Genomic DNA, 111,793 nt, shown 5'->3' with positions numbered 1-111,793 from the left:
AGATGACCTCGGCGATCGAGGTGCGTTCCCGGACCAGCGCGATGTCCTCGTCCCGGATCCGCCCAGCCATCTGCCACCCCCTCGGCGTACATCCTGCCCTGCCGGACCGACGATCCGCCGCCGGGGGCACGGGCGTGTGGCGAACGCCGCCGGCGCCCGGACCCCGACCCGGGAGCCCGGGCGGCGGGTCAGCCGACCGGGGCGACCTCTTCGGCCTCGACCTGGCGGTTCCAGTCCGCCTTGGTGGACCGCCAGCCCTCGTCGTCCATGCCCCGACGCCAGTAGCCGGAGATGGAGAGCGCCTCGCGGGGCACCCCGCGCTCGACGCGCAGCAGGCGGCGCAGCTCCTTGACGAAGGTCGCCTCGCCGTGGACGAAGGCGTGCACCCGGCCGGGCGGGAACTCCAGCGCCCGGACCGCCTCGACCAGCGCCTCGCCGACCGGCCGGGTGCCCCGGTGCAACCAGGTCAGCGCCACCGCGCCGGGGCTGAGCAGCCGCTGCTCGTCGGCCGGCCCGTCGACCTCGACGAAGACGGCGGCCGGGGCGCCGAGCGGCAGCCGCTCCAGCGCCGCGCCGATCGCCGGCAGGGCGCTCTCGTCGCCGACCAGCAGGTGCCAGTCCGCCGTCGGGTCCGGCGCGTACGCCCCACCGGGGCCGACGAAGAGCACCTCGTCGCCGGGGCGCAGCCGGGCCGCCCAGGGCCCGGCCAGCCCCTCGTCGCCGTGGTGCACCACGTCCACGGTGAGTTCGCCGGCCAGCGGGTCCCAGGCACGCACGGTGTACGCGCGCAGCCGGGGCCACTGGTGGCGGGGCAGGTCACGACGGATCGCGGCCAGGTCCAGCGGCCTGGGGTGGTCGACCCCCGGCGCCGGGAAGACGATCTTGATGTAGTGGTCGGTGTACTCCCCGACCGGCAGCCCGGCCAGCTCCTCCCCGCCCAGGACCAGGCGGATCAGGTGCGGGGTGGGCCGCTCGGTCCGCAGGACCCGGGCGGACGTGACCTTCTTGGGGCGCTCCGTCATGACACTTAGGCTAACCTAAGTCGCCGCGGGCCCCCGGGTCGGGATCGCGACCCGTACGCCGGACGAGCCGGTCGTGCCAGGCCACCGCCGCCGGGTCGGTGAGCGACGCCACCTGGTCGACCACCACCCGCAGCCGGGCGGCGTCGTCCGGGGCGGCCCGCCACAGCGGCGCGAAGACCGGGTCGAGCGCGTCCGGCGCCCGCTCGCCCAGCACGCCGACCAGCTCGGCCAGGATCTCCCGCTGGCGGTCGTACCGGGTGCCGGCGCCCGGGCGGTTCATCACGTAGCGCCAGGCGATCCCCTTCAGCAGCGCGCACTGGGCCCGGACCCGACGCGGCACCACCAGGTCGGCGGCGTACCGGCGGTGCGGGCCCGGGCCGAACCGCTCCCGGGTGGCGGTCACCACGGCGGAGACGAACCGGCCGGTCAGCACGCTGGCGGTGGCCTTCAGCGCGACCTGCGCGCGGTGGCTGCCGTCGTACCCGGCGAGCGCGGCGAGCTCCGGCTCGGCGAGCAGGTCGACCAGCACCTCGCCGAGGTCGGCCGGGGACTCGCCGGAGTAGACGTCGGCCACGTCCACACAGAGGGCGGCGCGCTCGTCCGGGTCGTCGAGCAGGGGCCGCAGCGAGAGGTACCCGCCGTGGATGCCGTCCTCGACGTCGTGCACCGAGTAGGCGACGTCATCGGCCCAGTCCATCACCTGGGCCTCCAGGCAGCGCCGCGCGCCGCCGGGCGGGCCGCCGCCGTCCCCCGCGGGTACGCCCTCGCGCAGCCAGTCGAAGACCGGCCGGTCGTCGTCGTACACCCCGAACTTGCGCAGCCCCGGCTGCCGGGGCCACGGGTACTTGCCGACCGCGTCGAGCGAGGCCCGGGTGAGGTTGAGCCCGGCCGGTACGCCGTCCGGGCCGACCACCTTGGCCTCCAGCCGGGTCAGCACCCGCAGCGTCTGGGCGTTGCCCTCGAACCCGCCGCAGGGCGCGGCGAGCCGGTCGAGGGCGTCCTCGCCGTTGTGCCCGAAGGGCGGGTGGCCGAGGTCGTGCGCCAGCCCGGCGGTGTCCACCACGTCCGGGTCGCAGCCCAGCCGGGCGCCCATCTCCCGGGCGATCTGGGCCACCTCCAGCGAGTGCGTCAGCCGGGTCCGCAGGAAGTCGTCGGTGCCGGCGACGTGCACCTGGGTCTTGGCGGCCAGCCGCCGGAAGGCCGCCGAGTGCAGCACCCGGGCCCGGTCCCGCTCGTACGGCGACCGGCCGTAGCCGGTGTCCTTGGGCGCCTCGTCGACCCGACGCCGCGCGTCGGCCGCGTCCCACGGCCCAGCCGGGTCGGCGTCACGCACCCGTCAGCCCTGCTGTCGCAGCACGCAGAACTCGTTGCCCTCCGGGTCGGCGAGCACCGTCCAGGAGGCGTCGCCCTGGCCGACGTCGACGTGCCGGGCCCCCATGTCGACCAGCCGCTCGACCTCGGCCTCCTGGTCGGCCGGGCGCAGGTCGAGGTGGAGCCGGTTCTTGGTCTCCTTGCCGTCGGCGACCGGGACGAAGACGATGCCGGGCAGCCGGTCACGCGACTGGCGGATCTCCACCTCGTCCGGCTTCTCCGCGACCACCTGGTAGCCCAACGCCTCGGCCCACCAGTGGGCCAGCCGGGACGGGTCCCGGGCGTCGACGGTCAAGCTCTCCCAGACGCTGGTCATGCGGCCACCCTTCGCCGGTCGTACGCAACTGCTCGCGGGAGCTCAGGTTACGCCCGGGTGGCCCGCAGGGCGCGCCGGCGAACGTCGCCTGGCGGGTCCGCAACCGCCGATCAGACGACAGTTGTCGACCGATTGCCGACCGTAACGGGATCGCGGGCACGGCGTGGCCTTCGGTAACGTGCCGGGAGCGGTACGTGACGCCGACGACCGGAACGCGAGGAACGGGGGACGCTCGTGCACGTTGACACGGTGATGGACACGGAGCTGCGGAGGCTGCGCCGACGCCGCCCCGAGGTGGCCGGCACGGTGCTGGGCGGGCGCGACGGGATGCTCATCTCCAGCGACCTGCCGACCACCGACGCGACCCACCTGGCCGCCCTCGCCGCGGTGAGTTTCGGGGTGGGGCACCAGGTCGCCCACACCGTGCGCGGCGGCGGCTTCCGGGAGTCGGTGGTGCACACGGCCACCGGCTCCGTGGTCACCTATCCGGCCGGGCGGCACGCGCTGCTCACCCTGGTCACCGACGCGGGTGCCGACCTGGAGGCGCTGCACACCGAGGCGCGGGCGGTGGCCGAGCGGGCCGGCTCGGCGTTCGACTCGCAGCGGGTGGCGGTGGGCGCGACCCCCGTGCCGCAGGTGCACAGCGCGCTCGCCGTGCGTACCCCGCTGCCGGCGCTGGCGCGGCGGCGGCCCGGATCGACCTGGCGGCGCCCGCCGCTGTAGGGCCCGGCCCTCCGCGACACAGCACACTGACCGACGACGACGGCGGCTCCGGGGACACCCCCGGAGCCGCCGTCGGTCGTGCGGTCAGCGGCTGTCGGAACCGTCGGTCTCCACGGCCGCGCGGCCGGCCTCCAGGCGGGCCACCGGCACCCGGAACGGGGAGCAGGAGACGTAGTCCAGGCCCACCTCGTGGAAGAAGTGCACCGAGTCGGGGTCGCCGCCGTGCTCGCCACAGACGCCGAGCTTCAGCTCCGGCCGGGCCGCCCGGCCCTCCTCCGCGGCGATCCGGACCAGCCGGCCCACCCCGTCCCGGTCGATGGACTCAAACGGCGAGATGCCGAAGATGCCCAGCTCCAGGTAGCGCCAGAAGAACGCGCCCTCGACGTCGTCCCGGGAGAAGCCCCAGGCCATCTGGGTCAGGTCGTTGGTGCCGAAGGAGAAGAACTGCGCCGCCTCGGCGATCTGCCCGGCGGTCAGCGCCGCCCGGGGCACCTCGATCATGGTGCCGATCAGCACCTCGACGCCGCTGTCCCCGACCACCTCGGCGATGATCTTCTCGGCCTCGGCCCGTACCGTCTCCAGCTCCTGCACCGCGCCGACCAGCGGCACCATGATCTCCGGCTTCGCGACCGCTCCGGCGCGGGTGACCGCGACGGCGGCCTCCGCGATGGCCCGGACCTGCATCGCGAACAGGCCGGGGATGACCAGGCCGAGGCGCACGCCGCGCAGGCCCAGCATCGGGTTCTCCTCGTGCATCCGCCGGACGGCGGCGAGCAGCGCCTCCTCCTTGGCGACGTCCTCGCCGCGCTCCTGGGCGACGGCGACGTTGACCGCGAGCTGCTCCAGCGGGGGCAGGAACTCGTGCAGCGGCGGGTCGATCAGCCGCACGGTGACCGGCAGGCCGTCCATCTCGCGGAAGATCTCCTTGAAGTCGTCGCGCTGCAAGGGCAGCAGCGCGGCGAGCGCCGACTCCCGCTCGTCGTCGGTGCGGGCCAGGATCAGCCGCTCGACCAGCTCCCGCCGGTCGCCGAGGAACATGTGCTCGGTGCGGCACAGGCCGATGCCCTGGGCGCCGAAACGCCGGGCCCGGGCCGCGTCCGCCCCGGTGTCGGCGTTCGTCCGGACCGCCAGCCGCCGCTTGGCGTCGGCGTGGCTCATGATCCGGTGTACGGCCCGGACCAGCGGGTTGTCGACGTGCTCCGGGTCGAGGCTGCCCTCGAAGTACTGCACCACCTCGGACGGCATGACCGGGACCTCGCCGAGGTAGACCTTGCCGGTGGTGCCGTCGATGGAGACGATGTCGCCCTCGTTGACGGTCTGCCCGGCCACGGTGAACCGCTTGGCCGGCACGTTCACGTCGATCTCGTCGGCGCCGGAGACGCAGGTCTTGCCCATGCCCCGGGCCACCACGGCGGCGTGGCTGGTCTTGCCGCCCCGCGAGGTGAGGATGCCCTGGGCGGCGATCATGCCGTTCAGGTCGTCCGGGTTGGTCTCCCGGCGGACCAGGATCACCGCCTCCCCCTCGGCGGCCAGCTCGACCGCCCGGGCGGAGGTGAAGACCACCTTGCCGGAGGCGGCGCCCGGTGAGGCGCCGATGCCCTTGGCGACCGGCTGGAACTCGTGGTCGAGCCGGAACCGGGGGAACATCAGCTGCGCCAGCTGCGCGCCGTTGACCCGGTGCAGCGCCTCGTCGAGGTCGATCACGCCCTCGTCGACGAGCTGCCCGGCGATGACGAACGCGGCGGCGGCGGTGCGCTTGCCGACCCGGGTCTGCAGCATCCAGAGCTTGCCGCGCTCGATGGTGAACTCGATGTCGCAGAGGTCCTTGTAGTGCCCCTCCAGCCGGGCCATGAACGCGAGCAGCTCGTCGTAGGACTTCTTGTCGAGCTGCTCCAGCTCCTGCAGCGGCACGGTGTTGCGGATGCCGGCGACGACGTCCTCGCCCTGGGCGTTGGTCAGGTAGTCGCCGTAGATGCCCTGGGCGCCGCTGCCCGGGTCGCGGGTGAAGGCGACGCCGGTGCCGGAGTCGGGGCCGAGGTTGCCGAAGACCATGGAGACCACGTTGACCGCGGTGCCGAGGTCGGCCGGGATGCGCTCCTGGCGGCGGTAGACCACGGCCCGCTCGGCGTTCCACGACTCGAAGACCGCACGGATGGCCAGGTCGAGCTGCTCGCGCGGCTCCTGCGGGAACTCCCGGCCGGTGTGCTTGACGAAGATCTTCTTGTACGCGTCGACCAGCCCGCGCAGGTCGTCGGCGTCGAGGTCGAGGTCGTTGGTGGTGCCCTTGGCGCGCTTGGCCTCGTCCAGGGCGTGCTCGAACTCCTCGCCCGGCACCTCACAGACCGTCTTGCCGAACATCTGGATCAGCCGGCGGTACGAGTCCCAGGCGAACCGGTCGTTGCCGCCGGCCTGGGCGGAGAGCCCGACGACGCTGCGGTCGTTGAGGCCGACGTTGAGGACGGTCTCCATCATGCCGGGCATGGAGAACTTCGCGCCGGAGCGTACGGACACCAGCAACGGGTCGTCCGGATCGCCGAGGCGGCGGCCCATCTCGCGTTCCAGGGCCTCCAGGTGGGTGGCGATCTGACCGGCCAGCCCGGCGGGTTCCTCGCCGGTGGCCAGGTACGCCTTGCACGCCTCGGTGGTGATGATGAACCCGGGCGGGACCGGCAGCCCGAGATTGGTCATCTCGGCGAGGTTGGCCCCCTTGCCACCGAGCAGGTCCTTGAGGTCCTTGTTGCCCTCGGCGAAGTCGTAGACGTACTTGTGCTCGACCGTCTCTTGCGCTGCCACCAGAGCCTCCCACGCGCGCCGGAATTGACACTTAACGAAGGTTCAGCTGCCTCATACCCCGGGGCGAGCCACCGGTAATCCCGGTGCCAGCACCGTTCGGTGGGCGAAGGTTAAGCGAACATCGGGTGGGCTGGGACCGTTCGGTGACAATAGGCACAGCCATCACGACTATCCGCGTTCGTGGGGGTTTCTGGGAACGCTTCCACGCGCAGGATCACGCAATTCGCGGGTCTCCTCGTATTCTTGACGGCACCGGTTCTGCTGAACCTGACCTTTGCCATATCCGCCGCAAATACACCCCGGAGCCGCTGCCGTGCCGCCCATCTCCTCGACCAGCCCGGAGCACGGCTCCACCGCCGGGGCCGACCGGGAACCGCTGGGTCAGGTCGACCTGTCCACCCACCGGCCGGCCGCGGCCGAACTGGCCCGGGCCGCCGAACTGACCGCCGGGGAGCTGCTGGCCCCGCCCGCACCGGCCCGACTGGGCGACGTGGTGCCGGCCCCGGAGCAGGTCCGGCCCGACCCGGCGGCCGACTTCACCCTCCCCGCCGACGCGGCCGTCCGGGTGGGCCCGGACCCGGACGCCCGGGATGTGGCCGAACAGCTCGCCGAGCTGCTGCGACCGGCCACCGGGTACCCGCTGCCGGTGGTGGTCGAGGCCACCGCGACCGGCGGCCCGCTGGTGCTCACCGTGGCCGCTGCGGCGCCGCCCGCCGGCGTACCCCGCCCCCGGACCGCGGCCGAGGACGCGGCGAGCGTGGGCGCGGATGAGCTGGGCGTCGAGGGCTACCGCCTGGAGGTCGCCCCCACCGGGGTGCGGATCAGCGCCGACACGGCAACCGGCCTGTTCCACGGGGTGCAGACGCTGCGGCAGCTCCTGCCGACGGCGGTCGAGAGCCCGTCCCCGGTGGCCGCCCGCTGGGTGGTGCCCGGCGGCGTGCTCGTCGACCGGCCGCGCTTTCCGTACCGGGGCGCGATGCTCGACGTCTCCCGGCACTTCTTCGGCGTCGCCGACGTGTTGCAGGTGATCGACCACCTGGCCCGGTACAAGCTCAACCACCTGCACCTGCACCTCACCGACGACCAGGGCTGGCGGATCGCCGTCGACTCGTGGCCCGCGCTGACCACGGTCGGCGGGGCCACCGAGGTCGGCGGCGGCCCGGGCGGTTTCTACACCGCCGCGGACTACCGGCGGATCGTCCGGTACGCCGCCCGCCGGCACGTCACCGTCGTCCCCGAGATCGACCTGCCCGGCCACACCAACGCGGCGCTGACCGCGTACCCGGAGCTGGCGCCGGACCGGGTCGCGCCGCCGCCGTACACCGGCGCCGAGGTCGGCTTCAGCTATGTCGACCCGGCCAGCGAGCGGACGTACGACTTCGTCGCCGACGTGCTCGGCGAGGTGGCCGCCGTCACCCCCGGCCCGTGGCTGCACATCGGCGGCGACGAGGCGTTCAAGGTCAAGGGTGCGGCGTACACCGGCTTCGTGGAGCGCACCCAGCGGATCGTCGCCGGCACCGGCAAGACGGTCATCGGGTGGCACCAGATCGCCCCGGCCGGGCACGCCGACGGGCGGGTGCTCCAGTGGTGGGGCACCGACGGCGCGGACCCGGTGACCGCCGAGGCGGTACGCCGGGGCGCCCGGCTGATCCTCTCCCCCGGCAACCACGCGTACCTGGACATGAAGTACGCCCCGGACACCCCGATCGGGCACGACTGGGCCGGGCTGATCGACGTGCGGCGCGCGTACGACTGGGATCCGGGCACCCACGTGGCCGGCGTACCGGCCGACGCGGTGCTCGGCGTGGAGGCGCCGCTCTGGACCGAGTCGGTGACCACGCTGGCGGAGATCGAGTTCATGTTCCTCCCCCGGCTGCCCGCCATCGCCGAGCTGGGCTGGTCGCCCCGCTCGGCGCACGACTGGGCGGCGTTCCGCGAGCGCCTCGCCGGCCACGGCCCGCGCTGGACCACCGCCGGCATCGCCTTCCACCGCGCCCCCGAGATCCCCTGGCCGGCCGAACGGGACGCGGCCGCCACCCCGACCACCACCCTCCCCACCCCACCCGCCACACCGACCCCCACGGGCTGAGCGCCCCCTCCCACCAAGGCCCGCACTCGGCCGGTTGATCAAGAAGTTTGCGTCCGTCGGACGGCGTGTCTCTGGCGCAAACTTCTTGATCAACGAGGCGGGGAGGGGCCGACGGCCGGTTCGGGGCTGGGTGTCCGGTTTCGGGTGGGCGGTGTCGCCGGGAGCCGCCCGTGTGGGCTGCGGTGTCGGGTGGGCGGGGCCGCGCCGGTGGCGGAATGGCGGATGGGGCGGGGTCGTTGCACATGGCGTATCTCCGCCGCTCCCCCGGGCCGGACGGATGCCGGGACCGGCCCGATGGAATGCGCGGCGGCCCGGGCCGGTTACATCCCCCGGACACCCGAGCAGGTCCCGCCGATCGCCGGGTCGATCCCCCTTCTGACTTGTCCCGCGGCACCGCGCCCCCTGTTGCGTGTGCCGCGCACCCCCGAACAGAGAGGCCGATCATGCGTACCGATCTGATCCGCAAGACCGCCCTGACCGCTGCCGGCCTCGCCTTCACCGGCGCCGTCGCCGGCCCGCTCGCCACCGTCAACACCGAGTCGGCCACCACCGACAAGGGCGCCGCGTCGGCGAAGAACGACCGCAAGTCGGCCGGCGAGCGTGAGCTGACCATGCGCTACGAGGCCCAGCCGAACTTCTACTACTGCGGCCCCGCGGCCACCCGCAACGCCCTGTCGGTGCAGGGCAAGAACATCGACGTCGACGCCATGGCCAAGGAGATGGGCACCACCGAGGCCGGCACCAACAGCATCAACGACATCACCCCGGTGCTGAACAAGGAGACCGGCAAGAAGGTCTACCGCAGCGTCGAGATCCGCGACAACAGTGCCGACCGCAAGCAGACCGAGAAGCTGCGCGCGGACGTGGTCCGCACCATCGACGACGGCCGGGCCGTGGTCGCCAACATCGCCGGCACCGCCACCGACACCGACGGCCTCACCCACTCCTTCGAGGGTGGCCACTACATCAGCGTCATCGGCTACCGCGACGGCGGGGACGTCGTCACGATCGCCGACTCGGCGAACGCCGACCAGATGTCCTACCGGATGAGCGTGGACAACCTGGCCGACTGGATCGCCACCCGCGGCTACGCCGCCACCGCCTGACCCACCAACGACAAGGGCCGGCCCCGGATGGGGCCGGCCCTTCGTCATGTCCGCGTCCGGGCGCCTCGCGGACCCGCGGCGGTCAGCCGCCGGAGTCGGCCAGCTCGGCGCCCTCGGGCACGGTGTCGTCGTCCCGGCTGGCCAGCCAGCCGTCGGGCAGGAAGACCTTGCCCGGGGAGTTGGTACGTCCGCGCGGCTGGCCGAGGGTGGCCACCGGGAAGGGCTCCGCCGGGTCCAGCTTGCCGAGCAGGTCGTCGAGCTGCGCCAGGCTCTCGATCATCGCCAGGTCGCGGCGCAGCTCGCTGCCGACCGGGAAGCCCTTGAGGTACCAGGCGACGTGCTTGCGGAAGTCGGTGCAGCCGTCCCGCTCGCCCCGGGCCGGGGTACGGCTGCCGGCGGTGAACTGGTCGACCAGCAGCTCGGCGTGCCGGCGCATGGTCTGCGCGACCTCGCCCAGGGTGGGCAGCCGCCGCTCGGGGCGGCCCTCGAACGCGGCCTCCAGGTCGGCGAAGAGCCACGGCCGGCCCAGGCAGCCTCGGCCGATCACCACCCCGTCCACGCCGGTGTGCGCCACCATCCGCAGCGCGTCGTCGGCCTCCCAGATGTCGCCGTTGCCGAGCACCGGCACGTCGAGGGCCTGCTTCAAGGTGGCGATGGCGTCCCAGTCGGCGGTGCCCGAGTAGCGCTGCGCGGCCGTCCTCCCGTGCAGGGCGACCGCGGCCACCCCGGCGTCCTGCGCGGCCAGCCCGGCCTCGACGTACGTCAGGTGGTCGTCGTCGATGCCCTTGCGCATCTTGACGGTGACCGGCACCCCGGCGGGTGACGCGGCGTCCACCGCGGCCCGGACCAGGCGGGCGAAGAGCCGCCGCCGCCAGGGCAGCGCGGAGCCGCCGCCCTTGCGGGTCACCTTGGGCACCGGGCAGCCGAAGTTCAGGTCGATGTGGTCGGCGAGGTTCTTCTCGACCACGATCCGCACCGCGGCGGCGGTGATCTCCGGATCGGTGCCGTAGAGCTGGAGGCTGCGCGGCCGCTCGTCGGCGCCGAAGGCGATCATGCGCAGCGTCTTCGGGTTCCGCTCGACCAGGGCGACAGTGGTGATCATCTCGCAGACGTAGATGCCGCCGCCCTGCTCCCGGCAGAGCTGCCGGAAGCCGACATTGGTGATGCCGGCCATCGGGGCGAGCACCACCGGCGGCCACACCTGGTGCGGCCCGAGGGTGAGCGGGCGGAGCGCGACGGACGGGGCGGGACTGGTCACGTACCCAAGAATCCCATGCCCGGCGCGGTGGCCCGGCCTCCGGTGGCCGGTCGCCGCCGCGATGGTGAGCGAACTCGCACCGCGACGGCGACCGGCGGACGGGTCAGTACGTGCCGGGGCTGGACAGGATCAGGCCCGAGACGTCCACGATGACGGACGTGGCCGCGTTGACGTGGATCGCGAACGACAGCGCGTTGCCGTTGTAGCTGCCGAGCTGCACCTCCACCAGGTTGGAGAGGATCTGGTTCGGCCCCCACCAGTTCAGCGACGAGGTCTGCGGCTTGGCGATCGACGAGCTGTAGGCGGTCAGCACCCCGGCGGAGACGGTGCCGGCCACGGTGATGTTGACGTACGCGGCGGTCGCCTTCTCCGCCACCGCCGGTGGAACGTTCTTCACCGTCAGATGGATGATCTTGCCGGCGTTGAGCTTGCCGGAGGTCACGCCGGCGCTTCCGGCCAGGATGTTCGCGCTGTAGTTGGCGATGGACCGGGTGTCCAGGATCCGCTGCGGCGCGACGGCCATCGTCCGGTTCGCCCACCGCGAGGTGTTGACGTACGCCTTCGCGCCACCCTTGCCACCGATGACCATGTCGTCCCGGGACGTCAGGGCCAACGAACCGGTGGCGATCTCCTGGGGCAGATTCTCGTCGGTCGCCTGGCTGAGCCATAGCGCCGCCGACCCCGGGGCGCCCCGAAGGGAGAGGGTCGGACCGCTCGCGGACCCGCCGATCAGCAGGGTCTCCGAGCCGGAGCCGTGGTTGACAGTGCCGAGGATCACCGGGTCACCGACGTCGGCGCTGGCCGGAGAGCCGACGACCGCGGCCGCCCCGACACCGGTCCCCACCGCGACGCCGGCCTTGATGACCCGACGGCGAGTGGGTGAGGAGGTCTCCTCGGTCATGCTGCTGGTCTCCTCGGTTCCGTGGTCACGCACCGGACCGCACCTCCCGGTCGCCGCGCTCCGCGTTGGTCTTGATCACGTCGGCGCGCACGCCGCTGGTCCCCGAGTCGGCCGCCAGGCCCTTCGGGTTGTTGACGACGGCCGACTCCGGGTGGAACACCAGCAGGCCGGTGACGTCGAGGATCACGGCGGTGGCGCTCTTCTGCACCCAGATCGCCACGGTGTCCGGGTAGTAGTCGCCGTTGGCGGTCGACCAGGCGCCGAGCTGGGTGATCACGCCGTTGGAGAGCAGCTGGCCGGCGCCCCACCAGTTGATGGTGGAGGCGCCCGGCGCGGCACCCCGGCCGTAGACCGTGGCGAAGCCGCCCTTCTCGGTCTTGGCCACGGTGACGTTGCCGATCAGGCCGTCGCCGTAGTTCACGATGCCGTCGAGGTGGACCAGCAGCCAGGCGCCCGCGACCGCACGGCCCTGCGAGTCGATCTGGTTGGCGCCCTCCAGCAGTCGGACCCGGCCGGCGGCGGAGCGGGTGTCCAGCACCCGGGTCGGCGGGATCGGCACCAGCATGGTCGCGTTCGCCGTGGTGAGGACCTCGTTGCGCACCGGCGCGCCGGTGGACGTCGTGGTGACGTGCGCCAGTCCCGCCGTGGTGGGATAGATGTCTCCCCACGTCGGGCTGGTGATGTCCTGTCGCTTGAGGTGCAGGGAAGCGCCGGTGTCGTTCTGCAGCACCAGCGTCGCGCCCGGCGCGTTGCTGTAGAGGACCGTTTCGTGGGAAGCCTGGTTCGCCACGCCGATGACGAGCGGATCACCGGTAGCGGCGGCCGCCGGGGTGGCGTTCGCCGCGGTGACGGCGGTGGCGGCGACCGCCGCGCCGCCGGTAACGGCGCCCCGCCGCAGCAGGGTACGCCGCGAGGCGGAGCGGTCGGGTTCGGACGAAGTCATCTCATTCCCCCGTGGGATGGGTTGGCGGTCTGCGACGGACGGCTGTCGAGGTGCGCCGGGAACGGCCGGGCCACCTACGCCCCACCGCCGAGCAGCACCTGGCTCGGGTGGCCGACCAGCAGGCTGGTCATGTCGACGATCGCGTGGGTTGGCGACGAGGTGGCCTGGAGGGTCAGCACGCTGCGGTACGCCCCGACGGCGCCCAGCTCGGTGAAGAGGAAGTTCGACAGGATGGTGCCGGCGGTCGCCCAGTTGACCGTGGACGCGGTGGGCTTGGTGCCGCTCCCCCACACGGTGAGCACGCCGGCGCCGGTCATCCCGACCACGGTGACGTTGCCCTTGATGGCGTAGCCGTCGCGGACGTACCGGTCGAGGGCGAGCACGATCGGCACGCCTGGCTGGAGCCGGCCCAGAGAGTCCAGCGACCCGGAGACGATGTTGCGCCGCAGGTTCGCGTCGCGGGTGTCGAGGATCCGGGTCGGCGGCACGGCGACCGAGGTGGTGGCCCACTCGCTGGTCCACGCCCAGCCGTTGGTGGGGTTGGCGTCGGTGCCCGCCCGGATGAAGAGGTCGCCCTGGTCGTCGACCGCCAAGGTGCCGGCCTCGGAGTCGAGCACGTTCGGGTAGAGGCCCGAGCTCGGCACCAGCCGCAGCGGCACGCCACCGGCCGCCTGCGCGCTGAGCGCCGAGCCGGCGGACGACGTCAAGGTCGTGGTCGCCACGCCGGCGTCGTTCGTCGTACCCATGATCAGGTTTTCCCCCGGGGCCGCCTGGGCCACGCCGGGCATGCCGACCGCGGCGGCGACACCGGCGCCGGCCGTGGTGGCGGCGGCCGTGGCGGCGCGGCGCAGCAGGCGCCGCCGCTTCGGGTCGTGGTCGTTGTCCTGTTGCGACGCGCGCGTCATGCACACACCCCCGTGATGAGATTCAACGCCGGGAATGCTCGCACGAGATCATGCCTGGCTCAACCACCCGGGTGGGCGCAACCGGCGGCCGACGGCCCACCGACGACGACGGCCCCGCCTCCCTGGCCGGGGGGCGGGGCCGTCGGGTGTCGGGTCAGCAGCCGGGCAGACGCTCGATCAGGTAGCGCTCGACCTGGTCCAGGGCGATCCGCTCCTGGGCCATGGTGTCCCGGTTCCGCACGGTCACCGCGTCGTCGTCGAGGGTGTCGAAGTCGACGGTCACGCAGAACGGGGTGCCGATCTCGTCCTGCCGGCGGTAGCGGCGGCCGATGGCCTGCGAGTCGTCGAACTCCACCACCCAGCGCTTACGCAGCTGCGCGGCGAGGCCCTTGGCCTTCGGGGAGAGCGCCTCGTTGCGGGACAGCGGCAGCACCGCCACCTTGACCGGCGCCAGCCGCGGGTCGAAGCGCATCACCGTGCGCTTGTCCACGCCGCCCTTGGTGTTCGGGGCCTCGTCCTCGTCGTACGCCTCCAGCAGGAACGCCAGCACCGCGCGGGTGAGGCCGGCGGCCGGCTCGATGACGTACGGCATCCACCGCTCCTGCTTCGTCTGGTCGAAGTAGGACAGGTCGACGCCGGAGTGCTTGCTGTGCGTGGAGAGGTCGAAGTCGGTCCGGTTGGCGATGCCCTCCAGCTCGGCGAACTCGCTGCCACCGAACTGGAACCGGTACTCGATGTCGACGGTGCGCTTCGAGTAGTGGGAGAGCTTCTCCTTGGGGTGCTCGTACAGGCGCAGGTTCTCCGCCGACAGACCCAGGTCGAGGTACCAGTTCCAGCGCTCCTGGAGCCAGTACTCGTGCCACTGCTCGTCGGTGCCCGGCTCGACGAAGAACTCCATCTCCATCTGCTCGAACTCCCGGGTACGGAAGATGAAGTTGCCCGGGGTGATCTCGTTGCGGAACGACTTGCCGGTCTGCGCGATGCCGAACGGCGGCTTCTTGCGGGCGACCGTCTCCACGTTCTTGTAGTTGACGAAGATGCCCTGGGCGGTCTCCGGGCGCAGGTAGTGCAGGCCCTCGTCGCTCTCCACCGGGCCGAGGTAGGTCTTCATCAGGCCGTTGAACATCTTCGGCTCGGTGAAGGTGCCCTTGTTGCCGCAGTTCGGGCAGTTCAGCTCGGACAGCGAGGTCAGCGGCTTGCCGTGCTTCTCGGCGTACGCCTCCTCCAGGTGGTCGGCGCGGAACCGCTTGTGGCAGTACTGGCACTCGGTGAGCGGGTCGACGAACTCGGCGATGTGGCCGGAGGCCTCCCACACCTTGCGGGCCAGGATGACCGCGGAGTCCAGGCCGACGACGTCGTCGCGCTGCTGGACCATGGTCTTCCACCACTGCCGGCGGACGTTCTCCTTGAGCTCCACGCCGAGCGGACCGTAGTCCCACGCCGACCGGGTGCCTCCGTAGATCTCGCTGGAGGGGAAGACGAAGCCTCGGCGCTTGGCGAGGCTGACGACGGCGTCGATACGGTCGGCTGGCATGTTTCCTCCTACGCCGGCTGGCGGTCGGCGGGGACGTGATGTGGACGGAACGAACAGTTCGGGACAACGGTACGACCAGCGGCGTCCCGAGCCCAGCAGAATACTCGCCGACGGCTCAGTTGACCCCGCAGACCTCCATGCCGCCGGTCTGCTGGTCCGGCGCGAGGGTGACCTGCTGGGTGTCCTGGAAGCCGCCGCTGTAGGTGACGTCCACCGGCACGGTGAGCGCGTTGGGGTCGACCTCGCCCACCCGGTAGGCGGCGACCGCCGGCTCGTCGGCCACCCGCTGGGTGAACTCCGCCCGGGACTCGCGCCGCTGCTCCTCCTCGCAGAGCTTGTCGTAGGCCGCGCCGTACTCCTTGCGCACCAGCGCGCGGTAGTAGGCGTCGGTGACCGCGTGCCCCTGCTCCTCGATCGCCTGGGCGTTGCTGATGGTCAGGCCGACCACGGCCGCCCCGCCCCCGCCGCAGCAGATCAGCAGGGCGAGCGCCCCGACGCCGAGACCCAGCCAGAGCCGCTTGCGGCCGCCCTCAGTGGGCGGCGCGGCGAACGGTGGGGCCACTCCCGGGCCGGGCGGCGGGGCCGGCACCCCCGGGTCGGCCGGCGGGTTGCCGTCCCCGGCGGGCGTCGCGGGGTACGGCGGTGGGGCTGCCGGGCCGGGTGCGGTCATGAGTGCAGGGTAGTGCCCAGTCTCTCAACGGTGCGGACTCGCGGCCCGATCACTGGTGGCCACCACGACCCCGCCGTCCGGGGCGGCGCTGGCCAGCGTCTCGTACGCGGACGGCTCGTCGAGCGACTCGGCGAGCAGCGGCACTGCGGCGATCTTGACGTCGAACCCGCCCAGCGCCCGCCGGTACGCCCCGACCGACTCCCACTCGGTGACCAGGCACCAGTGGGCCGGGTCGTCGAGCGCCCGCAGCAGTTCCCCGCGCAGGTAGCCGGGGCGGGCGGCGAGCGCGGCGAGGGCGGCGTGCGCCCGGGCGACGAAGTCGTCGGACTCGACCTCGACCACGAACCGGTTGGTGACCAGCACCGGCGTCCTCCTCGTAGAGTCTGTGGGATGCAGCGTACGCAGAGCCCCCTGCTGGTCCGGCTCGCCCGGGCCAACCCGACGTCGGTGTTCCTCGCCACCCTGGTGGTGGTGCTGGTGGCGTTCTTCGCACCCGGGCCGGTGGGCGGCGTGCTGCTGCTCGCGCTCGCCGCCGGGCTGAGCTGGCTGCTGGCGACCACCTGGCCGGTGCAGGCGCCGCAGACCCGGATGATCCGGCTGGTGATGCTGACCCTGCTGGTCGCGGTCGCGCTGGCCAAGCTGCTCTGACATGCACTCATGCGTTTTTGACAATCATTTCCGTTGTCACGGACAGTTCATGACATGAACATCCGCTCCGCTTCGCGCGCCCTGGCCGCCGCCACCGCCCTGCTCGCTCTCGGCGGGGTCGCCGCCTGCTCGCCCGGCGGGGCGGGCGCCGACCCGCAGCGGGTCGACGTGGTGGCCGCCTTCTACCCGTTGCAGTTCCTCGCTGAGCGGATCGGCGGCGACGCGGTCGCGGTCAGCAACCTGGCCAAGCCGGGCGCCGAACCGCACGACCTGGAGCTCAACCCGCGCCAGGTCGGGCAGGTCAGCGAGGCGGAGCTGGTCGTCTACCTCAAGGGCTTCCAGCCGAACGTGGACGAGGCGGTGGACCAGAACGCCGCCGACCGCGCCTTCGACGTGGCGACCGTGCAGCCGCTGCTGACCGCCGCGGCCGGCGGCCACCAGCACGAGGGTGAGGCCAGTCACGCCGAGGAGCCCGGCGGCGGCCTCGACCCGCACCTCTGGCTGGACCCGACCCGGCTGGCCACCGTCGGCGACCAGCTCGCCGAGCGACTCGGCCGGGCCGACCCGGAGCGGGCCGCCGACTACACCACCCGGGCCAGGGCGCTCCGCGGCGAGCTGGAGAAGCTCGACGCCGAGTTCGCCGCCGGGCTGAAGACCTGCCAGCGCCGGGAGATCGTGGTCAGCCACACCGCCTTCGGCTACCTGGCCGAGCGCTACCAGCTGGAACAGGTCGGCATCACCGGCCTCACCCCCGACACCGAGCCCTCCCCGCAGCGCCTCGCCGAGGTCGCCGCCGAGGCCCGCGAGCACCGGGCCACCACGATCTTCTTCGAGACCCTGGTCAGCCCGAAGGTCGCCGAGACCATCGCGGCGGAGGTCGGCGCGAAGACCGCCGTGCTGGACCCGATCGAAGGGCTGTCGACCGGCTCCGGCGGGGACTACCTTTCGGTGATGCGCACCAACCTGCAGACCCTGCGGACGGCGTTGAGCTGCTCGTGACCGCACCCGTCATCACCGTCACGCACGGGGCGGTCGGCTACGACGGCCGACCCGTGCTGCGCGACGTCTCGCTCACCGTCGCCGCCGGCGAGGTGGTCGCCGTCCTGGGTGCCAACGGCTCCGGCAAGTCCACCCTGATCCGCGCGGTACTCGGGCTGGTCCCCCTGGCCGCCGGCTCCGTCGAGCTCTTCGGCACCCCGCTGCGCCGGTTCCGGCAGTGGCGGCGCATCGGGTACGTCCCGCAGCGGCTCGGCGCCGGCGGCGGCGTACCGGCGACGGTGCGCGAGGTGGTCGCCTCCGGCCGGCTGGCCCGCCGGGGCGTGCTCCGCCCGCCGGGGCGGGCCGACCGGGAGGCGGTCGACGCGGCGCTGCGCGCCGTCGGGCTCGCCGACCGGGCCGCCGATCCGGTCGCCACCCTCTCCGGCGGCCAGCAGCAGCGCACCCTGATCGCCCGGGCCCTCGCCGGCCGGCCGGAACTGCTGGTGCTCGACGAGCCGACCGCCGGGGTCGACGCGGCCAGCCAGGAGGCGTTCGCCACCGCGCTGCGCGACTTCGTCGCCGACGGCGGCACCGTGCTGCTCGTCGCCCACGAGCTGGGGCCGCTGCGCCCGCTGATCAGCCGGGCGGTGGTGGTGCACGAGGGGGGGATCTGCCACGACGGCGCGGTGCCCGAGCCCGCCGGCCACCACGCGGAGCCCGACCACGACCACGTACACCCGCACGGTCCCGACGAGCCCGCCGGGCTGTGGAGCAGCTGACCATGGAACTCTTCCAGTACCCCTACATGCAGCGCGCGCTGATCGGCGCCCTGGTCATCGGCCTGGCCGCCCCGGCGCTCGGCATCTACCTGGTGCAGCGGCGGCTGACCCTGATCGGCGACGGCATCGGCCACGTGGCGCTGACCGGTGTCGGCGCCGGGCTGCTGCTCAACCGCTCCCCGGTGCTGGTGGCGGTGGTCGTGGCGACCCTCGGCGCGATCACCATCGAGCTGGTCCGGGCGCGCGGACGGACCTCCGGCGACCTGGCGCTGGCACTGCTCTTCTACGGCGGCATCGCCGGCGGGGTGATGCTCGTCGGGCTCTCCGACGCCACCAGCGCGAACCTCAACGCGTACCTGTTCGGCTCGCTGACCACCATCTCGCCGCAGGACCTGATCACCATCGCGGTGCTCGGCGCGGCCATCCTGGTCACCATGCTGGCGCTGCGCCCGGCGCTCTTCGCGGTCTGCCACGACGAGGAGTACGCCCGGGTGGCCGGGTTGCCGGTCCGGACGTTGAACCTGCTGCTGGCGGTGGCCACCGCGGTCACCGTCACCATCGCCATGCGGGCCGTCGGGGTGCTGCTGATCAGCGCCCTGATGGTGGTGCCGGTGGCGACCGCGCAGCAGGTCACCCGGGGCTTCCGCAGCACCATGACGGCGGCCATGGCACTCGGCCTCTTCGCGGCCGGGTCCGGGGTCTGGGTGGCGGCCACCGCCGACACCGCCCCGGGCGCCTCGGTGGTGCTGCTGGCGATCGCCTCGTTCCTGGTGGTCGCGCTCGCCGCCGCCGGCTGGCGGACGCTGCGCCGGCGGTCCACCCCGACCGGTACGCCGACCCCCGAGCCGCACGAGGTCGTACTCCGGTGACGCCGCCCCGGCACCTGTCGGTGGTATTGGTTACCGTTGCAGGGTGACCGGCACGAACGGATACGAGGCCTACGAGGGCGCGGGTGACCTGCTCCGCGCCCTGTCCGCCCCGATCCGGCTGGCGATCGTGAGCGAGCTGGCGCAGGGTGAACGGTGCGTGCACGAGCTGGTGGAGAAGCTCGGCGCCCCCCAGCCGCTGGTCTCCCAGCACCTGCGGGTGCTGCGCGGGGCGGGGGTGGTCCGCGGCTCGCGGCGCGGCCGCGAGATCGCGTACGCGCTGGTCGACGAGCACGTGGCGCACATCGTGGCGGACGCGGTGAGCCACGCCGGGGAGGGATCGTGAGCGAGCGGGTCGGCGGGCGCGGCGCGGTGGCGGCGTCATGAGCGAGGGGGCGCTGCGGAACACGCGGCAGCGCACGGCGGTGAGCTCACTGCTCGCCGAGGTGGAGGGCTTCCACAGCGCGCAGGAGCTGCACGCGATGCTCCGGGACCGGGGCGAGCGGGTCGGGCTGACCACCGTCTACCGCACCCTGCAGGGTCTCGCCGACGCCGGCGAGATCGACGTGATGCGCCCGCCCGGCGGGGAGCACCTCTACCGCCGGTGCAGCGAGGGGCACCACCACCACCTGGTCTGCCGGGCCTGCGGCCGCACCGTCGAGGTGGCCGGGCCGGCGGTGGAGACCTGGGCCGAGCGGGTCGCCGCCCAACACGGGTACGCCGACGTCAGCCACACCCTGGAGATCTTCGGCACCTGCCCGAAGTGCGCCGCCTGACGGCGATTCAGGGGGTGCCCGCCGCGCCGCGTCGTGGCACGCTGTCCGGCGTGAAGATCTACGCCGATCGCTTCCCCGTCGCCCTCCGTCAGCTCCTCACCGACCTGCTCGTCGTCGTCTGGGTGTACGCGGCGATCCGATTCGCCCTGTGGGTGTACGACCTGGTGCAGAAACTCGCCGTACCCGGACAGAAGCTGGAGGGGGCCGGCGGCGGCCTCGCCGACAACCTGGCCGAGGCCGGCGGCAAGGTCGGCCGGGTGCCGCTGGTCGGCGACGAGCTGACCGCGCCCTTCGAGCGGGCGGCCGAGGCGGCCCGCGCGGTCGCCGACGCCGGCCGGGACCAGCAGGAGCTGGTCGGCCAGCTCGCCCTGGCACTCGCCATCGCCGTGCTGGTCTTCCCGCTCGCCCTGGTCCTCTTCGGCTGGCTGCCGCTGCGGGTGCGCTGGATGCGCCGGGCCGCCTCGGCGAAGGCGCTCGCCACCGCCCCGGCCGGGCGGGACCTGCTGGCGCTGCGGGCCCTCGCCGGGCAGCCGCTGCGCAAGCTGACCAGGATCGATCCGGACGTGGCGGAGGCGTGGCGGCGGGGAGACGACGCCACCGTCGACGCGCTCGCCGCACTGGAGCTGCGCCGACTCGGCCTGCGAGGCGGCCGCTAGGGTGTGGCGGTGCTGTACTTCCTGATCGTCGTCGCCGTGCTGCTGCTCGGGTACGCCGCCGTCCTGGTGAGCTTCGTCCGCAAGGGTCGCAAGATCCCGCCGCAGGCGTACCTGGTGCTCGCTGTGCTCAACGGGCTGATCCTCGCGGCGGTGCTGGCCTGGGCCGTCGCCCGCTGACCGCAGCGACGGCCCAGCCCCTGCTCAGCCGCCCTGCCGGGGGATCCGGCGGCGGACGTCCGGCGTGGTCGACGGGCCGGGTGACCAGCGCGCCACCCACGGGGTGTCGGCCGGCGGAGTAAGCACGCCGGACTCCAGGGCGGCGTACCGGCCGGCGAGGATCCGCTTCGCCGCCGCCACGTCGACGGAGTCGGTGTTCTCCCACAGCGCGGTGAACAGCTGCTCCACCCGGACCCGGGCCTGCCGGCAGAACAGGTCGGCCAGCTCGACGTTCTCCGGGCGGGTGTCCCGCTCCGCGTACGCCCGCACGCAGACCGCGGACATCGCGAACAGCTCCGCGCCGATGTCCACCACCCGGCCGAGGAACGCCTGCTTGCGTTCCATCTTCCCCTGCCAGCGGGACATCGCGTAGAAGGTCGAGCGGGCCAGCTTGCGGGAGTGCCGCTCCACCTGCCGCAGGTGGCCGGCGAGCGGGCCGAACTCGCCGTACGCGTTGGGGGTCTGTCCCCTGCCGACGGCGAGGGTGGGCAGCCACCTGGCGTAGAAGGCCCCCGCCCGCGCCCCCGCCCTGGCCTTGCGGCCGAGGCCGGCGTCCGGGTCGATGATGTCGCCGGCGACCGAGAGGTGCGCGTCGACCGCCTCCCGGGCGATGAGCAGGTGCATGATCTCGGTGGAGCCCTCGAAGATCCGGTTGATCCGCAGGTCCCGCAGCATCTGCTCGACCGCGGCCGGCCGTTCGCCCCGGGCGGCGAGCGAGTCGGCCGTCTCGTAGCCGCGCCCGCCCCGGATCTGGATCAGCTCGTCGGCGATCTTCCAGGCCATCTCGCTGGCGTAGAGCTTGACCAGGGCCGCCTCGATCCGGATGTCGTTGCGGTCGTCGTCGGCGAGCAGGCAGCAGAGGTCGAGCATGGTCTCCATGCCGTACGTGGTGGCGGCGATGAAGGAGAGCTTCTGGGCGACCGCCTCGTGCTCACCGACCGGCCGGCCCCACTGCACCCGGTCGGCGGCCCACTCCCGGGCCACGTTCAGCGACCACTTGCCCGCGCCGACGCACATCGCCGGCAGCGACAGCCGACCGGTGTTCAGCGTGGTCAGGGCGATCTTCAGCCCCTTGCCCTCGCCACCGATGACGTTCTCCCGGGGCACGAAGACGTCGTGGAACCGGGTGAGGCTGTTCTCCAGGCCGCGCAGGCCGACGAAGGCGTTGCGCCGCTCGACGGTGATGCCCTCGCTGTCGCCGTCGACCACGAACGCGGTGATGCCGCCGCGCCGCCCCTCGCCGGCCGGCACCCGGGCCATCACCACCAGCAGGGTGGCCACCGTGCCGTTGGTGGCCCAGAGCTTCACCCCGTTGAGCCGGTAGCCGGTGCCGTCGGCGGTCGGCTCGGCGATGGTCGCCAGGCGGGCCGGGTCGGAGCCGACGTCCGGCTCGGTGAGCAGGAACGCGGAGACCTCCCCGGCGGCCAGCCGGGGCAGGAAGAGCTGCTTCTGCTCGTCGGTGCCGAACATCTTGAGCGGCTGCGGCACGCCGATCGACTGGTGGGCGGAGAGCAGAGCGCCGATCGCCGGGCTGACCGAGCCGGCCAGCATCAGCGCCCGGCAGTAGTGCAGGTTGCTCAGGCCGAGACCGCCGTACTTCCGGTCGATCTTCATGCCGAACGCGCCGAGCCGGGCCAGCCCCTGGAACACCTCGTCCGGGATGGACGCGTCGCGCTCGATGGCCGCGCCGTCCACCTCGGACCGCAGGTACGCCCCGAGCTCGGTGAGGAACCGCTCGGCCCGCGCGTCGTCGTCCGGGTCGGAGCGGGGCCAGGGGTGGATCAGGTCGAGCCGGAACCGGCCGAGGAAGAGCTCCTTGCCGAAGCTGGGCCGGTCCCAGGCGGTCTCCCGGGCCGCCTCGGCGACCTGTCGGGCCTCCTTCTCGGAGACCTGGCCCGCCTCGGCCGGCAGCGGCCCGGCGCCGTCCTCGGTGGGTCGGCTGTTGTGCGTCGTGGTCACGGCTGCCCCCTCGAACCTCGGTCCGGATGCGTCAACGTGCTCGACAAGAGCAACGCTACCCCCGGGTGTTACCCAGGGGTAGCGTCGCGCGCACGTCGAATTTTCCGGCCGATGACCGGGTCAGTCGCCGGTCAGCACCTGCGGCGCGTCATCGTCGTCGTCGACGACGTCCTCACCCCAGTTGCGCCGGGCCATCGGCAGGAAGACCCAGAAGGTCAGGAACCACAGCCCGGTGAGCGCGCTCAGCAGGAATGCGATCTCGCGCTGCAGCACGAAGTCGGTGATCAGCAGCACCGCGCTGACCATCGAGATCAGCATGAAGGCGAGGCCGCCGCTGGCCATCCGGTGCGCGAAGCGCACCAGCTCCGGCTTGCGCCCCTGGCGGAACAGGGCGCGGTGGAAGGCGACCGGCGAAATGATCATCGCGGTGGCGGCGGCGGCCGACAGCAGCGAGACGATGTAGACGTCCTTCTGGAAGCCGCTGGTCCGGGTGAAGCCGTTGCTGAAGGGCAGGGTCAGCAGGAAGGCGAAGAGGATCTGCACGCCGGTCTGCGCGACGCGCAACTCCTGGAGCAGATCGGCGAAGTTGCGCTGCCAGCGCTGCTTCTCGGATTCCTTCGACACGCGCTACCTCCGGAAGAGACGGTACTGCCGACGGGGTTCACCCCGCCGGCAGCAACGCCAATGCCCCACCCGGAGTGGCGCGAAACCGGCTCACGATGCCTCCCCTCGTTCGCGACTGCGGGGCTCGCAGACCCGGCTCACTCCTCGCGCTCACGCCCCTCGGCGGATGCGGCCGGCGTACCGGGCCTCCAGCGCGGCGTTGTGCTCGTCGCCACCGGTGATGTTCGCCGACAGGTAGACCGGGGGCCGCTCCCCCGCCGCGATCAGCCGGGTCACCGTCTCGGCCACGATCTGCTGGGCCAGCAGGGCCGCGGTGATCGAGGAGACCGCGCCGACCGCGCCGCCGTCGGGCAGCGGCAGGGTCGCGTCACCGTACGGGGCGCCGTTGTCCAGCACCACGTCGGCGAAGTCCGCGAGCTTGCGCCCGGACGGGTGGCGCGAGGCCATCCGGCCCGAGTGCTGCGCCGAGGTGATCGCCACCAGCCGGTGCCCGCGCTCGACGACCAGCGACGCGAACTCCACCATCGCGCCGTTGACGCCGGAGTTGGAGGCCAGCACGAAGATGTCCGACGGGCGGACCGGGGCCAGCTCGTAGAGCCGGTGCGCCACGGCCGGATCGCGCTCCAGGTGCGGTCCGAGGATGCTCGCCGGCTCGCCGCCCAGCAGCACCAGGTCGCGCAGCGCGATCCGGTTGGTCGGGACCAGCCCACCGGCCCGGCCGGCGATCTCCATCGCCAGTGCCTCGGAGTGGCCGGTGCCGAAGGCGTGCACCACCCCGTCGGCGCGCAGCGCCTCGGCGATCAGGTCGGCCGCCCGACCCACCGCCTCCCGCTGGCTCGCGGCCACCCGGCCGATCGTCTCGGTCACCACCGCCAGGTATGCCTCGGCGCTCACCGTCATGCGTTCCTCCGTCCGCTCGTCGTCCTGCTCGTCGGGTCGGCCCGCGGCGGGCTCAGCCCAGGCCGCGTACCCGGGCCAGGATCGCCTCGGCCAGCGGGGCCGGCGCCTCGTCGGGAATCCAGTGGGTGACGCCGGGGAGCGCGACGAACCGGTACGGCCCGGTCACCTGGGCGGCGCACGCCTCGGCGGCGGTCCGGCCGATCGCGACGTCCCTGTCGCTCCAGACGAAGGTGGTGGGCACCGCGATCGGCCCGGTCCGCGCCAGGTCGGCCCGGGACATCGCCCGGTACCAGTTCAGCGCCCCGGTGAGCGCGCCCGGCTCCCGCATCGGCTCGGCGTACCGGGCCACCCGCCCGGCGTCGCCCACCTCGGAGAGCAGCCGGCGCAGGGCGGTCGCCCGCACCGCCAGCAGCACCTTCTCGGCCTTGCCCGGCTGGCGGAACAGCAGCACGTACGACGAGCGCGCCTTCTGCCGCGGGTCGTGCGCCAGCGCGTGCGCCATCGCGGCGGGATGCGGCACGGAGACGGCGGTCAGGGTGCGGACCCGCTCGGGGTGCCCCGCGGCGAGGCCCCAGGCGACGACCGCGCCCCAGTCGTGCCCCACCACGTGGGCCGCCTCGACGCCCAGCGCGTCGAGCAGCGCCACCGCGTCCTCGACCAGCTCCGGCAGCCGGTAGGCGGCCACCTCGGTCGGGCGGGCGCCCGGCGAGTAGCCCCGCTGGTCCGGCGCGTACGTGTGCAGGCCGGCGGCGTGCAGCGCCGGCACCACCTCGTCCCACTCGCCGCCGTGCTGCGGGAAGCCGTGCAGCAGGAGGACGGGTTCGCCGCCCTCGGGGCCGCCGGTGCGTACCTCGAACGTCAGCCCTCGCGCCTCGACCCGCATGATCGGCAGCCTACCCAGCCCGGCGCTGGTCCACCCGGGCCGAGCGTGGCGGGGTCGGAGCTGTTAGCGTCGACGAGACAACTTCACATCCGACAGGGGAGCGCACAGCGCTGAGAGTGCGGGCACCGCCCGCAGACCCTCGAACCTGATCTGGGTAATGCCAGCGCAGGGAGTTCGGTCGACCTCCAGCCGCGCCGCCGTCCGGTTCCACACCGGGCGCGGCGTGCGTCTTCTCCTGGTTCGATCATTTGGACTGGGAGCACACATGACCAACACCGACAGCAACCGGTGGCGCACCATCGACATCGTCATCGCGGCGGTGCTCGGGGTGGCCTTCGGCATCATCTTCTGGGCCTGGGGCCTGCTCTGGAACGGCCCCGCCGACGCGATCCCGCTGCCCGGCCGGGCGGCCATCTACGGCGTCTGGCTGGTCCCCGCCGTCCTGGGCGGTCTGATCATCCGCAAGCCGGGCGCCGCCTTCTTCACGCTCACCGTCGCCGCGCTGGTCTCGGTGGCGCTGGGCAGCAGCTGGGGCTGGACGCTGGTCATCCAGGGTCCGCTGGAGGCCGCAGCGGCGGAACTCGCCTTCGCGGCCTTCGGGTACCGCCTGTTCCGGCTGCCCGTCGCCCTGCTGGCCGCCACGCTGGCCGGCCTGGCGGCGGCGCTCTACGACGTCTTCGTCTGGTACCCGGACACCGCCTGGGGCAGCTTCCGCCTCCCCTACATCCTGATCACCGCGGTCAGCTCCCTGGTGATCGCCGGCCTGGGCAGTGTCGCGCTCACCCGCGCCCTCGCCCGCACCGGCGTCCTCGACCGCTTCCCCGCCGGCCGCGAACGCGCCGCCATCTGACCGCCCCCGCTTCGTTGATCAAGAGGTTTGCGTCAACGGGAGCCACCGTCGTGACGCAAACCTCTTGATCACCGGCCGGGAGCCGGGTGGGCCTGGGTAGGGAGGGGGTGCGGGTGGGCGCGGTGGAGGTGCGCGGGTTCGGGTGGCGGCACGCCGGGCGGAAGGCGTGGGCCGTGCGCGGGGTGGACCTGCGGATCGAGGCCGGGGAACGGGTCCTGCTGCTCGGGCCGTCCGGGGCGGGCAAGAGCACCCTGCTGGCGGCGCTGGCCGGGCTGCTGCCCGAGGACTCCGGCGAGCAGGAGGGCACCGTCGAGATCGACGGGCTGGACCCGCGCAAGGACCGGGAGCGGGTCGGCATCGTCTTCCAGGACCCGGAGACCCAGCTGGTGATGGCCCGCAGCGGCGACGACGTCGCGTTCGGGCTGGAGAACCGGGGGGTGCCGGCCGAGGAGATCTGGCCGCGGGTGGACGAGGCGTTGCGCCGGGTCGGCTTCCCGTACCACCGGGACCGGCCCACCGCGGCACTCTCCGGCGGCGAGCAGCAGCGCCTGGCCCTGGCCGGCGCGCTCGCCCTGCGCCCCGGCCTGCTGCTGCTCGACGAGCCGACCGCCAACCTCGATCCGGCCGGCGCGGACCTGGTCCGCCGGGCGGTCGCCGGCGCGCTGTCCGCCGACACCACCCTGATCCTGGTCGAACACCGGGTCGCCGAGGCGCTGCGGCTGGTCGACCGGGTGGTGGTGCTGGAGCCGGGCGGCGGGGTCCGCGCGGACGGCCCGCCGGAGGCGGTCTTCGCCGCGCACGGCGAGGCACTGGCCGCCGAGGGCGTCTGGGTGCCGGGCCGGACCATCCCGCCCCGGCACGCCATTACGCCGCCCGGCGCGGAGTTGCTCACCGCCGACCGGCTCGGCCTGCCGCCCCGGCTGGCCCCCATCGACCTGCGGGTACGCGCCGGCGAGGCGCTCGCCGTGCTCGGGCCCAACGGCGTCGGCAAGTCCACCCTGGCCCTGCTCCTCGGCGGGCTGCTCCGCCCCGGCGTCGGCCGGGTCACCGCCACGGCCGCGCTGGCCGGAGCGGACGATCGCACTCCCCCGCACCGCTGGCGGGCGCCCGCGCTGGCCCGCCGGATCGGCTCGGTCTTCCAGGACCCGGAGCACCAGTTCGTCACCGCCACCGTCTTCGACGAGCTGGCGCTCGGCCCTCGCCGGACCGGCCAGCCCGAGCCGGCGGTACGCGCCACCGTGGACGCCCTGCTGGACCGGCTGCGGCTGACCCGGCTGGCCGGCGCGAACCCGTACACCCTCTCCGGCGGGGAGGCGCGGCGGCTGAGCGTGGCGACCGCGCTGGCCACCGCGCCCCGCCTGCTGATCTGCGACGAGCCGACCTTCGGCCAGGACCGGCGCACCTGGCGGGAGCTGGTCGACCTCTTCGCCGAGCTGCGCGACGCCGGGCACGGCGTCGTCACCGTCACCCACGACGCGGACTTCGTCGCCGCGCTCGCCGACCGCACCGTCACCCTGGGCCGGCGACCCGACCCGACCGGCGACGACTCCGGGCGGCGCCCGTGATCAGCCTGGAACCGGTCGCGGCGCCCGGCGCGCCGCTGGCCCGGCGCAACCCGGTGGCGAAGCTGGCCGCCGCGTTGGTCTTCTCGGCCGTCCTGGTGGCCACCCTGGACCCGGTCGCCCCGGCCATCGCGATCGCCGTGGAGCTGGCCGTGCTGCCGCTGTTCGGGATCCGGTACCGGGTGCTGGCCCGGCGGGCCCTGCCGCTGCTGGCCGGCGCGGCCGGCATCGTGGTCACGCTGGTGCTCTTCGCCGCCGACCGCTCCGGCCGGGTGCTGCTGGACGCCGGGCCGCTGCTGGTCACCTCGGGAGTGCTGCTGACGGCCCTCGGGCTGGTGCTGCGGATGGTCGCGGTGGCCCTGCCGGGCGTGATCGTCTTCGCCACCACCGATCCGACCGACCTGGCCGATGCGCTGGTACAGAACGCGAAGGCGCCGGCCCGCTTCGCCATCGGGACGCTGGCCGCGTTCCGGCTGGTCCCGCTGCTCGGCCAGGAGTGGCAGATGATCGAGATGGCCCGCCGGGCACGTGGCGTGGACGCCGGGCGCAACCCGGTGGCGAAGCTGCGGCTGTTCGTGTCGACCGCGTTCGCCCTGCTGGTCGGGGCGATCCGGCGGGGCACCCGGCTGGCGGTGGCGATGGACGCCCGGGGCTTCGACGCCGGCACCCCGCGCACCGTCGCCCGTCGGCAGCGGTTCGGCGTGGCCGACGGGCTGCTCGTCGCCGGGGCGGCCGTGCTGGGTGGTGCGGCGATCGCGGTCAGCGTCGCGCTCGGCACCTTCCGCCCGCTGATCGGCTGACCCGGCGCGACTCGGTCCCGACCGGCGGCCCGGTGGTCGGGTCCGGCCGTGGGGCGCTCGGTCGTCCATGCGCACCAGCACCACGTCCGGCGGCCCGGTGGTCGGGCCCGGCCGGACAGCCCAATGGTCGGGCCCGGCCGGGCAGCCCGGTGGTCGCGTCCGGCCGGGCGGCGCCGGCGGCCCCTCCGGCCGGCCATTTCGGAGAGAAGGTGTCCGGTGAGCGTGATACCTCAGAGGCATCTTGATACCTCAGAGGTATCACGCTCGTCGCGGTCATACGCCGGACAGGCTCACCGGGCCCCGCTGCCGTCGGCCGCCATGGCCAGCGGCGGCATGGCGATCGGCGCCGCAGGGCCACGCTGGACGCGGCACGCCGCGCCAGGAGGTCAGACCCGGCTGCGCCTGGCGCCGCCGGTGCGGCAGCCGACGGTTCGCCGCACCGGAGCGCCGGAACGGGTGCCGCCGGCAACCGCACCACCACTCCGTCGTGCGGGAAGTCGCGCGGCCCTGCCGGCCTCCGTACCAGCGGCGCCGGTCAGCTGCGGCGGAACGCGTACCGGCGGGTCTGGCCACGGGCGGCGGTGGAGCCGCCGCGCACCGACGGGCCGGTCCACGGCGGGGCCGCCGGGGCGGGCCGGGCGGCAGCGGGCGCGGAGCCCGTTTCGTCCGGCAGGGTGACCGGGGCGACGGGCGCCACGGTGAGCGCGTCGAGATCCGGCGGGCTCACCGCCACCTTGGCCCACGCCGACGGGCGGGACTTCTTCGGACTGCGCTTGGCGGGCATACGCTGCCTCCTTCGGATGCGGGGACCGCGCCGCGAGGCGGGCGGTCGGCGGGCAGGGAACGGCCCGGGCGACCCGACCACGGAGACACCACCCGTACGAGAAGGTGGGGAATGCGGACGCCCGGCGCGGCCGGACCCCCGACGACGGCGGCGGGCCCGACTGGCTGAAGGTGGGGCGTCAGTAACGCATGCCGACAGGCTAATCCACCGACGGCGGCGGCCCCAGCCGATTTACTGGCACCATCGGCGGCATGCTGATCGCGTTCTCGATTACCCCGCTCGGCGTCGGCGAGTCCGTCGGCGACCTGGTCGCCGAGGCGGTCCGGGTGGTCCGCGCCTCCGGCCTGCCCAACCGCACCGACGCCATGTTCACCACCGTCGAGGGTGAGTGGGACGAGGTGATGGCGGTGGTCAAGCGGGCGGTCGACGTGGTGGCCGAACGGGCGCCCCGGGTCAGCGTGGTGCTCAAGGCCGACGTGCGACCCGGGGTCACCGACGCGCTCACCGGCAAGGTGGCCCACGTCGAGGCCCGCCTGGCCGAGGGCTGACACCACCGGACGTGCCCGGCGCTACCGCCCGGCGGGCCCGGTGACACCGCCCGATGCCGCAGTGCCCGCCGGTGGCAGGCCCGGGTGAACACCTGATCGCCGCCCGGCCGCCGCCAGCCACCGCGGCTGGTCCCGCAGCCCGGCGCGCGACGGCCCGCACCCCGTCGCTCACCGAGCGTCGATGTCCGGACCCTGACGGCCGGTGGCCGCGATACGGTCGCAGGACGGCAGGCCGACGAGAGGTGGCGGACGGATGGCTCAGCAGGCGACGGCGCAGATCGGGGTCACGGGGCTGGCGGTGATGGGCCGCAACCTGGCCCGGAACCTGGCCCGCAACGGCTTCACGGTGGCCGTGCACAACCGCTCCCCCGAGCGCACCCGCAGCCTCGTCGCCGAGCACGGCGGCGAGGGCACCTTCGTCGCGTCCGAGTCCCTCGCGGACTTCGTCGCCACTCTGGAGCGACCCCGCGCCGTGATCGTCATGGTGAAGGCCGGCGGCCCCACCGACGCGGTGATCGACGAGCTGGTCCCGCTGCTGGAGGAGGGCGACATCGTCGTCGACTGCGGGAACGCGCACTTCGCCGACACCCGGCGCCGGGAGGAGGCGCTGCGCGGGCACGGGCTGCACTTCGTCGGCACCGGCGTCTCCGGCGGGGAGGAGGGCGCGCTGCGCGGGCCGAGCATCATGCCCGGCGGCTCCGCCGAGTCGTACGCGAAGCTCGGGCCGATCTTCGAGAAGATCGCCGCGCAGGTGGACGGCGTCCCGTGCTGCCGGCACATCGGCCCGGACGGCGCCGGCCACTTCGTCAAGATGGTGCACAACGGCATCGAGTACGCCGACATGCAGCTCATCGCCGAGGCGTACGACCTGCTGCGGGCGGGGCTGTCGGCGAGCCCGGCGGAGATCGCCGACATCTTCCGGGAGTGGAACACCGGCGAGCTGGAGTCCTTCCTGATCGAGATCACCGCCGACGTGCTGGCACACACCGACGCGGCGACCGGCCGGGCCTTCGTCGACGTGGTGCTCGACCAGGCCGAGCAGAAGGGCACCGGCCGGTGGACCGTGCAGAGCGCGCTCGACCTGGGCATCCCGATCACCGGCATCGCCGAGGCGACGTTCGCCCGGTCGCTGTCCGGCCACGCCGACCAGCGCGCCGCCGCCCGCCGGGCCTTTCCCGACGCCGGCGAGAAGTGGCAGGTCGAGGAGCGGGAGACCTTCGTCGAGGACGTCCGGCGCGCGCTGCTGGCCAGCAAGATCGTCGCGTACGCGCAGGGCTTCGACCACATCCGCGCCGGCAGCCGCGAGTACGACTGGGACATCGACCTCGGTGGCACCGCCACCATCTGGCGGGGCGGCTGCATCATCCGGGCCCGTTTCCTCGACCGCATCCGTGCGGCGTACGACGCCGAGCCGGACCTGTCGACGCTGCTGGTGGCGCCGTACTTCGCCGAGGCGGTCGGCGCCGGGGTGCCCAGCTGGCGGCGGGTGGTGGCCGACGCGGCCCGGGCCGGCGTTCCCACCCCGGCGTTCTCCTCGTCGCTGGCCTACTTCGACGCGCTACGCGCGGAGCGGCTGCCGGCGGCGCTGATCCAGGGGCTGCGGGACAACTTCGGCGCGCACACCTACCACCGGGTGGACCGGGAGGGCACGTTCCACACCGTCTGGGCCGGCGACCGCGCCGAGGTGGCGGGCTGAGGCGGGACTGATCGACCCGGCTCAGGCGAGGGTGGCGTGCATCTCCCAGACCAGGATCTCGGCGGGCTCGGTGGCGCTGACCCGGTGGCCACCGGTCATCGTGATCCGGGCGGCGTCACCCTCGCCGAGCCGGCCGGCGCCCTCCAGCGTCACCGCGCCGCTGGGCACGTAGAGGTGCAGGTAGGGCGCGTCGGGCAGGGTGACCTCGTCGCCGGCGGCGAGCCGGGCGGCGTGCAGGGTGGCGTACCGGTTGCGGATCCGGATGGCCGAGGCGCCGTCGTACCGGTCCATGCCGGAGGCGACCGGCACCAGGCCGCCGCGCAGCAGCTCGTCACCGATCTCCAGCTGCTCGTAGCCGGGGTCGACGCCGTCGGTGTCGGGCACCACCCACATCTGCACGAAGTGGACCGGGTCGCCGTGCGGCTCCCGGCCGTCCAGCCGCCAGGAGTCGTTCTTCTCCGAGTGCAGGATGCCGGTGCCGGCGCTCATCCGCTGGGCCAGCCCGGGATAGATGATCCCGCTGTGGCCGGTGGAGTCCTGATGCACCAGCGAGCCGCGCAGTACCCAGGTCACGATCTCCATGTCCTCGTGCGGGTGGGTCTCGAACCCGGTGCCCGGGTGGACGATGTCGTCGTTGTTGACCAGCAGCAGGCCGTGGTGGGTGTTGGCCGGGTCGTAGTGCCGGGAGAACGAGAAGGAGTGCTTCGAGTCGAGCCAGGACAGTCGGGTCTTGAACCGGTCCTCGGCCCGGCGGACGTCCACCGCCGGGCTCGGCGCCAGCGCGCTCACCAGGCCCGCTGCCCGGTCTCGTTCGGCGCCCAGGTCAGCGCCGGTTCACCGGTGGCCAGTTCGGCGATCTCGCCGGAGCGCACGCTCGGGGCGTGCCCCAGCTCGGCGCAGTGCTGCTCGGCGATCTCAGCGCAGATCCCGGCGACCTGTTCGCAGATCGGGCTGCCCAGGTCGGCGGCGTTCAGCGCCATGATCAGTTTGTACCGGAGATCCGACATCCCCACCCCCGTGGCGGACGTGCCCGGGCGGCGCGCCCTGCGCCGATCGTACGCGCGCGGGCCGCACCGACCGGCCGGAACGCGTCAGCGCCGCCCCCGAGGGAGCGGCGCCGACGGCGTACCGGACGTCGATGGTCACCAGAACCGGCGACGCTTGGCCTTCTGCGGACGCAGCATGTCCGCGCCCTTGCTGAGCAGTCGGCTCACGCCGGTCGGGCCCCGACGGGCCTCCAGCGTGTGGCTGAGCCGGCGGGCACCGGCCGCGGCCAGCGGCACGGCGACCGCCATGACCGCCCACTGGGCGATCCGCTTCTGAATCATGTGGGTTCACCTCCGCGTCTTGGCTGCTACCTCAAGAGGTACCCCACCGGACGCTCGGACAATCACGAGCCCGGCGAGGTCTACACCTGCGGGGCGACCGGGTTGGGCAGCGCGCCCCCGAACCGGCGGTCCCGCTGCGCGTACAGCTCGCAGGCGTACCAGAGGTGCCGGCGGTCGAAATCCGGCCAGAGGGTGTCGAGGAACACCAGCTCCGCGTACGCCGTCTGCCAGAGCAGGAAGTTGGAGATCCGCTCCTCACCGGAGGGACGCAGGAACAGGTCCACCTCCGGGATCTCCGGGTGGTAGAGGTACTTCGCCACGGTCTTCTCGTTGACCTTCGCCGGGTCGAGCCGACCGGCGGCCACGTCGCGGGCGATCGCGGCGGCGGCGTCGGCGATCTCCGCCTGGCCGCCGTAGTTCACGCAGAACTGCAGGGTCAGCGTCGAGTTGCCCCGGGACATCTCCTCGGCGGTCTGCAACTCGGAGATGACGCTCTTCCACAGCCGCCCCGCCCGGCCCGACCAGACCACCCGCACGCCGAGGTCGACGAGCTGGTCGCGGCGGCGGCGGATGACGTCCCGGTTGAAGCCCATCAGGAACCGGACCTCGTCCGGCGAGCGCCGCCAGTTCTCGGTGGAGAACGCGTACGCCGACAGGTAGGGGATGCCCAGCTCGATCGCGCCCTCGATGGTGTCGAAGAGGCTGAACTCGCCCGCCTCGTGACCCTTGGTGCGGGGCAGGCCACGCTCCTTGGCCCACCGGCCGTTGCCGTCCATCACCACCGCGACGTGCTTCGGCACCGCCTCGGCGGGCAACGCCGGCGGCCGGGCGCCCGACGGGTGCGGTGTCGGCGGCACCGGCGCGCGCCGGCCGGCCCTCAACGATCGGATCACTCGGTCATCTCCCTGTCCACGCCGTCCACGCCGGCCCCGACGCCGGGCGGCGGCGGAACCGGACCGGCCACGCCACCGCCGGGTGACGGGACCGCGCCGGCCGCGGGTGCACCCCGGTCGACCAGCGGCAGCGAGCGTAGCGCGCGCTCCAGGTGCCACTGCAGGTGCGCCGCGACCAGGCCGCTGCACTCCCGGCGTACGCCGGTCTCGGTGGCGTCGGCGACCCGCCAGTCGCCACTGGTCAGCGCGGACATCAGGTCGATGGTGGCCGGCGCGGGGTGGGCCGCGCCGGGCGGCCGGCAGTCCGGGCAGACCGCGCCGCCGGCCGGTACGGAGAAGGCCCGGTGCCGCCCCGGCGTGCCGCAGACCGCGCAGGCGATCAGCGCCGGCGCCCAGCCCGCCAGCGCCATCCCGCGCAGCAGGTACGCGTCGAGCACCAGCGTGGTGGCGTGGCTCCCGTCGGCCAGCGCCCGCAGCGCGCCGAGGGTGAGCTGGAACAGCCGGAGCGAGGGTTCCCGCTCGACCGGGGTGAGCCGCTCGGCGGTCTCGGCGATCGCGCTGGCCGCGGTGTAGCGGGGATAGTCGCCGAGGAACCGCTTGCCGTACAGGTCGATCCCCTCGACCTGGCTGACCGTGTGCAGGGAGCTGCCCTGGTTGCCCTTCGGGTCGCCGGCGAGCTGCACGTCGACGTGCCCGAACGGCTCCAGCCGGGCGCCGAACTTGCTGGTGGTGCGCCGGATGCCCCGGGCCACGGCACGCAGCCGGCCGTGCCGGCGGGTCAGCAGGGTGATGATCCGGTCGGACTCGCCCAGCTTCTGCACACGCAGGACCACCGCGTCGTCGCGGTAGAGCTGGCGGCGGTACCCGGGCATCGGGCCATTCTCCCTCGGGGTGGGAAATCAGGGTCGGTTCGGGGTGGACCGGCGTCGCGTCCCCGATGTGCGGCGGTCGGGGCCGGCCGTAGGTTGCTGACCATGGCTCTTCCCCGCACCGCCGTCGCCCTGGGCGCGGCCGCCACCGTCATCCTCGCCGCCGGGTGCGACACGCTCTCCTTCCGGCGGCTGGACTTCGACCACACCGAGGCGGTACGGATCAGCACCGTCACCGTACGGCCGGGCGCGGGCGACGTGGTGGTCCGGGCCACCGGACCGGCCACCGAGGTACGCATCCAGCGGGTGCTGCGCTACCAGGGCGACCAGCCGCGCACCACGTACGAGGTGCGGGGCGACGAGCTGGTGCTGGACGCGGAGTGCGGCCCGCGCTGCTCGGTGTCGTACGAGGTGACCGCCCCGGAGGGGGTCCGGGTGCGGGGCGAGACCGGCTCCGGCGACGTCGAGCTGAGCCGGGTCGGCACGGTGGAGCTGGCCCTCGGCTCGGGCAACATCCGGGTGGCCGGCGCCACCGGCCCGGTACGCGCCACGACCGGCTCCGGGAACATCGAGGTGGAGGACGTGGCCGCCCCGGTCGAGCTGCGCGCCTCGTCGGGCGACATCACCGGGCTGCGGCTGCGGGGGCAGGTGAACGCCGAGGCGGAGTCCGGCAACGTCACGATCGAGTTGGACGAGCCCGCCTCGGCGCGGGCCCACGCCTCCAGCGGCGACGTGGAGGTGCTGGTGCCCGCCGGCCGGTACCGGGTGCGGTCCAGCACCGGGTCGGGCGACAGCGACCTGGGGGTGCCGAACGACCCGGGGGCGTCGCTGGTGCTCGACCTGAGCACCGGCAGCGGAAACGTGCGGGTCAACCAGCGTTGATCTCGACGGTGGCCAGCTCGGCCACCCGGGGGGCGGGGACCACGGCTCGGCCGGCGGCGCCGACCCTCAACCGCTCGCGCCGCTTGTCGCCGGGGCCGGTGGCCGGTCGTCCGGCCGTACCCGCCGGGCCGGCCGGCACGCCGAGCGTCCGGACCGGGCGGGCCGGCGTCCGGGAGCCGGCCGGCGCGGGGCTGACCGGCACGGCGGGTACGCCCCGGTCGGCCGTCACCGGCGCACGTCGTCCGCCCGGCACCAGCTCGGGCCGGCGTCGGGCGGCCACGTCCTCCACCCACCCGAACAGCAGGGTCACCACCCCGACCAGGGCGAAGACCAGCACCACCCGGATCGCCATGCCGAGCGGGTCCTGGTGCGACCAGCCGACCACGTCGACCAGCGGGGTGAGCAGCACCACGAACGGCATGTGCCAGAGGTAGACCGTCAGCGCCCGCCGGTTGAGCACGGTGACCGCCCGGCTGAACAGCGGGCTGCGCGCGATCCAGTGCGCCGTGGCCGGGGCCCGGCCCAGCAGGACCAGGATGAACGCCGCGGACCAGAGCGCATTGCCCAGGTCGATGTCGTTGAGGTCGAAGCCGCGCGGCCCGGGATGGGTGACGATCCAGGCGGCCCCGGTGCCGGCCAGGGCCAGCGCGGTCGGCAGCAGCACCCGGTTGGTGAGCCGGCGCAGCAGGCCGTCGTGGTGGGCGAAGCCCAGCAGCCAGGCGCCGAAGTAGACGCCGAACTCGCGCAGCGGGACCGGCGCGGCGGGCAGCAGGCCCAGCTCGATCACCATCAGCAGCGCGTACGGCAGGGCCAGGGTGGCGACCGGCACCCGGCGGAACAGCCACAGGGCGACCGGTGAGGCGAGGAGGAACCAGAGGTAGTCGCGCAGGTACCAGATCGGGCTCAACGCCAGCGCGCCCCAGTAGTTGGCCGGCGGGTCGGCGACCGGGAAGAGCCAGAGCAGCACCTTCGGGCCCGGTGGCAGGCCGGTGATCAGCATGGCGGGCACGAGGACGATCGCGACCACCCAGAGCGAGGGCAGCAGGCGACGCAGCCGGCGCAGCAGCGCGGCCGGGCCGGAGCGGTCCAGCGAGGCGGCCATCAGCGACCCGGCCAGGGCGAACATCACCGCCATCGCCGGGAAGACGAGGGTCAGCGACGCCCAGCCGGTGACGTGGTAGACCACGACCCGGATGATGGCCAGAAAGCGGAGCAGGTCCAGGTATCGGTTGCGCATCAGCCTGCATCTATGTCGGGGGCGGCGGAGCAGAAACGCTCCCTACCCTCCGACTTCACCCCGCCAAACGGCCGTCACCCCCCGGGGCGACGTGAACCTTCCCATACCGCCGCCGGACCGGTGACCGGACCGGACCGCGCCGGTCACCGCCCGCAATGCGGTCAGAAGCCGAGCTTGCGCAGCTGCTTCGGGTCCCGCTGCCAGTCCTTGGCCACCCGTACGTGCAGGTCCAGGTAGACCCGGGTGCCCAGCAGCTCCTCGATCTGCTTGCGGGCCGCCGTGCCGACCGCCTTGAGTCGGCTGGCCCGGTGACCGATCACGATCGCCTTCTGGCTGGGCCGCTCGACGTAGACGTCGGCGAAGATCTTCATGACCTGGCCCTCGGGAATCATCTCCTCGACGACGACCGCGATGGAGTGCGGCAGCTCGTCCCGGACCCCCTCCAGCGCCGCCTCCCGGATCAGCTCCGCGACCATCACCTGCTCGGGGTCGTCGGTGAGCATGTCGTCCGGGTAGAGCTGCGGCGACGGCGGCAGGTACTTGGTCATCACGTCGACCAGGGTGTCCACCTGGTGCCCGGAGACCGCGCTGACCGGCACCACCTCGGCGAACTCGCCCAGCTGGCTGACCGCCAGCAACTGCTCGGCGAGGCGCTTCTTGTCGACCAGGTCGGTCTTGGTCACCACGGCCAACACGGTCGCCTTCAGCTCGGCCAGCTCACCGGTGATGAACCGGTCACCCCGGCCGATCGGCTCGTCCGCCGGGATGCAGAGGCCGATCACGTCGACCTCGCTCCAGGTCGAGCGGACCAAATCGTTGAGGCGTTCGCCGAGCAGCGTCCGGGGGCGGTGCAGGCCGGGGGTGTCGACCAGCACGAGCTGCGAGTCCGGGCGGTGCAGCACGGCCCGGATGACGTGCCGGGTGGTCTGCGGCTTGTTGGAGGTGATCGCAATCTTCTGACCGACGATCGCGTTGGTCAGCGTCGACTTGCCCGCGTTGGGCCGCCCGACGAAACAGGCGAACCCGGCCCGGTACGGACGCTCCTCGGTGCCGGTCACTCGACCACCGTGCCGAGGACCGTGCCGTCCGGCGCCGCGACGTGGATCGGCGCGTCGGTGGAGAGGTCGCGCACGGCGGCGTGCCCCGCCCCGTCCAGCGTCGACGCCTCGGTCACCACCACGGCCGCCTCCAGCCGGCTCGCGCCCGCCGCCACGGCGGAGGCGACGGCGAGCTGGAGCGCGGTGATGGTCAGCGAGGGCAGCGAGACGCTCGCCGCGGCGTACGTCCGACCGTCCTGGTCCCGCACCGCCGCGCCCTCCACGGCCGCGACCCGACCACGGGCGCCCCGCGCCAGGACGACCAGCTTGCCGTCCTCGGCGCTCAGTTCGGCCGGGTCGGACGGGGTCGGCCGGGCGGCCGGTACGGCGGGTGACTCAGGCATCGGCGGGTTGCCTCTCCTCGGATCTGGTCTGGTTGTTGCGGGTCTCGGCCTGCTCGCCGCGCCCCGCGGAGTCCGGCGCGTCACTCGGTTCGACCCGGCTGACCAGCACGGTGTCTATCCGGTTGCGCCGTCCCGTGGTGCCCTCGGCGATCAGCCGCAGCCCGGCGACCTCGGCGCGGGCGCCGGGGATCGGCACCCGGCCCAGGGACTGGGCCAGCAGGCCGCCGACGGTCTCCACCTCGTCGGTGGGGAGCTCGGTGTCGAACAGCTCGCCCAGGTTCTCCACCGGGAGCCGGGCGGTGACCCGCACCGCACCGTCCTCCAGGTGTTCCACCGGCGGGCGTTCGACATCGTACTCGTCGGTGATCTCGCCGACGATCTCCTCCAGGATGTCCTCGATCGTCACCAGGCCGCCGGTGCCGCCGTACTCGTCGACGACGATGACCAGGTGGTTGCGGGCGGCCTGCATCTCCGAGAGCAGGTCGTCGACCGGCTTGGACTCGGGCACGAAGGTCGCCGGGCGCATCAGCTCCGACACCGGGCTCTGGTGGGCCCGCAGGTCGCCGCCCCGGGTACGCCGGATGAGGTCCTTGAGGTACAGCACGCCGAGCACGTCGTCGACGCTCTCGCCGATGACCGGGATGCGGGAGAAGCCGGAGCGCAGGAAGAGCGCCAGCGCCTGGGAGAGCGTCTTGCCCTCCTCTATCCAGACCATCTCCGTGCGGGGCACCATCACCTCGCGGGCGATGGTGTCGCCGAGCGCGAAGACCGAGTGGATCATCTGCCGCTCGCCGTGCTCCACGACGCCGCGCTGCTCGGCCAGGTCGACCAGCTCGCGCAGTTCCACCTGGCTGGCGAACGGCCCCTCGCGGAAGCCGCGCCCCGGGGTGACCGCGTTGCCGATCAGGATCAGCAGCGAGGCGAGCGGGTTCAGCGCCCGGCCCAGCCAGCGGACCAGCGGCGCCACCGCCCGGCCCACCGCGTACGCGTGCTGCCGGCCGATGGTGCGCGGGGCCACCCCGACCACGACGAAACTGACCACGGTCATCGCGCCGGCGGTGACCAGCGCCGCCCGCCAGCCTGCGCCGAAGGTGTCCACCGCGACGAGGGCGACCAGCGTGGTGGCGGTCAGCTCGGCCAGCAGCCGGAGCAGGAGCAGCAGGTTGAGGTGGCGGACCACGTCGCCGGCGACGGCCTGGAGGGTACGCGCGCCGCGCGCCCCGTCCCGGGCCAGCTCGGCGGCCCGGGCCGGCGAGACGGCGGCGAGCGCTGCCTCGGTCATCGCGATCAGACCGGCGAGCACCACCAGCCCCGCCGCGAAGAAGATCAGCTGGAGGTCGGGTAGGCCGGCGGCGGCCGCCGCCTGGGTGGTCATCACCGGGTCCGGGTCGACCGCCAGCTGGCCAGCAGTCGGGCCTGGAGCGTGAACATCTCCCGCTCCTCCTCCGGCTCGGCGTGGTCGTACCCGAGCAGGTGCAGCACGCCGTGCACGGTGAGCAGGTGCAGCTCGTCGGCGGTGGTGTGGCCGGCGGTGGCGGCCTGCTTGGCCGCCACCTCCGGGCAGAGCACGATGTCGCCGAGCAGGGCCGGCTCGCCGCCGGCCGGGGCGCTCTCCCCCGGACCGTGGTCGACGCTGCCCTCGTCCATCGGGAAGGCGAGCACGTCGGTCGGCCCGTCCCCACCCATCCAGCGGTGGTTCAGCTCGGTCATGTACTCGATGTCGACCAGCAGCACGGAGAGCTCGGCGAGGGGGTTGACCCCCATCTCGTCGAGGGCGTGCCGGGCGACGGCGAGCACAGCGTCGGTGTCGACGTCGACACCGGACTCGTTGGCGATCTCGATGGACAACTGGCTTCCTCTGGGTTAGCGGCGCCGGCCGGCCCGGCCGCCCTGGGCGGTCCGCCCCGGCACGGCGTGCACGCTCTGCGCCTGCTGGTTCTCCCGCTCGGCGTCCCAGCGGGCGTACGCGTCGACGATCTCGCCGACCAGCTTGTGCCGGACCACGTCCGAGCTGGAGAGCTGGGCGAAGTGCACGTCCTCGACGTTCTCCAGGATGTCCCGGACCACCCGCAGGCCGCTGGTCGTCCCGCCGGGAAGGTCCACCTGGGTGACGTCACCGGTCACGACGATCTTGGAATTGAAGCCGAGTCGGGTGAGGAACATCTTCATCTGCTCGGGCGTGGTGTTCTGCGCCTCGTCCAGGATGATGAACGCGTCGTTGAGGGTCCGGCCCCGCATGTACGCCAGCGGCGCGACCTCGATCGTGCCGGCGGCCATCAGCTTGGGGATGGACTCCGGGTCGAGCATGTCGTGCAGCGCGTCGTAGAGCGGCCGCAGGTACGGGTCGATCTTCTCGTTGAGGGTGCCGGGCAGGAAGCCCAGCCGCTCCCCCGCCTCGACCGCCGGCCGGGTCAGGATGATCCGGTTGACCTGCTTGGCCTGGAGCGCCTGGACGGCCTTCGCCATGGCGAGGTAGGTCTTTCCGGTGCCGGCGGGGCCGATGCCGAAGACGATGGTGTGCGTGTCGATCGCGTCGACGTAGCGCTTCTGCCCGAGCGTCTTGGGGCGGATGGTGCGCCCGCGCCGGGAGAGGATGTTGAGGGTGAGAACCTCGGCGGGCCGCTCCGCGCCGCCCTGCTCGAGCATGCCGACGGTACGCCGGACGGCATCAGTGGTCAGGGTCTCGCCTTTCTCGATCAGTTCGAGCAGCTCGCTGAAGAGGCGCTCGGCGAGGGCGTTGTCCGCGGGGGCACCGGTGATGGTGATCTCGTTGCCGCGCACGTGCACGTCACTGTCGACCGAGCGTTCGACGAGGCGCAGGATCTCGTCGCCCGCGCCGAGCAGGTTGACCATGATCTTGGAATCGGGAACCGTGATCCTGGTCTGCACCCGGGGCGGGCCGGGAGGTGGGGTGCCGGTCATAAATCGGGCCGTCCGGCCCTACGCCACCTGCTTCCGATCTCGGTCGCCGGCCCTGCTGGCGCGGCGTGCGGACGTTACACCCATCGTATCCGCTCAACCCCGGCGGCACCGCGTCCATTTCCGCCGCCCCCCGGGGGCGGGCGCACGGCGGGCGATACCTCCCGGCGGCACCCACACCACGCGCCCGCGCCCAGGGCGGGGGCCGGGTCAGCCGGCGCGGAAGTCGTACCGGTCGAAGGCCTCCTGACGGCGGGTGAAGCGGTAGGTGGCCCAGTGCAGCCGGACCACCGTGCCGTGCTCGTCCCGGGTCAGCCGCAGCAGCTCGCCGACCTCCCGCCCGGCGACCGTCCGGAAGACGTCCGGAGCGTCCGGCACCGGCGCGAAGACCGCCGGTGGCTTCCCCGCCGGGTCGTCGGCGCCCCGGGCACGCAGCGCGCCGTCGTGCCAGCTGAAGACGTACTCGAAGCCCTCGCCCCACCAGCGGCCCAGCATCCCGCGCAACGGCCCGGGGGCGGGTTCGCCCGGGCGCCACGGCGGGACGTCGGCCGGGTCGTGCTCGGCGGACGCGGCGAGCAGCCGGTGCGGCAGGTCGAAGACCTCCGCCGCGGTGCCGGAGGAGCCGAGCACCGCGCAGCCCATCGCGCCGGCCGTGCCGTCGCCGCCGCGCCGCCCGTAGACCGCGGCGAGGAAGCCCGGCATCGCGCCGTCGTGCCCCACGTGCACCACCCGGTCCGGGTACGGCACCAGGATCAGGCCGAGCCCGAAGCCGGCCGCCCAGAGCGTCTCGTCGGTGGTGGTCAGCGGCCAGCGCATCTCGTCCAGCGAGGCCGGGGCGAGCACCGCCCCGGCCGGGTCCAGCGTCACCGGGTCGGCCAGGAAGGCGGCCCACCGGGCCATGTCGGTCGCCGTACTCCAGAGCTGGGCGGCCGGGGCGATCGCGCCGAAGTCGGTCGGCGGTTCCGGGTGCGCCTCGTCGGAGTAGGCGTCGACCAGGAACCCGGTGGCCGCCGCCGGCCCCGGCGTGACCGAGGTGGCGGCCAGGCCCAGCGGGGTCAGCACCCGTTCGGTGAGCACCTCGGCCCAGGCGCCGCCGCGCAGCTCGCCGACCAGCCGGCCGAGCAGCGCCATGCCCAGGTTGGAGTAGTGGTAGCGGCGACCGGTCGGCAGCACCCGCTCGGCCCGGGCCAGCTCGGCGACCAGCTCGTCCGCGCCCGGGGCGCGCAGCGTGTCCCAGACGTCGCCGTACGGCTCGCGTTGCAGCCCGGCGGTGTGCGACAGCAGCCGGCGTACGGTCAGCTCGCCGTGCGCGGGCAGCGCCAGATGGCGGCCGATCGGGTCGTCCAGGTCGAGCAGCCCGTCGTCGCGGCACTGCATCACCAGCACCGAGGTGAAGGTCTTGGTCACGGAGCCGATCCGGAACCGCGTGCCCGGGCCGAGGTCGGCGTCGCTGCCGGTGCCGCCGACCTCGCAGGTCCACAACGGCCGGTCGGCGCGGTGCAGGGCCGCCGCCAGGGCGGGCACCCGGGCCTGCGCCTGCACCCGGCGCACCATCCGGGCCAGCCGGTCCGGGTCAGCCGTCACGCGACGTTCCGGGCCAGCATCGGGCCGAGCGGCGCGCCGCCGAGCAGGTGCGCGTGCACGTGGAAGACCTCCTGGCCGCCGTACGAGCCGGTGTTGAACATCAGCCGGAAGCCGTCGCCGAGCAGCCCCTCGTCCTCCGCCACCGCGGCCGCCGTGGCGAGCAGGTCGCCGGCGAGCTTCGGGTCGCCCTGCCCCAGCGTGGCGACGTCGGCGTAGTGCTCCTTCGGAATGACCAGCACGTGCACCGGCGCCTTCGGGTCGAGGTCGCGGAAGGCGAGGGTGGTGTCGGTTTCCCGGACGATGGTGGCCGGGATCTCCCCGGCGGCGATGCGGCAGAACAGGCAGTCGGATCCCATCGGGGCATGGTAAGGCGTGCCGCGCGCCTCGGGCATGATGTGCCGCGTGACTTCACGAGCGGTACTGGTGACGGGGGCGTCGCGCGGCATCGGCCGCGCCGTGGCGCGGGCGTTCGCGGCGGGCGGGGACCGGGTGGCGATCCACCACCGGGACTCGGCCGAGCTGGCCGAGGCGCTCCGCGCCGAACTGCCCGGCGACGGCCACGTGGTGGTCCGCGCGGACCTCACCGACCCGGCGGCGGTACGGGCCATGGTGGACGACGCCGCCGCCCGGCTCGGGGGGCTCGACGTGCTGGTCAACAACGCCGGCGTGTACGGCGACCGGGACGCCCCGCACCCGGTCTTGGGCGCCTCGTACGAGCAGTGGCAGCGGCAGTGGCGGCGGGTGCTGGAGACCAACCTGACCGGGGCGGGCAACGTCACCTGGTGCGCCGCCCAGCACATGCGGGAACGCGGTGGCCGGGTGGTGAACGTGTCGTCGCGGGGCGCGTTCCGGGGCGAGCCGGACCAGCCCGCGTACGGCGCCAGCAAGGCCGGCCTGAACGCGCTCGGGCAGTCCCTCGCCGTCGCGCTCGCCCCGTACGGCATCGCGGTCGCCACGGTCGCCCCGGGCTTCGTGGCGACCGACATGACCACGGAGCACCTGACCGGCGAGCAGGGCGACGCGATCCGGGCACAGAGCCCGTTCGGCCGGGTGGCCCGCCCCGAGGAGATCGCCGCCGCCGTGCACTGGCTGGCCAGCCCCGAGGCGCAGTGGGCCTCCGGCACCATCGTCGACCTCAACGGCGCCTCCTACCTGCGTACCTGACGCCGGCCGAGGCGGCTACCCCACCCACCCCGCCACACCTCGAGATCCACGCACTTTCACTGAATGAGTGCCTATCCGGCGCGGAACAGCCACTCATTCAGTGAAAGTGCCCGCGGCCCGGCCCGGCCCGGCCCGGGGCGGGGCGGGGCGGGGCGGGGCCCAGCTCGGGCGGGGTGGGGGCTTACCAGCGGGAGAGGCGGGTGGCGAGGACGCTCAGGGCGGCCACCCCGGCGGTGGAGGTGCGCAGCACCGACGGACCGAGCCGCACCGGGCGGGCCCCGGCGTCGGCGAAAGTGGTCAGCTCGGCCGGGGCGATGCCGCCCTCCGGGCCCACCACCAGCACGATCTCGCCGGTCTGCGGCAGCTCGGCGGTGGTCAGCCGCTCCTCGGCCTCCTCGTGCAGCACGAACGCGGCACCGGCTCCGGCGATCCGCCGCACCACGGTGCCGGTGGACTCGTCCGGGGCGCCGGCCACCACCGGCAGCCAGGGCCGGCGGGCCTGCTTGGCCGCCTCCCGGGCGGTCGCCACCCACTTGTCCCGGGCCCGTACGCCCCGGTCGCCGCGCCACTGGGTCACCGCGCGGGACGCCGCCCAGGGCACGATCTCGTCCACCCCGACCTCGGTCATCGCCTGCACGGCCAGCTCGCCCCGGTCCCCCTTGGCGATGCCCTGCACCACCACGATCCGGGGCACCGGCGCGTCCGCGTACCCCCGGGAGGTGACCCGGACGTCGAGGGTGCCCCGGCCGACGGTGGTGACCAGGGCGGCGGCCGTGCCGCCCCGGCCGTCGGCCAGCAGCAGCTCCTCGCCGACGCGCAGCCGCTGCACGGTGGCCGCGTGGTGGCCCTCCGGGCCGTCCAGGGTCAGCGTGTCGCCGGTGGGCAGCGCCTCGACCAGGAACAGCGGCGCGGACACCTCAGGCGTGCCCGTTGAAGGCGTCGCGCATCCGGGAGAAGAAGCCGCCCTGCTTGGTCAGCTCGGCGACCTCCTCGCCCCGGGTCTTGGCGAAGTCGCGCAGCATCTTCTCCTGGTCGGCGTCGAGCTTCGTCGGCGTCCGCACGTCGAGGTGGACGTAGAGGTCACCCCGGCCGGTGCCGCGCAGGTGCGGCACGCCCCGGGCGCGCAGCCGCAGCGTGCTGCCCGGCTGGGTGCCGGCCTTGACGTCGACCGTCTCCTCGCTGTCCAGCGTCTTGATGGTCAGCCGGGTGCCGAGCGCGGCGGCGGTCATCGGCACGGTGACCCGGCAGTGCAGGTCGTCGCCCTTGCGCGAGTACACGTCGTGCGGCCGCTCGTGGATCTCCACGTAGAGGTCGCCGGCGGTGCCGCCACCCGGGCCCACCTCACCCTGCTGGGCGAGCCGGATCCGCATGCCGTCCTCGACCCCGGCGGGGATCTTGACGGTCAGCGAGCGGCGGGTGCGCACCCGGCCGTCGCCGGCGCAGGTCGGGCAGGGGTGCGGGATGGTGGTGCCGTACCCCTGGCAGACGGTGCAGGGCCGGGCGGAGACCACCTGGCCGAGGAAGGTGCGCTGCACCGACTGCACCTCGCCCCGGCCGCCGCACGCCTCGCAGGTGGCCAGGTGGGTGCCGGCGGCGGTGCCGGCGCCGGCGCAGGTGGTGCAGAGCACCGCGGTGTCGACCGTGATCGGCGCCTCGACGCCGAACGCGGTCTCGTGCAGGTCCAGCTCCAGCCGCAGGATCGCGTCGGCGCCCGGCCGGGTACGCGGCCGCGGCCCCCGGGCGCCACCCGCGGCGCCGCCGAAGAACGCGTCCATGATGTCCTGGAAGCCGACGAACGGGCCCGCACCGCCGGGACCGCCCGGCCCCGCGCCGCCGCCACCCGGGGCGAGCGGGTCGCCACCCAGGTCGACGATCTGCCGTTTCCGGTCGTCCGAGAGGACCTCGTACGCGGCGTTGATGTCCTTGAACTTCTCCTGGGCCTCCGGGTCCGGATTGACGTCCGGGTGGAACTGCCGCGCCAGCTTCCGGTAGGCGCGCTTGATCTCGTCATCGGAGGCTTCCCGGCTCACGCCGAGAATGCCGTAGTAGTCCCTGGCCACTGCGTTCGGTGTCCTCATGTTCGTCTCGCGTTGCGCCGGTCGTCGGCCGGAGCCGGGTGCCGGCCCCTGCCCTGGATCAATTCTGGGCCAGCAGCTCGCCCACGTAGCGTGCCACGGCCCTCACCGTGGCGATGGTGCCGGGGTAGTCCATCCGGGTAGGGCCCAACACGCCCAGCCCGCCGAGCGCGGTCGCCCCCGGCCCGTAGCCGGTGCTGACCACCGAGGCGGCCCGCAGGTTGTCGATCTCGTTCTCGTCGCCGATCAGCACCCGGGTGGTGGTCGACTCGGCCTCGCCGATCAGCTTGAGCATCACCACCTCCTCCTCCAGCGCCTCCAGGATGGGCCGCAGCGAGCCCTGGAAGTCGAGCAGGCCGCCCCGGGTGAGGTTCGCGGTGCCGGCGAGCGCGATGCGCTCCTCGTGCCGTTCGACCAGCGTCTCCAGCAGCACGGTGGAGAGCGTGGTCATCGCCCCGCGCAGGTGCGGCGCCGACTCGTCGACCAGCGCCTGGACCAGCGGCGGGGTCTCCGACAGCCGGCTGCCGACCAGCTTCTCGTTGACCAGCCGGCGCAGGTCGGTGACATGGTCGGCGGGGATCGGCGCGGGCAGCTCCACCAGCCGCTGCTCGACCCGGCCGGTGTCGGCGATCATGACCAGCATCAGCCGGGTGGTGGAGATCGGCACCAGCTCCAGGTGGCGTACCGAGGAGCGGGCCAGCGACGGGTACTGCACCACGGCGACCTGCCGGGTCAGCTGGGCCAGCAGCCGCACGGTGCGGTGCACCACGTCGTCCAGGTCGACCGCGCCGACCAGGAAGCGCTCGATCGCCCGGCGCTCGGCCGGGCTCAGCGGCTTGACCCGGGACAGCCGGTCGACGAAGAGGCGGTAGCCACGGTCGGTGGGCACCCGGCCGGCACTGGTGTGCGGCTGCCGGATGTAGCCCTCCTCCTCCAGCACGGCCATGTCGTTGCGCACCGTGGCCGGCGAGACGCCGAGCTGGTGCCGCTCGACCAGGGCCTTGCTGCCGACCGGCTCCTGCGTGGCGACGTAGTCCTCGACGATCGCGCGCAGCACGGCGAGCTTGCGGTCGTCGAGACCCATCTCCCCCACCTCCTGACGCACGTCGGCCCGGAGCGGCTGAGGCGCCCCGGGCGAGCGCACTGGCACTCGACTGTAGCGAGTGCCAGTCTACGTCGGCGTCCCCGCTGACGCGATGATCAGCGACGGACCACGGGTGCGCCCCGCCACCCGGACGGCGCGCCCCGGCCGATCATCCGGACATCCGGGGCGGTGTCGCTCTGGTGAGGGGTTGCCGGCAACCCCTACCGTGACGTGCATGACTGAACCACCTCGCCCTCCCGGAGCGGGGGACCCCGGCGACCGCCCGGACCCGACCGCCCCGTCCGGCTCGTCGTACGAGCCGCCCACCGCACCACTGTCCGGGGCACCCGGGGCGGGCGGCTATCCCCCGCCCGGTGGCTATCCGCCACCCACCGGTGACCAACCGCCGTCGGGCGGCTACCCACCGCCGGGCGGCTACCCACCGCCGGGTGGTTACGCCGCGCCGGGCGTCGGCTATCCGACCGCCGGCGGGTACGGCGCTCCCGGCGGCGGGTACGCCGCCCCGGGCGGCGGCTACGCCACCGACGACGACAAGACCTGGTCGCTGATCGCGCACTTCGGCGGCCCGGTCGGCGTGATCGTCGGCGGCAGCCTGCTCGGCTGGGTGGCGCCGCTGATCGCGCTCTCCGCCAAGGGCCAGCAGTCCCCGACCGTGCGGGCGCACGCCACGGCCTCGCTGAACTTCCAGATCACCTGGGCGATCGCCAACGTCATCGGCTTCGTCCTGGCCATCGTCACCTGCGGGGTGCTCTTCTTCATCCCGATCCTGACCGCCCTGGTGCCGATCATCTTCGGCATCATCGGCGGGGTGAAGGCCACCGAGGGCGTGGTCTACCGCTACCCCGCGAGCTACGCCTTCAAGAAGTGACCGGTCCCGGCCGGCCCACCCGGGCCGGCCGGGCCGCGCGGATCAGGGCAGCAGGTCGCGGACCACGGCGTCGGCCAGCAGCCGCCCGCGCAGGGTGAGCACCGCCCGCCCCGCCGCGTACCCCGCCGGGTCCAGCAGGCCGTCGGCCAGCGCCCGCTCGGCACCCGCCCGACCCGCCGGGTCGAGGGCCTCCAGCGGCAGGCCGGAGCCGAGCCGCAGCCGGAGCATCACGTCCTCCATGTGCGCCTCGCCGGCGGTCAGCACCTCCCGGGCCAGGCCGGGCGACTCCCCGGCGGCCAGGCGCTTCGCGTACGCCGTCGGGTGCTTGACGTTCCACCAGCGCACCCCGCCGACGTGGCTGTGCGCCCCCGGGCCGAGGCCCCACCAGTCCGCGCCGGTCCAGTAGAGCAGGTTGTGCCGGCACCGGGCCGCCTCGGAGCGGGCCCAGTTGGAGACCTCGTACCAGGAGAAGCCGGCCGCGCCGAGGGCGGCCTCCGCGGCCAGGTACCGGTCCGCCGCCACGTCGTCCGACGGGTACGGCAGCTCGCCGCGCCGCATTCGGGCGGCGAGCCGGGTGCCGTCCTCCACGATCAGGGCGTACGCGCTGACGTGGTCCACCCCGGCGGCGACCACCTGGTCGAGGGAGGCGGCGAAGTCCGCCGCGCTCTCCCCCGGCGTGCCGTAGATCAGGTCCAGGTTCACGTGGTCGAACCCGGCGTCGCGGGCCTCCAGCGCGGCGGCGACCGCCCGGCCGGCGCTGTGCCGGCGATCGAGGATCGCCAGCACCCCGGGCGCGGCGGACTGCATGCCCAGGGAGATCCGGGTGTAGCCGGCCGCGCGCAGGGTGCGCAGCGACTCCGGCGTGACCGACTCGGGGTTGGCCTCGGTGGTCACCTCGGCGTCGGCGGCCAGCCCCCAGGTGCGGTCGATGCCGTCCAGGATGCGGGCCAGGTCGTCGGCGGGGAGCAGGGTCGGCGTGCCACCGCCGACGAAGACGGTGTCCACCCGCGGCGGCGGGGTGTCGCCGAGGACCCGCGCGGCCAGCGCCAGCTCGGCCAGCACGGTGTCGGCGTACGACTCCCGGTCGGCGCCGCCGCCCAGCTCGGCCGCCGTGTAGGTGTTGAAGTCGCAGTAGCCGCAGCGGCTGGCGCAGAACGGCACGTGGACGTACACGCCGAAGCCGCGCCCGCCGACCGCGCTCAGGGCGGTGGCGGGCAGCGACCCGTCGACGGGGACGGTCTCGCCTTCTGGAAGGACGCCGGGCATGGCCACTAGTGTGCCCGGCATGACCTCTCCCGACCGCCTGGTACGGGTCGCCACGGCCCGTGGGGTGACCACCCTCACCCTGGACAGCCCGCACAACCGCAACGCGCTCTCCACGCCCCTGATGACCGAGCTGCTGGCCGGGATCGCTGCGGCGGTCGCCGACGACGCCGTCCGGGTGATCGTGCTGGACCACACCGGGCCGGTCTTCTGCTCCGGCGCGGACCTGAAGGAGACGGCCGCCGCGTACGCCAGCGGGAGCGTGCCGGCCGGGATGCTCGGCGACGTGCTGGCGGCGGTCTGGGAGTGCCCGAAGCCGGTGCTGGCGAAGGTGGCCGGGCCGGCGCGGGCCGGCGGGTTGGGCCTGATCGCGGCGGCCGACCTGGCGGTCTGCGCCGAGGAGGCGACGTTCGCCTTCACCGAGGTGCGGATCGGGGTGATCCCGGCGGTCATCTCCGCCACGGTGCTGCCCCGGCTGCACCCGCGCGCGGCGGCCGAGCTGTACCTGACCGGGGACACCTTCGACGGCCGGCGGGCTGCCGAGATCGGCCTGGTGACCGCGGCGGTGCCGGCGGACGGGCTGGACGCGGCGGTGGAGCGCTACTGCGCCTCGCTGGTGCGCGGCGCGCCGGGGGCGCTGGCCGGGGCGAAGGGCCTGCTGCGCCGCCCGACCTCCACCGACCTGCGTGGCGAGATCGCCGAGCTGTCCGCCCTCTCCACTGGCTACTTCCTCTCCGACGAGGGCCGCGAGGGCGTGCTCGCCTTCCGCGAGAAGCGATTGGCTGGATGGGTGGCCGCTCTGGAGGGGGGTCCGGCAGACGGGGCGCGGTAGGTAGTACCGGTTCGGGGCGTTTTCTTCTTTTGCTCCTGAAAACGTGAACCGGTCGGCCGACCCGGCTCGCCTTTTCGGGCACGTACGCTGGGGATGACCGTGAAACAGGAGGTGCGGGTGCGAAGTCGGGCAATTGTCGCAGTCGGTGTCGTGCTCGCGGTCGTCGCTCTTCTCGGGGTCTGGGTCGTCGTCCGTCAGCTCGGCGGCCAGCTCCGGCTCCCCGTTGCCAGCCGCAGCTGCACCGTTCAGGCCGACGGCACGGTGCTGCTCGACGCCGACCAGATGGCAAACGCCGCGACCATCGCCGCGATCGGCATCCAGCGGCAGATGCCCGAGCGGGCGGTGGTGGTCGCGCTGGCCACCGCGTACCAGGAGTCGGGCCTGCGCAACCTCTCCGGTGGCGACCGGGATTCGATCGGCCTGTTCCAGCAGCGGCCGAGCCAGGGCTGGGGCACTCCGCAGCAGATCCGCGACCAGCGGTACGCGGCCAACCGCTTCTACGCCGCGCTGAAGAAGGTGCGCGGCTGGGAGGAGATGCGGGTCACCGACGCGGCCCAGGCGGTCCAGCGGTCGGCCTTCCCGACGGCGTACCAGAAGTGGGCGGACGAGTCCGAGGTACTGACCCGGGCACTGCTCGGCGAGGCGACCGGCGCGGTGGCCTGCACGGTGAGCCGGACGCCGGCGATGCGGGGCGAGGCGGCCGCGGCGGCGCTGACCCGCGGCCTGACCCTGGACTGGGGGTTGCCGGGCACCGGCACGGTGGCCGCGCTGACCGGGCTCACCGTGCCCGCCGCCGACCGTCGCGACGGCTGGCGGTACGCCCACTGGCTGGTGTCGCACGCGCCCGACCACGGGGTGAAGCGGGTCCGCTTCGCCGGCCTGGAGTGGACCGCCGAGGAGGGCACCTGGGCCAAGGTCTCCGACGGCCGCCCCGCCGACGGCCAGGTGCTGGCGGAGGTCTTCGCCGAGGGGTGACGGGTCAGGGGCGGCTGGCGGACACCCGGCGGCGAACCTTCGCCATGACCGGCTCCGGCAGCTCGGCGGCGTCCAGCAGCCGGGGCAGCAGCTCCGGTTCGAGGTTCATCGCCCGGAACACCTCGCCGATGGTGACCCCGTGCGCCGGCCGGTCCACCACCTCGACCGGGTCACCCGCGCCGACCTCGCCCTCGCGCAGCACCCGCAGGTACGCCCCGGGCGCCGCGCGCACCGTGAACCGCTTGATCAGGTCGGGTACGCCCCAGAACCCGGCGAAGGTGGTGCAGGGGGTACGCGGCTTGGTCACCTGGAGCACCGCCGAGCCGATCACCCACAGCTCGCCGATGACCGCCCCGGTCACGTCCACCGCCGAGGTGGTCAGGTTCTCGCCGAACCCGCCGGGCGGGACGGTGCGCCCCAGCTCCGCCGACCACCACTCGGCGTCCTCCCCCGCGTACGCGTAGACCGCCTGGTCGGGGCCGCCGTGGTGGGCCCGCTCGCCGATGAAGTCCCCGGCCACCCCGTCGGCGCTCAGCAGCACCGGACCGTCGACCGGTCGCTTGTCGATGCCGGTGCGGCCGCTCGCGTCGCCCGCCCACTCCGCCTCGGTCACCATGCCGAGGTTCACCGCCGCCAGCCTGCCCGTCATGGCGCAGAGCCTAGCCGTGGACGCCGGGTCCGGGGCACCCGCCGATCCGCCGTCGGCTCAGCCGTTGACGACACCGGCCGGCCCTCGACGGCTCAGCCCTTGACGGCGCCGGCGACCAGGCCGGAGACCATCCGGCGCTGCACCAGCAGGAAGAAGACGATCACCGGCAGGGTGAACAGCGTCGAGGCGGCCATCACGGACCCCCACGCCGTGTCGTCCCGGCCGAAGAAGAAGGTCATCGCCACCGGCAGGGTGTACCTGTCCTGGTCGTTGACGAAGGTCAACGCGAAGATCAGCTCGTTCCAGGCGGTGATGAAGGAGAAGATGCTGGTCGCGACCAGGCCCGGCGCCACCAGCGGGAAGAGGATCCGGCGGAAGATCTGGGACCGGCTGGCCCCGTCGATCGCCGCGGCCTCCTCCAGCTCCTTGGGCACCGCGGCCACGAAGCCGCGCAGCATCCAGACCGCGAACGGCAGCGAGAAGCCGAGGTAGGTCAGGATCAGGCTGGGCAGGGTGTTGTAGAGACCAAGCCGCTGGATCATCAGGAACAGCGGGATGACCAGCGCCTCCAGCGGGATCATCTGCACCACCAGCAGCATGATCAGGAAGCTGGTCCGGAGCGTGAAGCGGAACCGGGCCACCGCGGTGGCCGCGAGCAGCGCGACCAGGCCGCTGAGCAGCACCGTGCTCACCGCCACCAGGGCGCTGTTGAGGAAGAAGTCGGCGAACGTCACGCCCGGGATCAGGTTGCCGGTGAGGATCTCCCGGTAGTGCTCCAGGGTCGGTTCGGCCGGCACCGGCCGGGGCGTCGGCGAGAAGATCTCCCGGTTGGGCTTCAGCGACGTGGCGACCATCCAGTAGACGGGGAAGGCGGCGAAGAGCGCCACCAGCAGGCCCGCGCCGTTGAGGGCGAGCCGCTTCACCATCGCGCCGCGCCTCACGCGTCCTCCTCCTGCTTGAGCACCATCCGGACGTAGAGACCGGTCACCACCAGCAGGATCAGGGTGAGGATGACCGCGATCGCGGAGCCCACGCCGTACTTGGGCGGCGGCGAGAAGGCCTCGGCGTACGAGTAGATGGAGAGCATGAACGTCGGCCGGTCCTGGGTGCCGCCGGCCAGCACGAACTGCTGGGTGAAGACCTTGAAGTCCCAGATGGTGCTGAGCACGATCAGGATCCCGAAGACCGGCCGCAGCAACGGGAAGGTGATCTTCCAGAACACCTTCCACGGCCCGGCCCCGTCGACCCGGGCCGCCTCGTGCAGCTCGCTCGGCACGCTCTTGAGCCCGGCGAGCACGCTCACCGCGATGAACGGGAACGAGTGCCAGACCACCACCAGGGTGAGGATGGCGAAGAAGAGCAGCGGCGAGTTGAACCAGCCGTACCCGGTCCAGTCGCTGCGCCCGAAGAGCGTGGTCGACAGCCCGTCGGGCAGCTTGTTGAACAGCCAGGTGACCAGCCCGCTGGTGTCGTCGAAGATCCACTTCCAGACGATGGTGCCGGTCAGCGCCGGGGTGGCCCAGGCGAGCATGACGCAGCTCGCCACGAAGGTGGCCATCCGCCGGCCGAGCCGGTTGAGCAGCAGCCCGACCAGGGTGCCGAGGATCATCGTCAGCACCACGTTCGCGGCGGCGAAGAGCACCGTGTTGCGCAGCACCGTACGGAAGAACGGGTCGCCGAGGATCTGGGTGTAGTTGCCCAGCCCCACCCACGGCCACTCGCGGTCGCCGCGAAGCTGCCGGACGCTGTCCAGCTTGTAGAACGACATCGCCACCACCTGGCCGAGCGGCCAGAGCAGCAACACCCCGATGACCACCAGGCAGGGCAGCAGGAGCAGGTACGGCAGGCGGTCCACGCGGGGCCGCCGCCGTGCGGAGGTCTTCCGCACGGCGGCAGTCCCGGTGTTCTTGGTCAGGGTGCTCACTTGGCGTTGAGAATGCTTTCCATTTCGGCGGCGGCGTCGGCGGTGGCCTGCTCGACCGTCTTCTGGCCCTTCATGACCGAGCTGTTCATCGCCTGGGTCACCGTCTTGGTGCGGCTGACCTCCACCCACTTCGGGGTCAGCGGGGTGACCTTGGTGTTCTGCATGGTGGTGGCGAACGCGGCCATGATCTTGTCGTTGGCGTACTCGCCGCCGCTGACCTGGTCGGAGTAGACCGGGAAGAAGTTCAGGCTGCTGGCGAAGGTCTTCGCGTTCTTCTTGTTCAGCAGGACGGTGAGGTAGTCCCACGCCAGGTCCTGCTTCTTGCTGTCCTTCCAGAGGGCGATGTCCGAGCCGCCGGCGAACGCCGGGGCCGGCTTGCCGTCCGGGCCGGGGATCGGGAAGGTGCCCCAGACCTTCTCGATGTCGGGGTTGTCCTTCTTGATGGCGCCGCCCTGCCAGCTACCGGCGAAGGCCATCGCCGCCTTGCCGGTGGCGAACTGGGTGCGGGCGTCGATCTCGTTCCAGCCGGCGGCGGCCGGCGGCGCGACCTTGTGCACGGTGACCAGGTCGGTCCAGAACTTGACCGCCTTCTGCGCCTCCGGTGTGTGGTAGCCGGACTTCCAGGTGCCGCCCTGGTTGGTGGCGATCTCGCCGCCGGCGCCCCAGAGGAACGAGTAGAAGGGCAGCTCGGAGTTGCCCGGCAGCGCGATGCCGTAGGTGCCCGGCTTCTTGGCCTGCACGGCCTTGGCGGCGGCGACCAGCTCGTCCCAGTTCGTCGGCGTCTTCACGCCGGCCTCGGCGAACCAGTCGGTGCGGTAGTAGATGGCGCGGACGCCGGCGTACCACGGGACGCCGTACTGCTTCCCGTCGAGCTGGGCGTTCTTCACCAGGTCGGGCAGGATGTCCTTGCTCTCCGCCCAGCCGGACATCTTGCCGGTGACGTCGGCGAGCGCCTCCTGGGCCGCCCAGCCCTGGGTCTCGGTGTTGCCCAGCTCGGTGACGTCCGGCCCCTCACCACCGGCGAGCGCCGCCTGGAACTTCTTCGGCGCCTCCAGCCAGGGGATGTACTGGACGACCACGTCGGTGTCGGGGTGCTTCTGCCGGAACTCGGTCTCGACGCCGTCGAGGAACTTCGTCTGGGCGTCGCTGCCCTCGCCCATCATCCAGACCGTGAGCTTGCTCTTGTCGGCCGCCTCGTCGTCGCCGGAGCCCCCGCAACCGGCGAGCACCATCGCGGCCGAGGCCACGACGGCGGTGACCGGAGCCAGCCGCTTCCACCTGTTCACGCCACTTCTCCCTCGCACCGTCTGGCAGTAACCTTCTCTGCCGCACCCTAGTAGGAAAAATTCCTTTACGACAGGGGTGGGTTCCGGGCGAGGCGACGGTACCGCAGCCGGCCGGTCGGGCAGCAGACCCGCTCCGGGTACGCGGACGGGCGCCCGACCCTGGGGTCGGGCGCCCGTCGAAGAGCGTTGTCGCTGCTTACTGGTGGGTGACGCTGCGGCGACGACCCACGCCGGCCACCAGGGCCACGGCGATGGCGGCCAGCACGACCTGCACCAGCAGTTCCATCCAGTCGATGCCGGCGGTCTCGGTCGCGATGCCCATGGCCCGCGCCAGCACGGTGCCCAGCAGGGCCGCGCCGATACCGATCAGCATGTGCAGCCAGATCGGCATGTTCTGACGGCCCGGCACGACCAGGCGGCCCAGCGCGCCGACGATGAGGCCGACGACGATGGCGGTGATGATGCCCCAGACGGTGAGCTCCACGACCGTCCTCCTTCGGAAGGTATGACACACGATGTGTGATTCTTGGCGTGATCGATAGGTTCCCGATCTCGCGATTCCCCAAACCGGCTCCGGGAACGATCCGGTCGAGACCCGCCGTGACCTGCGCTTTCCTCGCAGCCGTCGCCGTCGCCGTCGCCGGCCGACAGGCGTCGGCCGGGATTCCGGGCGCAGACGCGAGCGGGCGCCCGCCCCCGAGGGGTACGGGCGCCCGCTGAGCGTGCGCTGTGCTGGATCTACCGGTGGGTGACGCTGCGGCGACGACCCACGCCGGCCACCAGGGCCACGGCGATGGCGGCCAGCACGACCTGCACCAGCAGTTCCATCCAGTCGATGCCGGCGGTCTCGGTCGCGATGCCCATGGCCCGCGCCAGCACGGTGCCCAGCAGGGCCGCGCCGATACCGATCAGCATGTGCAGCCAGATCGGCATGTTCTGACGGCCCGGCACGACCAGGCGGCCAAGAGCGCCGACGATGAGACCAACAACGATCGCGGTGATGATGCCCCAAACGGTGAGCTCCACGGTCGCCCTCCTTCTGAAGATTGAGTCACACGGTGTGTGTGGTTCCTGTCGTGACCGCTAGATTCCCGACCGTCCGAAAATCCAAACCGACTCAGCGAAACGGCTGTCGCCCCCCGTCGATCCGCAACCCCCGCGTCGATTGCCGCCCAGCACGACAAACTCCCAGCTCAGACCGCATGGGCTCGCACCGAATGGGGCCGCGGCGGCCACCGAAAATTCCCGGGTACGGCCCGGCGGGCGCACGCGAAACGGCCGGCACCCCCGCAGGAGGATGCCGGCCGTCAGCCGTCGCGCTACTTCTTGCCGGGCGCCTTGGCGTCGCCGGAGTCGGAGGAGAGGGCGGCGATGAAGGCCTCCTGGGGGACCTCCACCCGGCCGACCATCTTCATCCGCTTCTTGCCTTCCTTCTGCTTCTCCAGCAGCTTGCGCTTACGGCTGATGTCACCGCCGTAGCACTTGGCGAGCACGTCCTTGCGGATCGCCCGGATGGTCTCCCGCGCGATCACCCGGCTGCCGATGGCGGCCTGGATCGGCACCTCGAACTGCTGGCGCGGGATCAGGTTGCGCAGCTTGGCCGCGATGGTGACCCCGTAGTTGTACGCCTTGTCCTTGTGCACGATCGCGCTGAACGCGTCCACCGGCTCGCCGTGCAGCAGGATGTCGACCTTGACCAGATCGGACGCCTGCTCGCCGGAGGGCTCGTAGTCCAACGAGGCGTAGCCCTTGGTGCGGCTCTTCAACTGGTCGAAGAAGTCGAAGATGATCTCGGCGAGGGGCAGCGTGTAGCGCAGCTCCACCCGGTCGGCGGAGAGGTAGTCCATGCCGAGCAGGCTGCCCCGGCGACCCTGGCACAGCTCCATCACCGCGCCCACGTAGTCGTTCGGGGTCAGCACGGTGGCGCGCACGACCGGCTCGTACACCTCGGCGATCTTGCCGGTGGGGTACTCGCTCGGGTTGGTCACCACGATCTCCTGGCCGTCCTCGGTGATGGCCCGGTAGACCACGTTCGGCGCGGTGGAGATCAGGTCGAGGTTGTACTCCCGCTCCAGCCGCTCCTGGATGATCTCCATGTGCAGCAGGCCGAGGAAGCCGCAGCGGAAGCCGAAGCCGAGTGCCCCCGAGGTCTCCGGCTCGTAGTCGAGCGCGGCGTCGTTGAGCTTGAGCTTGTCCAGCGCCTCACGCAGGTTGGGGTAGTCCGAGCCGTCGATCGGGTAGAGGCCCGAGTAGACCATCGGCTTCGGGTCCTTGTAGCCACCCAGGGCCTCGGTCGCCGGCCGCGAGTTGATGGTGACCGTGTCACCGACCCGGGACTGCCGGACGTCCTTCACACCGGTGATCAGGTAACCCACCTCGCCGACGCCCAGGGCGTCGGCCTTCACCATCTCCGGCGAGATGACGCCGATCTCCAGCAGCTCGTGCACCGCGGCGGTGGACATCATCTTGATCCGGTCGCGCGCGCTGATCCGCCCGTCGATCACCCGGACGTAGGTGACCACACCCCGGTAGACGTCGTACACCGAGTCGAAGATCATCGCTCGGGCGGGCGCCTCGGCGTTGCCGACCGGCGGCTTGAACTGCCGGACGATCTCGTCGAGCAGGTACGGCACGCCCTCGCCGGTCTTGCCGGAGACCTTGATGCAGTCCGCCGGGTCGCCACCGATCAGGTGGGCCAGCTCCTCGGCGTACTTCTCCGGCTGGGCGGCCGGCAGGTCGATCTTGTTGAGCACCGGGATGATGTGCAGGTCGTTCTCGAGCGCCAGGTAGAGGTTGGCCAGCGTCTGCGCCTCGATGCCCTGCGCGGCGTCGACCAGCAGGACGGCGCCCTCGCAGGCGGCCAGCGAACGGGACACCTCGTAGGTGAAGTCGACGTGGCCCGGGGTGTCGATCATGTTGAGCACGGCCTGCTCGCCGGCCCGGTCGCCCTCGCGGATGGTCCACGGCATGCGGACGGCCTGGCTCTTGATGGTGATGCCGCGCTCGCGCTCGATGTCCATCCGGTCGAGGTACTGCGCGCGCATCTGCCGGGGGTCGACCACGCCGGTGAGCTGCAACATCCGGTCGGCCAGGGTCGACTTCCCGTGGTCGATGTGAGCGATGATGCAGAAGTTCCGGATGCGCGCCGGGTCGGTGGCACCAGGAGCGTTCGCGCCGGGATCGAGCTTCGGTGGCACAGCGGTCCGTTCTGGTCGGCTGACGTGAGCGGGCCGGCGCGCCGCCGGCCCCCTCTATGCTCCCACGTCGCTCGGGACGCGGTCCGATCACACCTGGGTGCCGCGGCTCACCGCCGGGCGGTCCACCCCCGGCCTTCCCCGGCCGGACCAGCTCACTCCTCGGGCGGCTCGACGAAGAGCGCCGCCAGCCGGGGCAGCCGTCGCCGGGCCTCGTCCTCGTCGTCAAAGTCCCAGAAGTCGTTCAGGTCGGGCACCGCGACCGGGTCCCGCTCCGCCGGCAACTCGGTCGCGGTCGCCTTCCGGTACGCCTCCCACGGCACCGCGAGCATGTCCTCGCACTCGAACTCCTCGCCGCTGAGCGCGGCGGCCCGCACCCGGGGCAGCTCCGCCAGGGAGTCCGGGTCGCCCACCGCCCGGGCGAACACCGCCCGACCCTGGGTCATCAGCCAGCCCCGGAAGTACTCGAAACCGTCGTCCGAGGCGCCCCCGTTGATCAGGTAGGCCGCGCCCCAGAGATCGACCCGGTAGGAGGCGGAGAGCACCCGCTGCTGGTGGCGCGCGTACCCGACGATGTCCTCCGGGTCCCGCTCGGCCAGCAGGGCGACCGCGCGGGCGGCGACCGCGTCGCCCTCTCCCCCGCCACCGGCCCGCGCCTCGTCGATCAGCTGCCAGAAGTCGTCGGTCCTCATGGCCTGGCAGTCTCCCAGACCAGCTCCCGGCCGCGATCCGGCAGCGGGAACATGGCGGCGAGTCGCGGGTACCGGCGGGCCAGTTCGGCCCGGTCGCCGAGGTCCCACCGCTCGTCGGCGGGCTCGGGCGAAGAGCTCAGCTCCCGCCCCCGGGCCTCGACGGCCTCGTCCAGTCCCTCCTCGCCGGTGACCCGCTCGTACGCCTCGTCCGCGACGTAGTCCAGGCACTCCCACTCCGGCCACTCGTCCTCCGCCCACTCGCGCGGGTGCCGCCCGGCCAGGCGACGCACCTGCGGGACGTCGGCGAGCGCGTCCGGATCGTCGGCGACCCGCTCGAAGGCCGCCCGGCCGAGCCCGACCAGCCAGGCCTGGAAGTAGTGGAAGCCGTCGTCGGAGCAGAGGCCGCCGCAGATCAGCAGCGCCGCGCCCCAGTGCCGCCAGGTGTCCACCCGGCCCCGCAGCTCGTCGAGCCGGACGGCGAAGTCCACCGCCTCGCCGGCGGGCCGCTCGGCCAGCCGGTCGGTGAGCCAGGCCAACCGCTCGTCTCCGCTGGCGGTGACGGCGGCGGACCGCTCGATCAACGCCCAGAACTCGTCCATGCGCACCGGGCGGATGCTGCCAGCGCGGTACGACAGGAAGCCGGGACAGGCCAGGTGGCCGCGCGGCTGGGCGGGGGCGCACCGGCAGGGCAGCATGGTGGGCGTGCCCGCGCTGCCGGTGCCGTACCACGCCACCGCCGTCCGGCCGGACTGGTCGGCGCTGCCCGCCGGGCTGCGCGCCGCGGTGGCGGACCGGCTCGGCGCGCCGGTGGTGTCGGCGCGTACCGCGACAGCGGGCTTCACCGGCGGGTTCGCCGCCCTGCTGACCGGCGCGGACGGCGGCCGGATCTTCGTCAAGGCCGCCGACCTGACCCACCAGCGGCACCTGGCCGACTGGTACGCCCGGGAGGCGGCGGTCCTCGCCCGGCTCCCGGCCGGCCTGCCGGTCCCCCGCCCACGCTGGGCGCTGACCGCGTCCGGCTGGTACGCGCTCGCCCTGGACGCCGTCGACGGCCGCACGCCCCGGCTGCCCTGGGACCGGACCGAGCTGGACGCCGTCCTCGCCGGGTACGCCGAGCTGGCCGCCGCGCTGGCCGACCCGCCCGCCGAGCTGGTCGCCCTCGGCCTGCCCCGCCTGGCCGACCTGGCCCGCGACGACATCCTGTGGTGGGGCGAGGTGGGCGCCGGACGCGAACCGGCGCCACCGATGCCGGCCGCCGCGCACGGCCGCCTGCCCGAGCTGGTCGCGCTGGAGTCCCGGCTGCCCGGGTACGCCGCCGCCGGCCGCGGCCTGGTCCACGGCGACCTGCGGGTGGACAACGTGCTGCTCGACGCCGACGGCCGGGCCTGGTTCTGCGACTGGAACTGGATCTGCCACGGCCCCGCCTGGTTCGACCTGGCCGGCCTGCTGATCACCGGGTACGCCGACGGGCTGCCGGTGGACGCGATCTTCGCCGGCCAGCCGGCCGCGGCCGGCGCCCCGCCGGACGCCCTCGACGTGACGCTGGCCGCCCTGGCCGGCTACTACCTCACCTCCGCCGCCGCCGGCCCACCACCGGCCCCACCCGTCCCGCATCCCGCGCCGGCGGTCTCCCCGCACCTGGGGGCGCACCAGCGGTTCAGCGGGGAGCAGGCGCTGCGCTGGCTGGCTGTTCGGCAGGGCTGGAGCTGAGTCGTTTTGGCTCGTCCCGGCCGACCTGGTAACCTGGCTCTTCGCGCAGCGATGACGCCTGCTTGTCGCGCGCAGAAGCAGACCAAACCGAGCTATCAAGACGAGGCTGTCGCGTGGCGAACATCAAGTCCCAGATCAAGCGCAACCGGCAGAACGAGAAGCGCCGGCTGCGTAACAAGTCGGTCAAGTCGTCGCTGAAGACCGCCATCCGGAAGTTCCACGAGGCTGCGGAGGCCGGTGACGCCGAGAAGGCCACCGTTCTCATGCGTGACGCGGCCCGCAAGCTGGACCAGGCCGCCAGCAAGGGCGTCATCCACGCCAACCAGGCGGCCAACCGGAAGTCGGCGATCGCGAAGCGCGTCGGCTCGCTCTCGGCCTGACCGAGCGACCCCAGACCTGACCTGAAGCCCCGGGCGACGCCCGGGGCTTCAGGCTGTCCGCCCTCCGGCACCTCCCGCGCCCGGCCGGCCGTCGGTGATCGACTCCATTCCGCCGATATGGCGGCATCCGGATCACCGCGACACCGCCATGTCGCATACCTGGAGTTGATCGTGGTCGCGGGCGACCGGCGGCGGGTCAGGACCGGTCGACGGAATCGCCGGTCGAGCCGGCGGGTCCGTGCGCTCCCCACGGCCGGTCCGACGTGCCGCATCGCCAGGCGGGAGCACCGGGCTGCTCGGTGGCGACCACCATGCCGGGCAGGGTCCGAGGCACCCGCGCTCGCCCGACGACCGGCTCCATCTGCCGCCGGAACCGGTCCCGTTCCTGCTCCGGCACGAGCGCCGCGGAGCGGACGACCCGCTCGGCCACCATGTCGTTGAGCTTGACCATCAGGGCCACGGCGGCGGGCAGCACCACCACCGCCCACCAACTCACCAGCTCGGCCAGGGCGAGCAGCACGGCGAGCGCCACCGCGCCTTCGAAGAAGAGGAAGCAGAGCACCCCACCCGGGTTGACGACGCGCAGTCCGAGCGCCCGGGCGTAGAGCGGGCGGTACCGCTCGTCCTCGCCGGGCACGGTGCTCCACGCCGTCCGGGTGGGGCCGGTCACCGGGCGCCGCCCCGCCGGGCGGCCGCGACGGAGAAGACCGCCTTCTCCAGCGCGTACGCCCGGTCGTCCGCGCCGCCCTTGACCGCCGCGTTGCACTCGGCGGCCGCCCGCATCGCCTCGACCAGGCCCTCCGGGGTCCAGCCCCGGGCCCGTTGCTGCGCGTTCTTGATCTTCCAGGCGGGCATGCCGAGGGTGCTGGCGAGCTGGTACGGGTCGCCCCGGCCGGCAGCGGCGACCCGGGCCACGGTGCGCACCCCGTCGGCGAGGGCGTCGGCGATCGGCACCGGGTCGACCCCGACGTGCAGGGCCCAGCGCAGCGCCTCCAGTGCCCCCGGGACGTCGCCGACCATCGTCGCGTCGGCAACCGTGAAGCCGGTCACCTCGACCCGGCCCCGGTAGTACCGGGCCACGGTGTCGGCGCCGATCCGACCGTCGGTGTCGGCGATCAGCTGGGAGCAGGCGGCGGCCAGGTCCCGCAGGTCCCCGCCGACGGCGGCGATCAGCGCCTCGGCGGCGTCCTCGGTGCACTTCCCACCGCTGCGGCGGATCTCGTCCCGGACGAACGCCACCCGTTCCCGGTGGCCCTTGAGCTTCATCGCGGGGACCACGGTGGCGCCGGCGGCCTTCAGCCCGTCGGCGAACGCCTTGCCCTTCGCCCCGCCCAGGTGCAGCACCACCAGCTGGACGTCCGGGTCGGGGTTCTTCGCGTACGCGAGCAGCGCGGCCGCGAGATCCTTCCGGGCGTCCTGGCCGGCCCGGAGCACCAGCACCCGCCGCCCGCCGAAGAGCGAGGGGCTGAGCATCTCGTCGATCTCGCCGACGGTGAGAGACGCGGCCTGGTACTCCCGGACGTCGACGTCGGGGTCGACGCTGCGGACCTTCGCCACCGCTTCCGTCACCGCGCGCGTGGCGAGCAGCTCCTCGTCTCCGAGGACGAGCAGAATGGGAGGAAGGTTGGCGGCGGTCACGCCGCCCATCTTGGCACGGTCCACTGCGGGATCGTGCCTGGTCAGCGGCGGCTGTGACGGCCGACCCCGCACTCAGCGCAAATCCAGACATTTACGTTAATGCGGGCTCACCCTCACAATGCGTCTCGATCCGGCGACCCCCTCGACCCGGTCACCGCCGTCCCGGCGCAACACCCCGCGTCACCACCGCCAAGCCCTGCCGGCCGGTCACCACCGCCACGTCCCCGTCCGTGTCGGTACGCAGCACCCGCACGCCGCTACGAGCCAGCCGGGCCAGCAGCGACGGGCTGGGGTGCCCGTAGTCGTTGTCGACGCCGACCTCGACCAGCGCGACGGCGGGCCGGACCGCGTCGAGGAACGCCGGATCCTGGTACGCGCTGCCGTGATGGGCGACCTTGAGCACCTCGGCCCGCAGGCCGTCAGGCGGCACCCGGTCCAGCAGGGCGCGCTGCTCCTCGGTCTCGGCGTCCCCGGCGAGCAGGATGCGAACCCCGGCCACCGTGGCGCGCAGCACCAGCGAGTTGTTGTTCGGGTCGGACCGGGTGCCGTGCAGCGGGTACGGCGGACCGAGCGCCACCAGCTCCACACCACCCGCCCGGTACGACCAACCAGCCTCGGTAGCCCGGAGAACAACAGCGCCGGCCGCCGCGACGAGCGCCCGCCCGGCCGCCGGCTCGGCGAGCCCGGGGGTGCGCACCTCGACCACGCGCCGTCCCCGGAAGACCCCGGCGACACCGCCCACGTGGTCGGCGTGGAAGTGGCTCACCACCAGCAGCGACACCTCCCGTACGCCGAGCCGGCGCAGGCAGCCGTCAACGACGGACGGTTCCGGGCCGGCGTCGACCACCACGGCCCGACCGGCCGCCACCGGCAGCACCAGCGCGTCGCCCTGGCCCACCGCGCAGCCGACGATCACCCAGCCGGCCGGCGGCCACCCGCTGGCAAGGATGCGTACCGGCAGGGTCCCGAGGATCACCGCGGCGGTGCCGACCGCCACCAGCCGGCGCACCACCGGCCGTCGGGCGGCGAGCAGCAGCGCCACGGTCAAAGCTGCCAGCAGCAGCGCACCCGGCACCCCGCCGGGCCAGGGCAGCGTGCCCGCCGGCAACCGCGCGCCGACCCGGGCGACCGTCACCAGCCACCAGGCCGGCCAGCTCGCCAGCCAGGCGGCGAACTCCGCACCGGCCGGCCACACCGGTGAGACGGCAGCGGCCAGCACCCCGAGCACCGTGGCGGGCGCGATGGCGGGCACCACCAGCAGGTTCGCCGGCACCGCGACCAGGCTGACCGTGCCGGAGATGCCGGCCACCACCGGCCCGCACGCGAGCTGCGCCGCCGCCGGGACGGCCAGCGCCTCGGCCACCCCCGCCGGTACGCCCCGCCGCCGCAGGGCGTCCCGCCATTTCGGCGCCAGCAGCAGCAGCCCGCCAGTGGCCAGTACGGAGAGCGCGAAGCCGGCGTCCCCGGCCAGATCCGGGTCCACCAGGACCAGGACCGCCACCGCGGCGCTCAACGCGGGCAGCGCCGCCCGGGGCCGCCCGGCGGCCAACGCGGCCAGCCCGATCGCCCCCATGGTCGCCGCCCGTACCACGCTGGGCGAGGGGCGGACCAGGATCACGAAGCCGACCAGGGCCAGCCCGCAGAGCACCGCCGCCACCCCCGGGCCGGCCCGCATCCAGCGGACCAGCAGCAGCACCGCGCCCACCACGATCGCCACGTTCGAGCCGGAGACGGCGTTGAGGTGCGTCATCCCGGTGGCCCGGAAGTCCTCCTCCACGGTGGCCGGCAACCGGCTGGTGTCCCCTACCACCAGCCCGGGAAGCAGGCCGCCCTGGTCGTCGGGGAGCGGGGCGCAGGCCCGTTGCAGACCGGCGCGGAGCGTACCGGCGGCCCGCTGGAGCCACGGCGGTGGACCGTGCGCCACCGGCGGGCCCGGCACGATCAGCACGGCGGCGGTCAGGTCTCCCCCACGCGGCGCGGTCAGCCGCCCCTCGGCGGTGAGCCGCTGCCCCGGCAGCCGCCCGCGCCAGGCCGGGTCGGTGGCCAGCACCAGCATCCGTACCGGAGCGCTCACCCGTCGGCCGTCGGGGTCGGTGAGTCTGGTCAGCTCGGTGGCCACCAGCAGCGTCGCCGGCCGACCGGGAGCGCCGCGGATCGGGCGGGGATCGTCGCGGAGCACCAGTTCGGCGGTGACCCGGACCCGCTCGTCGACCAGGGCGCGCAGCGGGCCGGCGTCGCGGACGTGCAGGCGGGCGGCGGTGGCGCTGGCACCGCAGACCACCCCGATCAGCACCGCGACGGCGATCCAGCCGTACCGGCGGACGGGCCCGGCCGGACGGCCGAGCACGCCGAGCAGGTGTGCGGCGCCCAGGGCGGCGAGACCCGCGGCGGTGGCGGCGAGCAGCGCCGCCGACGGCGCGGTGAGGTGCAGGCAGACCAACGCGGCCAGCCACGCCGCCACCGCCAGGCCGGCGAGCCGCAGGTCGGGCGGGTGGTCGGCCGGCTCCACGCCCGGTGTCGTCCCACGATTCGTTGCGCCGCCAGCCCCCTCCACTGTCGACCTCACACCGTCACCAGGTCCTTGAGCTGCTCGTAGCGGGCGTCGCCGATGCCCTCGACCTGGCGCAGGTCACCGACCGAGCGGAACCCGCCGTGCTGGTCGCGGTGGGTCAGGATGCGCTGGGCGAGCACCGGACCGACCCCGGGCAGCCCGTCGAGCTGGGCCAGCGTCGCGGTGTTGAGGTTGACCAGGCCGCCTGGTGCGGGCGGGTCACCGGCGGCCGGAGGCGCGGCGGCGCCGGGCTGGCCGGGTGGCGCGGCGACCCCGACCAGGATCAGCTCGCCGTCGGCCACCTTGCGGGCCGGGTTGAGCAGGGCCACGTCCACGCCGGGGAGCGCGCCGCCGGCCGCCTGCACCGCGTCGGCGACCCGCGCGCCGGCCGGCACCCGCACCAGGCCGGGGCGGCGTACCTTGCCGGCGACCGCGACGACCAGCTCGCCGGAGCCGGTCGCGGTCGCCTCGGGGGCGGCGGACACCTCGGGGGCGGACACCGACGCCACCGGGCGGACCGGCTCGGCCTGCGGCCGGGACCGCCAGGTCCAGAAGCCGGCCCCGAGCACCACGACCACCGCGACGGCGGCCAGCGCCCGCACTCCCCGACGACCCGGATCGAAGGCGCCGGGCCCAGGCAACCGGGACGTCGGGGCGACGGTGGAAACGTCCTCGTCGGGTGGCGGCATCCCGGTGTCGGCCTCGTCGACGGCCGCCCAGGGAGTCGATGTCGTCGGGGCCGAACGTCGCGGCCGGCCGGACGGGGGCGGCGTGGCGAGGTCGGTGGACGGGCCGGGCGAGAAAGCAGCAGCCGAATCGGCGACCGGGTCGGACTGGGACGCCGGAGCCGGTGTGGCGGGCGGGACATGCGCCGCCCCGCCCCCGGACGGCACCGCCGGGACCAGCCGGAACAGCCGCTGCCGCACCATCGTCTCCTCGTCATGTGACACGCGGCGAGGCTAGGAAGGAAAGGCCCCGCGCCACCGGCCGACGGTCACCACCTGTGGACGAGGCGGAGCCCTGTGGACAACGGCCTGATCATGCGACGTCGTGCTATGTGGAGCCCGCGGACCAGCGGGCCTCGGGTCGAGGCCTGGCACCGCCCGTCCCCCGTCGATCGGCCCGCCGCAGCAGGGCCCCAGCCCCGCTCGGCCCGGGACTCGGTTGGCGAAGTCGTCCCGCCGCCAGAATTTCTGCTTCAGGACCAGAGTCGATCTACCGTAGCCTCGCGGCATGGGTTCAACCTGGTCGATGGCCAAGCGGCTCGGCCTGTTGTGGATCGCCGTAGTGCGGCTCCTGGTGCTGTTCGCGCACGGACTGCGTGCCGAGTACCTGCCCATCGAGGCGCTCACCGCCGGCGTCTGGGCGGCGCTCATCGGCATGGGCGCATTCCTGGCGAACCGGCTGGCGAGGTGGGGGCACAGCAGGGGTGCCGTCGTGCTGCTGGGCGTCGCGGCCCTGATTGCCTGCGATGTGGCGGTCGTCGTCGACAGTGCGTTGATCTACGACGGGTTCGGTTACTGGACGCTCAACGATGGCGTCGGCCTGCCGTATTCGTACGCGCCGCTGTGGTACCCGGCCTCGCTGCTGCCGTCGTCGGTGGACATCCTCGGCGTCGATCAGACGGTTGTCACCGCGGGCGATGCCGAGTGGCAGACGGAGCACGTAGCACCTATGGCCATGTTGCTGACCATCGCGTCAGCCGTCTTCATCGCTCCCGTGGTGCGGGCGCTGTTCGGAAGCCGGCAGGCCAGCCCGGAGTTCCGGCCGGGACGGGCCACTTCATAACTCTCTCGACGGTCACCGGAGAATCGCCCGGTGGCTGTGCGGGGCGGCGGATCTCCGCGTCGTCGCCCGCGTGGAACTGCCCGCTCCGGCCCGATGAGACCCGGAATCGGTGATCAGCCGTGAATCCGGGCAACGCAAAGCCCCGGCACCCCATCGGAGTGGCCGGGGCTCGCCGTCCGTGTCGAAGTCAGCTCACTGGGCCGATCGACTTCGCCAGGTTCACGAAGCTGCGGGTAGCGCCGCCATCTGTACATAGAGCCGCACTCGAGGTAGGGGACATGTCCATCCTGGGCGCATCCGGCTTGCCTCGGTCATCTTTTTGTGCAGGCGGTCGGCGGAGCCCTCAAAGGGCAGGGTCAGGACGCCCGAGGCAGGCCGGAAACCGGGGACTGCCCCGGAGAACGTCGGCTATCCAGATGCGTTGCGGCCCCGGGCAATGGCCAACCGGGAGCGATTGGCTTCCGCCCTCGGGATCACTACCCGGAGGCTGCGCCAAGTCCTGAACCTCGCCGGGTAGGTGTACGGTCCGCGCCATGGTTGCACTCAAGCTGTGGCACATGGCCGTGTGCGTCGTGTTGTCGGGCGTGCTCATCGGCGGTTTGGGTTGGCTCCTGGTGAAAAGGATCAACCGCCGGTAGCTCGGGACGCTCGCTGCTTAGGAAGGATCACCATTGAGGGTTGTAAGGGACTCCCCTGGGTTTGGGTCAGCACGGTGAGCCGCCGGTCGCTGGCACCGCGCTGGCGGAGCTGCTCGCCCAGGTTCCCCCGCAGTCTGTGCTCACCGAGGTACTGCTAGACCCTGACGGGGACCTGTTCGCCACCTTCGAGATTCCCCAGGTCGCCTGATAGACCGTCCCACCTATTTAACGCCGAGCAGCCCTGTCACAGCGTCATACACCGCCCTCGCCATGCGTGGCTGGGTAAGGTCACCGGCCGATAGTTGGACACCACACCTCCGTCGGCAGGGTCAGGGACTTCGGCTGGTAGGCGCACGTTACGGTTCCCGCTGCGATGGTATGGGCTTCCCGACGTAAAGGTGAGCAGTGCCCGGATCGGTTGCCTTCCGCGGCCGAAGGGGGAAGTCCATCCAAAGGCGCGCATAGGGCGAGTCTTCCTGCGTCGCAAATCTGAGCACTTCGCTTGGTTCGGAGAACTTCGCCGACACCATGATGTGCTGCGGCCTCTGGAGTCGCGGAAGGCCGAGCCATGCAAGTCCCGACGGCCGGAAAAGCACATGCTCCTGGCCGCGGCTATCCACGAGAACGACCGTAGAGCGGCCCGCCTCGTCTAGTTCGCGTCTTACGAACCTGTAAACCTGGCGGGAAAGACCCTTGTCCTGCAGAATCGCTACCGCATCTCTCACGGCGTCGAGGCTTGCTCGGAGTTGCTCCATGTTCTGCCCTCGTCGTCTTGGATGCAGCCATTCGTTCCGCGCCTCACTAACGTCCGCGCCGACCAGCCTTCTAGATATCTCCTGCAGGCTATCCAAAATGTCTGATTGGCCATCGGGCAGCAGATCCAGGAAGGGAATCGTATGAGTGAACGGGAATCGCTGCAGCGTTTGGGACTTAATCCAGACCGGGATTCTGCTCTCTTCACGCAGAAATTCCTTCTCCCGTACCTGCAGCGAGCGAAGTACATCGGCCAGGAGCCCGAACCCTCTCGTCAAAGGGTACAGCGTCATTTTGTCGTCGATGCTGAGCCGAGGGCGCCCATCCGTGTCAGTATCGAGATCCGCGCGCTCCTTCAGGGCACGTAATGCCATCTCTTTTTCGAGGTTCGGGCGATAGAGGAAGGGCTTACCAGCCGAGAAGTGATCTGTCGTCAGTGCCCATGTTGCAAAAAGCAATGCGTCCTTCAGCAAATCTTCCAGTGCGACAAAGTAATTGACCGCCTGGCTGCGAATCTGTTCCTCGTCCGGCCCTAGCGGATTGATGACACTCTGACGAGTTAAAGATAGCATCCTTTCGTGGAGGGCCCAGAACCGCGCATGTGGATCTAGAAGGTCTTCCACCGAGAAGCCTAGCTTCCAGAGAACTGCATTCACTCGCTCGTCATCGGTAAAAAGAACCTTCTCGTTGAGCATCAGCTTCTCTGCGGTCACGATGAAGTTACTTCTCCTAGCGAGAAGTAGCGTAGTGACCGCTTGCCTCGGCGTACTTGACTGGAGGTACTGCTCCACGACGGCATCAAGCGTCTCGGTTCCTTCGCTACGAACCTGCAAGTGCCAGGCGAGATCCAGCCGATCTTCTTCACTATCGAACCGATACATTTGCCGGACCAGCCGCCTAAGCCTTAGGGGGCCAAGCGATGCGTCATCTGGCTGAAGTCGTACACCAAACCGGCTCAGCTCCGCCCGCAAGTCAAACGCGCCCTCCTTCCACCTGTTCACGACGGCTCGCCGGACTTCTCCGGCAGGCACCTCAATCTGGCCCGATGCGACCAGCGCGTCGAGGGCAGAGAAAAGATCTTTGTTGGATGCGGTAAGGGCGATCTGTACCAGCTCTGCAGGTCCTAGCTGTCCCGCGATGCTTACAGCCGGACCTCCTAGTCCGGTCTTTTCCCTCAGTACGCCGCGCAGCTTTCCGTTCGTACTATCCAGTAGATGCGCCACCAATTTACGGAGCTCATCAAGCGACAGCGCATCTCCGATAAGATAGACCAGCGGGTCGCCCGAAAAGTCGTCGTACGGATTCGCCGGATAGATCGACAGCTTCGCGAAGTAGCCCTGCCAGTCGCTGGCGGCAGGGTATTCTTTGCGAATAATTCTCCCGGCCGTTTCAAGGCTTTCGTTTATCGGCGCGTCGCGTGAGGTTTCCAGCGCGTGGTAGTGCAGGGTGTTGCAAGTCAAGTCAGGGCAATGATACCCAGCAACCAAATGTGGTCCGCAGGATCTACGGTGCTCTGTCTGCATGATTCCGAAAGGCCCAACAATGAATCCGCCGACCTGAAATACACCTTGCGGTGTACCATTGAGCAACTCTAACGTTTCCTTGTGGGATATCCGGTTCTTGCCGTTCAGACCCAAGTCATGGACCTTGTCATACAACAGTCTGCCATACGTGTATGGATACCGGATTTGAAGGTTCTTGACTTGCTCCGATAGAACATCAACTAGGCGGTCTATGTCGGTGGCAACGGGATCAATCAGAAGATCAACTTGAAGCATCTGCAGGAAGCAAATGAACCGAGCCTGCGGATAAGGGATGCCGCCGCGTTGCCTGAGCTTCTCAACGAGACGCTGACCTTCCTCGGTCAACTCCAATGGGTCATACATCGGCTGCGTGACCTTGTAGTCCGCCGAGATTATGCACTCCTCCACCAACGCACGCAGGTCGAGCAGGCGGTTGAGAGCGACCCTGAACGTTTCGTCTGAGTGCCGCTCGATGAGCTGATCGTCCGTGAGAGGCTCCGACATCTTCACAGAGTATGGATGTTGGCTTGCAGCTCGATCGATCGATCAGATTTCCGACACACACGGCAGCGCCCCGACCGACGGACGGGCCTGTCGCCGCCGGTATCTCCTAGGGCGGAAAGCCGGCCTTCATGCACCAAATGGTCCGGCCACCAGTGACGGGGTGACCGGGGCCGCTGCCGTGTCGAACTCAGCTCAGCGGGCCGATCGCCTTCGCCAGGCCGACGAAGCGCTGCCAGGAGGCCGGCTCGAAGGCCAGCGTGCCGCCGTCGCGGTCCTTCGTGTCCCGCACGAGGACGACGCCCGGGAGATTGTCGGCGACCTCGACGCACGAGCCACCGTTGTTGCCGCTCTTCGTGCTCTTGCGCCACCGCGCGCCGGTCATGTCCATGATGCTGCCGCTTTCTTGATGAGGTCGAGGGACTGGGCCCGAGGTAGAGCCTCACCCACAATGCGCGCCCACCGTCGTTCGAGGGTAGCAATTTCCGGCCCCTGCTCGATGATCTGCGCACGAGCCTGGCCGTCCACATGCGCCACCCGTAGCCCGTTGGGCAGGTCGGCCAGGATGATCGGTCCGCCGAGCCCGGCGTACATGCCGACGCCTCTCGGCACGACGTGGATCTGCACGGAGGGCAGCGCGGCGCACTCGATCAGGTAGCGGAGCTGGTCGGCCATGAGCGCGGCGTCTCCATATGCCGAGCGGTACAACACCGCCTCATCGACGACGGCGATGAGCAGGGGCGGGCGCTCACGTCGCAGGACGGCCTGCCGGCTGATGCGCGCGGCGACGAGTTGGTCCACCTCATCCGCGGTCAGCGCCTCGCCGGCCAGCGTCGCTTGCGCGTAAGCCTGGGTCTGGAACAGGCCCGGTACCCACGCCAACTCGAACCACCGCAGCGCGATCGCCTCGCGTTCCCAGTCGACCCACGCACGCAACCAGGTTGGTTCCCGACGTTTGAGTACGTCCGGCCAAAGGTCCTCCATCTCGCGCCCAAGGATCGCGGCGACCTGGGCTCGGTGGCGCGTCTGTGGGATCCGTCCCGGGTTCGCCCACTTGGCTGCCGTCTTCGGATCGACCCCGATCTGAGCAGCGAGGCTGTCCGCCGTCTCGCCCGCCGCCGACATCGCTTCGATGACCGCGTGGTTCATCCACAGCCTCCCCGGAACGATCCAAACGTCTGAAAAGGATAGTGCAACGCAGTGTATTCATCCCATCACGAGCGGCAAGGCTGGTCGAAACGGCGTGGTTGGTGGAGGCGAAGCCCGGCGACCGCGTTCGTGGGGGCCGCCTCGGAGGGGAGGCGAGGCGGCCCCGCCCGACCTCGATTGCGGAGAGCGATGTGCCGGAAGAGAAGAAGTCGGGGCGGCGGCCCCACAACCGCATCCCGGATTCGCGCTGGTCCAGCCGGTCGACGCCGCCGGCCGGATCGCGGCCCCCGCCGACGTTCCGGACCGGCGACCTGCTGCACCTGACTCGCGCTGCGAGCGTGCAGTTCAGCCGACCGATCGTGGTGCGGGTGATCCGCGAGCTGACCGACCGGCATCCGTACCACGGCTGGTCATGGATCGAGGGTTACGAGCTGGACGCGCGCGGAACGGCGGTGGCGAAGCGGGAGCTGTTCGTGCTGCTGAACGGCGTGCGCTGGCTGTCCAGAGCCCCGGCCAGGCGCGCCGCGCCGTCGGTTCGCGCTGCTCCACGTGACCGCTGACGGCGGACGCTCAGGCGCGGCGCACGACGTCGGCCGGGGCCGGCCCGGCGAGGGTCAGCGGGCCTCCGGGTCCAGCCCCAGCACCGCCCGTCCCCCGTCGACCGGCAACGTCACCCCGTTCACGAAGGTCGCCGAGAGCAGATACACCACCGCCTCCGCCACCTCCTCGACGCGACCGGCCCGGCCGACCGGATGCAGCCGGGCCAGCTCCGCCTCAATCCACTCCGCCTCGGCGGGCTCCCGTTCGGCCAGGAACGCCGCATGCCGCTCGGTGTGAATCGAGCCGAGCGCGACCGCGTTCGTCCGCACTCCCCGGGGCCCGTACTCCACGGCCAGCGCCCGGGTCAGCCCCTCGACCGCCGCCTTGGCCGTGGCGTACGGCAGGCAGCCCGGCACTGGCCGGCTGGCCTGGTGGGACGAGACGTTGACGATCGCGCCGCCGGTGCCGGCGGCGAGGAACCGGCGCACCGCCGTCGTCGCGCCGACCAGGGCCGGGCGCACGTTCAGTCCGATGAGGTCCCACACCTGAGCCGGCGGCGCGGAGTGCACCGAGGCGTCCCGGAACACCGCCGCGTTGTTGACCCAGCCGGCCAGCGGCGCGGCCCGCTCGGCCAGGTCGGCGGCGTGTGCGGCGACTGCTTCGTCCGCCGCGTCGCCGACCACCGGCACCAGCCGGTCGGCGGCGGGGTGCGCCGGCAGCCACGCCAGCGCGTCCGGGTCCCGCTCGACGACCACCACCGTGCCGCCGGTGTCGAGCAGTCGTTCCGTCACGCCACGGCCGACACCTCGGCCACCGCCGGTCACCACGTAGGACATGCCCCTCCCCCGCCCAGCGCCCGCCCCGATCGGAAGGCGGGCTCCCAGGTTCAGGGTGACGGATCAGGGGCGGCGGTGCACGACCACGCTGGCCAGGCCCGGCCCGGCGTGGGCGGCGACCACCGCGCCGGCCTCGGAGACGTACGTGTCGTGCAGCCGGTCGCCGAGCCGCTCGGTGAGCGCTTCGAGGAGCTGTTCGGCCCGCTGCGGCGCGGCGAGGTGGTGCACCCCGAGGTCCACCTCGGCGTCGCCGGCCGCCTCGACCGCCAGGTCGACCAGGCGGGCCACGCCCCGGCTGGCGGTGCGCACCTTGTCCCGGACCACGATCGCGCCGTCCGGCATGTGCATGATCGGCTTGACCGAGAGGGCGGTGCCGAGCAGCGCCTCGGCCGCGTTGATCCGGCCGCCCCGGCGGAGGAACTCCAGCGTGTCGACGTAGAAGTAGATGGTGGTGCGGTTGACGGTGTCGAGGGCGGCCTGCCGTACTCCGGGAAGGTCGGCGCCGGCCGCGGCGGCCGTGGCGGCGGCGAGCACCGGGAAGCCCAGGCCCATGCCGGTGGCGCGGCTGTCGACCACCTCGACCCGGTCGCCCAGCTCGGCGGCGGCCAGCCGGGCCGCATCGACGGTGCCGGAGAGTTCCGCCGACAGGTGCACCGACAGCACGGCGTCCGCGCCACCGTCGAGCAGTTCCCGGTACGTCCGCGCGAACTGCTCCGGAGCGGGGCGGGAGGTGCTGACCGAGACCCGCCGGCCGCCGAGCACCCGGGTGGCGTCGGCGGGGAAGGTCTCGATCCCCTCCAGCCCCTCCGCGCCGTTGAGCACGACGGTCAGGGGCACCACGGTGAGCCGGTGCGCGCGCACCAGCTCGGGCGGGAGGTAGGCGGTGGAGTCGGTGACGACCGCGACGGGCATGCCCGGCACGCTAGCCGATGTCGCGGCCGGATGCCTGGGGCGGATGGCTCAGACCGGTTCGCCGGGTGCCGGCCGGGTGATCAGCCCGACATTGTGGGCGCGCAGGTGCCAGCCCCGGACGTCGTCGTGGCGCAGCTCGGTCCAGTGGCAGTTGGCCAGGGAGCCGATGGTGCGCAGCACGGTGTGCTCCCAGCCGAGCAGGTGACCGACGCCCTGCCGGGCCGCGCCGCCGTGGGTGGCCACCACGACGGTGCCGCCGGGCACGAGGTCGGCCGCGTCCTGGAGCGCCGCGCCGACCCGCTTGCCGAGGTCGTCGAGGGTCTCGATCTCCGCGCCCGGGTCCGGGTCGCCGGCCCGCCAGCGCGCGTACTCCTCAGGGAAGCGGGCGGCGGCGTCGGTGAGGGCCAGGCCCTGCCAGCGGCCGAAGTGGCGCTCGCGCAGCCGGGCGTCGGCGCGTACCGGAAGGCCGGTGAGCGCGGCGAGCGCGGCGGCGGTGGCGGTGGCCCGGCTGAGGTCGGAGGCGACGATGGCGTCCGGACGCAGGGCCGCGAGCAGCGGCGCGGCGATGCGCGCCTGCTCGCGGCCCAGGTCGTTCAGCGCCACATCGGTCTGCCCCTGTACGCGGCTGGTGGCGTTCCAGTCGGTGTTGCCGTGCCGCCAGACGATCAGGCGGGTCATTCCGCGGTGGCGGTGCCGGCGGAGGCGTCCGCCTCGACCAGGTCCCGATCCACGAACGGGATCTGGGGGCAGTCCTTCCAGAGCCGGTCGAGGGCGTAGAACTCCCGCTCCTCGGTGTGCTGCACGTGCACGACGATGTCGACGTAGTCGAGCAGCACCCAGCGGCCGCCCCGCTCGCCCTCGCGGCGCACCGGCTTGGCCTTCTCCGGCAGCTCGAGCAGCCGCTCCTCGATGGCGTCGACGATGGCCAGCACCTGACGCTCGTTGGGGGCGGCGGCGAGGACGAACGCGTCGGTGATGGCGAGCTGGTCGCCCACGTCGATGATGACGATGTCCTGCGCCTTCTTGTCGGCCGCAGCCTGGGCGGCGGCCATCGCCAGCTCGTGAGCGCGTTCGGAAACTGTCACCGTTCTCCTTCGATCAACCGTACGACCCTCCAAGCGTCTCATACCCGGGGGCGCGACGACTTGTCAGTTCTGGTCGATTATCCGGACAGATGCTCACATACCAGCCGCAGTTACCGCTGGTAGAGCCGGCGTTTCGCGATGTACTGCACCACACCGTCCGGCAGCAGGTACCAGACCGGCTCCCCCCGGGCCACCCGCTCGCGGCAGTCGGTGGAGGAGATCGCCATCGCCGGGACCTGCACCAGGCTCACCGTGTCGGCGGGCAGGTGCTTGTCGGTGAGCTCGAACCCGGGGCGGGTCACCCCGATGAAGTGGGCCAGCTCGAAGATCTCGTCCAGGTCCTTCCAGGAGAGGATCTTCTCCAGCGCGTCCGCGCCGGTGATGAAGTAGAGCTGCACCTTCGGGCCGTACTCGGCGTGCAGGTCGCGCAGGGTGTCGACGGTGTAGGTGGGACCACTGCGGTCGATGTCCACCCGGCTGACCTGGAACCGCGGGTTGGAGGCGGTGGCGATCACCGTCATCAGGTAGCGGTCCTCGGCGGGGCTGACCGGCTCGTCCGCCTTCTGCCACGGCTGACCGGTCGGGACGAAGACCACCTCGTCCAGGCCGAACCGGTCGGCCACCTCGCTCGCCGCCACCAGGTGCCCGTGGTGGATCGGGTCGAAGGTGCCGCCCATGATCCCGATCCGCCGGATGTCTTCCTCCACCCGACGATCGTAGGCCGGGGACGGCCGGCGGCCCGTCGGGGCCGCCGGACCGTCCCAACCTCCGGCCCGACTCAGGCCGACGCGGCGGCCACCGCCGTCCGGGCGACCAGCGCGCGGCGCAGGTCGTCGTCCAGGTCGGTGACCCAGCGGCGCAGGCCGGGCGTCAGGTCGTCGCGGGCCAGCAGCGCCGCGGCCAGCTCCCGGGTGGGTTGCGCCACGGCGTACCGGGGGAACGCCAGGGTGGTCACCCGGTCGGCCGTCCAGGCGGTACGCAGCCGCGCGGCCGCCGGCATGTCGGCGAAGTACCGCTCGACGTAGGGCGCGGTCAGCTCGGCCTGCTCGGGCTGCCAGAAGCCCTCGGCGGTCGCCTCGACCAGCCGGTTGGACAGTTCGGTGCTGCTGGTCACGATCTCCCAGGCGACCCGCTTGGCCTCGGCGTCCGGCAGCGCCGCCCGGCAGCACGCGGCCCGTTCCGCCCCGGTGGCGCTGTGGTCGGCGGCCGCCTGCGCGGCGATCTCCGGCTCGCCCGCCGCACCCAGCACCACCAGCCGCAGCAGCACCGACCAGCGCAGGTCGGTGTCCACCGCCAGCCCGTCCGGCACCCCGTCGCCGGCCAGCCAGCCGGCGAGCAGCCCGGTGTCGGTGCTGGCGGCGATCAGGCCCCGCGCGGCGGCGAGCTGCAACGAGCCGCCGGCCGGCGCCCCGGCGAGCAGCGCGGCGCACGCCCCGGCGACCCGCAGCAGCGCGGCCTCGCGGGCCAGCGGGTCGAGGTAGCGGTCGATCAGGCCCCGGCTCAGCGTGAGCACGTCCTCGGCGATGATCACCTCGGTCTCGGCGGGCAGCGCCGCGGCGATCAGCGCGACCACGGCGGCGACCGGGCGCTCGCCGTCCCGGGCGGCGTCCAGCGCCTCACCCCAGAGCAGCGCCCGGGCGAGCGGGTCGGCCAGCCCCGGCAGCACCATCGGCACCGTGTCGGCGGAGGCGGCGTCGAGACGGATCTTGGCGAAGGTCAGGTCGCCGTCGTTGGGCAGCAGCAGGCCGGTGGCCGGCTCGCCGATCAGCGCGGTCAGCTCGGTGCGCCCCTTGTCGGTGTCCGGGTCGAGGTCCACCTCGAGGCGGCGCACCGTGCCGTCCGGGGCGTACCGGCCCACGCCGACCCGGTGCGGGCGCAGCACGGGGTGGGCGTCCGGGGCGGTCTGCACCAGGGCGGCGTCGACCCAGCGGCCGTCGGCGTCCACCGCCGTCTCCATCCGCAGCATGTTGACCTGGGGGCGGCGCAGCCAGCGCTGCGACCAGTCGGTGAGGTCCCGGCCGCTGGCCGAGCTGAGGCTGGCCAGCAGGTCGGCCAGGGTGGCGTTGCCGAACCGGTGGGCGGCGAAGTGGGCGTTCAGGCCGGCCAGGAAGGCCTCGTCGCCGAGCCAGGCGACCAGTTGCCGCAGCACACTGGCGCCCTTGGCGTACGAGATGCCGTCGAAGTTGAGCAGGCCCTGGGCGGCGTCGCGGACCTCCTCCGGGGCCACCGGGTGGGTGGAGGGACGCTGGTCGGCGGTGTATCCCCAGGCCTTGCGGCGCATCGCGAAGGTCGTCCAGGCCTGGTCGAAGCGGGTCGCCTCGGCGGTCACCCGGGTGCCGAGGTACTCCGCGAACGACTCGTTCAGCCACAGGTCGTCCCACCACCGCATGGTCACCAGGTCGCCGAACCACATGTGCGCCATCTCGTGGGCGATGGTGGTGGCCCGCAGCTCGCGCTGGGTGTCGGTGACCGCCGACCGGAAGACGTAGTCGTCCCGGAGGGTGACCAGACCGGGGTTCTCCATCGCGCCGGCGTTGAACTCCGGCACGAACGCCTGGTCGTACTTGGCGAACGGGTAGCGCTCGGCGAAGAGCTGGTGGAAGCGGTCGAAGCACTGCCGGGTGACGGTCAGGATCTCGTCGATGTCGGCGTCCAGGTGCTCGGCCAGGGAACGCCGGCAGTAGACACCGAGCGGGATGCCGTCGTGCTCGGCCCGGCGCACGTGCCAGGGGCCGGCGATCAGCGAGACGAAGTACGTGGCCAGCGGCGCGGTCGGGGCGAACTCCCAGCGCCCCGGTTCGGGGTTGGCGGCGAGCTGCCCGTTGGCGGCCACCGTCCACTCCGGCGGCGCGGTGACCGACAGGGTCACCGGCGCCTTCAGGTCGGGCTGGTCGAAGGCGGCGAAGAGCCGCTGCACGTCGTCCAGGAAGGACATCGCGTAGAGGTAGGTCTCACCGTCGGCCGGGTCGACGAAGCGGTGCATCCCCTCGCCGGTGTTCGAGTACGCCATCTCGGCGGTGACCGTCAGCGTGTTCTCCCCGGCCAGCCCGGTCAGCGGCAGCCGGTTGTCGACCAGCGAATCCGGGTCGAGGTCCCGGTCGTTGAGGCGTACCCCGAGCAGTCGGGCGGGTTTGACCTCGACGAAGGTGTCGGCTCCGGGGGTGGCCCGGAACCGGATGGTGGCGGTGGAGCGGAACCGCTCGCCGCCGCCGGTCAGGTCGAGGTCCACCTCGTAGGACTCGACGGTGATCAGCGCGCGACGCGCGGTCGCCTCTACACGGGTCAGGCTCGGCATCCGCTTATCCTGCCCGACGGGGAACCGGACGGGCTCCCCATGACGCGTGGTGATGGAGGACGAACAATGGGTCAGCACCCCAAGGGCGATTTCGACCTGTCCCGGGCGGTCTGGCAGCGAGCCGAGGGCGACACCTCCGACAGCGCGGTCGAGGTGGCCTTCGTCGACGACCTGATCGGCATGCGCAACTCCGCCGAGCCGGACGGGCCGGTGCTGGTCTTCACCCAGGCCGAGTGGGACGCCTTCGTCGCGGGCGCGCAGGACGGCGAGTTCGACCTGGACTGAGCGCCCCGCGCCGGGGGCCGGGCGCGCCCGGCCCGACGTCGGGTCGGCGGCCCGGCGGTGTCTTCCGCCATCGGGACACCGCCGGCCGCCGGCCCGCCGCGCTTCACCCGTCACCCTCGCCCCAGCCCAGGCCACCGGGGCCGGCGGCGTGGTGGAAGCCGGGATGGCCGGCCACGTCGGCGCAGCGCTCGCCGTCCGGCCCCGGCGCGCCGCAGAAGAGCCGCTCGGCCCGGTGCCAGGCGTCGGCCGGTGACAGGGCTGCCGCGCCGAGCACCAGCTCCGGGCGGAGCAGGCTCAACGCCTCGGCGTACGCGACGGCCAGGTCGCGCGCCTGCTCCGGCCCGTCCGCCTCGAAGCCGAGGTGAGCGGTGAAGCGCCGGGGCGGCCGGGGTGCCCGCCGGGCGGCGGTGATCAGCGGTGGGCCGTCGGCTCCGCCGGACCGGCCGCTCCCGAACGCCTCGACCACCCGCCGCTGCCGCCAGTACGGCGGCCTGTTGTCCCGCATCGACCCTCCCCGTCGTCACGCCGACCGCACATTCGTGGCCGGCCCGGAGACGAGGAAACCAGGTTTCCGGCGTCCTGGGAGGGGCCAGCGGACGGCTCCTCGACTGGCCCACACCCCCCGGGCGCCCCTCCCGACCGCCACGGCGCCGGTCGGGAGGGGATTCAGTGGCCGCGACCTGGGTAACGCCATCCGGTCGACCAGTACGGCCGGCCGCCGTCACCTGCGTCAGGAGAGTCCGATGGTCACCACCCCCGTCGACCGCAGCCCGGAGGCGACCCTGGCGTTCCTGCGCGAGGGATATCGGTTCATCGGCTCCCGCTGCGACCGCTACGGCAGCGACGTCTTCCAGACCCGGCTGCTGCTGGAACGGACGATCTGCCTGCGCGGCCGGCCGGCGGCGGTGCTCTTCTACGATCCCGAGCGGTTCCAGCGCGACGGCGCGATGCCCATGCGGGGTCAGCGGACGCTGACCGGCCGGGGCGGCGTGCAGGGGCTGGACGACTCGGCGCACACCGACCGCAAGCGCATGTTGCTGTCAATCTCGACGCCGAGCGCGGTACGACAGCTCGGGCAGCTTTTCGCCGACGAGTGGGCCGCCCGCATCCCGGTCTGGGAGCGGTCCGGCCCGGTCGTCCTCTACGACGAGGTCGCCCGGATGCTGACCCGGGCGGTCTGCGCCTGGGCCGGCGTCCCGCTGGCCAGCAGCGAGGTGGCCCGGCACACCGACCAGCTGCACGCGATGATCGACGCGCCGGCGGCGCTCGGGCGCCGGCACTGGCGTGGGCTGCTCGGCCGCCGCCGGGGCGAACGGTGGGCCGGCGACGTGGTGGAGCGGGCCCGGGTCGGCACGCTGCCCGCGCCGGAGGGCAGCGCGCTGCGGGCGATCGCCGAGCACCGGGACGCCCAGGGCCGGCTGCTGCCCCGCCGGGTCGCCGCGGTGGAACTGCTCAACGTGCTGCGCCCGACCGTCGCCATCGACCGGTACGTGGTCTTCGCCGCCCTGGCCCTGCACGACCATCCGGCCTGGCGGGAGCGGGTCCGGGCCGGTGACGAGGCCACCGAGTGCTTCGTGCAGGAGGTCCGCCGCTACTACCCGTTCTTCCCGGTGGCCGCCGCCCGGGTCCGGCGCTCCTTCGACTGGCAGGGCCACCACTTCCCGCGCGGCCGGCGGGTGCTGCTCGACCTGTACGGCACGAACCACCACCCGGACCTCTGGCCGGAGCCGGAACGCTTCCGCCCGGAACGCTTCGCCGGCTGGCGCGACGACCCGTACGGTTTCGTGCCGCAGGGCGGCGGCGACCACCTGGGCGGGCACCGCTGCGCCGGCGAGTGGATCACCATCGAGCTGATGAAGCGCGCGGTCACCCTGCTGACCACCGCCATGCGGTACGAGGTGCCACCGCAGAACCTGGCAGTGAACCTGGGCCGGATGCCGACCCTGCCGCCCAGCGGCTTCGTCATCGACGACGTGCGCCGCACCGGCTGAGCCCCGGCCCGGCGCGACGCACGCGCGCGTCGGTCAGGCCATCGCCGGGTGCAGGACGCTGCGCAGGCAGGCGTCCTGCTTCTTCTCGAAGATCTCGTAGCCGCGCACGCCCTCCTCCAGCGACATCGGGTGGGTGGCCAGGTAGCCGGGATCGATCTCGCCGGCGGCGAGGCGGTCCAGCAGCATCGGGATGTAGCGCTGGGCGTGCATCTGCCCCATCCGCAGCACCAGGGCCTTGTTCATCGCCGCGCCGAGGGGGAACTTGTCGACCAGCCCGCCGTAGACGCCGACGATGCTCACCGTGCCGCCCTTGCGGCAGGCCATGATCGCCTGGCGGACAGAGGTGGGCCGGTCGGTGCTCAGCCGGGCGCTCTGCTTGGCCTTGTCGTAGGCGTACGCCGGGCCGACGTCGTGCGCCTCCATGCCGACCGCCTCGATGCAGGCGTCCGGGCCCCGGCCGGCGGTCATCTCCCGCAGCGCCTCCAGCACGTCGGTCTCGGCGTAGTTGATCGTCTCCACCCCGAGCCGGTCGGCGGCCGTGGCGAGCCGCTCGGGCAGCCGGTCGATGACGATGACCCGCCCGGCGCCGAGCAGCTGGGCGGCGCGGGCGGCCATCTGGCCCACCCCGCCGGCGCCCCAGACCGCCACCACCTCGCCGCCGGAGAGCCCGCAGAAGTCGGCCGCCATCCAGCCGGTGGGCATGGCGTCGGAGGCGAAGACCACGGCGTCGTCGGGCACCCCGTCGGGGACCTTGAACGCGCCGATGTCACCGAACGGCACCCGGATGTACTCGGCGTGGCTGCCGGAGTAGCCGCCGGCGGCGTGCGAGTAGCCGAGGATGCCGGCCGGCGAGTGGCCCCACAGCTTCTCCGGCACGACCGGCTGCGGGTTGGAGTTGTCGCAGAGCGAGAACTGCTCGGTGCGGCAGTACCAGCAGCCGCCGCAGGCCACCACGGAGCCGACCACCACCCGGTCGCCGACGCGCAGCCGGCGCACGCCCGGCCCGGTCTCCACCACCTCGCCCATGAACTCGTGGCCGAGGATGTCGCCCTCCCGCATCGCCGGCAGGAAGCCGTTGATCAGGTGCAGGTCGGAGCCGCAGACGCTGCTGGCCCGGACCTTGACGATGATGTCCCCCTCGGCCCGGACGCGCGGCTCGGGCACGTCCCGGACCGCCAGCTTGCCGACCCCTTCCCAGCACAGCGCCCTCACGCCCGTCCTCCCGTCGTCAGCCGCTCACGGACCTGGTCGGTCGCGGCCTCCTGGGCGGGGCTGCGCCCCGAGGGGTCGCGCCGGGTGTCGATCACCTGACCGGCCTCGATCAGCGACTTGATCCGCCGCAGCGCGTCGCGCAGCGCCAGGTCGGGTTCGTCGCCCCGGGCCAGACCCAGCAGCCGGCCCAGCGGGCCGCCGGCGCGGTAGCGCAGCTCGGCCCGGATCTCGGTGCCCCGGTCCTGCGGCGCGGGAGCCAGGTCCACGTGTCCCTGCTGCGGCACCGGGCCCTCGGTGACCCGCCAGCTGAGCCGGCCCGGACCGTCGACGCTGATCTCGGCCCGCCATTCGGTGCCGCCACCGGCGGGGTCGCTGGCCACGCAGCGCCACCGGTTCTCGTCGAGCTGTTCGAGGGTGGCCCACTCGGCCAGGGCCCGGTCCAGTCGTTCCCGGTCGGTCCAGAAGCCGATGACGGCGTCCATCGGCCGGTCCACGGTGATCCCCCGGCGTACCACGTACCAGCCGCCCTGCCGGTCCGGCTGGTGCCGGCGGCGCCGGCGGGCCACCAGCCGGCCGACCCCCACCGCGGTCGCCGTGGTGGCGCCGAGCAGCGCCCACCTCGTTCCGTTGCTGGTCATCACGTCTCCTCCGCCCGAGCGCCCGGAGATGGCGCCCGCATCCCCGTGCGCTACCCGACGTGAACGCGTCGAAACGCCCCGTTTGATCCGTCGGGTTCCGGGCATGCCGTCGGCGAACACCGTTTCCGGGAGGCAGCATTGCCCTTCGACGCGAGCGAGTACGGCCGGCACATCCCCGCGGACGTCTACGACCTGGCGTTCGCCCACCTCTCCCCCGAGGCGGCCGTGGACCGACTGGCGGCGCTCGCCGACGGCGGCCCGGTCTGCGAGTTCGGCATCGGCACCGGCCGGCTGGCCCTGCCGCTGCGCGACCGGGGGCTCACCGTCGCCGGGATCGACGGGTCGGCAGAGATGGCGGCCCGGCTGCGGGCCAAGCCGGGCGGCGAGCGGATCGAGGTGTCCATCGGCGACTTCACCCGGACCCGCGTTCCCGGCCAGTTCGCCCTGGTGCTGCTCGCGTTCAACACGATCTTCGCGCTGCCCGACCAGGACGCCCAGGTCGCCTGCTTCCGCAACGCCGCCGCACACCTGCGCCCCGGGGGCCGGTTCGTGGTGGAGGCCTGGGTGCCCGACCCCGGCGCGTTCCGGGGCGGCACGGCGCTGCGCCCGGTGCACGTCGCGCAGGACGCGGTGCTGCTGGAGGCGGCCCGGTTGCACCCCGCCGAGCAGCGGATGACCACCACCAAGATCCGACTCGGCAACGACGGGGTGCGGCTGCTGCCCGCCAACCACCGCTACGCCTGGCCGGCCGAGCTGGACCTGATGGCCCGCCTGGCCGGGATGAGCCGGGAACACCGCTGGGTCGACTGGTCCGGCGGCCCCTTCGGACGACAGCCGGGAGCACGTGTCCGTGTACCGGTGCCCGGAGCCGGCGTGAGCGCCCCGGCCCGGCGCCGGCCGGTCGCCGATCGGGCGGTGGCCGCCCCCGAACCGTCGGCCCTGGCCGCCGGCCCGGTGCGGCCGGACCCGCCGGCGGTCCGCGCGCCGCAGCGCGGCGTCCGCGCCGATCGGCTTTCCGTCGAGTACGTCCTGCCGCTGCGCTGGTCCGACGACGCCGGCCTGGCCGAGCTGACCGGGTACCTGCGGTCGATCGCCGCGCTGGTCGACGTGACCGTGGTGGACGGCTCCCCGCCGGAGGTCTTCGCCCGGCACGCCGCCGCGTGGCGCGGCGCCCTCCGGCACGTGGCCCCCGACCCGGCGGTACGCGGGGTCAACGGCAAGGTCCGCGGCGTGCTCACCGGCGTCGCGATGGCCCGGCACGAGCACGTGGTGATCGCCGACGACGACGTCCGGTACGACGAGTCGGGGCTGCGCGCCCTGCACCGGCTGCTCGACACCGCCGACCTGGTCCGGCCGCAGAACTACTTCGACCCGCTGCCCTGGCACGCCTGGTGGGACTCCGGTCGCACCCTGCTCAACCGGGCGCTCGGCGCCGACTACCCGGGCACCCTGGCGGTGCGCCGGAGCACGTTCCGCGCGATGGGGGGCTACGACCCGGACGTGCTCTTCGAGAACCTGGAGCTGATCCGCACGGTGCGGGCGTACGGCGGGACCGAGGCGACGCCGGCCGGGCTCTACGTACGCCGGCTGCCACCGACCGCGGCGCACTTCCGGGGTCAGCGGGTCCGCCAGGCGTACGACGACCTGGCCCAGCCGGTGCGGCTGCTGACCTCGCTGGCGGTGCTGCCCGCCGTGCTGGCCGCGCTGGCCGCCCGGCGGCCCGGTGCCCTGCTCGTGGCCGGCGCCGCGACGGTCGCCCTGGCCGAACGCGGTCGGCGGCGGGCCGGTGGCGCCGCGGTCTTCCCGCCGACCACCGCGCTGGCCGCCCCGCTGTGGCTGCTGGAACGCGGCACCTGCGCCTGGCTCGCCCTGGCCCGGCGGGTCCTGCGCGGCGGCGTCCGCTACGCCGACCGCCGGGTACGCCGCGCCGCCCACTTCGAACACACCCTCCGCCGCCGCCTCGCCGGGCGCTGATCCCCGGCGCCCGCGCGGATGCGGCGTCACACAACTCGCGGCCACGTCCCGGCGGAAGCCGGGAGTGGCCGCGAGCTGCGGTGTACGACGTAGGTGCCCCGGGTCAGTACCGCACCTGTTCGCGGGACTGCTGCGCCTGGTCCTTGACGTCCTGGGCGGCCGACTTGCTGTCGTCCTTGACGGCGTGGACGGCGTCCTGCGCGGTGGACTTCACCGACTCGGTGGCCCGCTGCGCGGGCTCGCGCAGCTCCTCCTTGATCTCGCCGGCGACCTCGCCCAGCTTCTCCTTCACCACCCCGCTGTGCTCGGTGGCCTTCTCCTTGACCTGGGCGGCCAGCTCCTGCTCCCGGCGGGTGGCCGGGATCAGCGAGGACACCAGCATGCCGACGCCGAAGGCGATCAGGCCGGCGGCCACCGGGTTGCCCTCGGACTTCTGCCGGATCACCTGCGGCGCCCGCTGCGCGGCGTCGCCGACGGTCGAGGCGGCCGAGTGGGCCTTGTCGCCGACGGTCGAGGCGGCGGAGTGGGCCTTGTCGCCGACGGTCGAGGCGGCGGAGTGGGCCTTGTCGCCGACGGTCGAGGCGGCGGAGTGGGCCTTGTCGCCGACGGTCGAGGCGGCGGAGTGGGCCTTGTCGCCGACGGTCGAGGCGGCGGAGTGGGCCTTGTCGCCGACGGTCGAGGCGGCGGAGTGGGCCTTGTCGCTGACGGTGGAGGCCGCCGAGGAGGTACGGTCGCCGACCGAGTGGGCGGCGTGGCCGGTGCTGTGGCCGAGGTCGGAAGCGCTACCCATAACCTTTTCCCTCACATTCTGCAGCGCGCTGCGCACCCGCTGCTTACGGTCGTCGACGATGCGGCCGGGGCTGACCTTGTACGCCAGGGCGTCCACGTCGGAGCTCAGGCTGTTGCGGGTCGCCTCGATCTCCCGGCGGATCTGGTCGGGATCGGTGCTCATCGGGTGACTCCCTCCGGGTGGGGCTTCAGCGCGTCGGGGATGCGCTGCACGCTGTCGTTGGTCTGCTTGAGGCCACGGATACGCTCGGCGTTCTTCTTGGCCATGGAGTAGAGGACGGCGGCGACGACCGCCCAGATCACGGCGACGATCAGCGCGGCCAGGCCGGAATCCATCACGTTGTCCAGGGCCTGCCACAGCGCGATGGACAGGAACAGCGCCACCATGTAGCCGCCGAAGCCGGCGCCGCCGAAGAGACCGGCGGCCTTGCCCGCCTTCTTCCCTTCCTGGCGGATCTCGGCCTTGGCCAGCTCCACCTCCTGCCGCATCAGGGTGGACAGGTCGGTGGTGACCTGACGCATCAGCTCACCGAGGGAACTGCCCCTGACCTCGTCCGCGGTGTGCGGCGCACCCGCGGGGTGGTACCCGGAGTCCAGTCCGGACCCCTGCGTCGGCATGCTCATGCCGCCGCCTCCCTTCGGATGACTCGTACGCTCACGGACGCGGGGTGCCGGTGCCGCTGGACGGCACGCCCGGCAGCGGGTCGGTCTGGGTCACCGGGGGCAGCGGCTGGCCGGTGCCGCCCGCCGGGTCGGCGTAGCTGGTGGTGCCGCCGTTGTCCGGGTAGGCCGTGCCGGAGTAGCCCGGCGTCGGGTCCAGGTAGCCGCCGTTCGGCTCCGCGCGCTGCACGGGCGGCGTCGGGATGACCGCGGTACGGTCCGGGTCGGCGTAGCCGCCGCCGTACAGGCCCTGGCGGCCGGTCTGGTCGTCGCCGGCGGAGGTGATGCCCTTGGTCAGCCGGCCGGCGAGCACACCCAGCAGGGCGGCCCCGACCAGGAACGTGCCCGGGTTGCGGCGGGCGTAGGTCTTGACCTCGTTGAGCAGGTCACCCGGCTCGCGCTCCTCCAGCCAGCCGGCCACGCCGTGCACCCGGTCGGCCGCCTGGTGGGCCAGCTCGGTCACCGGGCCGCCCGCGCCGCCGTTCTGCGCCATCGAGCGCATCTCGTCGGCCAGCGAGCGGAGCCCGCCGGCCGCCCGGCGCTGCTGCGCGCCGGTCTGGCTGGCGAGCTGGTTGCGGGCCTCGCCGTAGAGGTTGCGGGCCTGCCGCTTGGTCTCGTCGACCACCTCGCGACCCTGCTCCTTGGCGGTCTGCGCGACCGCGCCACCCGCGTTGGCGGCCTCGGCGCCGACCTGGCGGGCCTGGTCGCGAACGCCACCGCCGTTGCTGTGCTCGCTCTCGTAGGTGGAGGACGAGGATGACAGATCGTAAGTCATGGTTTTCCTTCCGCTCGGCACTCGTGCGGCTCTGCGCTCGGGGGATCGCCGACCGTCACATCGGCGCAAAGTTTGACTACCCCCGGTCGTCGGGTCCATGCCTGATTCGCCATTTCTCTACGGTCCGTGTCCTGATGGCTACAGAATCGGAGAACGTCCGGCTGCGACCGGCAGCTGCTGCGTGGAGGTGACATCGATGGCACGTGACGTGCGCGGGCGTGGCACGGCCGGGCCGAAACCCCGCGTCCAGCTGGTCGCGCTCGTGGTGGCCGCGGTCTTCCTGGTGCTGGGCGTGCTCGGCTTCGTCCCGGGCGTCACCACCGGGTACGACGACCTGGCCTTCGCCGGTCACCACTCGCAGGCGAAGCTGCTCGGCCTGTTCCAGGTGTCGATCCTGCACAACCTGCTGCACCTGCTCTTCGGACTGCTCGGGCTGGTGATGGCCCGCCGGGTGGGCGGCGCCCGGCTGTTCCTGGCCGGCGGGGGTGCCGCCTACCTGGGGCTCTGGCTGTACGGCTTCCTGCTCGACCGGGACGCCATGGCCAACTTCATCCCGCTCAACGGCGCCGACAACTGGCTGCACCTGGGGCTCGGCTTCGGCATGCTCGCCCTCGGGCTGCTGCTCTCCAACGACGCGGGCACGGGCGGACGGCTGGACAACCCGATCGACCGCCCCTGAGGCCCGCCGCCCGGAGCGCCCGACGTGTCCGAGTTTGATCCTTGTCGGAACCGGGCACCGAAGCGTCAGGCACCGGACGAGGAGGTCACCATGCCGCGGTGGATCAGGAACAACGCGCTGAGCATCACCATGCTGGGCGCCTTCGTGGTCTTCCTGTCGCTGCAGAGCGTCTTCGGGTGGCAGACCCACAACGAGGAGCTGGCCGAGTACGGGGCCCAGCCGATCGGCTGGCTGGCGTACCTGGGCACGGGGCACTTCGCCGAGTCCGTCTTCGAGAACTGGGAGTCGGAGTTCCTCCAGATGGGCGGCTACGTGCTGCTCACCGCGTACCTGGTGCAGCGGGGGTCGGCCGAGTCGAAGCCGGAGGGCCAGACCGACCGCCCGGAGGACGACGAGCGTCGGGCCGGGCCGGACTCACCCTGGCCCGCCCGGGTCGGTGGCCTGCCGCTGGTGGTCTATCGCAACAGCCTCTCGCTGGCCCTGCTGCTGATCTTCGCCGGCTCGTTCGTCGGCCACCTGCTCGGCGGCGTGGCCCAGTACAACGAGGAGCAGGCGCTGCAGAGCGGCGCCGCGCCGATCAGCGCGTGGCAGTTCCTCGGCACCAGCGACTTCTGGTTCCAGTCGATGCAGAACTGGCAGAGCGAGTTCCTGGCCGTCGGCGCGCTGATCCTGCTGAGCATCGTCCTGCGCCAGCACGCGTCGCCGGAGTCGAAGCCGGTCACCGTGGAGCACGCCCAGACCGGCGCCTGACCTCGCCTCAGGCGGCGACCGGCAGCCGCTTGGCGAAGCAGACGCTGTACGGGTTGTCGACGTACTCGCCGTAGACCGGGATCGGCTCGTACCCGCACGAGGTGTAGAGCCCGATCGCGGCCGGCAGGTACACCCCGGTCTCCAGGCAGACCACCGAGTGACCGCGCTGGAAGGCCAACTCCTCCAGGGCGGTCAGCAACTGCCGGGCAATACCCCTGCCCCGGTACGCGGGACGGACGTACATCCGCTTGAGTTCCCCGGTGGCGGCGTCCAGCGACTGGATCCCGCCGCACGCCACCGCCCGGCCGTCGACGACCACCGCGAGGTAGCGGATGTCGTCGTGCGTGACGGTGACCTGCCCGTCCAGTCCGCCGTCGGCCTCCCGCAGCTCACGCTGCTGAGCGACGACGAGGGCGTCGATCTCCGGGTCGGTGGAAGGACGGAACTCGATCAGCATCCGACCACGCTATGCCGGGTCGATTTCACGGAGGTTTCCGGCGAACGACCCGGACACGGACATGAGCGAGCTAGTCGAGGTCGTCGTCGTCCAGGTCGTCGGAGAGGTCCGCGTCCAGGCCGCCGGCCTCCAGCTCGTCGGCGGGGCGCTGCCGGCGCGCCTTGCGGGCGGCCAGCCGCTCCGCGGCCGAGGCCCGGGCGGACTTCTCCTCCAGCCGCACGTCCGTGCCCCGGTTGCCGGGCACGAAGTCGACGCCGGCGTAGAGGGTGGGCTGCCAGTCGAACTCCCGCTCGCCGATGCGCACCAGGTCGCCCGGCTTGGCGCCGACCTTGGCGAGCTTCTCCTCGACGCCGAGGCGGGCGAGCCGGTCGGCGAGGAAGCCGATCGCCTCGTCGTTGTCGAAGTTCGTCTGCCGGACCCAGCGCTCGGGCCGGACACCGCGCACGGTGAAGGAGCCGTCCTCCTCCACGTCGATGGTGAAGCCGGCGTCGTCGACCGCCTTCGGGCGGATGACGATCCGGGTCGGCTCGGCCGGCGGCGCCGCCTGGCGGCTCTGCTCGACCACCTCGGCCATCGCGAACATCAGCTCCTTGAGCCCTTCGCGGGTGGCCGTGGAGACCTCGAACACCCGGAAGCCGCGCGCCTCCAGGTCCGGCCGGACGATCTCGGCGAGATCCCGCCCGTCCGGTACGTCGATCTTGTTGAGGGCGACCAGCCGCGGCCGGTCGGCGAGGCCGCCGTACTGGGTGAGCTCGGCCTCGATGGCGTCGATATCGGCGAGCGGGTCGCGGCCCGGCTCCAGCGTCGCGGTGTCGACCACGTGCACCAGCACGGCGCAGCGCTCGACGTGGCGGAGGAACTCCAGCCCCAGCCCCCGGCCGGTGGCCGCGCCGGGGATCAGGCCCGGCACGTCGGCGACGGTGAAGGTGTGGTTGTCCACCCGGACCACGCCCAGGTTGGGCACCAGCGTGGTGAACGGGTAGTCGGCGATCTTCGGCTTGGCGGCGGAGATCACCGCGATCAGCGACGACTTGCCGGCGGACGGGAAGCCCACCAGACCGACGTCGGCGACGCTCTTGAGCTCCAGCACCACGTCCAGCCGGTCGCCCGGCTCGCCCAGCTCGGCGAAGCCGGGCGCCTTGCGCCGGGCGTTGGCCAGCGACGCGTTGCCGCGACCGCCGCGACCGCCCCGGGCCGCCTCGAAGGTCGTGCCCACGCCGACCAGGTCGGCCAGCACCTCGCCGTCGAGGGTCTGCACGACGGTGCCGTTCGGCACCTTGATCACCAGGTCGTGGCCGTTGGCGCCGTCGCGGTTCGATCCGGCCCCGCCCTTGCCGTTCTCGGCCTTCAGGTGCGGGCGGAAGTGGAAGTCCAGCAGCGTGGTCACCTGGGGGTCGACCACCAGTGACACACTGCCGCCGTGCCCGCCGTTGCCCCCGTCCGGGCCGCCGAACGGCTTGAACTTCTCCCGGTGGATCGAGGCACAGCCGTGCCCACCGTCGCCGGCCTGCATGTGCAGGACGACCCGGTCAACGAACGTCGTCACGACGCCAATCCTTCCAGCGGAGTACGCCCCCGCGTGCGAAAAGACGAAGCGGGCCGGGACCCGAGGTCCACGGCCCGCGACGCCTGCGTATTACTGCTGCGGCACGATGCTGACGGTCTTGCGACCGCGCTTGGTGCCGAACTGGACCGCACCGGCGGCCAGCGCGAAGAGCGTGTCGTCTCCGCCGCGGCCGACCAGGTCACCGGGGTGGAACTTGGTGCCACGCTGACGGATGAGGATCTCACCCGCGCTGACGACCTGACCACCGAAGCGCTTCACGCCGAGTCGCTGGGCCGCGGAGTCACGACCGTTACGCGAGCTGGACGCACCCTTTTTGTGAGCCATTGGAGGACGACCTACTTCCCGCTGGAGATGCCGGTCACCTTGACCTGGGTCAGCGGCTGGCGGTGACCCTGGCGCTTGTGGTAGCCGGTCTTGTTCTTGAACTTGTGGATCCGGATCTTCGGGCCCTTGGTGTGCGCGGCGATCTCGCCGGACACCGCGACCGAGGCAAGCTTCGCCGCGTCGGTCACCAGGTCGTCACCGTCGACGAGGAGCACCGCGGTGAGCTTCACCGCGTCGCCGGGGGCACCGGCGAGCTTCTCGACCTCGATCACGTCGCCCTCGGCGACCTTGTACTGCTTGCCGCCGGTCTTGACGATCGCGTACATCGGAGGCGGACTCCCTGTCGTTGAGGCTGCTGGCTGGTCGTTCCCACGGCGACTCGCCGGGTAGCAGTGACACCGGCGGCGCGGGCACGCGGGAACTCGGCACACCAAAGTGCGCCGCAGGCAAGCGTACGCCATGGACCGGGTGACACCCAAACCGGGCCCGCCGGTCAGCGCCCGCAGAGCTGGTCGAGGCGCTGCTGGAGGCGGTCGAGCTCGGTCTCGTCGATCGACTCGACGTCGGCGCCCAGCGTGCCGACCTCGGTGGCCAGGTCGGTGAGCAGGGTCTTCAACTGCGGATCGGTGGCCCGGGCGGACTGCTCCTGCAGCGCCGACCGCCAACTCGTCAGCGCCGACTCCGCCCGTTTCCGGGCGGTTTCCGCCCCGGTGCTGTCGTTCGCGCCGACCGCGGCGATCATCTTGCCCAGCTCCTCGACGTACGTCCGCACGGCCGCCGAGGAGGCCTGCTCGGCGGCGGCGCAGACCTGTGGCCCGTTGCCGCCCGCCGGGGCGACGCTGACCGGGGCGGACGGCAGCACGGTCGAGGTGGCCGACGGGCCGGTGGACGGGCCGGTGGTGGCCGGGGTGGCCTCGTCGGACCGGTCGCCGGAGCAGCCGGAGCCGGTCAGCAGGACGGCGGTCACCAGGGTGGCGGCGAGCAGGCGGCGCATTGTCTTCTCCTAGCCGGGGGTGACCGATCGTAGCCGGGGCCGGAGAACGCGACCGGGCCCCTCCCGCCGGCACTGTTGCCGGGAGAGGGGCCCTGCGAAACGTCGGGCTGGTCAGCCGGTCAGGGGCGGGTCCGCCGACGGGGACCGCCGCGGCGGGACCGGCGCCGGCCGGTGCCGCCCTCGCCGCTCTCCTCCTCGGTGTCGCCCAGCGCGTCCGGGTCGTCCGCCCCGGCCAGCCGGGCCGACTCGCCCTCCAGGCTGTCGGCGACGGCCGGTGCGGCCGGCGTCCCCGTCTCGTACCGGGACAGGTCGTAGCCCATCGTGTCGTGGTACTCGGCCTCCGCCTCGGCCACCCGGTCGGTGTCGGCGGCCTCGGTGGTCTCCACCACCGTGCGCTCCGGCGCGGCGGCGGCCTTGCGCGAGCGCCGCCGCGACGGCGCGCCGGTCTGCTCGGTCGCCGGGGCGGCGGCCACCGAGGAGGCGACCGCCTTGACCTTCTCCCCCGCGCCGGCGCCGCCGCGCGGCTTCTCCGGCACCGGCTCGGTGTGGATGATCAGGCCGCGGCCCTTGCAGCACTCGCAGGTCTCGCTGAACGCCTCCAGCAGGCCCGCGCCGATCCGCTTGCGGGTCATCTGCACCAGGCCGAGCGAGGTGATCTCGGTGACCTGGTGCTTGGTCCGGTCCCGGCCCAGGCACTCGGTCAGCCGGCGCAGCACCAGCTCGCGGTTTGACTCCAGCACCATGTCGATGAAGTCGATCACCACGATGCCGCCGAGGTCGCGCAGCCGGAGCTGGCGCACGATCTCCTCGGCCGCCTCCAGGTTGTTGCGGGTGACCGTCTCCTCCAGGTTGCCCCCGGAGCCGGTGTACTTGCCGGTGTTGACGTCGATGACGGTCATCGCCTCGGTGCGGTCGATGACCAGCGACCCGCCGGAGGGGAGGAAGACCTTCCGGTCCAGCCCCTTGATGATCTGCTCGTCGATCCGGTACTCGGCGAAGATGTCGGCGGTGCCGACGTGCCGGCGCAGCCGGGCGACCAGGTCGGGCGAGACGTGCGACAGGTACGACTCGACCATGTCGTACGACTGCTCGCCCTCGATGACCAGCTCGCGGAAGTCCTCGTTGAACAGGTCCCGGACGACCCGGATGACCAGGTCCGGCTCCTCGTAGAGCAGCACCGGGGCGCCACCCTCGGCCGCCTTGGCCTGGATGTCCTCCCACTGGGCCTGGAGCCGCTTGACGTCGCGGGCCAGCTCGTCCTCGCTGGCGCCCTCGGCGGCGGTCCGGACGATCACGCCCGCGCCGTCGGGGACCAGCTTCTTCAGCACGTCCCGCAGCCGCTTGCGCTCGTTGTCCGGAAGCTTCCGGCTGATGCCGGAGGCGTTGCCGTTCGGCACGTAGACCAGGTGGCGGCCGGAGAGCGCGATATGGCTGGTCAGTCGCGCGCCCTTGTGCCCGATCGGGTCCTTGGTGACCTGCACCAGCACCGAGTCGCCGGAGCGCAGCGCCTGCTCGATCGAGCGGGCCCGCCCCTCCAGTCCGCTCACGTCCCAGTTGACCTCACCGGCGTACAGGACGGCGTTGCGGCCGCGCCCGACATCGACGAAGGCCGCCTCCATGCTGGGCAGGACGTTCTGCACCTTGCCGAGGTAGACGTTGCCGGCCATGGTGCCGGAGGAGTTGCGGGTGACGTAGTGCTCGACCAGCACGCCGTCCTCCAGGACCGCGATCTGGGTGCGGTCGCCGCGCTGGCGTACCGCCATCACCCGGTCGACCGCCTCCCGGCGGGCCAGGAACTCCGACTCGCTGAGGATCGGCGGCCGGGTACGACGCTGCTCGCGGCCGTCCCGACGGCGCTGGCGCTTGGCCTCCAGCCGGGTCGAGCCGGAGACGCCCTGCACCTCGTCGACGGCCTTGCGCGGCTCACGGATCTTGACCACGGTGGGCACGCCGTCCTCGGCGGCCCCCTCGACGTCCCCGGCGCCGCGGCGGCGGCGACGGCGCCGGCGACGGGTCAGCCCCTCGCCCTCGCCCTCCTCCTCCTCGGCCTCGGCCTCCTCGGCCTCTTCGGCCTCGGCCTGCACGGCCTCCTCGGCCTCCTCCTCGTCGCTGTCCTCGGCGCCGCCCTTGCCGCGACCGCGGCCCCGGCGACCACGACGACGGCGACGGCGGGCCGCCGCGCTCTCGTCCTCGTCCTCGTCCTCGTCCTCGGCCTCGACCTCGGCGGCCTCCTCGGCCTCGCCGGTGGGCTCCTCCTCGACCTCGAGCACCTCGACCGGCTCGACCTCGCGGCGACCGCGGCGACGCCGGCGACCGGTCTCGGCCGGCTCCTCGACGGCCTCCTCGGCCGCCGCCGGGCCGGGCTCGACCACGCGAACGGCCGGCAGTTCCTCGGGCAGCGGGGCCATGAACAGCACGGTGGGCGCGGAGAGCGCGGCCCGCCGACGGCGGGTACGCGGCTCCGGCGCGGCCTCCGCCGGCTCAGCGCCGGGCACCGCGACACCGGGCGGGACCTCGCCGGCCCGGCTCTCGACGCCGGAGGCGGCGACGGCGGGCTCGGCGGCACCCGGCCGGGCCTCCTCGGTGGCGGCCTCGACAGCCTCGGCGGCCTCGGCCTCGTCGACCGCGGTGGGCTCGGTGGGCGCCGCCGCCTCGACGGCGGGCTCCTCCTCCTCGACCGGCTCGGCCACCGGCGCGGCCGCCACGGCCGGCTCGGCGGGGATCTCGGCGGCCGGCTCGGCGGCCGCCGGGGCGGCGGCCTTCTTGCGGCGGGTACGGGTGACCTTCACCGGCGGGACGACCTCCGCCGCGTGCTCCTCGGCGCCGGTGGCCACCTCCGGCTCCTCGGCGGCCTTGGCGGGCGTCGCCTTGCGCCGGCGACGGGTGGTCTTGGGCGCGGTGTCCAGTTCACCGGCGATCGGGGCCAGCACCTCGCCCTGGTGCGCCTCGTCGGTGGCGGACGCGGCGGCCGCCGACGCCTCGGCGGGCGCCTCGACCTGCTCCGACTGGTTCAGCGGGGCCGCCTTGCGCCGGGTGGTGCGGCGGCGCTTCGGCGCGGCCTCGGCGGCGCTGTCGGTGGTGCTGTCGGTGGTGTCGGCGGTCTGGCCGGCCGGCTGGGCGCCGGTCCGTTCGCCGCCCTCGGGCTCGTTCTCGAGCATGGACGTTCTCCAGTTCTGGCCGCCCCGGGCGCGGGTGAGCGCTGCCACGCAGGGTTGCCGCAAAAGTGTTTCCGCCGGGCGCGCGAGGTGCGCGACCGCCGAAGTCTGCCTGCCTAGAGCACCGACCGTCGGTCAGTGCTCACCGATGGTTGCCCCGTCGCGGTCCGCGTCCAACGGATCCACGATCGCACCCTGCGCGGTCAGCGTGCCCTGCGCCAGCCGGATCACCCTCGGCGAAACCGGCGGCACCAGGTCGGCCACCACGCGGAGGCCGGAAAGGACGTCATCGGGCCGTACGGACGGGGTGACCTGCCGCACGACCAGTTCGAGTATCGCACACGAGGAGCCCGGCACCCCGGAAGGCGTCTCCGCGGGCGGCACCACATCGATGCGCATGACGGCGGCCCGGGCGTCGAAGGTACGCCGGCCCTGCTTGGTCATCCGCTCGACCTGGATCTCGGCGGCGGCGGTGAACGCGGCGACGGCCGCCTCCAGTACCGCCGGCTCGACCTCGGGCAGCTCGATGCGCCAGTGCGAGGCCTCGATCCGGTCGGCCAGGCTGCCGCTCCCGGCGACCACCGCGTCGAGCACGTCCAGCCCCGGCGAGAGCGCGGCGTCCAGCGCGGCGCGCAGCTGCTCCGGGTCGACCGGCTCGCGCAGGCCGATCTCCAGGTACTCCGCCTCACTGGCGACGCCGGTGGGGGCCGCGCTGGCGTAGGAGATCTTGGGGTGCGGGGTGAAGCCCTGGGAGAAGGCGATCGGGACGCCGGCCCGGCGCAGCGCGCGCTCGAAGGCCCGGGCGAAGTCCCGGTGCGAGGTGAACCGGAGCGGGCCGCGCTTGGCGTACCGGATCCGGACACGCTGGACGACCGGCGCCTGCCCGCCCTCCGGCTGTGGTTTTTTGCTGATCGTCGTGCTCCTCGGTGTCAGGACCGGTCGGTCATGAAGGTGCCACGGATGCCGGTGACAATAACTTCATGATCGCCGGGCGGGGCGGGTGGCGCGCCCACGCGCGGCGCACCCGCCCCGTACGGTCACTGCTGGGCGCCGGTGGGGACCTTCAGGCCGTTGACCGGGGTGAGCGGGAGCAGCTTCCGGCCGGTGGGGCCGATCTGGATCTCGGTGTCCATCGACGGGCAGACGCCGCAGTCGAAGCACGGGGTCCAGCGGCAGTCGTCCTGCTCGTACTCGGAGAGCGAGTCCTGCCAGTCCTGCCAGAGCCAGTCCTTGTCCAGGCCCGAGTCGAGGTGGTCCCAGGGCAGGACCTCCAGCTCGTCGCGCTCCCGGGTGGTGTACCAGTCCAGATCCACGCCGAAGGTCGGCAGCACCTCGGCGGCGGCGTCCACCCAGCGCTGGTACGAGAAGTGCTCGCTCCAGCCGTCGAACCGGCCGCCGTTCTCCCAGACCTTGCGGATCACCGCGCCGACCCGGCGGTCACCGCGGCTGAGCAGGCCCTCGATCAGTGACGGCTCGCCGTCGTGGTAGCGGTAGCCGATCGCCCGGCCCAGCGAGCGGTCCGAGTTGATCGCCTGCTTGAGGATCTTGAGCCGGTGGTCGATGACCTCGGGGCGCTCCATCGGCGCCCACTGGAACGGGGTGTGCGGCTTCGGCACGAAGCCGCCGATGGAGACCGTGCAGCGGATGTCCTTGGAACCGGTGGCGGCCCGGCCGGCCTTGATGACCTCGTGCGCCATGTCGGCGATCTCGAGGACGTCGTCGTCGGTCTCGGTGGGCAGGCCGCACATGAAGTACAGCTTCACCTGCCGCCAGCCGTTGGTGTACGCGGTGACGACGGTGCGGATCAGGTCTTCCTTCGACACCATCTTGTTGATGACCTTGCGGATCCGCTCCGACCCGCCCTCCGGGGCGAAGGTCAGGCCGGTCCGCCGGCCGTTGCGGGACAGCTCCTGGGCCAGGTCGATGTTGAACGCGTCCACCCGGGTCGACGGCAGTGACAGGGACACGTTGGTGCCCTCGTACTGCTGGGCGAGGCCGGAGCACATGTCGCCGATCTCGGAGTGGTCGGCCGACGACAGCGACAGCAGGCCCACCTCGTGGAAGCCGGAGAACTCCAGCCCGTCGCGGACCATCTGGCCGACGGTGGTGATCGAGCGCTCCCGCACCGGGCGGGTGATCATGCCGGCCTGGCAGAACCGGCAGCCCCGGGTGCAGCCCCGGAAGATCTCCACCGCGTACCGCTCGTGCACGGTCTCGGCGAGCGGCACGAGGGGCTTCTTCGGGTACGGCCAGGCGTCCAGGTCCATCGTCGTGCGCTTGTGCACCCGGAACGGCACGTCCGCCCGGTTCGGCACGACCCGCTGGATCCGGCCGTCGGGCAGGTAGTCCACGTCGTAGAAGCGCGGCACGTAGACGCTCTCGGTGCGGGCCAGCCGCAGCAGCAGCTCGTCGCGGCCACCCGGGGAGCCCTCGGCCTTCCACTGCCGGACGATCGTGGTGATCTCCAGGACCGCCTCCTCGCCGTCGCCCAGCACGGCGGCGTCGACGAAGTCGGCGATCGGCTCCGGGTTGAACGCGGCGTGCCCGCCGGCCAGGATCACCGGGTCGGCGTCGGTACGGTCGGCGGCGAGCAGCGGGATGCCGGCCAGGTCGATCGCGGTGAGCAGGTTGGTGTAGCCCAGCTCGGTGGAGAACGAGACGCCGAACACGTCGAAGTCGCGCACCGAGCGGTGCGCGTCGACGGTGAACTGCGGCACGCCGTGGGCGCGCATCAGCTTCTCCAGGTCCGGCCAGACCGCGTAGGTGCGCTCGGCGAGCACGTCGGGCAGCTCGTTGAGCACCTCGTAGAGGATCTGCACGCCCTGGTTGGGCAGGCCGACCTCGTACGCGTCGGGATACATCAGCGCCCAGCGCACGGTGGCCGCGTCCCAGTCCTTGACCACCGCGCCCAACTCGCCACCGACGTACTGGATGGGCTTGGTCACCTGGGGCAGCAACGGCTCCAGCTGGGGCCAGACGGAATTGGCCGCGGCGGGGCGCGGCGTCGTGGACGGGGCACTCATGATGCCCAAGGGTACGCGCCCGTCGGCCGCCCACCGCGCCGCACCGGCCGCCACCCCCGAACGAACCCACCCGGAGCGCACCCGCTGCCCCGCCCGGGTGAACGCCCCCCCGCGCGGGCTCCCCGCCACCACCACCCGATCCCCATGATCGAGTCGCATTCAGCGAGACGACACGCCGTCCTGCGACTCCGGAAGGTGCGACCCGATCTTGAGGCCCCCGCCGGAGCGCCGGCGGTTTGACCCGGTACGGCATCCTCACCCGGCGTCGCCCGAGGGCGACCGACGGTGGACGGGTTCGTCGCCGGTGGCATGCCGGTACTAACCTCGCAACCGGCGCGAGAGGAGATTGCCGCGATGCCGCAGCCGCAGCCGGGGGCGGACCGGCCGGCCGACGGGAGCCCCCCGGTCACCGACGTCGGCCAGGAGCCGGCCGTCGCCGAGGAGCCGGCCCCCTCGCCCGTACCCGCCGACGCCGGGCCCCGCACGGGCCCGGAGGGCACCCGTGAGCTGCCCGCCGACCGGGCCGCCGACCCGGGCGACCCGGAGCGGACGGCACCCGAGCCGGCCACCACGTCCCCGGACGATCCCACCGCGCCGACCTCACCGGCCCCACCCGTCGAGGGCCGGACGTCCGACGACCCGGAGTCAGCTCCGGCCGACGCCGCCCCCACCGACGACGCACCTGCGCCCACCCGGATCGACACCGCACCGCCCACCGGGCTCGACACCCCTGCGCCCGGCGCACCGGAGCCCACCCGGGTCGACACCGGTGCGCCTGCGGCCCCGCACCCCACCCGGGTCGACACCGGTCTGCCGGCCGCCACCCCGGAGCCCGCCCGGGTCGACACCGGTGCGCCCGGCGCCCCCGAGCCGACCCGGGTCGAGCCGGAGCCGCCCGCGCCGCGCTGGACCGGTTCCGCGGCGGTCCCGCCCCCGCCGCCGCGCCGCCGCGCGTGGGGCGAGTCGGCGGAGCCCACGCCCGTCCCGCTCACCCCGGTCGAGCTGCCCGAACACTGCACCCCGGTGGACCCGTGGGCGGGCGCGGACACCGGCTCCTGGGAGCTGGAGCACCACCACCTCCCCGCGCTCCCACCGACCCTGCCCTACCCCACGCCGCCGGTCACCCGGCCCTACGAGGCTGCGCCTCCGGCTGCCCGGCCGTACGAGGCCGCACCGCCGCCGGCCCGTCCGTACCCGCCGCACGCCGCGCACCCGGTGTCGCCGCCGCCGGTCGCCCCGTCCCGGCCGGCACCGCCCCCGCCCCCGCCGCCCGCGCCACCCAAGCAGCGCCGGGGCCGCCGGCCGAAGGCGGTCACCCCGCCACTCGGGTGGGAAGCGCCCCGCGGGTACGTCCCGGTGCCGGTCCGGCGTCGCCGCCGCTGGCCCTGGGTGCTGCTGCTGAGCCTGGTCTGCTGCTGCGGCTGCCCGGCCTGGTTCGGCAAGCCGATGTGGGAGCAGTACCCGGCCGACGCCGCGCTGCCCGGCCAGGTGGCCGACCTGACGCTGCGGCAGGACGCCGGCAGTCAGGCCACCGCCAAGCGGCTCAAGGCGGAGGTACGCGCGGCGAACCTGCTCTCCGAGGATGTCTTCGCCGGGGTCTACGGCACCGGCGACGGCAAGCGGGTCACCGTGTTCGGCGGCACCGGCTTCCGGTTCAACCCGGAGTCCGACGCGGACGACGAGATGACCCGGCTGACCGAGACCTACCGGCTCGACGCACCCCAGACGGTCGAGACCGGGGTGCGCGGCCGGTACGAGCGGTGCGCCACCGGCCGGTCCGACGGCGCGGACGTGGTGGTCTGCACGTCGGTCGACTACGGCAGCATCACCACCGCCGTCTTCACCCGGCTCTCCGTCGACGACAGCGCCCGCCTGCTGGACACCCTGCGGGAACAGATCGTCACGCCGGCGCCGGCGCAGCCCTGAGGTGCGCCGAGGGGCGGCGCCGGGACCGGGTCAGGCGGGGGTGTCGCCCGGCGCCGGGCGCGGCGGGGCGTAGCGCGGCACGTACTCCTGGCCGGTGAGCTTCTGGATCTCGGCCATCAGCTCGTCGGTCATCGCGCGCAGCGAGGTCCGGTCGTCGGAGCGGCCGGTGAAGTCCAGCGGCTTGCCGAACCGTACGGTGATCTTCGCGCGGCCGGGCCGGGGCACCCGGGCGCCGATCGGCTGGGCCTTGTCCGTGCCGATCATGCCGACCGGGATGATCGGCACGCCGGCCGCCACCGCCAGCCGGACGGTGCCGGTACGCCCCCGGTAGAGCCGCCCGTCGGGCGAGCGGGTCCCCTCCGGATAGACCGCGACCAGGTCACCACCCTGCAACGCGGGGATGGCGGCGTCGAACGCCGTCAGCGCCGCCCGGCCGCCGGCCCGCTCGACCGGGATGGCGCCCAGGCCGGTGAGCACGAACTTGGAGAAGGCGCCCTTGGGCCCGGTGCCCTTGAAGTACTCCGACTTGGCCCAGAAGGCCAGGTGCCGCGGGACCACGGTGCCGAGGAAGAGCTCGTCGGCGACCGAGAGGTGGTTGCCCGCGAAGATCGCACCACCGGTTTCCGGGATGTGCTCCAACCCCTCCACGGTCGGACGGAAGGCCAGCCGGAGCGCGGGCGCCACGGTGAGCTTGCCGATGGTGTAGAGCAGGGGCACTGGTCCTCCGGCGGTCGTACGTGAACAGGCGGTGTCACGGTAGCGGACGGGTACACGGAGCCCCGCGCGGGTGGCGGGCCGGCCGGCTGGTGAGCGGGCCTGTCGGGGCTCGGGCGGGGCCGGTGGCGGCGGCCCGGCGACACCACCGCCGGACCGCCACCGCCGCACTACCTCATACCCGGCGGACGGCCACCGTCACGCGCTCGCCCTCGCCGACCTCGCCGGCGAAGCCGTCGACGCCCTCGGCGAAGTCGACCGTGTCGGCCAGCACCTCCCGGGCCACGAAGTCGGTGTACGCCGACACCGCCGCGCGCACCTCGTCGGAGGCCGACACCGCCACCACGATCCGGTCCGAGACGTCCAGGTCGGCGTCCCGGCGGGCCTGCTGCACCACCCGGACCACGTCCCGGGCCAGGCCCTCGGCGGCCAGCTCCGGGGTGACCTCGGTGTCCAGCACGACCACGCCCTCGCCGCCGGGCAGCGGCGCGGAGTGCTCGGCGTCGGCGGCGACCAGCCGCAGCTCGTACTCGCCCTCGGCCAGGGTGACGCCGGCGGCGACCGGGGCGCCGTCGACCAGCTCCCACTCCCCCGCCTTGACCGCCTTGATCACCTGCTGCACCGCCTTGCCGACCCGGGGGCCGAGCGCGCGCGGCACCACGGTCAGCACCTGCTGGCAGTACGCGGACACCTCGTCGGAGAAGACGACCTCCTTCACGTTGACCTCGTCGGCGACGAGGTCGGCGAAGGGCCGCAGCTGCTCCGCGACCGGCGAGGCCACGGTCAGCTTCGACAGCGGCAGCCGCACCCGCAGGCCCTTGGCCTTGCGCAGCGACAGCGCCGCCGAGGCGACCGCGCGCACGTTGTCCATCGCGGACACCAGCTCGTGGTCGGTCGGGAAGTCCTGCGCCGACGGCCAGTCGGTCAGGTGCACCGACCGCTCGCCGGTGAGGCCGCGCCAGATCTCCTCGGCGGTCAGCGGCGCCAGCGGCGCCACCACCCGGCAGAGCGTCTCCAGCACCGTCCACAGGGTGTCGAACGCCTCGGCGTCGCCCGACCAGAACCGGTCCCGGGAGCGGCGCACGTACCAGTTGGTCAGCGCGTCCAGGTAGGACCGGACGGTGGCGCAGGCGCCGGAGATGTCGTACGCCTCCATCTGCCCCTGGACCGTCTCGACCAGTTCGTTCGTCTTCGCCAGCACGTACCGGTCGAGCAGGTGTGTCGAGTCGGTCCGGCGACGGGCGGTGTAGCCGTCGGCGTTGGCGTAGAGCGAGAAGAAGTACCAGACGTTCCACAGCGGCAGCAGCACCTGCCGGACGGCGTCCCGGATGCCCGCCTCGGTGACCGGCATGTCCCCGCCGCGCAGCACCGGCGAGGACATCAGCATCCAGCGCATCGCGTCCGAGCCGTACGCGTCGAAGACGTGGTAGACGTCCGGGTAGTTGCGCAGGCTCTTGGACATCTTGCGCCCGTCCGAGCCGAGCAGGATGCCGTGGCTGAGGCAGTTGCGGAACGCCGGCCGGTCGAACAGCGCGGTGGCCAGCACGTGCATGGTGTAGAACCAGCCGCGGGTCTGCCCGATGTACTCGACGATGAAGTCGCCCGGGTAGTGGTGCTCGAACCAGTCCGCGTTCTCGAACGGGTAGTGCACCTGGGCGAACGGCATCGAGCCGGACTCGAACCAGCAGTCCAGCACCTCCGGCACCCGGCGCATCATGGACTTCCCGGTCGGGTCGTCCGGGTTCGGGCGGACCAGCTCGTCCACCGCCGGCCGGTGCAGGTCGGTCAGGCGTACGCCGAAGTCCCGCTCGATGTCGGCCAGCGAGCCGTACACGTCCAGCCGCGGGTAGTTCGGGTCGTCGGACTTCCACACCGGGATCGGCGAGCCCCAGAACCGGTTCCGGCTGATCGACCAGTCGCGGGCGTTGGCCAGCCACTTGCCGAACGAGCCGTCCTTGATGTGCCCCGGCGTCCAGTTGATCTGCTGGTTGAGCTCGACCATCCGGTCCTTGAACCTGGTCACCGCGACGAACCACGACGACACCGCCTTGTAGACCAGCGGGGTGTCGCAGCGCCAGCAGTGCGGGTACGAGTGGGTGTAGGTGTCCTGCTTGAGCACCACCCCCCGCTCCTTGAGCTCGCGGATCACCGGCTTGTTGACGTCGAAGACCTGCTCGCCCTGGTACGGCGGCACCAGCGCGGTGAACCGGGTGTGGTCGTCCACGGTGACGACGGTCGGGATGCCGGCGGCGTTGCAGACGTTCTGGTCGTCCTCACCGAAGGCCGGGGCCAGGTGGACGATCCCGGTGCCGTCCTCGGTGGTGACGAAGTCCGCCCCGAGCACCTGGTACGCGTTCTCCCCGGCCTGCTCGACCAGGAAGTCGTAGAGCGGGACGTACCGGCGCCCGACCAGGTCCCGGCCGTGCACCGTGCCGACCTGCTCGTAACCTTCCAGCTCCTTGGCGTACGCGGCCAGCCGCGCGGCGCCCACGACGTAGCGGTCACCGTCGCGCTCCAGCACCGCGTACTCGATGTCCGGGCCGACGGCGAGCGCCAGGTTGGACGGCAGGGTCCACGGCGTGGTGGTCCAGACGCCGAGCCGGACCGGCCCACGCACCAGCTCGGGCGCGGACTCGTCGGGGGTCAGCCCGAACCAGACCGAGAGGGTCGGGTCGTGCCGGTCCCGGTAGACGTCGTCCATCCGGGTCTCGGTGTTCGACAGCGGCGTCTCGCAGCGCCAGCAGTACGCCAGCACCCGGAAACCCTCGTAGACCAGACCCTTGTCGTGCAGGGTCTTGAAGGCCCACATGACGCTTTCCATGTAGTCCAGGTCGAGGGTCTTGTAGTCGTTGGCGAAGTCGACCCAGCGGGCCTGCCGGGTGACGTACCGCTCCCAGTCCTGGGTGAACTCCAGCACGGAGGTGCGGCAGGCCTCGTTGAACCGGGCCACGCCGAGGTCGAGGATCTCCGCCTTGCTGGTGATGCCGAGCTGCTTCTCGGCCACCACCTCGGCGGGCAGGCCGTGGCAGTCCCAGCCGAAGCGCCGCTCGACGTGCCGGCCGCGCATGGTCTGGTAGCGCGGCACCACGTCCTTGACGTACCCGGTGAACAGGTGGCCGTAGTGCGGCAGGCCGTTGGCGAACGGCGGGCCGTCGTAGAAGACGTACTCGTTCTTGCCGTCGGTGCCGGCCGGACGGGCCTCGACGCTGGCCTCGAAGGTCTTGTCGGCCGTCCAGTGCTCCAGGACCCGGCGCTCGACCGCGGGCAGGTCCGGGCTCGCCGGGACACCGGCGGCGGTCGGGTCGTGCATCGGATAGGCCATCGGGGGTCGCTCTCCTCGCGCAGCTCACTCATCTGTGGTCTGCGAGGACGAGCCTTCCGGGTACGCCTCGACGGCGTGCCCGAGCGGCCCGCGGTACCACCCCGCTTGGCGGTCGAGGTGCGACCGCCCGCTCGTTGGCCGGCTGTGACGGGCCGGACCCGTCCGGTTCTACTGGGCCGGTCACCCGGCTGTTCTTCCGGAGGCTCGCCGGTGATGGCCGGGTCATCGCCTTACGGTCGCCAAGCCTACTCGATCGGCGTCGAAGATCGCCCCCGAGTAATCGCACCGCCCCCGTCCCCGGCGACATGACCACCGTCACAGCACAGGCCGTCACATCGCCGCCGCCGGGTTCCGTCGTACGGGTGAATTCGTACCTGCTGAGGGAGGCCGAGATGAGCCGGATCGAGATGGCAAAGGTGGCGCCGGAGGCGTACCGGGCGGTGTTCGCGATGGAGAAGTACGCCCAGGCGAACGTCGACCACACCGTGCTGGAGCTGGTGAAGCTGCGGGCGTCGATGCTCAACGGCTGCTCGTTCTGCGTGGACATGCACAGCCGGGACGCGCTCGCCGCGGGCGAGGACAGCCGCCGGCTCTTCGCCGTCGCCGCCTGGCGGGAGGCGCCGTTCTTCGACGAGCGGGAGCGGACCGCGCTGGCGCTGACCGACGCGGTCACCCAGCTCGGCCAGCACGGCGTGCCGGACGAGGTGTGGGACGCCGCCGCCAAGGTGTGGTCGGAGAAGGAGCTGGCCGACCTGATCATCGCGATTGCGACAATCAACGTGTGGAACCGGATCAGCGTGACCAGCCAGACCCAGCCGCCGCTCGAGGTGTGACCACCAGCGGAGCGGCGCAGGCGGCCGGTGCGCTCACCGCGCACCGGCCGATGCTGCTCGGGCTGGCGTACCGGCTGCTGGGCAGCCTGCACGACGCGGAGGACGTGCTCCAGGAGGCGTACCTGCGCTGGCTCGACGTGGACCGGGAGTCGGTGGCCGAGCCGCGCCGGTACCTGTCCCGGGTGGTGACCCGGCTGGCCCTGGACCGGCTGCGCGCCCGCCAGGCCGCCCGGGAGACGTACGTCGGGCCGTGGCTGCCCGAGCCGGTGCCGACCGAGCCGTCCCCGTTCGGCCCGCTGGACAGCGCCGAGCTGCGGGACTCCGTGTCGATGGCGCTGCTGCACCTGCTGGAACGGCTCACCCCGCCGGAACGCGCGGTCTACGTGCTGCACACCGCGTTCGCCCTGCCGTACGCCGAGATCGGCGACATCCTGGACCGGTCGGCGGCCGACTGCCGGCAGTTGCACCATCGGGCGGTCGCCCGGCTGGCCGAGGGCCGTCGGCGGTTCAACACCGACCGGGCCGAGCAGCGGCGGCTGCTGGAGGCGTTCCTGGCCGCCGCCCGCGACGGCGACCTGCCCCGGCTCACTGAGCTGGTGGCGGCCGACGCGGTGGCCTGGACCGACGGCGGCGGCGTGGCGCGGGCGGCGCGCAACCCGGTGCACGGCGCGGACCGCATCGCCCGGTTCTTCGCCGGCATCTACGCCCGGCCGCGCGCCGTGACGGCGACGTCCGCCGAGCTGAACGGCCAGCCGGCGCTGCTGATCCGCTGGTCCGACGGGGCCCGCTACGCGCTGACCGTGGCGACGGTCGACGGGCGGATCACCGGGTTCTACCTGGTCGGCAACCCGACGAAGCTGTCCCGGCTCCCCGCCTGAGACAGCGGACGGCCCCGACCCCGGTCCGGGGTTCGGAGCCGGCGGCGGACAGCCCAGCTCCGTTCAGCCCAGCTCGGGGAACCAGAGGCCGATCTCGCGCTTGGCGCTGTCGGTGGAGTCCGAGGCGTGCACGAGGTTCTCGCGGTTGGACAGGGAGAGGTCGCCGCGGATGGTGCCGGCGGCGGCCTTGCGGCCGTCGGTGGCGCCGATCATGCCGCGCACCACCTCGATCACCTGGTCGCCGGAGAGCACCAGGGCGACCAGCGGCCCACCGGTCATGAACGCCTTCAGCGGCGGGTAGAACGGCTTGTCGACGTGCTCGGCGTAGTGCTGGTCGGCGAAGTCCCCGTCCAGCGTCCGGGTCTCCATCGCGTCGATCCGCAGGCCCTTACGCTCGAAGCGGGAGACGATCTCGCCGACCAGGCCGCGGCGGACCGCGTCGGGCTTGATCAGTACGAGCGTGCGCTCATCCGGGCTGCTGCTGGACACGCTGGGTTCCTCCTGTGCGCGGAAGACGGCCGGGCTGGGTACGGTCAGCCTAGCGACCCGGTCCCGGCGTCGGCGCGGCGGCTGCTCCTTCCAGCGGCCGCCGATCCCGCCTAGCCTGGTCCTGACCCCTGGGAGGTCCACTGTGGCGAATGGCGGGAACCGCACCATCGCGCCGGTACGCAAGCTGATCGCCGCGGTCCTCGGCACCGTGGCGACGTTCGTGGTCCTGTTCGGGCTGGGCATGACCAGCTGGTCGATCGTGGCCCTCGGCGCGGCCCTGCTGGTGCTGGCGATCGCCCTGGCCACCGTCAAGGGCGGCGGCCGCACCTGGGTGATCGGCGTCGGGCACGTGCACAGCGCCTCCGAGCCACCCACCCAGTACGCCTTCGGCCGCTGCGAGCTGCAACTGGTGATCGACGCGCCGGGCCTGCCGCCCCGCTCCAAGAAGATCATCGAGCCGCGGGTGCCGGTGTCCAAGTGGCCCTCGCTGGGGCAGACGCTGCCGATCCGGGTGGCGCTGGACGACCAGCGGCACGTCCGGGTGCTCTGGGACGAGGTGCCCACCCACGCGGAGAACGCCGCCGCCGCCGACCTGCCGCCCGAGTACGCCGACGCCGAGCCGGTCGACGAGGTGCTCATCGTCCAGGAGGCCCCGCCGTGGGCCGGCCGTACGCCCGACGACGACTTCCACGACGACCTGCGCGACGAGTTCCGCGACCCGCCCCCGGCCGACCCGCTGCGCCCCGAGCCGGTGGTGCTGCCCGACGAGCGGGAGCCGATCGTGGTGCACCAGCGCCCCGGTGGTCCGGTGGTGCTCGAGGGCACCCTGGTCGAGCCCCCGCCGGCCGGCGGGCTGCCGCGCCGGGCGGCCACCACCCCGTCCCCCCGCCCGCCGGCGGACGAGCGCTTCGACGCCCCGCTGGTCGACCCGGTGGACGTGCCGCTGGACGACCCGGAGCCGCGGGACCGGCTCGACCCCGAGGAGCTGGACGAGGCGATCTTCGGGTACGACCCGGCGGCCGACCGGGTCGACGAGGGCGCCCCGATCAGCGGGGTCGGGCTGACCCTGCTGGTCACCGACCTGTCCCGGTCGCTGGACTTCTACCGGTCGCTGGGCTTCGGCGAGATCGACCGGGGCTCCGGCAACGCGGTGCTCGCCTCCGGCGCCACCCGCCTGGTGCTGCGCGAGGTCACCGGCGCCGCGCCGATCAGCCGCCGGCTGGTGCACGTCAACCTGGAGGTGGACGACATCGACGCGGCCTACCGGCGGCTGAAGGACTCCGGGGTGAAGTTCACCTACGCGCCCCGGGTGGTGAACCGGGGCACCAAGCTGGAGGTCTGGGCGGCGGCCTTCCGCGACCCGGACGGGCACGGCATCGCGCTGACCCAGTGGCGGGAGCGCGCCGACGCCTGACGCTCGGCTCAGCCGAGGATGACCCGGCGGACGTGCAGGGCGTACGCCCAGACCAGCCCGAAGATGATCCCCAGCGCCAGCAGCGACCAGTGCAGCAGCCCGGCGAGCAGCAGCAGGCCCTGCACCACCGTGCCGGCCTGCCAGGCCCAGGGCCGCCCCATCCGGCCGGCCAGCACCACGCAGACGACGGCCAGCGCCACGATCGCCGCGATGGCCGCCCCGCTCAGGTCGCCGCCGACCACCCGGATCGGCTGGATGGCGAGCAGCAGCACCAGCGCCTCCAGGGCCAGCGCTCCGGCGCCCAGGCCGCGTACCGCCCTGTCGGGGTTGCGCAGCCCGGACCGCCGCTCCCCCGGCGCGACCGGGTCGGCGACCGGGTCGCGGCGGTCCTCGTCGGGGGTGCTCATCGCTTGAGCAGCCGTCGGGCGTCGGCCACGGTCACCACCGAGCCGGTGATCAGCACGCCGACCCCGGACAGCTCACCGGGCACGTCGGACTCGGCCTCGGCGACGGCCGCCTCGATGGCGTCCGGCATCTCCTCGGTGACCTCCACCCGATCCGGCCCGAACACCTCGCGGGCCAGCTCGGCCAGCTCGTCGGCAGGCATCGCCCGGGGCGAGCTGTTGCGGGTCACCACCACCGAGTCGAGCACCGGCTCCAGCAGCTCCAGCAGGCTGCCCGCATCCTTGTCGGCCAGCACGGCGAGCACACCGACCAGCTTGCTGAACGCGAACTCCTCCTGCAACGCGGTGACGGTGGCGGTCATCCCGTGCGGGTTGTGCGCCCCGTCCAGCAGGATCGTCGGGGCGGTACGCACCTTCTCCAGCCGGCCCGGCGAGCTGGTCGTGGCGAAGCCCTCCCGGACGGCCTCCACGTCGAGCTGCCGCTTCGTCCCGGCCCCCAGGAACGCCTCGACGGCGGCGAGCGCCACCGCCGCGTTCTGCGCCTGGTGCGCGCCGTGCAGCGGGATGAACACCTCCTCGTACACGCCGCCGAGGCCCTGGATGGTGAGCACCTGCCCGCCGACGGCGACGGCCCGGCGCAGCACCCCGAACTCGGTGCCCTCCCGGGCGACGGTCGCGCCGACCTCGACGCAGCGCTCCAGGATCGGGCGGGCCGCCTCGTCGTCCTGCGCGGCACAGATCACCGTGGCGCCGGGGTGGATGATCCCGGCCTTGTGCAGGGCGATGTCCTCCAGGGTGTCGCCCAGCCACTCGGTGTGGTCCAGCCCGATCGGGGTCAGCACGGCCACCCCGGCCTGGAGCACGTTGGTGGCGTCCTCGGCCCCGCCGAGCCCCACCTCGACCACCGCGACGTCGACGGGCGCGTCGGCGAAGGTGGCGAAGGCCAGCGCGGTGGTCATGTCGAAGTAGGTCAGCGGCTCCGACGAGCGCTGGTCGACCAGCTCGGCCAGCGGCTTCACCTCGCGGTACGTGGCGACGAAGCGTTCCTCGCTGACCGGCTCCCCGTCCAGGGCGATCCGCTCCCGCACCGTCTCCAGGTGCGGGCTGGTGTAGCGGCCGGTGTGCAGGCCGAAGGCGCGCAGCAGCGAGTCGATCATCCGGGCCGTGGAGGTCTTGCCGTTGGTCCCGGTCAGGTGGATCGACGGGTACGCCCGCTGCGGGCTGCCGAGCAGGTCGAGCAGGGACTCGATGCGGTCCAGCTCGAAGACCATGCGGGTGAAGCCCCGCCCGGCCAGCTCGGCGTCGACGTCGGTGAACTCGGTGCGATCGGTGCGGTCGGTCACGAGGGAAGCGCCTCCAGGGCGGCGTCGATCCGGGTCAGGTCCGCCTCGGCCACCGCCAGCCGGTCACGGATCTTGGCGACCACCGGTTCGGGGGCCTTGCCGACGAAGGCGGGGTTGTCGAGCTTCGCCCGGGCCTGCGCGACCTCCTTCTCGGCCGCCGCGCGGTCCTTGGTCAACCGGGCCCGCTCGGCCGCCACGTCGATCGAGCCGCGGGTGTCCAGCTCGACGCTGACCTCGCCGGGCATGGCGAGAGTGGCGCTGGCCTGGAAGTCGCCGGCCGGGGCGTCGAGCCGGACCAGCGAACGGATCAGCGGCTCGTGCGCCGCGATCCCGGCCACGGCGAGGCCGTCGAGCCGGGCCGCGACCCGCTGGGTCGGGCGCAGCCCCTGGTCGGAGCGGAACCGCCGGATCTCGGTCACCACCCGCTGAACGGTGCCGACCTCGCCCTCCGCGGCGTCGTCGACCCGGGTACGGTCGGCCACCGGCCAGGCGGCCGTCATCACCGTCTCGCCGCCGGTGAGCGCGATCCACAGCTCCTCGGTGACGAACGGGATGACCGGGTGCAGCAGCCGCAGCAGCTGGTCCAGCACGTGCCCGAGGACCCGTCGGGTGGCCTCGGCCGCCGGCCCGCCCTCGGCGAGCACCGGCTTGCTCAGCTCGACGTACCAGTCGCAGACGTCGTCCCAGGCGAAGTGGTACAGCAGGTCGCAGACCTTCGCGAACTCGTACGCCTCGAACTGCTCGTCCACCTCGGCGGTGACGTGCGCCAGCCGGGACAGGATCCACCGGTCGACCGTCGACAGCTCGGCGGCGGGCGGCAGCTCCCCCTCGGTGTGCGCGCCGTTCATCAGCGCGAACCGGGTGGCGTTCCAGAGCTTGTTGCAGAAGTTCCGCGAGCCCTGGCACCACTCCTCGCTCACCGGCACGTCCTGGCCGGGGTTGGCGCCCCGGGCCAGGGTGAACCGGGTGGCGTCGGCGCCGAACCGGTCGATCCAGTCCAGCGGGTCGACGACGTTGCCGAAGGACTTGGACATCTTCTTGCCGTGCTCGTCGCGGACCATGCCGTGCAGGGCGACCACGTCGAACGGCTGCCGGCCGTCCATCGCGTACAGGCCGAACATCATCATCCGGGCGACCCAGAAGAAGAGGATGTCGTAGCCGGTCACCAGGACGCTGGTCGGGTAGAACTTCGCCAGGTCCGGGGTCTGCTCCGGCCAGCCGAGGGTGGAGAACGGCCACAGGCCGCTGGAGAACCAGGTGTCCAGGACGTCCTCGTCCTGGTGCCAGCCCTCGCCGGTGGGCGGCTGCTCGTCCGGGCCGACGCAGACGATCTCGCCGGCCGGGCCGTACCAGACCGGGATGCGGTGGCCCCACCAGAGCTGCCGCGAGATGCACCAGTCGTGCATGTTGTCGACCCAGGCGAAGTAGCGCTTGGCCAGCTCGGCCGGCTCGATCTTCACCCGGCCGTCGCGCACCGCGTCCCCGGCGGCCTTGGCCAGCGGGGCGGTGTTGACGAACCACTGCAACGACAGCCGGGGCTCGACGGTGGTCTTGCAGCGGGAACAGTGCCCCACCGCGTGCACGTACGGCCGCTTCTCGGCGACGATCCGACCCTGCTCGCGCAGCGCGGCCACGATCGCCGGCCGGGCCTCGTAGCGGTCCAGGCCCTGGAACGGGCCGTGGGCGGTGATGACACCGCGCTCGTCCATGATCGTCAGCGCGGGCAGGTCGTGCCGCTGGCCGATCTCGAAGTCGTTGGGGTCGTGCGCCGGGGTCACCTTCACCATGCCGGTGCCGAAGCTCGGGTCGACGTGCTCGTCGGCCACGATCGGGATCCGCCGGTCGGTCAGCGGCACGGCCACCTCGGTGCCGATGAGGTGCTGGTAGCGGGCGTCGTCGGGGTGCACGGCCACCGCGGTGTCACCGAGCATGGTCTCGGCCCGGGTGGTGGCCACCACCACCTCGTCGCTGTACCGGATCGAGATGAGCTCACCCTCGTCGTCGGTGTGCTCCACCTCGATGTCGGAGAGCGCGGTCAGGCAGCGCGGGCACCAGTTGATGATCCGGTTGGCCCGGTAGATGAGGCCGTCGTCGAAGAGCTTCTTGAACATGGTCTGCACGGCCCGGGACAGGCCCTCGTCCATGGTGAAGCGCTCGCGGTCCCAGTCGACCGCGTCACCGAGGCGGCGCATCTGGCCGAGGATGGCCCCGCCGGACTCGGCCTTCCACTGCCAGACCCGCTCGACGAACTTCTCCCGGCCCAGGTCGTGCCGGGACAGCCCCTCGCCGGCGAGCTGCCGCTCGACCAGGTTCTGGGTGGCGATGCCGGCGTGGTCCATGCCGGGCAGCCAGAGCGCCTCGTACCCCTGCATCCGCTTGCGCCGGTTCAGGGCGTCCATCAGCGTGTGCTCGAACGCGTGCCCCATGTGCAGGGAGCCGGTGACGTTGGGTGGCGGGATGACGATGGTGAAGGGAGGCTTGTCGCTCTGCGCCGACGCCCGGAAGTGGCCCGCGGCTACCCACTGCTCGTACCGTCGCTGCTCTACCTCGCCGGGCTGGTACTGGCCGGCAAGGGTCGGGGCGTCGGGGCGTCGGGCATCCAGTCTCTCGGTCACCCTGAAAGTCTACGGAGCGCTTCCGCGGACCCGACGTGCGCCACCTGTCATTCGCGTACGGTGGCGGACATGTCCGACGCACATCTCACCGAGCGTCAGCTCGACGAGGGGCCCGATCCGGTCGACCTGACCGACGAGCCGATCCAGCTGAGCCACCGGGATCCGGCGAGCGACCCGATCCGCCGGGCGCCGGCCTCCCGCCGTCGGCGGATCGTCCTGGCCGCGGCGCTCGCCGTCGGCCTGGCCGGCGCCGCCGCCCTGGGCACCGCCGGCTGGCGGGTGGCGCAGCAGAAGGACACCCGGCTGAGCGCCCCCGAGCAGGTCGCCGGGTTGACCCGGGACGACTCGGAGCGGGCCCGCAGCACGGCGGACTACCTGCGCAGCGGGTTCGCCGCGGACATTGACCTGGACGCCAGCTTCGGCACCGTCTACCGGGACCCGGCGGACGAGAGCCGCGCGGTGCTGCTCTTCGGTGGCACGACGCTGCTGTGGCAGCCGGAACGCGACCTGGACAGCCTCTTCGACCTGATGGCCGACGAGACCGGCCGGGTGGCCGGGCTGCGCGAGGTGCCCGCCGGCAGGCTGGGCGGGGTGATGAAGTGCGGCACCACCAGCGGGGACGGCGGTGACTTCGCGATCTGCGGCTGGGCGGATCACGGCAGTGCGGCGATGGCGATGTTCCCCAGCCGCTCCGTCGACGACGCCGCCGGCCTCTTCCGTCAGATCCGCGAAGGCGTCCAGACCCGCGGCTGACCCGTTGCGAAAGGGCCGTGGCGTCGAGCGACGCCGCGGCCCCTTTTCGGGTACCGCTCGCGCCGGGCGCGGTTTCGGGTGGATATACCAATCAGGGCCACCCCTTGAAAGGGGTGGCCCTGATCGAATGGTTGTCCGGCGGTGTCCTACTCTCCCACACCCTCCCGAGTGCAGTACCATCGGCGCTGGAGGGC

Annotated in this window: 111 protein-coding genes, 1 pseudogene and 1 riboswitch (1 of these 113 cut by a window edge); of the genes and pseudogenes, 36 read left to right on the top strand and 76 right to left on the bottom strand. The window is 72.9% G+C overall.

Annotation, left to right across the window (positions count from 1 at the left end):
• The 4 genes and pseudogenes from dnaG to V6U89_RS08955 all read right to left on the bottom strand — a co-directional run.
• Positions 1–92, bottom strand: a pseudogene (gene dnaG / locus V6U89_RS08970) (DNA primase) (it extends 1,805 nt beyond the left edge of the window).
• A 96-nt stretch (positions 93–188) separates the two neighbouring features.
• Positions 189–1,022, bottom strand: coding sequence for a siderophore-interacting protein (locus V6U89_RS08965; RefSeq protein ID WP_334570261.1), 834 nt, complete (start codon positions 1,020–1,022; stop codon positions 189–191).
• A 10-nt stretch (positions 1,023–1,032) separates the two neighbouring features.
• Complete coding sequence (locus tag V6U89_RS08960; protein ID WP_334570259.1) at positions 1,033–2,355, bottom strand: deoxyguanosinetriphosphate triphosphohydrolase; 1,323 nt, start codon at positions 2,353–2,355, stop codon at positions 1,033–1,035.
• A gap of 3 nt (positions 2,356–2,358) precedes the next feature.
• A complete protein-coding gene (locus tag V6U89_RS08955; RefSeq protein WP_088960826.1) occupies positions 2,359–2,709 on the bottom strand; it encodes a VOC family protein in 351 nt (116 codons plus the stop codon).
• Positions 2,710–2,961: 252 nt separating this feature from the next.
• Here V6U89_RS08955 and V6U89_RS08950 point away from each other — a divergent pair, with 252 nt between their 5' ends.
• On the top strand, positions 2,962–3,432 hold the full coding sequence (locus V6U89_RS08950) for a roadblock/LC7 domain-containing protein (RefSeq protein WP_334570258.1): 471 nt from the start codon (positions 2,962–2,964) through the stop codon (positions 3,430–3,432).
• A gap of 84 nt (positions 3,433–3,516) precedes the next feature.
• Here the strand turns inward: V6U89_RS08950 and ppdK are convergent, their stop codons facing one another.
• A complete protein-coding gene (gene ppdK / locus V6U89_RS08945; RefSeq protein WP_334570257.1) occupies positions 3,517–6,225 on the bottom strand; it encodes a pyruvate, phosphate dikinase in 2,709 nt (902 codons plus the stop codon).
• 376 nt (positions 6,226–6,601) lie between these two features.
• Between ppdK and V6U89_RS08940 the strand changes: the two genes are divergently transcribed.
• Positions 6,602–8,314 carry a beta-N-acetylhexosaminidase gene (locus tag V6U89_RS08940; RefSeq protein ID WP_442933896.1) on the top strand — a complete coding sequence of 571 codons (1,713 nt, stop codon included), beginning with the start codon at positions 6,602–6,604 and terminating at the stop codon, positions 8,312–8,314.
• A 443-nt stretch (positions 8,315–8,757) separates the two neighbouring features.
• Positions 8,758–9,420: a C39 family peptidase gene (locus tag V6U89_RS08935; RefSeq protein WP_334570254.1), complete on the top strand. Its 663-nt coding sequence runs from the start codon at positions 8,758–8,760 to the stop codon at positions 9,418–9,420.
• A gap of 82 nt (positions 9,421–9,502) precedes the next feature.
• On the opposite strand, the gene dusB is transcribed toward V6U89_RS08935, so the two are convergent.
• From dusB to V6U89_RS08900, 7 genes are all read right to left on the bottom strand, one after another.
• The gene (dusB, locus tag V6U89_RS08930; protein WP_334570253.1) at positions 9,503–10,678 is read right to left on the bottom strand and encodes a tRNA dihydrouridine synthase DusB; all 1,176 of its coding nucleotides are present in this window, start codon (positions 10,676–10,678) and stop codon (positions 9,503–9,505) included.
• Positions 10,679–10,781: 103 nt separating this feature from the next.
• The gene (locus V6U89_RS08925) at positions 10,782–11,612 is read right to left on the bottom strand and encodes a hypothetical protein (protein WP_334570252.1); all 831 of its coding nucleotides are present in this window, start codon (positions 11,610–11,612) and stop codon (positions 10,782–10,784) included.
• Positions 11,605–12,522, bottom strand: coding sequence for a hypothetical protein (locus V6U89_RS08920; RefSeq protein ID WP_334570250.1), 918 nt, complete (start codon positions 12,520–12,522; stop codon positions 11,605–11,607). The genes V6U89_RS08925 and V6U89_RS08920 overlap by 8 nt, the downstream gene beginning before the upstream one ends.
• 74 nt (positions 12,523–12,596) lie before the next feature.
• Positions 12,597–13,427 (bottom strand): hypothetical protein, encoded by an 831-nt coding sequence (locus tag V6U89_RS08915; protein ID WP_334570249.1) that lies wholly within the window; start codon positions 13,425–13,427, stop codon positions 12,597–12,599.
• Positions 13,428–13,581: 154 nt separating this feature from the next.
• Positions 13,582–14,961: a glycine--tRNA ligase gene (locus V6U89_RS08910; RefSeq protein WP_334570248.1), complete on the bottom strand. Its 1,380-nt coding sequence runs from the start codon at positions 14,959–14,961 to the stop codon at positions 13,582–13,584.
• A gap of 115 nt (positions 14,962–15,076) precedes the next feature.
• Positions 15,077–15,550, bottom strand: coding sequence for a hypothetical protein (locus V6U89_RS08905; protein WP_334570417.1), 474 nt, complete (start codon positions 15,548–15,550; stop codon positions 15,077–15,079).
• A 105-nt stretch (positions 15,551–15,655) separates the two neighbouring features.
• A complete protein-coding gene (locus tag V6U89_RS08900; RefSeq protein ID WP_238451647.1) occupies positions 15,656–15,994 on the bottom strand; it encodes an antibiotic biosynthesis monooxygenase family protein in 339 nt (112 codons plus the stop codon).
• Positions 15,995–16,021: 27 nt separating this feature from the next.
• On the opposite strand from V6U89_RS08900, the gene V6U89_RS08895 reads away from it, so the two are divergent.
• From V6U89_RS08895 to V6U89_RS08860, 8 genes are read left to right on the top strand one after another with little or no spacing between them, the layout of a single operon-like run.
• On the top strand, positions 16,022–16,279 hold the full coding sequence (locus V6U89_RS08895; RefSeq protein ID WP_334570247.1) for a DUF6703 family protein: 258 nt from the start codon (positions 16,022–16,024) through the stop codon (positions 16,277–16,279).
• Between the two features lie 54 nt (positions 16,280–16,333).
• Complete coding sequence (locus V6U89_RS08890) at positions 16,334–17,278, top strand: metal ABC transporter substrate-binding protein (protein ID WP_334570246.1); 945 nt, start codon at positions 16,334–16,336, stop codon at positions 17,276–17,278.
• Positions 17,275–18,036 (top strand): metal ABC transporter ATP-binding protein, encoded by a 762-nt coding sequence (locus V6U89_RS08885; RefSeq protein WP_334570245.1) that lies wholly within the window; start codon positions 17,275–17,277, stop codon positions 18,034–18,036. Before V6U89_RS08890 ends, V6U89_RS08885 begins: the two co-directional genes overlap by 4 nt.
• A 2-nt stretch (positions 18,037–18,038) precedes the next feature.
• A complete protein-coding gene (locus V6U89_RS08880; protein ID WP_334570244.1) occupies positions 18,039–18,905 on the top strand; it encodes a metal ABC transporter permease in 867 nt (288 codons plus the stop codon).
• A 43-nt stretch (positions 18,906–18,948) separates the two neighbouring features.
• Positions 18,949–19,248 (top strand): ArsR/SmtB family transcription factor, encoded by a 300-nt coding sequence (locus V6U89_RS08875; protein WP_154942519.1) that lies wholly within the window; start codon positions 18,949–18,951, stop codon positions 19,246–19,248.
• Between the two features lie 37 nt (positions 19,249–19,285).
• Positions 19,286–19,678: a Fur family transcriptional regulator gene (locus V6U89_RS08870; protein ID WP_088960811.1), complete on the top strand. Its 393-nt coding sequence runs from the start codon at positions 19,286–19,288 to the stop codon at positions 19,676–19,678.
• A 50-nt stretch (positions 19,679–19,728) separates the two neighbouring features.
• Positions 19,729–20,334: a hypothetical protein gene (locus tag V6U89_RS08865; RefSeq protein ID WP_334570241.1), complete on the top strand. Its 606-nt coding sequence runs from the start codon at positions 19,729–19,731 to the stop codon at positions 20,332–20,334.
• Between the two features lie 9 nt (positions 20,335–20,343).
• The gene (locus V6U89_RS08860; protein ID WP_170285442.1) at positions 20,344–20,511 is read left to right on the top strand and encodes a hypothetical protein; all 168 of its coding nucleotides are present in this window, start codon (positions 20,344–20,346) and stop codon (positions 20,509–20,511) included.
• A gap of 24 nt (positions 20,512–20,535) precedes the next feature.
• On the opposite strand, the gene V6U89_RS08855 is transcribed toward V6U89_RS08860, so the two are convergent.
• The 4 genes from V6U89_RS08855 to V6U89_RS08840 form a co-directional block, all read right to left on the bottom strand.
• The gene (locus tag V6U89_RS08855) at positions 20,536–22,509 is read right to left on the bottom strand and encodes an acyl-CoA dehydrogenase family protein (RefSeq protein ID WP_334570239.1); all 1,974 of its coding nucleotides are present in this window, start codon (positions 22,507–22,509) and stop codon (positions 20,536–20,538) included.
• 120 nt (positions 22,510–22,629) lie between these two features.
• A complete protein-coding gene (locus V6U89_RS08850; RefSeq protein ID WP_334570238.1) occupies positions 22,630–23,133 on the bottom strand; it encodes a DUF6328 family protein in 504 nt (167 codons plus the stop codon).
• 150 nt (positions 23,134–23,283) lie between these two features.
• The gene (locus V6U89_RS08845) at positions 23,284–24,033 is read right to left on the bottom strand and encodes an SIS domain-containing protein (RefSeq protein WP_334570237.1); all 750 of its coding nucleotides are present in this window, start codon (positions 24,031–24,033) and stop codon (positions 23,284–23,286) included.
• Positions 24,034–24,085: 52 nt separating this feature from the next.
• Positions 24,086–24,916, bottom strand: a complete 831-nt coding sequence (locus V6U89_RS08840; protein WP_334570236.1) for an alpha/beta fold hydrolase — start codon at positions 24,914–24,916, stop codon at positions 24,086–24,088.
• An 84-nt stretch (positions 24,917–25,000) separates the two neighbouring features.
• Positions 25,001–25,106, top strand: a riboswitch (TPP riboswitch).
• A 75-nt stretch (positions 25,107–25,181) separates the two neighbouring features.
• Between V6U89_RS08840 and V6U89_RS08835 the strand changes: the two genes are divergently transcribed.
• From V6U89_RS08835 to V6U89_RS08825, 3 genes are all read left to right on the top strand, one after another.
• Positions 25,182–25,766, top strand: coding sequence for an ECF transporter S component (locus V6U89_RS08835; protein WP_334570235.1), 585 nt, complete (start codon positions 25,182–25,184; stop codon positions 25,764–25,766).
• Between the two features lie 113 nt (positions 25,767–25,879).
• Entirely contained in the window at positions 25,880–27,331 is a 1,452-nt protein-coding gene (locus V6U89_RS08830; protein WP_334570416.1) for an ABC transporter ATP-binding protein, read from the top strand.
• On the top strand, positions 27,328–28,128 hold the full coding sequence (locus V6U89_RS08825) for an energy-coupling factor transporter transmembrane component T family protein (protein WP_334570234.1): 801 nt from the start codon (positions 27,328–27,330) through the stop codon (positions 28,126–28,128). The genes V6U89_RS08830 and V6U89_RS08825 overlap by 4 nt, the downstream gene beginning before the upstream one ends.
• 535 nt (positions 28,129–28,663) lie before the next feature.
• Here the strand turns inward: V6U89_RS08825 and V6U89_RS08820 are convergent.
• Positions 28,664–28,912 (bottom strand): hypothetical protein, encoded by a 249-nt coding sequence (locus tag V6U89_RS08820; RefSeq protein WP_334570233.1) that lies wholly within the window; start codon positions 28,910–28,912, stop codon positions 28,664–28,666.
• A 251-nt stretch (positions 28,913–29,163) separates the two neighbouring features.
• On the opposite strand from V6U89_RS08820, the gene V6U89_RS08815 reads away from it, so the two are divergent.
• The gene (locus V6U89_RS08815) at positions 29,164–29,460 is read left to right on the top strand and encodes an MTH1187 family thiamine-binding protein (RefSeq protein ID WP_334570232.1); all 297 of its coding nucleotides are present in this window, start codon (positions 29,164–29,166) and stop codon (positions 29,458–29,460) included.
• 253 nt (positions 29,461–29,713) lie between these two features.
• Positions 29,714–31,156 (top strand): NADP-dependent phosphogluconate dehydrogenase, encoded by a 1,443-nt coding sequence (gndA, locus tag V6U89_RS08810; protein ID WP_334570230.1) that lies wholly within the window; start codon positions 29,714–29,716, stop codon positions 31,154–31,156.
• A 21-nt stretch (positions 31,157–31,177) separates the two neighbouring features.
• Here the strand turns inward: gndA and V6U89_RS08805 are convergent, their stop codons facing one another.
• From V6U89_RS08805 to recO, 5 genes are all read right to left on the bottom strand, one after another.
• Positions 31,178–31,945, bottom strand: coding sequence for a pirin family protein (locus tag V6U89_RS08805; protein ID WP_334570229.1), 768 nt, complete (start codon positions 31,943–31,945; stop codon positions 31,178–31,180).
• Positions 31,942–32,136, bottom strand: coding sequence for a thioredoxin reductase (locus tag V6U89_RS08800; protein WP_231925317.1), 195 nt, complete (start codon positions 32,134–32,136; stop codon positions 31,942–31,944). Before V6U89_RS08800 ends, V6U89_RS08805 begins: the two co-directional genes overlap by 4 nt.
• A gap of 162 nt (positions 32,137–32,298) precedes the next feature.
• Positions 32,299–32,484, bottom strand: coding sequence for a hypothetical protein (locus V6U89_RS08795; RefSeq protein ID WP_088960799.1), 186 nt, complete (start codon positions 32,482–32,484; stop codon positions 32,299–32,301).
• 80 nt (positions 32,485–32,564) lie between these two features.
• Positions 32,565–33,341, bottom strand: coding sequence for an isoprenyl transferase (locus V6U89_RS08790; protein WP_210778233.1), 777 nt, complete (start codon positions 33,339–33,341; stop codon positions 32,565–32,567).
• Positions 33,342–33,373: 32 nt separating this feature from the next.
• The gene (gene recO, locus V6U89_RS08785; RefSeq protein WP_154942504.1) at positions 33,374–34,249 is read right to left on the bottom strand and encodes a DNA repair protein RecO; all 876 of its coding nucleotides are present in this window, start codon (positions 34,247–34,249) and stop codon (positions 33,374–33,376) included.
• A gap of 102 nt (positions 34,250–34,351) precedes the next feature.
• On the opposite strand from recO, the gene V6U89_RS08780 reads away from it, so the two are divergent.
• Entirely contained in the window at positions 34,352–35,128 is a 777-nt protein-coding gene (locus tag V6U89_RS08780) for a DUF4097 family beta strand repeat-containing protein (protein ID WP_334570227.1), read from the top strand.
• Here the strand turns inward: V6U89_RS08780 and V6U89_RS08775 are convergent.
• The 8 genes from V6U89_RS08775 to V6U89_RS08740 form a co-directional block, all read right to left on the bottom strand.
• Entirely contained in the window at positions 35,115–36,365 is a 1,251-nt protein-coding gene (locus tag V6U89_RS08775) for an acyltransferase family protein (protein WP_334570226.1), read from the bottom strand. The genes V6U89_RS08780 and V6U89_RS08775 overlap by 14 nt on opposite strands.
• A 161-nt stretch (positions 36,366–36,526) precedes the next feature.
• A complete protein-coding gene (era, locus tag V6U89_RS08770; RefSeq protein WP_334570224.1) occupies positions 36,527–37,423 on the bottom strand; it encodes a GTPase Era in 897 nt (298 codons plus the stop codon).
• On the bottom strand, positions 37,420–37,806 hold the full coding sequence (locus tag V6U89_RS08765) for a cytidine deaminase (protein WP_334570222.1): 387 nt from the start codon (positions 37,804–37,806) through the stop codon (positions 37,420–37,422). The genes era and V6U89_RS08765 overlap by 4 nt, the downstream gene beginning before the upstream one ends.
• Positions 37,799–39,205: a hemolysin family protein gene (locus tag V6U89_RS08760; RefSeq protein ID WP_334570415.1), complete on the bottom strand. Its 1,407-nt coding sequence runs from the start codon at positions 39,203–39,205 to the stop codon at positions 37,799–37,801. Before V6U89_RS08760 ends, V6U89_RS08765 begins: the two co-directional genes overlap by 8 nt.
• On the bottom strand, positions 39,181–39,654 hold the full coding sequence (gene ybeY, locus V6U89_RS08755; RefSeq protein ID WP_154942500.1) for an rRNA maturation RNase YbeY: 474 nt from the start codon (positions 39,652–39,654) through the stop codon (positions 39,181–39,183). Before ybeY ends, V6U89_RS08760 begins: the two co-directional genes overlap by 25 nt.
• A 15-nt stretch (positions 39,655–39,669) precedes the next feature.
• Positions 39,670–40,728: a PhoH family protein gene (locus V6U89_RS08750; RefSeq protein ID WP_334570221.1), complete on the bottom strand. Its 1,059-nt coding sequence runs from the start codon at positions 40,726–40,728 to the stop codon at positions 39,670–39,672.
• A 207-nt stretch (positions 40,729–40,935) separates the two neighbouring features.
• Entirely contained in the window at positions 40,936–42,309 is a 1,374-nt protein-coding gene (locus V6U89_RS08745; RefSeq protein ID WP_334570219.1) for a serine hydrolase domain-containing protein, read from the bottom strand.
• A complete protein-coding gene (locus tag V6U89_RS08740; RefSeq protein WP_334570218.1) occupies positions 42,306–42,665 on the bottom strand; it encodes a histidine triad nucleotide-binding protein in 360 nt (119 codons plus the stop codon). The genes V6U89_RS08745 and V6U89_RS08740 overlap by 4 nt, the downstream gene beginning before the upstream one ends.
• 46 nt (positions 42,666–42,711) lie before the next feature.
• On the opposite strand from V6U89_RS08740, the gene V6U89_RS08735 reads away from it, so the two are divergent.
• The gene (locus V6U89_RS08735; protein ID WP_334570217.1) at positions 42,712–43,473 is read left to right on the top strand and encodes an SDR family NAD(P)-dependent oxidoreductase; all 762 of its coding nucleotides are present in this window, start codon (positions 42,712–42,714) and stop codon (positions 43,471–43,473) included.
• A 181-nt stretch (positions 43,474–43,654) separates the two neighbouring features.
• Here the strand turns inward: V6U89_RS08735 and V6U89_RS08730 are convergent, their stop codons facing one another.
• From V6U89_RS08730 to hrcA, 3 genes are all read right to left on the bottom strand, one after another.
• Complete coding sequence (locus V6U89_RS08730; RefSeq protein WP_334570216.1) at positions 43,655–44,389, bottom strand: 16S rRNA (uracil(1498)-N(3))-methyltransferase; 735 nt, start codon at positions 44,387–44,389, stop codon at positions 43,655–43,657.
• 1 nt (position 44,390) lies between these two features.
• Positions 44,391–45,533: a molecular chaperone DnaJ gene (gene dnaJ, locus V6U89_RS08725; protein ID WP_210778231.1), complete on the bottom strand. Its 1,143-nt coding sequence runs from the start codon at positions 45,531–45,533 to the stop codon at positions 44,391–44,393.
• A 76-nt stretch (positions 45,534–45,609) separates the two neighbouring features.
• A complete protein-coding gene (hrcA, locus tag V6U89_RS08720; RefSeq protein WP_210778214.1) occupies positions 45,610–46,632 on the bottom strand; it encodes a heat-inducible transcriptional repressor HrcA in 1,023 nt (340 codons plus the stop codon).
• A gap of 235 nt (positions 46,633–46,867) precedes the next feature.
• On the opposite strand from hrcA, the gene V6U89_RS08715 reads away from it, so the two are divergent.
• Positions 46,868–47,521, top strand: a complete 654-nt coding sequence (locus V6U89_RS08715) for a DUF4870 domain-containing protein (protein WP_334570215.1) — start codon at positions 46,868–46,870, stop codon at positions 47,519–47,521.
• Between the two features lie 42 nt (positions 47,522–47,563).
• Here the strand turns inward: V6U89_RS08715 and hemW are convergent, their stop codons facing one another.
• A complete protein-coding gene (gene hemW, locus V6U89_RS08710; protein WP_334570414.1) occupies positions 47,564–48,787 on the bottom strand; it encodes a radical SAM family heme chaperone HemW in 1,224 nt (407 codons plus the stop codon).
• Between the two features lie 19 nt (positions 48,788–48,806).
• Between hemW and V6U89_RS08705 the strand changes: the two genes are divergently transcribed.
• Complete coding sequence (locus tag V6U89_RS08705; protein WP_334570214.1) at positions 48,807–49,616, top strand: enoyl-CoA hydratase-related protein; 810 nt, start codon at positions 48,807–48,809, stop codon at positions 49,614–49,616.
• Between the two features lie 111 nt (positions 49,617–49,727).
• Positions 49,728–50,591, top strand: coding sequence for a hypothetical protein (locus V6U89_RS08700; RefSeq protein WP_334570412.1), 864 nt, complete (start codon positions 49,728–49,730; stop codon positions 50,589–50,591).
• A gap of 4 nt (positions 50,592–50,595) precedes the next feature.
• Here the strand turns inward: V6U89_RS08700 and V6U89_RS08695 are convergent, their stop codons facing one another.
• The 9 genes from V6U89_RS08695 to V6U89_RS08655 all read right to left on the bottom strand — a co-directional run bounded on the left by V6U89_RS08695 (position 50,596) and on the right by V6U89_RS08655 (position 58,935).
• Positions 50,596–51,240 (bottom strand): MOSC domain-containing protein, encoded by a 645-nt coding sequence (locus V6U89_RS08695; protein ID WP_442933892.1) that lies wholly within the window; start codon positions 51,238–51,240, stop codon positions 50,596–50,598.
• Between the two features lie 92 nt (positions 51,241–51,332).
• Positions 51,333–52,166, bottom strand: coding sequence for a carbohydrate ABC transporter permease (locus tag V6U89_RS08690; protein WP_334570409.1), 834 nt, complete (start codon positions 52,164–52,166; stop codon positions 51,333–51,335).
• An 11-nt stretch (positions 52,167–52,177) separates the two neighbouring features.
• Positions 52,178–53,164 (bottom strand): carbohydrate ABC transporter permease, encoded by a 987-nt coding sequence (locus V6U89_RS08685; RefSeq protein WP_334570213.1) that lies wholly within the window; start codon positions 53,162–53,164, stop codon positions 52,178–52,180.
• Entirely contained in the window at positions 53,161–54,450 is a 1,290-nt protein-coding gene (locus V6U89_RS08680) for a sugar ABC transporter substrate-binding protein (RefSeq protein WP_334570212.1), read from the bottom strand. Before V6U89_RS08680 ends, V6U89_RS08685 begins: the two co-directional genes overlap by 4 nt.
• 196 nt (positions 54,451–54,646) lie before the next feature.
• Positions 54,647–54,934, bottom strand: a complete 288-nt coding sequence (locus V6U89_RS08675; RefSeq protein ID WP_334570210.1) for a GlsB/YeaQ/YmgE family stress response membrane protein — start codon at positions 54,932–54,934, stop codon at positions 54,647–54,649.
• 254 nt (positions 54,935–55,188) lie between these two features.
• Positions 55,189–55,476 carry a GlsB/YeaQ/YmgE family stress response membrane protein gene (locus V6U89_RS08670; RefSeq protein WP_210778207.1) on the bottom strand — a complete coding sequence of 96 codons (288 nt, stop codon included), beginning with the start codon at positions 55,474–55,476 and terminating at the stop codon, positions 55,189–55,191.
• 293 nt (positions 55,477–55,769) lie between these two features.
• Positions 55,770–57,647, bottom strand: coding sequence for a translation elongation factor 4 (gene lepA / locus V6U89_RS08665; protein ID WP_334570208.1), 1,878 nt, complete (start codon positions 57,645–57,647; stop codon positions 55,770–55,772).
• Between the two features lie 152 nt (positions 57,648–57,799).
• Positions 57,800–58,336 (bottom strand): DUF4240 domain-containing protein, encoded by a 537-nt coding sequence (locus tag V6U89_RS08660; protein ID WP_334570207.1) that lies wholly within the window; start codon positions 58,334–58,336, stop codon positions 57,800–57,802.
• The gene (locus V6U89_RS08655) at positions 58,333–58,935 is read right to left on the bottom strand and encodes a DUF4240 domain-containing protein (RefSeq protein WP_334570408.1); all 603 of its coding nucleotides are present in this window, start codon (positions 58,933–58,935) and stop codon (positions 58,333–58,335) included. Before V6U89_RS08655 ends, V6U89_RS08660 begins: the two co-directional genes overlap by 4 nt.
• A 103-nt stretch (positions 58,936–59,038) precedes the next feature.
• On the opposite strand from V6U89_RS08655, the gene V6U89_RS08650 reads away from it, so the two are divergent.
• Both V6U89_RS08650 and rpsT read left to right on the top strand, forming a co-directional pair.
• The gene (locus V6U89_RS08650) at positions 59,039–60,046 is read left to right on the top strand and encodes a phosphotransferase (RefSeq protein ID WP_334570205.1); all 1,008 of its coding nucleotides are present in this window, start codon (positions 59,039–59,041) and stop codon (positions 60,044–60,046) included.
• A gap of 113 nt (positions 60,047–60,159) precedes the next feature.
• On the top strand, positions 60,160–60,426 hold the full coding sequence (gene rpsT, locus V6U89_RS08645; RefSeq protein ID WP_334570204.1) for a 30S ribosomal protein S20: 267 nt from the start codon (positions 60,160–60,162) through the stop codon (positions 60,424–60,426).
• A gap of 196 nt (positions 60,427–60,622) precedes the next feature.
• On the opposite strand, the gene V6U89_RS08640 is transcribed toward rpsT, so the two are convergent.
• From V6U89_RS08640 to V6U89_RS08625, 4 genes are all read right to left on the bottom strand, one after another.
• Positions 60,623–61,096, bottom strand: a complete 474-nt coding sequence (locus tag V6U89_RS08640; RefSeq protein WP_334570203.1) for a hypothetical protein — start codon at positions 61,094–61,096, stop codon at positions 60,623–60,625.
• Positions 61,093–62,073: a DNA polymerase III subunit delta gene (gene holA / locus V6U89_RS08635; protein ID WP_334570407.1), complete on the bottom strand. Its 981-nt coding sequence runs from the start codon at positions 62,071–62,073 to the stop codon at positions 61,093–61,095. Before holA ends, V6U89_RS08640 begins: the two co-directional genes overlap by 4 nt.
• Positions 62,074–62,215: 142 nt before the next feature.
• Complete coding sequence (locus tag V6U89_RS08630) at positions 62,216–64,618, bottom strand: ComEC/Rec2 family competence protein (RefSeq protein ID WP_442933895.1); 2,403 nt, start codon at positions 64,616–64,618, stop codon at positions 62,216–62,218.
• An 8-nt stretch (positions 64,619–64,626) separates the two neighbouring features.
• On the bottom strand, positions 64,627–65,565 hold the full coding sequence (locus V6U89_RS08625) for a helix-hairpin-helix domain-containing protein (protein ID WP_334570199.1): 939 nt from the start codon (positions 65,563–65,565) through the stop codon (positions 64,627–64,629).
• A 283-nt stretch (positions 65,566–65,848) separates the two neighbouring features.
• Here V6U89_RS08625 and V6U89_RS08620 point away from each other — a divergent pair, with 283 nt between their 5' ends.
• Together V6U89_RS08620 and V6U89_RS08615 are read left to right on the top strand one after the other, a co-directional pair.
• Entirely contained in the window at positions 65,849–66,403 is a 555-nt protein-coding gene (locus tag V6U89_RS08620; RefSeq protein WP_334570198.1) for a hypothetical protein, read from the top strand.
• A gap of 699 nt (positions 66,404–67,102) precedes the next feature.
• Positions 67,103–67,249 carry a hypothetical protein gene (locus V6U89_RS08615; protein ID WP_334570197.1) on the top strand — a complete coding sequence of 49 codons (147 nt, stop codon included), beginning with the start codon at positions 67,103–67,105 and terminating at the stop codon, positions 67,247–67,249.
• Positions 67,250–67,397: 148 nt separating this feature from the next.
• On the opposite strand, the gene V6U89_RS08610 is transcribed toward V6U89_RS08615, so the two are convergent.
• From V6U89_RS08610 to V6U89_RS08600, 3 genes are all read right to left on the bottom strand, one after another.
• The gene (locus V6U89_RS08610; RefSeq protein ID WP_334570196.1) at positions 67,398–69,821 is read right to left on the bottom strand and encodes a hypothetical protein; all 2,424 of its coding nucleotides are present in this window, start codon (positions 69,819–69,821) and stop codon (positions 67,398–67,400) included.
• 187 nt (positions 69,822–70,008) lie between these two features.
• Positions 70,009–70,203, bottom strand: coding sequence for a DUF397 domain-containing protein (locus V6U89_RS08605; RefSeq protein WP_334570195.1), 195 nt, complete (start codon positions 70,201–70,203; stop codon positions 70,009–70,011).
• Complete coding sequence (locus tag V6U89_RS08600) at positions 70,200–70,967, bottom strand: DUF5753 domain-containing protein (protein WP_334570193.1); 768 nt, start codon at positions 70,965–70,967, stop codon at positions 70,200–70,202. The genes V6U89_RS08605 and V6U89_RS08600 overlap by 4 nt, the downstream gene beginning before the upstream one ends.
• A gap of 191 nt (positions 70,968–71,158) precedes the next feature.
• Between V6U89_RS08600 and V6U89_RS08595 the strand changes: the two genes are divergently transcribed.
• Complete coding sequence (locus V6U89_RS08595; protein WP_442933891.1) at positions 71,159–71,527, top strand: hypothetical protein; 369 nt, start codon at positions 71,159–71,161, stop codon at positions 71,525–71,527.
• Between the two features lie 54 nt (positions 71,528–71,581).
• On the opposite strand, the gene V6U89_RS08590 is transcribed toward V6U89_RS08595, so the two are convergent.
• The 6 genes from V6U89_RS08590 to pepN form a co-directional block, all read right to left on the bottom strand.
• The gene (locus V6U89_RS08590; RefSeq protein ID WP_334570192.1) at positions 71,582–72,343 is read right to left on the bottom strand and encodes an SDR family NAD(P)-dependent oxidoreductase; all 762 of its coding nucleotides are present in this window, start codon (positions 72,341–72,343) and stop codon (positions 71,582–71,584) included.
• A gap of 63 nt (positions 72,344–72,406) precedes the next feature.
• A complete protein-coding gene (locus V6U89_RS08585; protein WP_334570191.1) occupies positions 72,407–73,255 on the bottom strand; it encodes a DegV family protein in 849 nt (282 codons plus the stop codon).
• A 48-nt stretch (positions 73,256–73,303) separates the two neighbouring features.
• Positions 73,304–73,933: a histidine phosphatase family protein gene (locus V6U89_RS08580; protein WP_334570190.1), complete on the bottom strand. Its 630-nt coding sequence runs from the start codon at positions 73,931–73,933 to the stop codon at positions 73,304–73,306.
• A complete protein-coding gene (gene rsfS, locus V6U89_RS08575; protein WP_334570189.1) occupies positions 73,930–74,340 on the bottom strand; it encodes a ribosome silencing factor in 411 nt (136 codons plus the stop codon). Before rsfS ends, V6U89_RS08580 begins: the two co-directional genes overlap by 4 nt.
• 110 nt (positions 74,341–74,450) lie before the next feature.
• A complete protein-coding gene (nadD, locus tag V6U89_RS08570; RefSeq protein ID WP_238450563.1) occupies positions 74,451–75,047 on the bottom strand; it encodes a nicotinate-nucleotide adenylyltransferase in 597 nt (198 codons plus the stop codon).
• Positions 75,048–75,118: 71 nt separating this feature from the next.
• The gene (gene pepN / locus V6U89_RS08565) at positions 75,119–77,635 is read right to left on the bottom strand and encodes an aminopeptidase N (RefSeq protein WP_334570188.1); all 2,517 of its coding nucleotides are present in this window, start codon (positions 77,633–77,635) and stop codon (positions 75,119–75,121) included.
• Positions 77,636–77,701: 66 nt separating this feature from the next.
• Between pepN and V6U89_RS08560 the strand changes: the two genes are divergently transcribed.
• Positions 77,702–77,920, top strand: a complete 219-nt coding sequence (locus V6U89_RS08560) for a DUF397 domain-containing protein (RefSeq protein ID WP_067312494.1) — start codon at positions 77,702–77,704, stop codon at positions 77,918–77,920.
• Positions 77,921–78,023: 103 nt separating this feature from the next.
• Here the strand turns inward: V6U89_RS08560 and V6U89_RS08555 are convergent, their stop codons facing one another.
• Positions 78,024–78,425, bottom strand: a complete 402-nt coding sequence (locus V6U89_RS08555) for a hypothetical protein (protein ID WP_179801371.1) — start codon at positions 78,423–78,425, stop codon at positions 78,024–78,026.
• A gap of 238 nt (positions 78,426–78,663) precedes the next feature.
• On the opposite strand from V6U89_RS08555, the gene V6U89_RS08550 reads away from it, so the two are divergent.
• The gene (locus tag V6U89_RS08550) at positions 78,664–79,911 is read left to right on the top strand and encodes a cytochrome P450 (RefSeq protein WP_334570184.1); all 1,248 of its coding nucleotides are present in this window, start codon (positions 78,664–78,666) and stop codon (positions 79,909–79,911) included.
• Positions 79,912–79,944: 33 nt separating this feature from the next.
• Here V6U89_RS08550 and V6U89_RS08545 read toward each other — a convergent pair whose 3' ends face one another.
• Both V6U89_RS08545 and V6U89_RS08540 read right to left on the bottom strand, forming a co-directional pair.
• Positions 79,945–81,123, bottom strand: coding sequence for a zinc-dependent alcohol dehydrogenase (locus tag V6U89_RS08545; protein ID WP_334570183.1), 1,179 nt, complete (start codon positions 81,121–81,123; stop codon positions 79,945–79,947).
• Positions 81,120–81,761, bottom strand: a complete 642-nt coding sequence (locus V6U89_RS08540) for an SRPBCC family protein (RefSeq protein WP_334570182.1) — start codon at positions 81,759–81,761, stop codon at positions 81,120–81,122. Before V6U89_RS08540 ends, V6U89_RS08545 begins: the two co-directional genes overlap by 4 nt.
• Before the next feature lie 138 nt (positions 81,762–81,899).
• Between V6U89_RS08540 and V6U89_RS08535 the strand changes: the two genes are divergently transcribed.
• Positions 81,900–83,735, top strand: coding sequence for a methyltransferase domain-containing protein (locus tag V6U89_RS08535; RefSeq protein WP_334570181.1), 1,836 nt, complete (start codon positions 81,900–81,902; stop codon positions 83,733–83,735).
• Positions 83,736–83,838: 103 nt separating this feature from the next.
• Here V6U89_RS08535 and V6U89_RS08530 read toward each other — a convergent pair whose 3' ends face one another.
• From V6U89_RS08530 to V6U89_RS08520, 3 genes are read right to left on the bottom strand one after another with little or no spacing between them, the layout of a single operon-like run.
• Positions 83,839–84,687, bottom strand: a complete 849-nt coding sequence (locus V6U89_RS08530) for a DUF3618 domain-containing protein (protein WP_334570179.1) — start codon at positions 84,685–84,687, stop codon at positions 83,839–83,841.
• Positions 84,684–85,148: a phage holin family protein gene (locus V6U89_RS08525; protein WP_334570177.1), complete on the bottom strand. Its 465-nt coding sequence runs from the start codon at positions 85,146–85,148 to the stop codon at positions 84,684–84,686. The genes V6U89_RS08530 and V6U89_RS08525 overlap by 4 nt, the downstream gene beginning before the upstream one ends.
• Before the next feature lie 31 nt (positions 85,149–85,179).
• Positions 85,180–85,959 (bottom strand): hypothetical protein, encoded by a 780-nt coding sequence (locus tag V6U89_RS08520; RefSeq protein WP_334570175.1) that lies wholly within the window; start codon positions 85,957–85,959, stop codon positions 85,180–85,182.
• Positions 85,960–86,155: 196 nt separating this feature from the next.
• Between V6U89_RS08520 and V6U89_RS08515 the strand changes: the two genes are divergently transcribed.
• Positions 86,156–86,638, top strand: coding sequence for a DUF4383 domain-containing protein (locus V6U89_RS08515; RefSeq protein WP_334570174.1), 483 nt, complete (start codon positions 86,156–86,158; stop codon positions 86,636–86,638).
• Between the two features lie 90 nt (positions 86,639–86,728).
• A complete protein-coding gene (locus V6U89_RS08510) occupies positions 86,729–87,388 on the top strand; it encodes a DUF6766 family protein (protein WP_334570173.1) in 660 nt (219 codons plus the stop codon).
• Between the two features lie 7 nt (positions 87,389–87,395).
• Here V6U89_RS08510 and V6U89_RS08505 read toward each other — a convergent pair whose 3' ends face one another.
• From V6U89_RS08505 to V6U89_RS08470, 8 genes are all read right to left on the bottom strand, one after another.
• Positions 87,396–87,845, bottom strand: coding sequence for a GNAT family N-acetyltransferase (locus V6U89_RS08505; protein ID WP_334570172.1), 450 nt, complete (start codon positions 87,843–87,845; stop codon positions 87,396–87,398).
• 70 nt (positions 87,846–87,915) lie between these two features.
• On the bottom strand, positions 87,916–89,391 hold the full coding sequence (obgE, locus tag V6U89_RS08500; protein ID WP_334570171.1) for a GTPase ObgE: 1,476 nt from the start codon (positions 89,389–89,391) through the stop codon (positions 87,916–87,918).
• Positions 89,392–89,481: 90 nt separating this feature from the next.
• Positions 89,482–89,736, bottom strand: coding sequence for a 50S ribosomal protein L27 (rpmA, locus tag V6U89_RS08495; RefSeq protein ID WP_088975624.1), 255 nt, complete (start codon positions 89,734–89,736; stop codon positions 89,482–89,484).
• 11 nt (positions 89,737–89,747) lie between these two features.
• Positions 89,748–90,062, bottom strand: a complete 315-nt coding sequence (gene rplU, locus V6U89_RS08490) for a 50S ribosomal protein L21 (RefSeq protein WP_088960746.1) — start codon at positions 90,060–90,062, stop codon at positions 89,748–89,750.
• A 167-nt stretch (positions 90,063–90,229) separates the two neighbouring features.
• A complete protein-coding gene (locus V6U89_RS08485; RefSeq protein WP_334570170.1) occupies positions 90,230–90,730 on the bottom strand; it encodes a hypothetical protein in 501 nt (166 codons plus the stop codon).
• Between the two features lie 119 nt (positions 90,731–90,849).
• The gene (locus V6U89_RS08480) at positions 90,850–93,888 is read right to left on the bottom strand and encodes an Rne/Rng family ribonuclease (protein WP_334570168.1); all 3,039 of its coding nucleotides are present in this window, start codon (positions 93,886–93,888) and stop codon (positions 90,850–90,852) included.
• 132 nt (positions 93,889–94,020) lie between these two features.
• Positions 94,021–94,740, bottom strand: coding sequence for a TIGR03936 family radical SAM-associated protein (locus V6U89_RS08475; protein WP_334570405.1), 720 nt, complete (start codon positions 94,738–94,740; stop codon positions 94,021–94,023).
• Between the two features lie 182 nt (positions 94,741–94,922).
• Entirely contained in the window at positions 94,923–96,908 is a 1,986-nt protein-coding gene (locus V6U89_RS08470; RefSeq protein WP_334570167.1) for a TIGR03960 family B12-binding radical SAM protein, read from the bottom strand.
• Positions 96,909–97,262: 354 nt separating this feature from the next.
• Between V6U89_RS08470 and V6U89_RS08465 the strand changes: the two genes are divergently transcribed.
• Positions 97,263–98,834 (top strand): hypothetical protein, encoded by a 1,572-nt coding sequence (locus tag V6U89_RS08465; RefSeq protein WP_334570166.1) that lies wholly within the window; start codon positions 97,263–97,265, stop codon positions 98,832–98,834.
• A gap of 30 nt (positions 98,835–98,864) precedes the next feature.
• On the opposite strand, the gene V6U89_RS08460 is transcribed toward V6U89_RS08465, so the two are convergent.
• Both V6U89_RS08460 and ileS read right to left on the bottom strand, forming a co-directional pair.
• A complete protein-coding gene (locus V6U89_RS08460) occupies positions 98,865–99,551 on the bottom strand; it encodes a lysophospholipid acyltransferase family protein (protein WP_334570165.1) in 687 nt (228 codons plus the stop codon).
• A gap of 172 nt (positions 99,552–99,723) precedes the next feature.
• Positions 99,724–102,870 (bottom strand): isoleucine--tRNA ligase, encoded by a 3,147-nt coding sequence (gene ileS, locus V6U89_RS08455; RefSeq protein ID WP_334570164.1) that lies wholly within the window; start codon positions 102,868–102,870, stop codon positions 99,724–99,726.
• A gap of 392 nt (positions 102,871–103,262) precedes the next feature.
• Here ileS and V6U89_RS08450 point away from each other — a divergent pair, with 392 nt between their 5' ends.
• Entirely contained in the window at positions 103,263–103,703 is a 441-nt protein-coding gene (locus V6U89_RS08450) for a carboxymuconolactone decarboxylase family protein (RefSeq protein WP_334570163.1), read from the top strand.
• Entirely contained in the window at positions 103,700–104,581 is an 882-nt protein-coding gene (gene sigJ / locus V6U89_RS08445) for an RNA polymerase sigma factor SigJ (protein WP_334570162.1), read from the top strand. Before V6U89_RS08450 ends, sigJ begins: the two co-directional genes overlap by 4 nt.
• A 63-nt stretch (positions 104,582–104,644) precedes the next feature.
• Here sigJ and ndk read toward each other — a convergent pair whose 3' ends face one another.
• Positions 104,645–105,070, bottom strand: a complete 426-nt coding sequence (gene ndk, locus V6U89_RS08440) for a nucleoside-diphosphate kinase (RefSeq protein WP_334570161.1) — start codon at positions 105,068–105,070, stop codon at positions 104,645–104,647.
• A 142-nt stretch (positions 105,071–105,212) separates the two neighbouring features.
• Between ndk and V6U89_RS08435 the strand changes: the two genes are divergently transcribed.
• Positions 105,213–106,484, top strand: a complete 1,272-nt coding sequence (locus V6U89_RS08435) for a VOC family protein (RefSeq protein WP_334570160.1) — start codon at positions 105,213–105,215, stop codon at positions 106,482–106,484.
• Positions 106,485–106,492: 8 nt separating this feature from the next.
• On the opposite strand, the gene V6U89_RS08430 is transcribed toward V6U89_RS08435, so the two are convergent.
• The 3 genes from V6U89_RS08430 to V6U89_RS08420 form a co-directional block, all read right to left on the bottom strand.
• On the bottom strand, positions 106,493–106,891 hold the full coding sequence (locus V6U89_RS08430) for a DUF4233 domain-containing protein (protein ID WP_334570158.1): 399 nt from the start codon (positions 106,889–106,891) through the stop codon (positions 106,493–106,495).
• Positions 106,888–108,159, bottom strand: a complete 1,272-nt coding sequence (locus tag V6U89_RS08425) for a bifunctional folylpolyglutamate synthase/dihydrofolate synthase (RefSeq protein ID WP_334570404.1) — start codon at positions 108,157–108,159, stop codon at positions 106,888–106,890. Before V6U89_RS08425 ends, V6U89_RS08430 begins: the two co-directional genes overlap by 4 nt.
• Before the next feature lie 68 nt (positions 108,160–108,227).
• Positions 108,228–110,846 (bottom strand): valine--tRNA ligase, encoded by a 2,619-nt coding sequence (locus V6U89_RS08420; protein WP_334570157.1) that lies wholly within the window; start codon positions 110,844–110,846, stop codon positions 108,228–108,230.
• A 69-nt stretch (positions 110,847–110,915) separates the two neighbouring features.
• Between V6U89_RS08420 and V6U89_RS08415 the strand changes: the two genes are divergently transcribed.
• Entirely contained in the window at positions 110,916–111,599 is a 684-nt protein-coding gene (locus V6U89_RS08415; protein ID WP_334570156.1) for a hypothetical protein, read from the top strand.
• Positions 111,600–111,793: the final 194 nt, after the last annotated feature.

This window comes from Micromonospora sp. CPCC 206171 (assembly GCF_036906755.1).
In the GTDB taxonomy this organism is placed as follows: Bacteria; Actinomycetota; Actinomycetes; order Mycobacteriales; family Micromonosporaceae; genus Micromonospora; species Micromonospora purpureochromogenes.
The sequence above is the reverse complement of the archived record's forward strand: the minus strand, read 5'-3'. Positions and strand labels throughout refer to the sequence as shown.

What these genes read in the sequence shown, in the direction of transcription:
- V6U89_RS08965 (WP_334570261.1), bottom strand. Translation starts at nt 1,022, where the DNA reads ATGACGGAGCGCCCCAAGAAGGTCACGTCCGCCCGGGTCCTGCGGACC.
- V6U89_RS08955 (WP_088960826.1), bottom strand. Translation starts at nt 2,709, where the DNA reads ATGACCAGCGTCTGGGAGAGCTTGACCGTCGACGCCCGGGACCCGTCC.
- V6U89_RS08950 (WP_334570258.1), top strand. Translation starts at nt 2,962, where the DNA reads ATGGACACGGAGCTGCGGAGGCTGCGCCGACGCCGCCCCGAGGTGGCC.
- V6U89_RS08935 (WP_334570254.1), top strand. Translation starts at nt 8,758, where the DNA reads ATGCGTACCGATCTGATCCGCAAGACCGCCCTGACCGCTGCCGGCCTC.
- V6U89_RS08920 (WP_334570250.1), bottom strand. Translation starts at nt 12,522, where the DNA reads ATGACTTCGTCCGAACCCGACCGCTCCGCCTCGCGGCGTACCCTGCTG.
- V6U89_RS08915 (WP_334570249.1), bottom strand. Translation starts at nt 13,427, where the DNA reads ATGACGCGCGCGTCGCAACAGGACAACGACCACGACCCGAAGCGGCGG.
- V6U89_RS08910 (WP_334570248.1), bottom strand. Translation starts at nt 14,961, where the DNA reads ATGCCAGCCGACCGTATCGACGCCGTCGTCAGCCTCGCCAAGCGCCGA.
- V6U89_RS08895 (WP_334570247.1), top strand. Translation starts at nt 16,022, where the DNA reads ATGCAGCGTACGCAGAGCCCCCTGCTGGTCCGGCTCGCCCGGGCCAAC.
- V6U89_RS08890 (WP_334570246.1), top strand. Translation starts at nt 16,334, where the DNA reads ATGAACATCCGCTCCGCTTCGCGCGCCCTGGCCGCCGCCACCGCCCTG.
- V6U89_RS08880 (WP_334570244.1), top strand. Translation starts at nt 18,039, where the DNA reads ATGGAACTCTTCCAGTACCCCTACATGCAGCGCGCGCTGATCGGCGCC.
- V6U89_RS08870 (WP_088960811.1), top strand. Translation starts at nt 19,286, where the DNA reads ATGAGCGAGGGGGCGCTGCGGAACACGCGGCAGCGCACGGCGGTGAGC.
- V6U89_RS08845 (WP_334570237.1), bottom strand. Translation starts at nt 24,033, where the DNA reads ATGACGGTGAGCGCCGAGGCATACCTGGCGGTGGTGACCGAGACGATC.
- V6U89_RS08840 (WP_334570236.1), bottom strand. Translation starts at nt 24,916, where the DNA reads ATGCGGGTCGAGGCGCGAGGGCTGACGTTCGAGGTACGCACCGGCGGC.
- V6U89_RS08835 (WP_334570235.1), top strand. Translation starts at nt 25,182, where the DNA reads ATGACCAACACCGACAGCAACCGGTGGCGCACCATCGACATCGTCATC.
- V6U89_RS08820 (WP_334570233.1), bottom strand. Translation starts at nt 28,912, where the DNA reads ATGCCCGCCAAGCGCAGTCCGAAGAAGTCCCGCCCGTCGGCGTGGGCC.
- V6U89_RS08815 (WP_334570232.1), top strand. Translation starts at nt 29,164, where the DNA reads ATGCTGATCGCGTTCTCGATTACCCCGCTCGGCGTCGGCGAGTCCGTC.
- gndA (WP_334570230.1), top strand. Translation starts at nt 29,714, where the DNA reads ATGGCTCAGCAGGCGACGGCGCAGATCGGGGTCACGGGGCTGGCGGTG.
- V6U89_RS08800 (WP_231925317.1), bottom strand. Translation starts at nt 32,136, where the DNA reads ATGGCGCTGAACGCCGCCGACCTGGGCAGCCCGATCTGCGAACAGGTC.
- V6U89_RS08795 (WP_088960799.1), bottom strand. Translation starts at nt 32,484, where the DNA reads ATGATTCAGAAGCGGATCGCCCAGTGGGCGGTCATGGCGGTCGCCGTG.
- recO (WP_154942504.1), bottom strand. Translation starts at nt 34,249, where the DNA reads ATGCCCGGGTACCGCCGCCAGCTCTACCGCGACGACGCGGTGGTCCTG.
- V6U89_RS08780 (WP_334570227.1), top strand. Translation starts at nt 34,352, where the DNA reads ATGGCTCTTCCCCGCACCGCCGTCGCCCTGGGCGCGGCCGCCACCGTC.
- V6U89_RS08775 (WP_334570226.1), bottom strand. Translation starts at nt 36,365, where the DNA reads ATGCGCAACCGATACCTGGACCTGCTCCGCTTTCTGGCCATCATCCGG.
- V6U89_RS08765 (WP_334570222.1), bottom strand. Translation starts at nt 37,806, where the DNA reads ATGCCTGAGTCACCCGCCGTACCGGCCGCCCGGCCGACCCCGTCCGAC.
- V6U89_RS08750 (WP_334570221.1), bottom strand. Translation starts at nt 40,728, where the DNA reads ATGACCGGCACCCCACCTCCCGGCCCGCCCCGGGTGCAGACCAGGATC.
- V6U89_RS08740 (WP_334570218.1), bottom strand. Translation starts at nt 42,665, where the DNA reads ATGGGATCCGACTGCCTGTTCTGCCGCATCGCCGCCGGGGAGATCCCG.
- hrcA (WP_210778214.1), bottom strand. Translation starts at nt 46,632, where the DNA reads ATGGGTCTCGACGACCGCAAGCTCGCCGTGCTGCGCGCGATCGTCGAG.
- V6U89_RS08715 (WP_334570215.1), top strand. Translation starts at nt 46,868, where the DNA reads ATGACTGAACCACCTCGCCCTCCCGGAGCGGGGGACCCCGGCGACCGC.
- hemW (WP_334570414.1), bottom strand. Translation starts at nt 48,787, where the DNA reads ATGCCCGGCGTCCTTCCAGAAGGCGAGACCGTCCCCGTCGACGGGTCG.
- V6U89_RS08705 (WP_334570214.1), top strand. Translation starts at nt 48,807, where the DNA reads ATGACCTCTCCCGACCGCCTGGTACGGGTCGCCACGGCCCGTGGGGTG.
- V6U89_RS08695 (WP_442933892.1), bottom strand. Translation starts at nt 51,240, where the DNA reads ATGACGGGCAGGCTGGCGGCGGTGAACCTCGGCATGGTGACCGAGGCG.
- V6U89_RS08690 (WP_334570409.1), bottom strand. Translation starts at nt 52,166, where the DNA reads ATGGTGAAGCGGCTCGCCCTCAACGGCGCGGGCCTGCTGGTGGCGCTC.
- V6U89_RS08660 (WP_334570207.1), bottom strand. Translation starts at nt 58,336, where the DNA reads ATGAGGACCGACGACTTCTGGCAGCTGATCGACGAGGCGCGGGCCGGT.
- V6U89_RS08655 (WP_334570408.1), bottom strand. Translation starts at nt 58,935, where the DNA reads ATGGACGAGTTCTGGGCGTTGATCGAGCGGTCCGCCGCCGTCACCGCC.
- holA (WP_334570407.1), bottom strand. Translation starts at nt 62,073, where the DNA reads ATGGGCGGCGTGACCGCCGCCAACCTTCCTCCCATTCTGCTCGTCCTC.
- V6U89_RS08620 (WP_334570198.1), top strand. Translation starts at nt 65,849, where the DNA reads ATGGGTTCAACCTGGTCGATGGCCAAGCGGCTCGGCCTGTTGTGGATC.
- V6U89_RS08610 (WP_334570196.1), bottom strand. Translation starts at nt 69,821, where the DNA reads ATGTCGGAGCCTCTCACGGACGATCAGCTCATCGAGCGGCACTCAGAC.
- V6U89_RS08605 (WP_334570195.1), bottom strand. Translation starts at nt 70,203, where the DNA reads ATGACCGGCGCGCGGTGGCGCAAGAGCACGAAGAGCGGCAACAACGGT.
- V6U89_RS08600 (WP_334570193.1), bottom strand. Translation starts at nt 70,967, where the DNA reads ATGAACCACGCGGTCATCGAAGCGATGTCGGCGGCGGGCGAGACGGCG.
- V6U89_RS08590 (WP_334570192.1), bottom strand. Translation starts at nt 72,343, where the DNA reads ATGTCCTACGTGGTGACCGGCGGTGGCCGAGGTGTCGGCCGTGGCGTG.
- V6U89_RS08585 (WP_334570191.1), bottom strand. Translation starts at nt 73,255, where the DNA reads ATGCCCGTCGCGGTCGTCACCGACTCCACCGCCTACCTCCCGCCCGAG.
- V6U89_RS08580 (WP_334570190.1), bottom strand. Translation starts at nt 73,933, where the DNA reads ATGACCCGCCTGATCGTCTGGCGGCACGGCAACACCGACTGGAACGCC.
- pepN (WP_334570188.1), bottom strand. Translation starts at nt 77,635, where the DNA reads ATGCCGAGCCTGACCCGTGTAGAGGCGACCGCGCGTCGCGCGCTGATC.
- V6U89_RS08560 (WP_067312494.1), top strand. Translation starts at nt 77,702, where the DNA reads ATGGGTCAGCACCCCAAGGGCGATTTCGACCTGTCCCGGGCGGTCTGG.
- V6U89_RS08555 (WP_179801371.1), bottom strand. Translation starts at nt 78,425, where the DNA reads ATGCGGGACAACAGGCCGCCGTACTGGCGGCAGCGGCGGGTGGTCGAG.
- V6U89_RS08550 (WP_334570184.1), top strand. Translation starts at nt 78,664, where the DNA reads ATGGTCACCACCCCCGTCGACCGCAGCCCGGAGGCGACCCTGGCGTTC.
- V6U89_RS08540 (WP_334570182.1), bottom strand. Translation starts at nt 81,761, where the DNA reads ATGACCAGCAACGGAACGAGGTGGGCGCTGCTCGGCGCCACCACGGCG.
- V6U89_RS08530 (WP_334570179.1), bottom strand. Translation starts at nt 84,687, where the DNA reads ATGAGCACCGATCCCGACCAGATCCGCCGGGAGATCGAGGCGACCCGC.
- V6U89_RS08525 (WP_334570177.1), bottom strand. Translation starts at nt 85,148, where the DNA reads ATGAGCATGCCGACGCAGGGGTCCGGACTGGACTCCGGGTACCACCCC.
- V6U89_RS08520 (WP_334570175.1), bottom strand. Translation starts at nt 85,959, where the DNA reads ATGACTTACGATCTGTCATCCTCGTCCTCCACCTACGAGAGCGAGCAC.
- V6U89_RS08515 (WP_334570174.1), top strand. Translation starts at nt 86,156, where the DNA reads ATGGCACGTGACGTGCGCGGGCGTGGCACGGCCGGGCCGAAACCCCGC.
- V6U89_RS08510 (WP_334570173.1), top strand. Translation starts at nt 86,729, where the DNA reads ATGCCGCGGTGGATCAGGAACAACGCGCTGAGCATCACCATGCTGGGC.
- V6U89_RS08505 (WP_334570172.1), bottom strand. Translation starts at nt 87,845, where the DNA reads ATGCTGATCGAGTTCCGTCCTTCCACCGACCCGGAGATCGACGCCCTC.
- rpmA (WP_088975624.1), bottom strand. Translation starts at nt 89,736, where the DNA reads ATGGCTCACAAAAAGGGTGCGTCCAGCTCGCGTAACGGTCGTGACTCC.
- rplU (WP_088960746.1), bottom strand. Translation starts at nt 90,062, where the DNA reads ATGTACGCGATCGTCAAGACCGGCGGCAAGCAGTACAAGGTCGCCGAG.
- V6U89_RS08485 (WP_334570170.1), bottom strand. Translation starts at nt 90,730, where the DNA reads ATGCGCCGCCTGCTCGCCGCCACCCTGGTGACCGCCGTCCTGCTGACC.
- V6U89_RS08480 (WP_334570168.1), bottom strand. Translation starts at nt 93,888, where the DNA reads ATGCTCGAGAACGAGCCCGAGGGCGGCGAACGGACCGGCGCCCAGCCG.
- V6U89_RS08470 (WP_334570167.1), bottom strand. Translation starts at nt 96,908, where the DNA reads ATGAGTGCCCCGTCCACGACGCCGCGCCCCGCCGCGGCCAATTCCGTC.
- V6U89_RS08465 (WP_334570166.1), top strand. Translation starts at nt 97,263, where the DNA reads ATGCCGCAGCCGCAGCCGGGGGCGGACCGGCCGGCCGACGGGAGCCCC.
- ileS (WP_334570164.1), bottom strand. Translation starts at nt 102,870, where the DNA reads ATGGCCTATCCGATGCACGACCCGACCGCCGCCGGTGTCCCGGCGAGC.
- V6U89_RS08450 (WP_334570163.1), top strand. Translation starts at nt 103,263, where the DNA reads ATGAGCCGGATCGAGATGGCAAAGGTGGCGCCGGAGGCGTACCGGGCG.
- V6U89_RS08430 (WP_334570158.1), bottom strand. Translation starts at nt 106,891, where the DNA reads ATGAGCACCCCCGACGAGGACCGCCGCGACCCGGTCGCCGACCCGGTC.
- V6U89_RS08425 (WP_334570404.1), bottom strand. Translation starts at nt 108,159, where the DNA reads ATGGTCTTCGAGCTGGACCGCATCGAGTCCCTGCTCGACCTGCTCGGC.
- V6U89_RS08415 (WP_334570156.1), top strand. Translation starts at nt 110,916, where the DNA reads ATGTCCGACGCACATCTCACCGAGCGTCAGCTCGACGAGGGGCCCGAT.